Consider the following 115343-nt stretch of genomic DNA (forward strand, 5'->3'; position numbering starts at 1 on the left):
TATGAGTGATCGCCACACCCTTCGGCACACCCGTCGTCCCCGACGTATAAATCAAATACGCAACATCATCAGCGGCGGGCCCCGGTAGTTCGGTGCCGGGTTGCGTGGCGATACGAGGATCGCCGATGTCGACGACCGGCACACCGGAATCCGTCAGCCGTTCGGCGAGACCACCCGCTGTCACCGCCACGACCGGTGCCGCATCGCCGAGCATGAACTCGACCCGCGCATCGGGATGCGCCGAATCCATCGGCAGATACGCTGCACCGGACTTCAAGATCGCCAGTATCGCGACGATAGAATCCGCCGAGCGGGGCAACAGCACCGCCACGCTCCGGCCGGGTCCCGCACCCTGCTCAACCAGCCAGTGCGCCAATCGATTCGACGCCTCATCCAATTCCGCATACGACATCGAACGGCCGTCGAAAGTCACCGCAGTCGCCTCTGGCGCGCGAGCCACCTGCGCGGCGAACAGCCCCGGGATCGACGCCGATGAACTCACCGGCTCGTCCAGCACCGCCCGATTGCCCCACGCGAACAGTTGGGCATGCTCGTCCTCGTCGAGGAAATCCATCGACGAGAGCCGCCGGGTCAGGTCAGCGGTCATGAAGACGCCTCAGCCTCGGCCGTTATCGCCATCAGCACCCGGCGCAACCGATCGATCAACCGCACAACGCTCGCCTCGTCATAGACATCGGTGCGGAACTCGACGGTTCCACCGATTCCGGCGGGCTCGCCGGTCTCACTCCAACGTTCGCCCAGCGCAAATGTCAGGTCCGTACGCGCTGTGTGGGTCTGTGCGGGCAACGGGGTCACCCGCACATTGCCCAACGTCAGGCCGCCGGCAGTATCGGCACTGTGCTGCCAGGACAGGTTCTGCCAGGACAGCATGACCTGTACCAGCGGATGGTGGGTCAGGCTGCGGGTCGGGTTCAGTCGATCCACCACAACCTCGAACGGCACATCCTGATGCTCGATGGCCGCCAGACCGCGCTGACGAACCTGCTCCAGCAGCTCACCAATGGTCGGGTCGCCGGCGAAGTCGACGCGCAGCACCAGAGTATTGACGAAGAACCCCACCAGATCATCCAGCGCGGGATCTGTGCGACCGGCGATTGAGATGCCCAGTGCCACATCCGACGTCGCACATAGCTTGGACAGCAGCAGTGCCAACGCGGCCTGGACCACCATGGAACTCGTCGCGTTCTGCTCTCGTGCCACCCGGACGACCCGCTGCTGCAACTCAGCCGGCCAATCAACCGCCACACTGGCGCCTCGGTAATCAGCCAACGGCGGATACGGCCGATCCGTCGGCAACTCCAACCGCTCGGGCAACCCGGCCAGCGCCTGCTCCCAGTACGCCAGCTGCCCGGATATGCGGCTGTCACGGTCGGCCAGGTCACCCAGATACGAACGCTGCCACAGGGTGTAGTCCGCGTACTGCACCGGCAATGGTGACCACTCCGGTGCACGCCCGGCACACCGGCTGGCGTAGGCCGCACCCAGATCCGCCACCAACGGGGTGACCGACCAGCCGTCAGCGGCAATGTGATGCACCACTGCAATCAGAACATGCTCATCCTCGGCGACACGGAAAAGTGATGCCCTCAAGGGCAATTCAGCCGACAGGTCGAACGTGTGGCGCGCGACTGCGCCGGCTTCCTCGGCCAACCGGTCCCCCGACCAGCCGATCGCATCGATCACCTGCCAGCACGTGCGGGCACTCTGGGGTGGCACCACCAATTGCTGAGGCGTGTCGTCGGCCAGGGTGAACAGTGTGCGCAGGCTCTCGTGGCGGCCCACCACATCCACCAACGCCTGCCCGAGCGCGATGGGATCGAGGTCGCCGCTCAGGCGGAGTCCCACGGCCAGGTTGTAAACCGGTGACGGGCCGTTCAATTGGTCGAAGAACCACAGCCGCTGCTGGGCATAGGACAGGGGAATGGTCTGCGGACGCGGCATCACCCGCAACGGCGGGCGTGCGGCATCAGAGAGTTGACGGTCCAGGCACGCGGCCAGTCCCCCGACGGTCGGAGTGTCGAACAGGTAGCGGACCGGCACGTCCTTGCCGAGTGCCGATTGCAGGCGGGCGCTGACCCGGATTGCGATCAACGAATCACCGCCCAGGGCAAAGAAATCGTCATCGAGGCCCACCCGATCGAGGCCGAGCACTTCGGCAAACACCTCTGCGACGGTCTTCTCCGTCGGCGTCTGCGGTGACCGGAAGGTAACGGCCGCGAACACCGGCTCGGGCAGCGCCCTGCGATCGATCTTGCCCGAGGAGGTCAAGGGAAGCTCTTCGAGCACGACGATCTGGGTCGGCACCATGTATTCCGGCAACCGAGCGGTCAGCCACTGGCGCACTTCGCTGACCTTGCTGTTGGTGTCGGGATCATTGGCGTAGGTGCTGCGCTCATGCGACCCGCCGGGCGGCAGATAGAGATCGGTCAGTACCGGGACATCTGCTCCGTTGGTGGCGGCGGTGAAGACCGCGTCGACGGTCCCCGGCTGCGGGCCCCACGTGACTGCGACGTCGTATCCGGCCGCCTCACCGAGCCGATACAGCAGTTCTGGGGTGACGGCATCCGCGGGTGTGGCCGCAATGTCCGCCTGCGCCAGCGCATCTGCCAACGGGCGTCCGTCGGCAAGAGCCTGTTCGACGATCACATCCGCGATCACACCCGCCCGCGGAATCGCGCTGACCCGCACCGTCGGTGGGCGCTGCGCCGCCAACTCCGCGTGCAACCCGCTCAGGCCCGCACAACTAGCCCAATCCCAGACGGGTACATCTGCGAGCGAACGAACCGGGCCGGCCGACTTGTGAATGACGACGTCATAGCGGTACCGGGTCAACTCGTTGTCGGCCTCACCGCGCTTGACCTGGATGCCTATCCCGCCCACTGACGGGTGGTCAGCCGCCCAGGTCGTGAAAAACTCTGGGGCCAAGAGCAACTCTGGCTCGCCCAGGATCGCGCGTTGCACTCGCTGACGGATTTCGTCGCTGTCGGCACCCGCGCCGCTGCGTGCCAACGCTATACCGGTCTGGAACGCACCCTGCAGGCTGTGATTGCGCACATCCCCGATGAACAACGTCCCGCCCGGAGCCAACAGCTCGACGGCGTTGTCGATGACCTCGGTGAGATAGGCCGGGTTGGGGAAGTACTGGATGACAGAGTTGACGATGATCGTGTCGAAGTAACCATCGGGCAGCCCGTCGGCCACATCGGCCGGCTGCACCCGTAGCCGGACCCGATCCCCCCACGGTTGTCCGGCCACCGACGATTCCAGCTTCCGAATGGTCGGCGCGGAAAAGTCCGTTCCCCAATACTCCACGCACTCGGGGGCCACCTGTGACAGTACGAGACCCGAACCCACGCCGAGCTCAAGCACCCGCCGAGGGCGCAGTGCCAGGATCCGGTTCACGGCACCCGAGCGCCATTCCCGCATCTGATCCAGCGGAATCGGATCGCCGGTGTAGCTGCTGTTCCATCCACGGAAGTCGCTGCCGAACTCCACCGCTTCCAGGTCGGCGTCATAGAGCTCGTCGTATACGTGTTGCCACTGATCGACGACTTCTGCATCATGATCAGCGCTGCTGGCGCGCTCCAGCGCGACGTAGGCGACCAGGTGGTCAGCGGCATCATGGTGGTAGACCGCGGCCGCAGCACGATTGACCTGGGGGCAGGCCAGCAGGGTGTTCTCGATCTCGCCGAGCTCCAGGCGCTGCCCGCGCAACTTCACCTGGGCATCGGCGCGACCCAGATACTCCAGGCTGCCCGCTGTGGTCCAGCGCACCAGGTCACCTGTGCGGTACAGCCGCGACCCGGGAGCTCCAAAGGGGTTGGCCACGAATCGATCCGCAGTCAGGTCGGCCCGGCCCACATAGCCGCGTGCCAACACCGGACCGGCCAGATACAACTCGCCCACCACGCCGGCCGGGGCCGGGTTCAGCCGCGAATCCAGCACCAGCGCACACGTACCGGGGACCGGGGTGCCGATGCGCACCGGCTCGCCGGCGGACAGTGCACTCCAGGTGGCCCAGATGGTGACCTCGGTCGGGCCATAGGCATTGAACATCCGCCGCCCCGGCGCCCAGGCCGCCACCAACTCCGCCGGGCATGCCTCACCACCGGTGACCAACGTCTTCAACCCACCCAGCCGGCTACGGTCGAGCGTCGCCACCACCGTCGGGGTGATCAACGCCGCTTCGACCTGTTGCTCCTCGATCAACGCCGTCAGCGCTTCACCCGCATAGGAATCCGGTGGGGCCACCACCAACGCCGCACCTGAGGCGACTGCCCACAACCACTCGAACACCGAGGCATCGAACGTCGGCGCGGCCACCATCAACACCCGCGCGCCAGCACCCACCCCGAACAACTCACGATGCGCCGCAGCCACACCCAGCACACCGGCATGACTGATCGCCACACCCTTCGGCGTGCCCGTGGACCCCGACGTGAAGATCGCATACGCCGCATCATCAAGACTCAACGGCGCCAACCGATCCGCATCGGTGATCGGCTCCGCGGAGCTGCCCGCAAGATCCAGTGAATCGATATCCAGTACCGGGCTACTTCCAGCGCCCGCCACGGGGTCGCTACCGCGGGTGAGTACACACACCGCCTCGACGGTGTCCAGCACCGTGGCAATCCGCTCGGCCGGGTGCGTCCGATCCACCGGCACATACACCCCGCCGGCCTTGAGCACCGCCCACCACGCGATCACCAGCTCAGCAGACCGGCCCATCGCCACGCCGACCGCGCGCTCCGGACCCACCTCCGCTGCGATCAGCACTCGTGCCAGCCGGTTGGAAGCCGCATCCAGCTCCCGGTAGGTGAATTCCCGCGGCCCGTCCACCAACGCCAAGGCATCCGGATCCGCAGCCACCGCCGTCGCCAGCAACTCCGGTGCCAGCCCGACCTGTGAGTCGATGCCCGCACCAGACCACCTGTGCAACACCAGATTGCGCTCATCACCGTGGAGCAGGCCCACCTCGCCGACCACCACCGACGAGTCTGCCACCACGGCCTCGACCACCCGGCCGAACCAACCCACCAGGCGCTCGATCGTCGACCGATCGAACAAGTCCGTGGCGTATGTCAGTACACCAGCGGCCATCGGCGCGCCCGAATGCTCGTCGGGCACCTCCCTGATGTCCACATCGAGGTCGAACTTGGCGGTGCGGGTGACCATCGACATCGGCTCGATCCCCGCACCCTCCAATGCCACCTCAGGACGCACGTTGTTCTGGAAGACCAGGGCGGCCTGGAACAAGGGGTGATGCGATGTGGATCGCGCCGGGTTGAGTTGCTCCACAAGCAGTTCGAAAGGCACGTCCTGATTGGTGTAGGCATCAAGTGCCTTCTGCCGCACCTGTTCGACGACATCGCTGAACCGCTGCTGCGAGTTCAATCCGATTCGCAGCACCCAGGTGTTGACGAAGAACCCGACCAACTCCTGCAGGGCCTGATCGTTGCGTCCGGCGATCGGGGTTCCCAGGGCGATGTCCTCGCCGACGCCCGCCCGGTGCATCACGACCGACATCACGGCCTGCAACACCATCGACGTGGTCACGTTGTGTTCCGCGGCCACCGCCTTGACACCGGCCCAGGTTTGGGGATCGATTCGCAGTTCCACCCCGTCGCCGCGATAGCTGGGCGCGGGTGGCCGGGGACGGTCGGTGGGCAGCGACACCACCTCCGGCAGGCCGGCCAGCTCCTGTCGCCAGTAAGCCAGCTGTTCAGCGATTCGGCTGTCCGGATCTTCCAGGTCTCCCAGATGTTCACGCTGCCACAGTGTGTAATCGGCGTACTGCACCGGCAGCGGAGACCAGGCCGGGGCCTGCCCGCCGGCGCGGGCTGCGTAGGCGACCCCGACATCCTTGACCATGGGCGCCATCGACCAGCCGTCGAAGGCGATGTGGTGCAGAACAATTCCCACGACGTACCGGGACGAGCCCACCTCGTAGATCTGCGCCCGGATCGGGATCTCGGTTGCCAGATCAAACCGGTACCCCGACAGCGCGATCAATTCGCCGAGCACAGCGTCTTCTTGGTCCTCTGCAACCTGCACCACTGCCGGACCACCGCGGCGCCACATCCCCTCCTGCGCCGGCATCACCTTCTGCGATGGCACACCGTCTACATCGGGGAACACCGTGCGCAGCGATTCGTGGCGGGTGATCACGTCGTCAAGGGCCGATCCCAGAGCATCGACATCGATTGCACCGTTGATCTGGAACGCGATCGGCATGTTGTAGGTCGCGACCCCACCCTCGAACCTGTTGAGGAACCACAGTCGCTGTTGCGCATACGACAGCGGGATAACGGCGGGACGCTGCTGCGGGACCAGCGGGCGACGGCCGCTGGAACCGGCGCTGAGGCGTAGGGCGAGTTGGGCGATCGTGGGTGCGTCGAACAATGTACGCACCGCGAGGTCGACGTCGAGGTGGCTGTTGACCGCGGCGAGTAACCGCATGGCCGACAGTGAGTCGCCACCGAGGTCGAAGAAGGAGTCATCGACGCCGACCCGTTCCAGTCCGAGTACCTGGGCGTAGATACCGGCCAGGATTTCTTCCGTGGCGGTTGTCGGCGCCCGGTAGTGGTCCGTGCCAGCGTATTCGGGTGCGGGCAGGGCCCGCTTGTCGAGCTTGCCGTTGACAGTCAACGGTAGAGCGTCGATGACCACGACCGCCGCCGGAACCATATACGACGGCAGCCGCTGTGAAAGCTGTGCACGGATGACCGACGGATCCGCAGTGCCGGTGACGTAACCGACCAGGCGCTTGTCGCCCGGGCGATCCTCCCGGGCGATCACAACGGCCTGCCGCACACCATCCAGATCGGCCAAAGCTGTTTGGACTTCACCCAATTCGATGCGGTAGCCGCGGATCTTGACCTGCTCATCAGCGCGCCCCGCGTACCGCAACTGCCCATCGGCACCCCACGAGACCAGGTCCCCGGTGCGATACATGCGGGCCCCCGGCGCCCCGAACGGGCACGGCACAAAGCGTGACCCCGTCAAACCGGCGCGGCCCAGATACCCGGCACTCACCCCGCGGCCGGCCACATACAACTCACCCACCACACCAGGCGGCACCGGACGCAACAACCGATCCAGGACGAACAACGCCGCACCCGGCACCGGCACACCAATAGGCACCGTGCTCGCACCAGCAACCAACGGGGCGCTGATCGTGGCATACACCGTCGTCTCAGTCGGACCGTAACCATTGATCATCACCCGGCCCGGCGCCCACCGATCCACCACGTCCGAAGGGCATGCCTCGGCAGCCACCATCAACGCCGACACCGACGCCAGCTTCTCCGGCGACAACATCCCCACCGCGGACGGCGTCTGGCTCAACACCGTTACTCGCTCGGCAACGACCAACGCCTCCAAGTCCCGCGGTGAGCGCGTGGTCTGCTCAGGCACCACCACCAGACGCCCGCCGAACAGCAGCGCGCCCCAGATCTCCCACACCGAATAGTCGAACGCCAACGACGAACACGCAGCCCAGACCTGTCGGGGCCCCATCGCCACGCCGACATCCAGTCCGTCGAACAACCTGGTGACGTTCTGATGGGTAACCGCAACACCTTTCGGCACACCCGTCGTCCCCGACGTATAGATGATGTGCGCGATATCCTCCGGTGCGGGCACCGGCAGCGCGGTAGCCGACTGCACATCGATACGGGGATCGTCGACTTCGACCACCGGCACATCGCGGCCATCGAGCCGCTCGGCCAAACCACCCGTGGTGACCGCCGCCACCGGCCTGGCATCGGTGAGCATGAACTCGATACGGGCGTCAGGCACAACCGGGTCGATCGGCAGATACGCCGCCCCCGACTTCAGCACACCCAGGATCGCCACAATCGACTGCGCAGAGCGCTCCAGCAACAACGCCACACACTCGCCGGGACGTGCACCCCGGTCGATCAACATGTGCGCCAACCGGTTCGACGCTTCATCGAGTTCTCGGTAGCTGAGGGTACGACCCTCGAAGCTGACCGCTTCAGAGCCAGGAGCCCGCTCCACCTGCGCCGCGAACAACGCCGGAATCGACGACTCCACCACCGGCCGGCCCAGCACCCCCCGATGACCGACCTCATCCAGTCGCGCACGATCGGCGGCATCGAGCACATCCACCGACGACAACCGCTGCGCTGTGTCAGCCGTCATCGCCACCAGCACCCGCTGCAACCGTTCGACCAGTCGGTGAACGCTGGCCGCGTCGAATACGTCGGTACGGAACTCGACCACACCGCCGATCCCCGCCGGTGCGCCGGCGTCGCTGAACTGCTCGGCGAGGGAGAACACCAGATCCATACGAGCCGTGCGGGATTCGGCGTCCAATGGCGTGGCCTGGACATTCCCCAGCGTCAAACTGGAAGCCTGGTCCGCAGCGAAGTTCTGCCAGGACACCATCACCTGTACGAGCGGATGATGCGTCAGGCTGCGAGCCGGGTTGAGCCGCTCCACCAGCACCTCGAACGGCACATCCTGGTGGTCGAATGCGGCGAGGCCGCGCTGACGCACCTGGCCCAGCAGGTCAGAAACCGTGGGATCGCCGACCAGGTCCAGGCGCAGCACCAGGGTGTTGACGAAGAACCCCACAAGCTCATCGAGCGCCGGATCGCTGCGTCCTGCGGTCGCAATTCCCACCGCCACATCGGAACTCGCGCTCAGCTGAGCAAGCAACGTCGCCAGCGCAGCCTGCACCACCATGAAACTCGTCGCATTGTGCTCACGAGCGACCCGCGCCACCTGCTGCTGCAACTCAGCGGGCCAGTCGATCGCCACGCTGGAACCCTGGTAGTCGGCCACCGGCGGATACGGCCGATCTGTCGGCAGCTCAAGGCGCTCGGGCAGCCCCGCCAACGCCTGCTCCCAGTAAGCCAACTGCGTGGCGATCACGCTGTCCGGATCGGACTCCGAACCCAGCCAACCCTGTTGCCACAACGTGTAGTCGGCGTACTGCACCGGCAACGGCGTCCACTGCGGGGCCTGGCCGGCACAGCGGCTCGCATAGGCCGAACCCAGATCCGCCACAAGCGGGGTGATCGACCAACCGTCTGCAGCGATGTGATGTACCACCGCCACCAGCAGATGTTCGTCGTCCGCAATGCGGAACAGTGCGGCCCGCAGCGGGATTTCGTGAGTCAGATCAAACGGGTGCTGTGCAACCGCTCCGGCGGCCTCCTTCAATCGATCCGCCGACCAACCGGTGGCGTCCACTATCTGCCAGCCCAGTTCCGCCTGCCCGGCCGGTACCACCACTTGCTGTGGAATCCCGTCGACCGCCCCGAACATGGTGCGCAAGCTCTCGTGCCGATCCACCACATCGGCCAAGGACTGACCCAGCGCATCGGCATCCAGGTCTCCGACCAATCGCAACGCGACCGCCATGTTGTAAATCGCCGACGGGCCCTGCAACTGCTCCAGGAACCACAACCGCTGTTGTGCGTACGACAACGGAATGACGGCTGGGCGCTGTTGCGGAGTCAACCGCTGACGTCCACCCGAGCCTGCCTTGATATGCGGTGCGAGGTTCGCAATCGTGGGTGCATCGAACAGGGTCCGGACGCCCACGTCGGCGTCGAGGCCGGCGTTGACCGCAGCGATCAGGCGCATGGCGGACAGGGAATCGCCGCCGAGGTCGAAGAAGGAGTCGTCGATCCCGACCCGTTCCAGTCCGAGTACCTGGGCGTAGATGCCGGCCAGGATTTCTTCGGTGGGAGTCGTCGGCGCCCGGTAACGGTCGACGTCGATGTACTCCGGTACCGGCAGGGCCCGCTTGTCGAGCTTGCCGTTGACGGTCAGCGGCAACGCGTCGAGGACCACGACCGCGGCGGGCACCATGTAGGCCGGCAACCGCTCGGCGAGCGCAGCCCGTACTTCCGCAGGATCGGCGGTGCCGGTGATGTAACCGACCAGGCGCTTGTCGCCGGGATGGTCCTCCCTGGTGATCACCACGGCCTGCCGCACGCCATCCAGATCGGCCAAAGCCGTTTGGACTTCACCCAATTCGATACGATAGCCACGGATCTTGACCTGCTCATCAGCGCGCCCCGCGTACCGCAACTGCCCATCGGCACCCCACGAGACCAAGTCTCCGGTGCGATACATGCGGGCCCCCGGTGCCACGAACGGGCACGGCACAAAGCGTGACCCCGTCAGACCGGCGCGGCCCAGATACCCGGCACTCACCCCGCGGCCGGCCACATACAACTCACCCACCACACCAGGCGGTACCGGACGCAGCCACCGATCCAGGACGAACAACGCCGCACCCGGCACCGGCACACCGATCGGGACACTGTTCGAGCCGGGCACCAACGGTGCGCTGATCGTGGCGTACACCGTCGTCTCAGTCGGACCGTAGCCATTGATCATCACCCGACCGGGTGCCCAATGGTCCACCACCTCGGCAGGGCATGGCTCAGCGGCGACCATCAACGCTGCCGACTCCAGCCCCTCCGCAGCCAGCATCCCCACCGACGAAGGGGTCTGACTCAAGACGGTGACGTGCTCGCTGACCAGAAGCGCGTGTAGGTCTTCTGGTGAACGTGTGACCTGTTCGGGCACCACGACCAGGCGCCCACCGTGCAGCAGGGCGCCCCAGATCTCCCACACCGAATAGTCGAACGCCAACGACGAGCATTGAGCCCACACCTGTTGCGGACCCATCTCGATACCCACGTCCATACCATCGAAAAGACGGGTCACGTTCTGATGGGTAACCGCAACACCTTTCGGCACGCCCGTCGTCCCCGACGTGTAGATGATGTGCGCCAAGTCATCGGCTGCAGGACCCACCACCAATGGAGTTCCGGGCTGAGCATCGATGCGGGGATCGTCGTCAATCTCGACCACCGGCACGCCACGTCCGCGAAGCCGCTCCGCCAACTCGGCCGTGGCGATCACCGCCACGGGCTCCGCATCGGCGATCATGAACTCGACCCGCGCGTCAGGCACCGCCGGATCGATCGGCAGATACGCCGCCCCCGACTTCAGCACACCCAAGATCGCGACAATCGCATCAAGCGACCGGCCGGTCAACAAACCCACTGACCTACCCGGACCCGCACCCTCACTGACCAACAAGCGCGCCAACCGATTCGACGCCTCGTCCAACTCCCTGTAGGACATCGACCGGCGATCGAAACAGACAGCCACCGCATCCGGAGCCTGGGCCACCTGTGCCGCGAACAGCGCCGGAATCGAGGACTCCACCACCGACCCGCCCAGGACTCCCCGATGACCGACCTCATCCAGTCGCGCACGATCAGCGGCATCGAGCACATCCACCGACGACAACAACCCATCCGGATCAGCGACCATCGCCACCAACACCCGCACCAACCGGTCGATCAGTGTCTCGATGCCGGCCGCGTCGAAAACATCGGTGCGGAACTCCACCATTCCCGAGATGCCGGCCGGCGTACCGGTGTCGCTGAACCGTTCGGCCAGTGAGAACACCAAATCCATCCGAGCGGAATGGGTTCCCGCCTCCAACGGGGTCACCTGGACTTCGCCCAGCGCCAGTCCGGCGGCAGGGTCACTGTGCTGCCATGGCAGGTTCTGCCAGGTGAGCATCGCCTGTACGAGCGGGTGATGGGTCAGGCTGCGGGTCGGATTGAGCTGATCCACCAAGACCTCGAAGGGCACGTCCTGATGTTCGAAGGCCCCCAGGCTGCGCCGACGCACCTGCGCCAGCAACTCGGAAACTGTGGGGTCTCCGGACAGGTCCACCCGCAGCACCAGAGTGTTGACGAAGAATCCCACCAGATTGTCCAGCGCGGGCTCACCGCGGCCGGCGGACGCGATGCCCACGGCCACATCAGTGCTGGCGCTCAACTGGCCGAGAAGCGCCGCCAACGCGGTTTGCACCACCATGAAGCTGGTCGCATTGTGCTGACGGGCTACCCGGGCAATCTGCTGCTGCAGTTCGGCCGGCCATTCCACCGCGACGCTCGAACCCTGGTAGTCGGCCACCGGCGGGTAGGGACGGTCGGTCGGCAATTCCAACTGCTCCGGCAGCCCGGCGAGCGCATCCTTCCAATAGGTCAATTGGCCGGAGATCACACTGTCGGGATCTGCGACAGAGCCCATCCAATCCTGCTGCCACAGTGTGTAATCGGCGTACTGCACCGGCAACGGCTCCCATTCAGGGGCCTGCCCGGCGCTCCGGCTGGCGTACGCCGCTCCCAGATCCGCCACCAGAGGGGTGACCGACCAACCGTCCGCGGCGATGTGATGCACCACGGCCGCGAGCACATGCTCGTCTGTGTCGACCCGGAAGAGCGTTGCCTTGATCGGGATCTCGCGCGACAGGTCAAAGCTGTGGCGCGCCGTCTCATTGATGGACTCGTCAAGCCGGCTTACCGACCATCCTCCGGCATCGACCACCCGCCAACCCAAGTCAGCCTTGTCGACGTCCACGACCAGTTGGTGGGGTACCCCGTCGACCGATCCGAAGATTGTGCGCAGACTCTCCTGCCGGGCCACGACATCCGCCAGCGCAACCCCCAGCGCATCGGCGTCCAGGCGTCCCCGCAGCCGCAATGCGACGGCCATGTTGTAGATCGGCGACGGCCCCTGCAACTGCTCCAGGAACCACAACCGTTGCTGGGCATAGGACAACGGCACAGATTCGGGACGGTGGCGCGCCGTCAGCGGTGGGCGGGCTATGCCGTCCTGATGCCGGTCCAGATAGTCGGCAAGTCCTCCGACGGTGGGTGCGTCGAACAGATACCGCACCGGCACGTCCCTGCCGAGTGCCGACTGCAGCCTGGCGCTCACCCGGATGGCGATCAGCGAGTCACCGCCGAGGGCGAAGAAGTCGTCATCGAGGCCGGCTCTGCCGAGCCCCAGCACCTCGGTGAACACCTCGGCAACGATCTTTTCGGTATCGGTCTGCGGGGACCGGAAAGAGGTCGCGGCAAACGTCGGTTCCGGCAGCGCTTTTCGGTCGATCTTGCCCGAGGAGGTCAAGGGGAACTCTTCGAGCACCATGATCTGTGTCGGCACCATGTACTCAGGCAGTTGCTCGGCCAACCACTGGCGCACCTCGCTCACCTTGGCGTTGGTGTGTGGGTCGTTGGCGTACCCGCCGTGCAGGCGCGAGTCGGTGGTGGGTTGGTAGAGATCGGTGAGCGTCGGCATCGCCCCGCCATCGGCAGCCGAGATGAAGGCGGCATCCAGCGTGCCGGGTTGGCCGCCCCATGTGACCGCGACGTGGTACCCGGCGGCCTCGCCGAGTCCATACAAGAGTTCAGGTGTGACGGCATCCTCGGAAGCGGCAACAGAGTCGGCATGGTCGAGGGCCTCGGCGAGCGGGAGACCGGCAGCCAGGGCCTGTTCGGTGACGACATCGGCGATCACGCCCGCTCGCGGAATCGCACTGACCCGCACCGTCTGTGGGCGCTGCGCCGTCAACTCGGCGTGTAGCCCACTCAGGCCTGCGCAGTCGGTCCAGGCCCAGTTCGGTGCACCGGCCAGCGAGCACACCTGGGTCGGAGACTTGTGGACGATGACGTCGTAGCGGTACCGAGTCAGCTCATTGTCGGCCTCGCCGCGCTTGACCAAGACCCCGATGCCCCCCACCGCCGGGTGGTCAGCCGCCCAGCTGGTGAAGAATTCTGGGGATAGCAGCAACTCGTGCTCGCCCACGGTCGCACGTTGAATCCGTTGGCGGACCTCGTCGGTATCGGTCCCGGCACGACTGCGCGCCAGCGCGATCCCGGTCTGGAACGCACCCTGCAGGCTGTGGTTGCGCACATCGCCGACGAACAATGCCCCGCCCGGACCCAGCAGCTCCATTGCCTTGTCGATGACCTCGGCCAGATACCCCGCGCTGGGGAAATACTGGATCACCGAGTTGATCACCACCACGTCGAACTGGCCTTCCGGCAGTCCCTCGGTGACATGCGCCGGTCGGGTCAGCAGATGAACCCGTTCTCCCCACGGCTGCCCGGCGACTGCTGCCTGCAGCTTCCGGATGGTAGGCGCGGAAAAGTCTGTCCCCCAGTACTCCACGCATTCCGGCGCGACCTGTGAGAGAACGAGGCCCGAACCTACGCCGATCTCCAACACCCGCTGCGGCTTCAGAGCCAGGATGCGGTCGACTGCACCCGAGCGCCACTCCCGCATCTCATCCAGCGGAATCGGCTCGTCGGTGTAGCTGCTGTTCCAACCGCGGAAGTCGCTACCGAACTCCGCCACCTGCATATCGGCGTCGTACAGCTCGTCGTAGATGTCCTGCCACTGATCGACGACTTCGGCGTCGTGATCGGCGGTGCTGGTCTGTTCGAGAGCGATGTAGCCGACCAGATGATCGACACCGGTGCTGCCTCGATGAACAGCCGCGGCCGCACGCGTGACCTGGGGGCAGGCCAGCAAGGTGTTCTCGATCTCGCCGAGTTCCAGACGCTGCCCGCGCAGCTTGATCTGCGCATCGGCACGACCCAGATACTCCAGACTCCCCGCCGGGGTCCAGCGCACCAGGTCACCTGTGCGGTACAGCCGCGACCCCGGAGCGCCAAAAGGATTGGCCACAAACCGGTCCGCCGTCAGCTCCGGTCGGCCCACATAGCCGCGCGCCAACACCGGACCGGCCAGATACAACTCGCCCACGACCCCAACCGGGGCCGGGTTCAGCCGCGAATCCAGCACCAGCGCACACGTACCGGGGACCGGGGTGCCGATGCGCACCGGCTCGCCGGCGGACAGTGCACTCCAGGTGGCCCAGATGGTGACCTCGGTCGGGCCATAGGCATTGAACATCCGCCGCCCCGGCGCCCACGCCGCCACCAACTCCGCCGGGCACGCCTCACCACCGGTGACCAACGTGCCCAGTCCGTCGACCCGCGCCGGATCCAGTGTCGCCAGTACCGTCGGAGTGATCAACGCGGCAGTGACGTTCTGGCCGGACAGGATCTCGGTCAACGCCTCGCCGGCGTAGGCGTCCGGTGGGGCCACCACCAACGCCGCGCCTGAGGCGACTGCCCACAACCACTCGAACACCGAGGCATCGAACGTCGGCGCGGCCACCATCAACACCCGCGCACCAGCACCCACCCCGAACAACTCACGATGCGCCGCAGCCACGCCCAACACACCGGCATGACTGATCGCCACCCCCTTCGGAACACCGGTAGAACCCGACGTGAAGATCACATACGCCGCATCATCAAGACTCAACGGCGCCAACCGATCCGCGTCGGTGACAGGATCCGCACTGTGGTCGGACAGGTCCACCAGATCGAGCGGGATCACGAGTCGACCGCCGGTGCCGTCGACCAGATCGACACCGCACGTCAGTACGCATACCGCGTCGACGGTGTCCAGCACCGTGGCGATCCGCTCGGCCGGGTGGCCCGGATCGACGGGCACGTACACCCCGCCGGCCTTCAGCACGGCCCACCAGGCGATCACCAGCTCAGCAGACCGGCCCATCGCCACGCCGACCGCGCGCTCCGGACCGACGCCGGCTTCCACCAACGCGCGTGCCAGCCGATTGGATGCCTCGTCCAACTCGCGGTACGACAGCACTCTGGACCCATCCACGACCGCCGGAGCATCCGGATCCGCGGCGACCGCCGCCGCCAGCAGCTGCGGTGCCAACCCCATGGGCGCGCCGACCTCGGCTCCAGACCACTTGTGCAGCAGCAGTTCCTGCTCGTCATGATCGAGCAGGCCCACCTCGCCGACCACCGTCGACGGATCTGCCACCACGGCCTCGACCACCCGGCCGAACCAACTCACCAACCGCTCGATGCTGGAGCGGTCGTACAGGTCGGTGGCGTAGGCGACCGTGCCTGCGGCCATCAGCGCGCCACGGCCTTCGGCCGGTACCGCCTTCAGATCGAAGAGCGCACTGGCATCGCCGCTCGATATTTCTCGGAGATCGAATTCCAGGTCGAATCGGGCGGTGCGAATGTCTGCCGCCAGCGGCTCGACGTCGAGTTCGTCGAGCTCGATTTCGGGCCGCACATTGTTCTGGAATGCCAGCGCCACCTGGAACAGCGGATGATGAGAAGTGGAGCGGGTCGGGTTGAGCCTCTCGACGAGCAGTTCGAATGGCACGTCCTGGTTGGCGTAGGCATCGAGCGCCTTTTGTCGAACCCGCTCCAGCAACTCACTGAACGGCAGTGCGGGGTCGACTCCTACCCGCAGCACCCAGGAGTTGACGAAGAACCCGACCAGCTCGTCGAGGGCCTGGTCCACGCGACCCGCGATCGGGGTTCCCAGCGCGATGTCTTCGCCGACCCCGGCGCGGTGCAAAGCCACCGCCATCACGGCCTGCAAGACCATCGATGCCGTGGCGTTGTGTTCCGCGGCGACTGCCTTGATTCCCGCCCATGACTCTGGATCGATGCGCAGATCGACCGCATCGCCGCGATAACTCGGCACGGGCGGCCGGGGACGATCCCCCGGCAACGACGACACCTCGGGAAGGTCCGCCAGCTCTCGCCGCCAGTAAGCCAGCTGGCGGGCGATCACACTGTCAGCGTCGGACTCTGACCCCAACCAGTCCTGTTGCCACAGGGTGTAATCGGCGTACTGCACGGGCAACGGCACCCAGTCCGGGGCCTGCCCCTGCACCCGCGCCCGGTACGCGTCGCCCACGTCACGCGCCATCGGTGCCATCGACCACCCGTCGAAGGCGATGTGGTGCAGCACGAACCCGAGGACGTACCGGTCAAGCCCTACTTCATAGATCTCCGCCCGGAAGGGGATCTCAGCCGACAGGTCGAAACGGTACTCGGCCAACGAAATCAGCTCGTCGACCACGTCGGACTCCTGGAGTTGCACCACCGCAGGGCCTCCGCGCCGCCAGAGACCCGGCTGCGCGGGAATTACTTGCTGCAAGGGCACACCCTGGACATCGGGAAACACCGTGCGCAGCGATTCGTGGCGGGCGATCACATCATCGAGCGCGGATCCCAGAGCCTCGGCATCCAGCGCACCGTCGATGCGGAAAGCCATCGGCATGTTGTAGGTCGCGGCGCCATCTTCGAATCGGTTGAGGAACCACATACGATTCTGCGCATACGACAGCGGCACTACCGCGGGACGCTCGGCTGCGGTGAGTGGCGCACGTCTGTCAGATCCCTCACCAAGACGCGGAGCCAACTGCGCGACGGTAGGTGCATCGAACAGTGTGCGCACCGACAGCCCGGCGTCCAAGGTCGTGTTGACCGCGGAGACGACCCGCATCGCCATGATGCTGTCCCCACCGAGATCGAAGAAGGAGTCGTCGACGCCGACCCGTTCCAGTCCGAGCACCTGGGCGTAGATGCCGGTCAAGACTTCTTCGGCCGCGGTACTCGGTGCCCGGTACCGGTCACCGGTGTATTCCGGTGCGGGCAGCGCCCGCTTGTCGAGCTTGCCGTTGACGGTCAGCGGCAACGCATCGAGGACGACGACCGCCGCGGGCACCATGTAGGCCGGCAACCGCTCGGCCAGCGCATTCCGTACTTCCGCCGGGTCCGCGGCGCCGGTGATGTAGCCGACCAGGCGCTTGTCACCCGGGCGATCCTCACGGGCGATCACCACCGCCTGCCGCACACCATCCAGGTCGGCCAAAGCTGTTTGGACTTCACCCAATTCGATACGATAGCCACGGATCTTGACCTGCTCATCAGCCCGCCCGGCGTAGCGCAACTGCCCATCGGCACCCCAGGAGACCAAGTCCCCGGTCCGATACATGCGCGCCCCCGGTCCCCCGAACGGGCACGGCACAAACCTCGACGCAGTCAACCCAGCGCGGCGCAGATATCCCGCGCTCACCCCGCGGCCGGCCACATACAACTCACCCACCACACCAGGCGGCACCGGACGCAACCATCGATCCAGGACGAACAACGCCGCACCCGGCACCGGCACGCCGATCGGGACGGTACCCGAACCAGGCTGCAAGGGCCGGCTGATCGTGGCGTACACCGTCGTCTCAGTCGGACCGTAACCGTTGATCATCACCCGGCCCGGAGCCCACCGATCCACCACATCCGATGGGCATGCCTCAGCAGCCACCATCAACGCCGACACCGAGTCCAGAGCTACAGGGTCCAAAACCCCTACCGCAGAAGGTGTCTGACTCAACACCGTCACCTGCTCCTCGACGAGCAACGCCTGCAACTCCTGCGGCGACCGTGTCACAGACTCGGGCACCACGACCAGACGCCCACCGAACAACAGAGCGCCCCAGATCTCCCACACCGAATAGTCGAACGCCAACGACGAACACTGGGTCCACACCTGTTGCGGACCCATCTCGATACCCACATCCAAACCGTCGAAAAGACGGGTCACGTTCTGATGCGTAACCGCAACACCTTTCGGCACACCCGTCGTCCCCGACGTATAGATGATGTGCGCGATATCGTCCGGCTCAGGAAGTGGTAGCGCGGTACCGGGTTGAGCATCGATACGGGGATCGTCGATTTCGATCACCGGCACGCCGTACCCGTCGAGGCGACCTGCCAAAGCACCCGTGGTCAGCACAACCGCCGGCCCCGCATCGGCGATCATGAACTCGACGCGCGCATCAGGCACCGCCGGATCGATCGGCAGATACGCCGCCCCCGACTTCAACACACCCAAAATCGCGACAACCGCATCAAGCGACCGGCCCGTCAACAAGCCCACCGACCTGCCAGGCCCCGCACCCTCGCCGATCAACAAGCGCGCCAACCGATTCGACGCCTCGTCCAACTCCCGATAAGACATCGACCGGCCATCAAAACAAACAGCCACCGCATCCGGAGCCCGAACCACCTGCGCCGCAAACGCCTCCGGAACCGATACCTCAGACACGGGCTGCGCCAACAACGCCCGATGACCGCCCTCATCAAGGCGAACCTGCTCACCGACCTCCAGCACATCGACCGACGACAACAACCCGTCCGGGTCAGCCGCCATCGCCCCCAACACCCGCTCCAACCGCGCCGCGAGGTCGGGGACCTCAAAGCTGGAGAACGGCTGACCGGCTCCCATGGTGCTGAGAAGCAGGTCCTCTCCTGCACTGGAGAAGATCAGTCCGAACCCACCGACAACGCCCGCATTGGTCAGCGACGCCGATGCCGGCACACCACCGAAGTCCAGCGTGAAGGTCGACGGGAGAAAGTTCACGCTCACCCGGTTGGCCATCTGGCCCGCCGCGCGCGGGTTGACCTTGCGCTCAAGGGCATGCACCGGAAACCGTTGATGCTGCACGGCCTCCTGGATGCGGGCCTCGACATGGCTGATGAAATCGGAAATCGACGACGCCGGTGAGGCCTTCAACACCAGTGGCACGACTCCCGCAACCATCCCGGGAAGCGTCCGGGACTCGGGACGCACGCGACGACTGACCGGGAAGTCGAGCACGACATCTGGGCCGTCGGCACACCAGCCATGTACGAGAAGCGCACACGCCGCGGTGACGACCGATGAGCGGGGAACGTTCAGCGAGTGGGCCAACTTGTCAACACTGCGGAGCAGATCAGAGTCCAATTGCACTGCGGCCGACGGCCAATTGACGTCTTGGACGTCGGTAGCGTCGGTAGACCCGTACTGCGGATCGCTTGCCGGAGGCAGATGCCCATCCCAATAGGCCTGGTCATCGAGATAGTCGCCGGACGCTTCATAGTCAGACTCGCCGTCGACCAGATCGGACAGCGAGCCGAAGATCGCGCCTGGGATCGGCGCGCCGGTGAGAACTGCCGAGTAGACCGAGGCGAGCCGGGCTCCGACGAGTGCGATACCCGTTCCGTCCACAACGATGTGGTGGCAGCACGCCAGCAGGAAGTGCTCGTCGGCACGGGTCTTGAAGAGTGCGCATTTGAACAGCGGTCCTGTCAGAGGCAGGGGCGTGCGCTGGATCGCCGCCGCCATGTCCCGGGCTTCCTGCTCGGGATCGGCCGCGCCGGTCAGGTCGTGGAATGCCAGTTCAACCTGCGGGTAGTCGACCGGCCGCTGGAACACCTGCCCGTCTACCTCGAAGAACGTCGCCCTTATAGGTTCCGCCTCACGGACCACACGACAGATCGCCCACTCAAGGGCATCGCGATCTACCGCACCCGCGATCTTCACGAACAAACCGAGTTGCCACTCCGAACCGGAGCTGGCGACGTCTTGCGCAAGCCAAATGTCTAGCTGTGCACGTGTTACCGGCAGCGCCTGTTCAACATGCTGCATCGGACTCTCCCACCGCGAGATGTAATGCGAGCCCCCCCGGCCCCCTTATTTACCGATCGGACCCCTGGCTCTGCGCTAATCGATCACGCAGGCTCTTCGGCCGGATATCCGGCCAGTTCTGCTCGATATAGTCCAGACACGCAGCGCGATCGGCTTCGCCGAACACCACCTTCCAGCCGGCCGGCACGTCCGCGAAAGTCGGCCACAGACTGTGTTGCTCCTCGTCATTGATCAAGACGAGAAAACGGCCATTTTCGTCGTCAAACGGGTTGATGCTCACCTGGTCCTCCCCACCGTCGAGTCGACCAGTAAAAATCGCTCAGGAATCCGATGCACGACACCCAGTCCCGCACCTTGTCCGCACGATGCCTGTTTCTTTGGCCCACTCCAGCTATGACGTGTCTAGTTGCAGAGCGCCAGCATATCCACATCTTCTTGACGGGGGTGCAGAAATTAGCGATCCAAGAATTATCTGTTGCTGCATCGAGGGTATTCACCTTCCCGATCGAGGACCCCGCAGATGTCGAGCAAATTCACTCCGCAATCGCGGCTACGACCTGACTGGCGTGCGCGACTCGCGACCTTTCAGCGGTTTCGGAAGAACGACTCGTCGCCCCTCGACGCCGACAACTACGGGTGAATGTCGCCCTCAAACTTCATCGCGCGCGACGACCGACGAGATCCATCGCCGAATTCTCCGCATGCGGGTGACGAGTAATCCACCGTTACGACGGGGACGGGGTGCGGCGAGCGGATCGGGTACACAGCGAGGTCAGCGTCGCCTCGCGGGCGCCCCAGAACCCTGGTCACAACGGCCCTTCAAACCGTGTACACAGGCGATTCCCAGCAGAAACACACGCCGACCGCGTCGTTCGAGTTCCGTCCGAGCGGCGGCAGGACCGAGCTCGTTCCCGGCAGCTCGTTTGACCCAGAACAGAGAAGAAGCGGCATCCGCACATCGATTCCATCCGGGCAACTCCCGGGATTGACAGCGATACGATGACCGCCGCCGATATCAAGAACACGCGTGTAGTTCTATCTAGCGAAGCTGAGCCCAATAGTGCCGGCACGCCGACAACGCCCCAGCCCCGGCTATGGGTGGCTCAACCCCCGGCGTCACGGTTTCAGCAAAATCAGAGCGAAACGACCGGGAACCGCTACTCGCGATGAATCGCGATCGGAACCGTGGAGCGACAGTTAGCCAGGCAATCCTTACCGTTTTATCAAGATCGTTTGTTTTCAAACTTTTCGATCGCAAAAACTAGCGAACAATTGGCACGGAATCCGCAGCACCGGACCGATGCCCACTTGATCTTCATCGCCGCTTCCCGAGCGACCGACGGCCGGCGTCTAACCCAGGCCAATTGGCGCGATAAGTGCACACACTTGCAGAAGCAGTAAACAACACTCTTTGCCTTGTGAAACAAACTCAGGGCTTAATTGCTGGCAGCGTCACTTTGCACCGGGTTTTCCACCACGCCGACCGAACCTCAGAAGTTCGCTCGCAGTCAGCTGACGCTCGCCAACACCAATGGCAAGACCTCGGCCACTCCGGCATCGCGCAGCAGCCGGGTGGCCATCGTCAAGGTCCATCCGGTGTCGGTCATGTCGTCGACCAACAACACCGGACCCTTCGAATCGAGTGGTGGCAGTTCCCAAGCGCCGTCCAGCGCGGCCACCCGATAGGCCGAATTCGCGGCCGTGACAGGCCGGTGCTGCGGGGCGTAGGGCAGGACGCCCAGATTCGTCAGCCGCCCGATCTGCGCCAGCCGCGCCACCGTCGAGGAGATCAACACCGGATGTGTCCGAGAGTCCAGGCCCATCACCGCAGCCGGCCTCTGATCCCAATCCCATGCCTTGAGCACCTCGATGGCCGCGCCGATGACGTCGTCGGGCACCTGGCCGTCAGGTTCGGCCAACAGGCGCCGTAGCCGCGATCCCCAGCCGAGATCGGTCAACCTGCCGATCGCCCGGCCCGGCGCGGCGCCCTCGGTGATTCGGCCGGACAGCGGCACACCCAGCGCCGCCAGCCCGGACGGCCACTGCTTGCGCGGGGCCACAAGGACACCTGGCCTGGCCAACCGCTGCGCGGTATCGGTGAGGATGTCCTGCGCCACCGCAGCCTGGTAGCGCCGACCGGTGCAGTTGTCGCATCGTCCACATCGCGCGCCAGGCACCAGCTCGGGATCGTCGAGCTGGCCGCGCAGGAACACCATCCGGCAGCCGTCCGTGGCCTGATAGTCGAGCATTGCCTGCTGCTCCCGGCGCCGCGCCTCGTCAAGTGCCCGGTAGCGGGCCTCGTCGTAGCTCCAGGGCATTCCGGTGCCGATCCAGCCGCCCTTCACCCGGCGGACCGCACCATCCACGTCGAGCACCTTGAGCACCATCTCGAGTCGGGACCGGTTGAGATCGACCAGCGGTTCCAGCGCCTGTGTGGACTGTGCACGGTCGGTGTCCAGTGCCCCGATGACGTGGCGCACCATGGGTTCGGATGGGAAGGCCACCGACGCGAAATACCTCCAGACGTCCTGGTCCTCGGTGCCGGGGAGCAGGATCACCTCGGCGCTGTCGGTCGCACGCCCGGCGCGGCCCACCTGCTGGTAATAGGCGATCGGGGACGATGGCGCCCCCAGATGCACGACGAACCCCAGGTCGGGTTTGTCGAAGCCCATCCCCAGCGCAGACGTCGCCACCAGTGCCTTGACCCGGTTGTCGAGCAGGTCGGCTTCGAGTTGTTCGCGTTCGGCGGTGTCGGTGGACCCGGTATAGGCCGCCACCTTGTGGCCACGCTCGGCAAGGAGTGCCGCCACGTCATGCGCCTGGGCCACCGTCAGGGTGTAGATGATGCCGGAGCCGGGCAGGGAATCCAGTTGCGCCGCAATCCAGGCGGCACGTTGCGCGGGAGTGCCCGCCTGCACCACCGACAGCCGTAACGATTCACGGTCCAGACCACCGCGCAGCACCAGGGTGTCCGACCCGCCGACTCCCAGTTGGGCCGCGACGTCAACGACCACCCGGTCGTTGGCGGTCGCGGTGGTGGCGAGAACCGGTATCTGCGAACCCAATTCGCCGATCAAGGTACGGATGCGGCGGTAGTCCGGCCGGAAGTCGTGTCCCCAGTCCGAAACGCAGTGCGCCTCGTCGACCACCACCAGGCCCGCATCAGCGGCCAGCGCCGGTAGGACGTTGTCGCGGAAGTCAGGATTGTTGAGCCGCTCGGGGCTGACGAGCAGCACATCGAGTTCCCCATCGGCGACCTGCTGGTGGATCGCGTCCCACTCGGTGACATTGCCGGAGTTGATCGTGGCGGCCCGCACCCCGGCGCGCTCGGCAGCGGCCACCTGGTTGCGCATCAGCGCCAGCAGCGGGGAGACGATCACCGTCGGCCCGCGACCGGAGGCGCGCAGCAGCTTGGCCGCGATGAAGTAGACCGCGGACTTGCCCCACCCGGTGCGTTGTACGACCAGCGCCCGGCGCCGCTCGACCACCAGGGCCTCGATGGCGGCCCACTGATCATCTCGCAGAACCGCCTCGGACCCGGCCAGTTGTTCGAGGATCGACTGAGCCTGCTCGCGGGTTGCCATGGCCCAATCATGCCGGGCTCGACTGACATCATTCACCACGCCAACGGCTCAATCGCCGAAACCGAAGGGGCACTAAGCAATCCGCTTAAAAATAAAACTGTGTCAACTGCTGCCAAACACCGGTGATCGGGATGGGCCAGATCCACGACTGGACCCAAGGTCCCATCCCGATCAACTCACAGTCGGTGGCTAGGCCTTGGCGGCCGCGGCTTCCTGCTCGCGCTTGATCTCCAGCGCGATGTCGATGAGCTGGTCTTCCTGACCACCGATCAGCTTCCGCTGGCCGACGCGGAGCAACAGCTCGTGGGCGGGCACCCCGTAGCGTTCACCCTGGCGCACTGCGTGCTTGAGGAAGCTGGAGTACACCCCCGCGTAGCCCATCACGAGCGCGTTCCGGTCCAGCAGGCACTCGGCCGGCATCGCCGGGGCGACGACCTCTTCGGCGGCATCGGCGATGTCGAAGAAGTCGATGCCGGTCTTGACGCCGATCTTGTCGAACACCCCGACCAGCGCCTCGACCGGCGCGTTGCCCGCACCCGCGCCGAAGCGACGGCACGAGCCATCGATCTGCTTGGCACCCGCGCGCACGGCTTCGACCGAGTTGGCCACGCCGAGGCCGAGGTTCTCGTGGCCATGAAAGCCAACCTGGGCATCCGATCCCAATTCGGCGACCAGGGCCGCCACCCGGTCGGCGACACCTTCGAGTACCAGGGCACCCGCGGAGTCCACGACATAGACGCACTGGCAGCCGGCGTCGGCCATGATGCGGGCCTGCTTGGCCAGCTTCTCCGGGCTGATGGTGTGGCTCATCATCAGGAACCCGACGGTCTCGAGGCCCAGTTCACGGGCGAGCCCGAAGTGCTGGATCGACACGTCGGCCTCGGTGCAGTGGGTGGCGATACGGCAGATCGAGCCACCGTTGCCCTGGGCTTCCTTGATGTCTTCCTTGGTGCCCACACCGGGCAGCATCAGGAAGGCGATCTTGGCTTCCTTGGCCGTCTCGGCGGCCAGCTTGATCAGCTCCTGCTCCGGGGTCTTGGAGAACCCGTAGTTGAAGCTCGACCCGCCCAGGCCGTCACCGTGGGTCACCTCGATGACGGGGACACCGGCGGCATCCAGGGCGGCGACGATCGCGCCGACCTCGTCCTTGGTGAACTGGTGCCGCTTGTGGTGTGACCCGTCGCGCAGCGACGTGTCCGTCATCCGGACGTCCCATGCGGGGTTGAAGAAAATGTCACTCATGCTTGAGCACCTCCAGTCACCGCGAGCGACTCTTTCGCGATTTCCTCGCCGACCTTGGTCGCGGCCGCGGTCATGATGTCCAGATTTCCAGCGTAAGGCGGCAGGTAGTCACCGGCACCCTCCACTTCCACGAACACCGTGACCAGGTGGTTTCCACCGTTGACCACGGACGGTTCGTCGAACTGCGGTTCGTTGAGCAGGCGGTAGCCCGGGACGTAGGTCTGCACCTCGGCGACCACATCCTTGATCGACTGCGTGATCGCGGCGTGGTCGGCGTCCTCGGGGATCGCGCAGAAGATGGTGTCGCGCATGATCATCGGCGGCTCGGCCGGGTTGAGGATGATGATCGCCTTGCCGTTGCGGGCCCCACCGATGTCGCGCACGCCGGCACTGGTGGTCTTGGTGAACTCGTCGATGTTGGCGCGGGTGCCCGGACCGGCCGAGGCCGACGACACCGACGCGACGATCTCGGCGTAAGGCACGCCTCCCTGTGCCTCGACGGCACGGCTCACCGCGTACACCATCGGGATGGTGGCCTGGCCACCGCAGGTGACCATGTTGACGTTCGGCGCATCGAGGTGCGCGCGCAGGTTGGCCGGCGGGATCACGCCGGGGCCGACGGCCGCCGGGGTCAGGTCGATGGCGCGGATGCCGGCCTCGGCATAGCGCGGGGCCGCATCGCGGTGCACGTAGGCGCTGGTCGCCTCGAACACCAGGTCCGGCTTCTCGCTCTGGGCGAGCAGCCAATCGACGCCCTCGTGCGAGGTCTCCAGGCCCAGCTTCCGGGCACGTGCCAGACCTTCGGACTGCGGATCGATACCGATCATCCAGCGCGGCTCGAGCCACTCCGACCGCAGCAACTTGTACAGCAGGTCGGTGCTGATGTTGCCCGACCCGACAATGGCAACTGATGCCTTTTCAGCCATATCGGCTCCCTATCCTCGAAACATCATTCGAAAGAAAGATGCACTGAACCTAGCCCGGCGAAGTCAGCGACGAAATCGCTGCCCGGAGGTGCATCTATCGCACGCGTGCACGAGCCCGGCAACACGATGTCACCGGCCTTCAGGCGCACCCCGAAGCTCTCCACCTTGCGGGCCAACCAGGCCACCGCGGTGACCGGATTTCCCAGCACCGCATCGCTGCGTCCCTCGGCCACGACCTTGCCGTGGTTGGTCAACACCGCGTCGATACTGCAGATGTCGATGTCCTTGGGCGAGACCCGCGCTTCCCCGAGCACCCACCCGGCGCTGGAGGCGTTGTCGGCGATGGTGTCGCACAACTTGATCTGCCAGTTGGTGATGCGGGTGTCGATCAGCTCGATCGCGGGAGCGAACGCGGCCGTCGCGGCGAGCACGTCTTCCTCGGTGCATCCGGCCCCGGGCAGATCGTCGGCCAGGATGAAGCCAACCTCGACCTCGACCCGCGGGTACAGGAAGTTCGACGACTTCACCGGGACGTTCTCGAACACCTCCATCTCATCGAGGAGATGGCCGTAGTCCGGCTCGTCGACGCCCATCATGTCCTGCATGGCCTTGCTGGACAGCCCGACCTTGTGGCCGATGATCCGTGCACCCTCGGCGACCCGCTGCCGGATGTTGATCAGCTGGATCTCGTAGGCATCCACCACATCGATGTCGGGGTTACCGTCGGTCAACGGGGTCATCGGAACCCGGCTGCGCTCGGCCTGGGCCAGGTCGGCGGCCAGCTGGGCACGCACCTCGTCGCTAAGCATTCTGGTGAATTCCCCTCACTTCTTTGACCGGGGCGGTTGTTGGATTGCCGGTCAATTCTATAACGTGTTCTACATGACTGGACAGGAGTACGACGTTGTCGTGGTCGGCAGCGGCGCTGCCGGCATGGTCGCCGCCCTCACCGCAGCCCACCAGGGCCTCTCGACAGTAGTCGTAGAGAAGGCGCCGCACTATGGAGGTTCCACTGCGCGGTCAGGTGGTGGGGTGTGGATCCCGAACAACGAGATTCTCAAGCGTGACGGGGTCAAGGACACCCCCGAGGCCGCCCGCACCTACCTGCACAAGATCATCGGCGACGTGGTGCCAGCGGAGAAGATCGACACCTATCTCGACCGCTCGCCGGAGATGCTGTCCTTTGTCCTGAAGAACTCCCCGCTGAAGCTGTGCTGGGTGCCCGGGTACTCCGACTACTACCCCGAGACGCCGGGCGGCAAGCCCACCGGTCGCTCGGTGGAGCCCAAGCCGTTCAACGCCAAGAAGCTGGGTGTTGACGAGAAGGGCCTGGAGCCGCCGTACGGCAAGGTGCCGATGAACATGGTGGTGATGCAGCAGGACTACGTCCGGCTCAACCAGCTCAAGCGTCATCCCCGCGGCGTGCTGCGCAGCATCAAGGTGGGTGTCCGCTCCGTGTGGGCCAACGCCACCGGCAAGAACCTGGTCGGCATGGGACGCGCACTGATCGCCCCGCTGCGCATCGGCCTGCAGCAGGCCGGCGTCCCGGTCCAGCTGAACACCGCGCTGACCGATCTCTACGTCGAGGACGGCGTCGTCCGCGGCATCTACGTTGTCGATCCCCGCGACAGTTCCGCTGAGCCGCGGCTGATCCGGGCGCGCCGCGGCGTGATCCTGGGCTCCGGCGGATTCGAGCACAACGAACAGATGCGGGTGAAGTACCAGCGCGCACCCATCACCACCGAGTGGACCGTGGGCGCGGTGGCCAACACCGGCGACGGCATCCTTGCCGCCGAAAAGCAGGGCGCCGCACTCGAATTCATGGAGGACTCGTGGTGGGGCCCGACGGTCCCGCTGACCGACTCGCCGTGGTTCGCCCTGTCCGAGCGCAACTCCCCCGGCTCGATCATCGTCAACATGGCCGGCAAGCGGTTCATGAACGAGTCGATGCCCTACGTCGAGGCCTGCCACCACATGTACGGCGGCGAATACGGCCAGGGCTCGGGCCCGGGCGAGAACATCCCGGCCTGGCTGATCTTCGACCAGCAGTACCGTGACCGCTTCATCTTCGCGGGTCTGCAGCCGGGACAACGTATTCCGAAGAAGTGGTTGGAATCAGGCGTCATCGTCAAGGCCGACACCCTCGAGGAGCTGGCCGCCAAGACCGGCCTGCCCGCCGACGCGTTCGCCGCGACCATCGACCGGTTCAACGGGTTCGCCCGTACCGGGGTGGACGAGGACTTCAAGCGCGGCGACAGCGCCTACGACCGCTACTACGGTGATCCGACCAACAAGCCCAACCCGAACCTCGGCGAGATCAAGCACGGCCCGTACTACGCGGCCAAGATGGTGCCGGGCGATCTGGGAACCAAGGGCGGCATCCGCACCGATCTGCAGGGACGCGCGCTGCGCGACGACAACTCGGTCATCGAGGGTCTCTATGCCGCGGGTAACGTCAGCTCACCGGTGATGGGTCACACCTATCCCGGCCCGGGCGGGACCATCGGACCGGCCATGACCTGGGGTTACCTCGCAGCACTTGATATCGCCGGAGCCGCCCCGGCGGCGACCTCGAACCTGGGGAAGAAGTAGATGCCCATCGATCTCGACAAGGCGCTCGGCGCCGAGCTGGAACCCATCGAGTTCTCCTGGACCAGCAGCGACATCCAGCTCTACCACCTGGGTCTCGGCGCGGGCGCCGACCCGATGGACGCGCGTGAGCTGAGCTATCTGGTCGACGACACCCCGCAGGTGCTGCCGACGTTCGGCAACGTCGCGGTCAGCTTCCACATGACCGAGCCGCCCAAGGTGCAGTTCCCCGGCATCGACATCGAGCTGTCCAAGGTGCTGCACGCCAGCGAGGCCGTGAGCGTGCCCGGTCCGATCCCGACCAGCGGAACCGCGAAGTCTGTGCAGCGCTTCACCGAGATCTGGGACAAGGGCAAGGCCGCCGTCATCGTCAGCGAATCCACGGTGACCGATGAATCCGGCAAGGTGTTGTGGACCACCAAGCGGTCGATCTTCGCCCGCGGCGAGGGCGGATTCGGCGGCGAGCGCGGACCCGCGACCTCGGCCGAATTGCCTGACCGCGCACCCGATATCGAGATCTCGTTGCCGACGCTGCCGCAGCAGGCGCTGCTGTACCGGCTGTGTGGCGACCGTAACCCCCTGCACTCCGACCCGGCCTTCGCCGCAGCAGCTGGCTTCGATCGACCGATCCTGCACGGGCTGTGCACCTACGGCATCGGCTGCAAGGCCATCGTCGACAACCTGCTCGACGGCGACGTCTCGCAGGTGGCGTCCTACGGTGCGCGGTTCGCCGGCGTGGTGTTCCCCGGCGAGACCCTGCAGGCCAACATCTGGAAGGAAGACGGCAAGTTCATCGGCGTGCTCACCGCACCGTCGCGGGACAACGCCGTCGTACTGTCGGGCGTGGAGCTCGTCCCGGCCTAGCCTTCTTTCTCCACCCGCTTTGTCACGCTGGAGTGGCTGTCGACATCGACAGCCACTCCAGCGTCGTTTTGGGGGCAATGTCACCCACCAGATCGGATAGCTTTGGGCCCCAACTGTTCCCGCAACTTGCGCAGCCCCGCCGATTCTTGTGTCAGTCGGTACAGTCGCTCCACCACTCGGTACAGCCGGCAATAGATCCGCGGCGGGAAGTGGGGCAACATCGGTGATCGGCGCGCCCGGAGCGCTACCGAGAACTCCGCCGGCCGCAATCGAATGTAACGCGGAAGGTCTTCGTACCACCGTGCACTATTTCGTGCCCAGCCCTGGTGAGGCACTATCGCGCGCAAGCGCTCGGTTTGGTACGCATCGAGCGCGGACACCAAATCCTGCTCCCCGCAGAGCTTCTCAGCGAGAGCAATGGCGTCCTCAAGCGCCAGGATCGTCCCCGATCCGATGCTGTAATGCGTGGTGTGAGCCGCATCCCCCATCAAGACGATGTTGCCGTGGTGCCATCGCTCGTTGGTGACCGTCGCAAAGTTCCCCCACACTGCCCCGGTGTGATTGGGCGCGGCGCTCAACAGCGGATAACCGTCCAGCTGCCGCGCGAAGATCCTGCTCAACAGCGCCGTGGCACCCTTCTCGTCCAGCGCGTCGAAGCCGAGCCCGGCCCAGGTCTCCGGTGAGCACTCGACGATGACGGTGCTGGTCTGCCCGTCAAAACCGTAGCCATAGAACCAGATCCAGCCGGCGTCGGTCTCGGTGAATGCGAAGTTGAACGCATCGAAAACCTTGCCTGTCCCCAGCCAGATGTACTTGTTCCTGCCCGTGACGACGTTGGTCCCGAAAGTACCGGAGTGGAGCTTCCTCAGCCGACTGTTGACGCCATCACACGCGACTATCAAATCGGCTTCAGGTAGTTGAGACGGGTCCGCCACATCGTGCTCGAACTGAATGTCAATTCCGAGTTCTGTTGCACGCCTGGCCAATATGTCGACCAGCGCCTGACGACTGATACTCAATCCGCTGTGCCCGAGGCTCTCCGTCCGAGTGCCTTCCAGGTCAACCAGGCTGCCGGACCAACGGAAGGAACTCTCCTGGATCTCGTCCGCCAGGCGCGGATCGATATCGACGAGCTTGTCCAGAAGTGGCTGCCAGTAGGTGATTCCCCAGCCGTACGTCGATCCTGCGGGATTGCGTTCCAGAACCGTGATCTCATGCGCCTGGTCACGCATCTTCATCAAGGTCGCGAACGACAATCCGGCAGGTCCCCCACCGACACACACGATCTTCACTTCGACCCTCCCCGCGAGGAATCCGGCGTTCTTGATGATCGCAACCGGACTGCACCGGCGGGAGGCATTTGCCAAAACCGCGTCAGCGTTGCTCGATCAGTTCGCGGGCAATGCCTGCGTAGGCAAGAAGATGCGCCCTCGGGTCGCTGGGGAACTTCCGGGCCAAGCCACCCTGCAAGGGGTGCTACCGCAAACCTCCCACCAATCGGTACTGCAGGTCCTGGACGAATGGCGGGTCCTCCACCGGGACATCTGTCTGCGCCGACGCCACCACGACGCCGGCACGGGTCATAGTCACCGTGAAAGATCCCGGACGCAACGGTGCCACACAGACTCCGCGGTCGGGGGCGGCGAAACATGTTGTCACTTGGTCGCCGGCAACGATGTCGATTCGGCCGGGAGCGGTGGCAAAACTCACTACCTCGATGGCATCCCGCGGTTCGGTGGTTTCGGCCACCGGACGCATCAGCAGGGTTTCGGGGTATGTCGGAAGAGCTGCGACCGGCTGGATACGGTAGGAGACGAAAACCGCATCGCGGGTGATCTTGGGCGGCTCACCCCATTTGAATCTGGCGATGTCGTACGCGTTGAGATCGAGCATTCGCCATCCGTGGGCGACCGATGGAGCCATCGCCGTCGATTCCGCGTAATCGTTCCAGGTGATCAGCTGAACCCATTCGGCCTCCCGCGCGATCGCCAGCTGCCACGCCATTCGATTGGTCGTCCCGTTCAACGATTCTTCGAAGGTACCGCTGCGTGGCCTGCTGTCCTGAAACGGAACGGACTGCATCCAGATCTTTCCAAGAGAATGTGCTTGGTTGATCAGATCCGCCGGCGAGCCGTGAGAGTGATCTGACAGGGACATTCCGCGAGGATTTCTGCCGCCCCAGGCGGAGAATCCGTAGGAGATCGAATTGTAGGCGGCGATCTTGTTCGAGGCGTCGACGAAAATGGGAACGAAGGCAATCTTGGTATGCAATTTCGCGGTCAGGGCTTCCAGCACTACCGCCCACCACTGCGGCGTTCGGAGCTCCGCGGCGAACGCGCTGAGCACCGGAGTGCCGTCTGCCAGCCGATATGCAGCAGGCGCGGCGAGATACGTGCCAATGTCTGCGACGAACTCCTCAACAGAAAGATAGGACAGCGGACCAGATATATCGGCAGTGATGAGAATGCCGAAGTTGGCAATCTGGGCGGCCGCCAAGAGATTGTCCACCACGTTAGATTGCGATCGCGGTTTGATGACGTCTATTGCGAATCCATCTATGCCCACCGATCTGGCTTGACCGATCTCGGTCGTGAAATCCGCGATCTGCCAATCCGCCTGATCGATGCGCTTGCGGGGCAGCGGCCGATCTCGGAGCAATCCGCCGTAACTGGCGTGAATGCCCCCTTCGCCTTCCTGGGAACGGTATTGGAGCTCGTAATAATCATTACTGCCGTCCACATTGTCAATTGATATGGGGAAGTTCGGTACGTAATGCGCGAATACTTTACGAGGCGCCGGGCCGGCGGGCAGGTCGAAAGGTAGGTACGCGGTGATGGCGTGCTCGGTGCGTGTCTCCTCCTCTTGAGGATTGGAATGGGGGGAATAGAGGCTGGCGGCGACCAATGCCATCACGAGCGCGACGACCGAGATGACCGACCGACGCGCCAACGCGACCCCGCCCCTACAGATAGCGGCCGTCCACCGTCGTGGAGACACGAGCGAAGTTGACGACCACCCCGAGGACCGGGGTGCCGATTACCCCCGTGCCGTCCGTGATCTCGGTCAGAGAACGCGTCGTCGCGCCGGCGTCGACCACCTCGACGACGACGTCGGCAGCACCGACCAGAACGTGGGCCTCAACGGATTCCGTGAAAGCTGGGCAATCGATGATGACGATGTCGGCACCGTCCTTCGCGGCATCCAGGCGGTAATCGAAGGCTTCAGCGGAGAGCACGGGCACCAGGCTGACCGTCCTGATCGTCACGGAACCGGCATACGCGTGCTGCGGCTCCGACACTTCGCTTTCCGGTCCGAACTGCATCTGGACGACGGATCTTCCGCGTTCGGCGAATGCTCGGCCGAGCGTTCGCGACACCGTACTGGCGCCGTCACCATGGCGGGGTGCAACCACCGCCAACACGGGCGGCTTGCTCAGGTCGGAAAGACGGTCCAGAACCGAATCGACGTTGACACTCAGGCGCAAGGCAGCTTGCCTGAAACTCTCGTCGGTATCGAAAACCGCTTCCGCGTCAGCATTCCGGGCCAACGCCTTGTTGCGCGCGAACTGGCCGATCACTGGGCTGCCGGTGATCGCCTCCACACCACGGCGTGACCGCACCTTGGTGTCAAAGCGTTCGAGGAGCCAGATCAGCGTCAGCGCCATCACCAGGGCACCGACCAACGCAGCAGCGATGATCTGCCACAACGGATATCCGGTCGGAACCGCGCTGGCCGGATTAGCCCGGGTCACCACCTGAACCAGCGGCGGGATATCTGGGTTGTTGTCGATGTACTCGATCTTCGCCACGTAGGAATCGAGCACGTCACCGTAGGCGTTGGCAATGTTTGCCGCCCGTTCTGGATTCGGATCGGTCACCGAAACCACCATCAGGACAGTATCTTTGATAGTCGATGCGGACACCTGGCTGACCAACTGCTGGGGGGTCAGCTTGAGTCCCAGCCGGTCGATGACACGCTGAGCGAGATCGTCGCTCTTGAACATCTTCGAGTACGTCAGAACACGTTGCCGCGAGAAGAGGTCGCCCTGGTATGCGCCGGCCGATGTCTTGACATCGGGTGCCCGCAGAAACAATTGGGTCGTAGCCGTGTATTCCTTGTGGGCGGTGACGTTGTAGGCGCTGACCCCGACCAACGCCACCACCAGGCAGACGGCGACGACCAACCAGTGTCGTCGCAATACGATCCACCATCGCTTCAAAAGTTCCATGGTCCTCCGGATCATCGATTCGTAATGCCGACTACAACCTGTCGACCAAGCTGTTGTGTGCAAATGCAGGCGTCGCCACGACGATCCGCCCGACGTACCGCCCCTGCCCCATCCTCAAAAGCCGCTCGGCTTCTCGCACTTCGGACCTCGATGTTCCCGGGGCTTCGGTTACCAGTACCGTCACGCTTTCCGGACCCGCCAGATCGATCGCGTCGACCGATTCCAGCACCGCCGGCACAACGACGAGGACGTCGTTGCAGACCACCAATTGATCCAGCACAGCACTCAGTGCGTCGCAACGCGCACGCGCGGCAGAGTCGTTCGAACGCCCGAACGGCAGCCACTCGAATCCCCCGACCTCGTCGAGCACGAGCGCATCGTCGAGCGCGGCCCGGCCCGCGGTCACATCCAGAAGCCCCGGTTGTCCCGCCGCACCGGTGTCCACCGACGAATCGGCAACGACAACGACCGGCTGCCGACTCCCGGTGGCGGACATGACTGCCGCGAGTCGCCGAGCGGCCACCATCACCGCCGGTGTGCCCCGGGGGGCGACGAAAAGCAAAGGTGCCCAGACATCTCCGCGCAGCCGGTTGATCTGGAGCTCGGCGAAACCCGCGTCCGCATCTACGAGATCACTGTCCGGTTCATCCGCCGACAGAATCCCGAGTACGTCGTCGTCACCTTCGGAGCCCACGAGCTCCGCAAGTGCCCTGCCTTCCCGCATCGACACGTAGGTCAAGCCGGTCAGGAACCCGAGGAGTAATCCCGATCCGACATACAGCGTCGTCCGCGGTGACACCGGACGAGTGGGAACAGCGGCGGTTTCCACCAACAGCGGCTGGATCGGCGACACCCGCGTGAAAGGCGGTCGCTCGACCTCCTTGACGGTATCGATCAGCTGCCGCGCCGTCTCGTCGGCGATCAGGGCTGCTGTTGTCGGAGACGGGTCGACCGCCTGTATCTCCATGATGACCGTATCCGGGATCACATGGGTGGACACCTTCCGGCTCAGATCCTGTGCCGAGATCCCCAGGCCCAGACGTTGGCTCACCGGCCCCGTGACGAACGGGGTTTCCACCAGCCGGCCATAGCTCGCCACCCGCTGCTGGGTGAACTCGTCGCCATAAGCCAGGACCGCACCGCCGATATTCGGATCCGCAATGGCTGTCGAATCGTTCCAGTAGGGCGCCACGATCATCACGCGGGCACGTGCCTGGTACTCCACCGGCATGAAAACGGTAATGGCGCTGGCGATGGCGCCGCCGAGCAACGCGCAGCACAGCAGCGTCAGAAAGTGACGTCGGGCAATCGCGAGCAAGGTGCCGATACTTTTCATTTCGCCAACCCCATGGCTCTCAGGTCATCGATTATCCGACTGACGTAATATTCGTTGCCTGCGGCATTCAAATGAACACCGTCTTTCCAGAACAACGGAGCGAGATCCTTCCCGCGATACCAGCCCTCGGCTACCGGATCCATGACATAGGCGTTTACTTCTTCGGCACTTCGCCTCATTGCGGCAGAAACTGCGTAATAGTTCGCCGCTTCCTCGGCCGAGACGTACGACGGCAGAATCACGATGATCTTCGCCTTAGGCCAGGCGGCATGCGCCCTTTTCATGTACTCATCGGCAGCGGGAATGACTTCGACGGGAGGAAGGCCGAGATCGTTGCGGCCACCGTCGATCAGAACGTAATCCGCGTTGTACAGCTGTTCATCCCGAGCAAGGCGGTCGATGAAAGGGACACCGCGCGCGTTGCGATCACCCGCGGCGTTGACAAATCCCGTACCGCCCTGGGCATCCACATTGAGATTCCAGCCGAGCCGATCGCCGAGAAGATATGGGTACGGGCGGAACGTGGGATCGCCAGTGCCGCCGGCGAAGGAATCACCGACAATCAGCAGTGTCGGCTTGTAGTCGAACATCGACCCGATCGAGGGCACTGCGGAGTCGGGCGCTTGCCCACGCATAGCTGCATCGTTGCGGTGCCACTGCACGTATCCGCCACCCACAATCAGTGCCACGAGAACGCTGCTGACCAGCACCAAAGTGGTGCGCGTCAAGCCGGCCGACCTCCCGCTAGACCCGAACATGGTTCTCCCTGGGCCGATCGGGCAGTTCGAAGACAAGGGGATCGTCCGGCGCACGGGCGAGACCGTGCGCCGGTTGTGGACCCGCCGAGGATCTTCGTAGGAATGCCGCGAAAAGCAGAATGAAGAACAGATACGAAGCTGCTTGCAGGAGCGATCCGCGCAACAGGATCATCATGTAGAACGGCAGGACACAACTGAGCAAAGCGGGCATTCCAACCGCATTGAACTGTCGCTCGATTCCCGTATCGATCCGATGCAGCCACCAACCCAGGCCGAACATGCCCAGGACCAGCAGAATCCAGCCGCCGTTCAAATAGAACTCCACCCACAGCGGCGCCGAGAGGTTCGTGAACGAGTAACCGCGCACATTTGCGATGAGAATGCCGGAATCGACGGGTTTGTCCTCCCAGAACTTTCTCGGGACAGCGAACAACAACATGCCCAGTAGTTGCCTGCCGGGGACGATTCCGTTCCGCTCGGCCACCAGAAATCCATTGACCAACTGCCCGAACGAATCGTAATCGGGTGATAACAATGCCTCAATCGGATTGGCCGCTTTGAAATCGGCTTGACTCCCGTATCGAAATGCGTCAGCCAGTGGAAAGACAACGAGGAGGCCCAGCAGGAAAGATGCCGCCATTATTCGGAATCTGGTTCTCGTCGCCGCCAGCCCCAAGGCCGTCGCCGCGCCCAAGATCGCCGTACCGGAGAGGTACCGGGCGTTCGATATCGGATTCACGCTGTTGGCCAGTAACGCCCCGATCAACAGGATCAGAACGAGATTCAGTCTCAGCGACCCTGCCGAGGCAGGGAATCCCCACCCGGTGGCGCGCTTCAACTCTCGGCGAAACCGAACCAGCGCAACGAAAGCCATCAGCAGAGCCATGTAAGAGCAGCCACGAACCATGGCACCCGGCGTGCCGGGTTGCCATATCGCGTCGTATACCGCGAACGCTGCGTCGCGACTCTTGAGGAACTGGATCCAGCCGACCTTCGACAGGTAATAGACGTTCAAGATGACGGCGAACGCCACCAACAACAGCAGGCGCGTGTGATCGATGGTGAACACACGCGACAGGTGTCTCGCCTGCCTGGCGAGTCCAGCCTTGCCGCGCAACATCATTGCGTTGTCCGTCACCGCGCCGAGCAGAAAGGCACAACAGCCTACGACCGCGATCAGGGACCCTACCCCGATCAGGCTCTGGTCAATTCGGGCAATGGTGGTGGGAAACGCGTCCATCCGAAGCTGGGCCAACGGCGCGAGGCCCAGGAACGCATAAGCGAAGGCCCAATACATCATCTCGAAGAGCCGACGTTCGCCGGTGCCGATCAACCAGGCGAATCGCATTCCGGCCAGGACGATCACCGGCAACGACCACAGCCACAGTCCGTTGTCCGGCACGCCCGTGTACCTGATGATCGCCACCGGTCCGAAGATGACCAGGATGGCGCCCACCCACAGGGTCAGGAGGCCGTTGGAAGCGGGTACGCGCGACGCCAGGCGTGCGGCCATGGTGTTACCCAGCTCAGGCCGGGCGACTGAATCCGCGGTGAGGGGCCGCACCTTCCGTTTCGGGTCGGCCAGTATGCGCAGGTGCGGCATTCGGGGAAGTACGTCGTCACCGGCCCACGGCCGGAACCACAGCACAGCCATCGTCGCGACGAAGGCCGTCGCGGCGACCATGCCGAGTGCCACACCGGATGCCGTGCGAAACGCGACCGCGGCTCCGAATGAGGTCACGAGCATCACCGCCACGTAGCCGACCTTCAACCCGAGCGCATCACGACTTCGGTTGAAGGTACGGAGATAGATGGCCACCGCGATCGCCCAGCCGCCGAGCGCGTACTCACAGGCGATGATCGGGACGATCTGTTGCGTCGCGGCGAATGTCTCACCGAGGAGGAACTCGCCCCACTTCAGTGGCAGGAAGTACAGGACCATTCCCAACGTGACGGCGGCCAGCGACAACGCTGCCGTGACCCGGACCAGGATTCGCCACACCTGCGTCGGGCGCATCGTGAGGCGTGCACCCTCGGATATCACGATCAGTGGCACTGCACTGGCCAGGATCGCCAGGGGCGCCAAGACCGCCATTGCGCCCCGAATCGCGGCAGTCACGGCCGGACTGAGCACCAGCATCACGAATAGCAGCACGGCGAACACGGTGACCTGTTCCAGTCCCGCCTCAGTGCCGTAGCGGAGGCGGTGTCTCCAACCGTCGGCCAGCCAATCGCCACAGCCCGCGAGCCTCGGGCGCACCCGGACCGTGACCAGCATGCCGAGCAGAGCTACGAGGGCAAGCAGACCCCAGGCGCACACCAGGGAAGTGGCGGTGATGTACGGCAGCCTGAGCCAGGTCCCCACCAGCAGAAGTGCCGAGCCGACGAACCACACGCCATCCCAGATCGCCGCGATGTACGAGCAGCCCTCAGCAATAGCGATGTAACGCAACACATCCTGGACGAGCACCACCGGGGTGGCCAGCAGCAGCAACACCGCCTGAGTGCGCACCGCCGGACCGGCGACAGCGACCATCGCGATTCCGACGACCGGCGCGATGACGAACGCGGTCGTGATCGCATATCCGCCTTCCCGGCGGACATCGGTAACGGATTTCGCCGAACTGAGGAGAAGCGGTGTACCCAAGGCACCGCGCAACACACCGATGGCGGCTGCCAGCAGCGTCATCACCAGGCCGACCCGACCGAAGTCGGCAACCGTGGTCACGACCGCGATCGCGTAGATGATCAGACCATTGCTCAGGCTGGAGAACGCCTGATCGATTCCGCCGGCCAGCGCCCGCGCCTTGCTGAACGTCGACGGCCGCGCCACGGCGGCTACTCCCCCGCCGCCGACGCCCATACCTTCTCCAAGGCAGGCAATGAATCGGTCAATCCGTGGTTGACGAACAGTTCGAAGTTTGCGTAACTCCCTTGCCATTCCGAGATCCGCGGATCCGAGATCGTCCGGTGCACGCCCTGCGGGAGATCCAGGGTGAGGTCGGAACCGTTGATGGTGAGCCGCGCCTCGTACGCGCTTGTGCCGTCTTCGGCCAATGTCTCCGGAAACTCGCCGGCCGCGATGACATCCAATGGGTCTCCGGCAGAATGCGACACGCTGACGTTCCAGTTCACCGGCGTCAACACGAAGTGCACCGGCAGCGGCCGGATCATCGGCGGGAACTCGGAGTTGACGCCGCGGGACACCACCAACGCCAAGGCTCCCTTGGTGCCGCCACTCGGCCGGAATACGAATCGTGCGCCCATGGACCGCACCGGCGCTCCCAGATCCGGGGTGCTGAAGAACCCTGCCGCGTTCTCCTCCCCTGCGGGCTGATAGGTGAGCCGCCCGTCGAGGATCCGGGGCTGCGCGCCAGGGTCCCCCGGGGTACCGATGACGCGCGCCGGCTCACCACCGTCGAACCGCTCGGGCGCGGGCCCGTTGGGCCTGTCCGCGAAGGTGGCTTCCACGCTGATCCCTTGTGCGGCAACAGCAGTTCGCCCTCGAACAAATCCCCACCACAGCGCGCCGGTCACCACAGCGGCGAGCACCGCTGCCAATGCAACCTGTAGGCCCGGCCAAAGAGAGCCGTGGGTCCGTTTGCTCATCTCATCCTTCGCACCATGATCGATCCGTACACGTCTTCGAGTCTCTGGCGCACTGACGCCATGCCATACGTCTCGCGTACCGCCGCCTGCCCGGCCGCACCCTGTGTTCGCGCGGTCACGGGATCGTCCAGCAAGCGCGCGATCGCAATTGCGTAGTCGTGCGGGGTGCCCGCGACAACCGCACCGCAACCGCTCCGTTCCACGAAGCCGGCGAGCCCCCCGTCCGCGTTGGTCACCACCGGCACCGATTCGGCGAGAGCTTCGATGATGGACATTCCGAACGGTTCACGCACGGCAGGAAGCACATACACCGACGCCGCCCGCATCCGTTCGGCCGCATACCCTGGAGCCACAGCAGGTTCCCGACGCAGGCGTGATTCGCTGAAGCCATCCGCGCGTGCTTCAGCGATGATCCGGTCGACCTCCGCTTCAGCCCCTTCCGGCGGACCCACGAGAGCGAACTGCGCATCGATACCCTTGCGCAGCAGTTCGAGTGCCGCAGCGGCGAAAACCTCGGGACGCTTCCGACTGTGAAGGCGCGCGAGGAACAGCACCTCGGGGGGCTGAGTCCGCCGGTCCGAGAAAGCTTCTGCTGTCACCGGGACACCATTTGCGAGCGGTTCGAGCCGCAGCCCCGGACCGCCGATGATGCTCAGTTCAGTGCGTTCCTCCTCATTCAGGTAGAAGACGGCGCCGGCCGATCCGAGCAGTTTCTTCGTCCACAGTGCATCAATGGGTGCGGCGAGCGGGTGCGTACCGGTGACGATCATCCCGTGCGTCTGCACCGCGACTGGCAGCCCGAGTTGCAGTGCGGCCCGGGCGGCCGGGATGGTCACCAGATCGCGCGCCAGGTGCACGTGCACCACATCGAAGCCGGATCCGTGTCGCTTGAGCCAGCGGACCATCGCGGGTGCCCAGGTCGCGGCGTAGCCGACCCGCGGTAGCACTCGCCGAGCCGGAAACAGCCGGACCGGTGTGCCGTCGATCTGTTGAGGTGGAACAGAATAGCCGTGCGCTCCGGCCAACAAGGTCGGCTCATGGCCTGCTTCCAGCAGGGCGGCACACTGATTGAGCGCGACCCGGGCCGGACCGCCATATGCCCCGTCGGGCGACATCAGCGTGAGCACCTGCAAGACCTTCATAGGACGACCGTCTCCACCAGGTCCGTCCCGCCATCGCCGCGGTCACAATCGAGGATCATGGGAGGAAGGACAGAAGGCAGGGCACACCGATCGCGCATGTCGCGAAAGGCCCTGCGGGCCTGGAGGATCACGATCGTGATCCTCGACTGCGCGAAGTCAACCATCGCCCGCCCCATCGCTATTGCTGCATTGTTGAAGTACGACTTTGCCGGGACCCGCAGGCTAGGCCGTTCGAGTTTGCGCCGCGAGGAAGGTCGATCCTCAGCTCCGTCGTAGCGCTCGTCTTCCGCTCGAACCAACTCTCATCATCCGCCGGATTGGTCCTGATGAACTGAGCAGGAGAGCCTCCGTAAATGCCCGGGGCCGGATTGAGCTCCCTGCTCCTGATCAGCATCGAGTTCGCAATCAGCAGCGAATGAGGCGGAAGGACAGCGCCTTTCAACACCAAGCAGTTGGTCAGGACAGCGCAACGCTCGCCTATGACGACCTGCCCTGCCGACTGGATGTTGAGGACGATGTCGATTTCGTGGCTCAGAATGGTCGTCCGCTGACCCGCGACAGCGGACATGTCGCCGATCCGGACTGTCCCCGAGCAGTCGACATTGTGCCGACTGGTGATGGCTGCGCCGTCGCCCATGATCAGGCTTCCAACATCCGGGTGCAATTCCTGATACGCGGGGTGCGCAGAAATCATGTTGAACGAACCCATCGTGGCCCCATCACCCATCTTCAGCAATCGCAAGGAGCGGAAGACGTTCAGCGCGGCAATCGTTGTGCCTCTTCCGATGACGGCACGACCGACGTTCAATGCCAACACTGGACCGATGCTGGCGGACGGGGAAACATCGTGGCCGAACATGCGCAGCAGTTTGTTCTTCAGCGCACTGCTGGGCAGCAGCCAAACCAGCAATTCGAGCTTCTTCACGGTGATCTCCTCGCCCCACCGTCACCGGCTTGCGACTCGGAGAACCACACGTACATCTTCTTCAGCCCGGCTTCGATCGTGAGGGTGGGACGCCAACCCAGACTCCTCAGTTTGCCGTTGTCCATGATCTTGCGCGGAGTCCCGTCCGGCCGGGACGCATCGAAGGTCACCTCACCCTCGAAACCCACCACACATTTCATCAGCAGGGCAAGATCTCGAATGGAGATCTCCTGTCCGGAACCGACATTGATGATCCCCCCGTCGTCGTAGTCCCGCAGCAAGAAGACGCATGCGTCGGCGAGGTCATCGGCATCAATCAATTCCCGCAACGGTGCCCCGGTTCCCCACACGACGACTTCCGGCAGGTTCGCCAACTTGGCTTCGTGGAATCGACGCATCAGCCCGGCAACCACATGTGAATACTCCGGATGGAAGTTGTCGCCCACCCCGTACACGTTCGACGGCATCACTGCGAATGCGTTGAAACCGTGCTGTTTTGCATACGCATCGCACATCGCGATACCTGCGATCTTCGCAATCGCGTAGGGCATGTTGGTCTCTTCCAGCGGACCCGAGAGAAGCGCATCCTCTACGATCGGCTGCTCGGCGTACTTGGGATAGATGCAGCTCGACCCCAGGAACATGAACTTTCGTGTTCCGTACCGATACGCAGCGTCGATGACATTGGTCTGAATCTTGAGATTCTCACGGATGAAGTCAGCACCGTAGGTCGAGTTGGCAATGATTCCACCAACTTTCGCAGCTGCTAGCACCACATATTGGGGTCTCTGCAAGGCGAAGAACCCCTCCACCGCCGTCGCGTCGTCGAGGGGAAGCTCCTGATGCGTGCGAGTCAGGACATTTCGGTAGCCCGCGTCGCGCAGTCGGCGCGCAATCGCGGAGCCGACCATGCCGCGGTGGCCGGCGACGTAGATCAGGGAATCAGAATGCATGCGTATCTCCATGTGAGGATCGTGGGGATCACCGGACGTGTGGCTGAGCTGCCAGCACTGTGGCACCGGCGGGAACGTCACCGGCCACCACCGCCGTTGCCCCGACCGTCGCGCCGTCTCCGATGTGAACACCCCGCAGCACAGTCGCTCGCGCAGCGACCCATACCGAATCCCCGATGACAACCGGAGCGTTGTCGAATTCGAAAGTGGCACTGTGTCGGTCGTGGCTCCCGGTGCACAGGAGCGCCCCCTGCGATATGCAGGTGTTCGATCCGATCTGCAATCGTTCGAGGTTCAGGATCCAGACCTCCTCGCCGATCCAGGAATTGCGTCCGACCGCCAATTTCCACGGCCAATGGATCTTCACCTGGTGCCGAACAATCACTCCGGCAGCGATTCTCGCTCCGAACAACCGGAGCACTGTGATGCGAACTGCGTTCGGGCACCACCACTTCATCAACAATCCGCGCGACATCAGCCACAGGAGCTGAATCGCCACTCCGCGGCCGCGACTGTATCCACTTCCGGTGAAGCCGTCGAGGGAGAAGCGGTTACCGGCGTTCGCATGTGACTGGATGGGCCTTGTGGTCGTCATGTTCGGGCTCGCTCCGCTATTCCCAGCCGGCCAACACGGGTTTGTCCACCCATGGAGTGCCTGCACACCGGAGAGCCGCGATATCCGCGTCCACCATGATCGCGGCTAGTTCGGGCGTGTAGACCTCCGCCTTCCAATCGAGCAGTCGGGCAACCTTGGAGGAATCTCCGACAAGCGCGTCGACCTCAGCGGGACGCACGTAGTTCTCGTCGAATCTCACATAGTCCGGCCAGTTCAGCCCCGCTCGTTCGAATGCGATTCGGACGAACTCCCGCACGGTGTTCCCCTGGCCGGTGGCAAGTACATAGTCATCCGGCTCGTCGGCTTGGAGCATCCGCCACATTCCTTCCACGAACTCGGGCGCATATCCCCAGTCACGCACCGCGTCGAGATTGCCCAGAAACAGTTCGTGTTGCATGCCTGCCTTGATCCGGGCCACGGCGCGGGTGATCTTCCGGGTCACAAAGGTCTCACCGCGCCGAGGAGACTCGTGATTGAACAGGATCCCGTTGACCGCGAACATCCCGTAGGCTTCCCGGTAATTCTTTGTGACCCAATACGAGTACACCTTCGCGGCGCCGTAGGGAGACCTCGGATAGAACGGGGTGGCTTCACTTTGCGGCGGTGGGGAGGCGCCGAACATCTCAGAACTCGACGCTTGGTAGTACCGGCACGACAGTCCGGCTTGCCGCACCGCCTCAAGTAGGCGGACAGAACCAACACCCGTGACACTTCCGGTGTGTTCCGGCTCATCGAACGACACCCGCACGTGAGATTGCGCCGCAAGGTTGTAGACCTCGTCGGGATTGATCTTGCTCATCAGCATCGACAGTCTGGCACCGTCGGACATGTCACCGTAGTGCAGGAACAACCGGGCATCGGGGCTGTGTGGATCCTGGTAGATGTGCTCGACACGGACCGTGTTGAACGTCGATGCCCGCCTGATCAGGCCGTGAACTTCATAGCCCTTGGCCAACAGCAACTCGGCCAGATACGAGCCGTCCTGCCCGGTGATCCCGGTAATCAGTGCCACTCTGTCCATCAGCACAATCCCACTCCCTCAACTCTTCTGCGCCGCCAACACGCTCTTGATCCACTGGTCGAACTTGTCTATCGACGCCTTCTCGCTGAGTTCAGCCGCCGCGTACTCGACACCGTTGGCCCCCAACTTCATCCGTAGATCGGCGTCTCCGCCGAGTGATGCGGCAGCATCGACGAGCAGCGACGGATCCCCTCCTTGGACCACAATTCCGGCTTTTGAGTCCAAGATCTCCTGTGCTGCATTGCTTTCCGGGCCAATGGATGCCAGTACAGGTGTCCCGCTCTGGAAGTAAGAGGTGAGCTTGCTCGGTATCGACATCTCGGCCACCCCGGGTCTCTCGTTCACCAGCAGGATGTCGGCGGCCTTCAAAGCCGCCGCGAAATCTCCTTGCGGGAGCGGGTCCCGGATCTCCAAGCGGGTCATCTGACCTGCCATCGCTTCGAGCGTGCTTCGCTGATTTCCGTCGCCCATGAGAACGAAGCGCAGGTTCAGTTGATCTTTCTCTGCGATCTGAGCGGCGCGGACGACGTTCTCGAGACCCTGTTTGACACCCATGTTCCCGGCATGCAGCACCACCGTTTCGTGGTCTGCCCAACCCAGGCGCCCACGGCTCACAGTTCGGTCGCTTGTGTCAGACGACCGAACGTGGGTCCAGTTTCTGATCGTTGTGATCTTGACCGGATCTACCTGCGCTGCCTGCACGATCTGATCCCGGAACCGGTTGTGTGCCACCACGATGGCATCGGCCTCTTGCATCACCCAGCTCTCCAGCCGACCGACAAGCCCGGCCGCGGCGGATCCCCGATTCTGAGTTTCACTCAGACCGACGGCGTAGAGATCCTGAACCCAGACACCGAATGCGGGACGGTGCCGGACGGATGCACGACGTCTCAGACATTGGGCCGCAGTCGAGATCAGTGCCGGTGTTGTGCAGATGACCACGTCTGGCCGGTTCCACCGTGATGCCGCGGCGCGCGCGCCGAAGGTTGCCTCCATGAGAAGGCGGCGAACGTTCGACGCCCTTGCCGGAACCGAATGTCGTACCCGCTTCAGGGAGACGCCATCCACCATCTCGCTCGATGTCCACTTCCAGCGATATTCCTCCGGCAACCTCCACTCGGGATAGTGGGGCATTCCGGTTACGACATTGACCCGGTAACCCCTGCTCGCCAGGCCACGACACAGTCCTGTCGTATATGGCGCAATGCCAAAGGGTTCCGGAGAATAGTTGATCCCCAGGACCGTGACAGCTATCTGATCGCCCATGACAACCTCAGTAGGCCCCGGCGCGTCGGAACACTGCCCGCAGTGTCTTGACGATGATCAGAACGTCTTCGATCATCGACCAGTTGTCGACATACGAGAGGTCCAGTCGGACGGATCGCTCCCAGGAGAGATCGGATCGTCCGCTCACCTGCCACAAGCCTGTTACACCTGGTTTCACCAGCAGTCGGCGCAACACGTCGCAGTCGTATGCCTCCACCTCCCGCCGCAACGGTGGCCGGGGGCCGACGACACTCATCTCCCCCCGCAACACATTGAGGAACTGGGGCAGTTCGTCGATACTGAACCGCCGCAGGGTACGGCCGACACCGGTGATGCGCGGATCGTCATGGATCTTGAAAAGCGGGCCGTCACCTTCGTTGGCGCTCAACAGTTTGGCCAACTGCTTGTCGGCGTCCTTGACCATGGTGCGGAACTTCATCATCGAGAACGGCTTGCCATCGATGCCGATCCGTTCGGAGCAGTAGAAAACGGGGCCCCGGCCGCTCAGTTTGATCGCTATGGCGGTGGTGATCAGTATCGGCAGGGTCACGATGAGAGCCGCCGACGCGAAACAAATGTCAAAAGCCCGTTTCTGGAACCGCTTCGCGCCGAGATACTGGGGCTTCTCGATGTGCAGCAGTGGTAGTCCGGCTATTGGTCGCATCACAAGCCGGGCAAGGGCAACGTCCATGACTCCGGTGGACACCACGAGATCAACGCCCATCGGCTCGAGATCCCAGATCAGTCGGCGGATTCCCTTGACACCGAAGTGTTCCGTGCCTGCAATGGCGACGGTGTCGGCCTCGCAAGTGCGGATCGCCGCCAACACGTGGCTCTCTGCGCCGATGATTGGGACAGACCGACCGTTGACGATGATCTGTTCGCCCCGAGGGGGGCCATAGCCTGGTATCCCGACCCCCACCACGCGATAGCCATCGACCGGATTTCGGGTCAGCTCGTTGGCAAGCGTCTGCACCGCATCGAGTTCTCCGATGGCCAACACCGCAGTTTGACAGCCGCCGGAAGTGCGCTTGCTCGCCACGCGACCGCGCCAGAGCAATCTACTCAGTACCAGGCACAGAGTCCCCACGGGCAGCGCGACCGCCAGGTAGCCGCGCACGACGTCGACCTTGAGGAGAAGCGTGACAATCGCGATCGCTCCGAACGTCCAGAAGGACGCGGCGACCACGCGCCGATACTCCTCGATACCCGAACCGATGATCCGCGCGGACCGAGTGTGGAGTCCGGCCAGAGTAGCGAGCCACACCAAGATGAACACGACAGAAGAGCCCGGCACGAAGTACTTGAAGTATTCTGCGCTCGAAGCGGTGGTTCCGAATCGGATGTATTGCGCCAGAACCACTGCCATGCAGACGATCAAGGTGTCGGTCAGCCGCAGCTTGGCTGCGTAGCGCCGTTGCCAAATGGTGCGCTCGAATACCTGGCTCGGCATGAGACTGGGTATGGAAACCGAAGGGCTACCGTTGGCTGCCTCGGGTTTCGGCGGGATTGCGGCTGTGTCACCGACCGCGGGACGATGCCCGTTCCCATCGTCGGAACGATCATCGACGGGTCTCGCCTGGATTTCGGTCTGTTGCATCATTCACCCCAACTTCATGGCCGTCATCCGACCGGAACTGCTGTGTCACTTGGGCAGTCGCGAGCTTCTCGCCACCATGTCTGCCCAGAGGCCGGCAGACTGTCGATCGGGTCGTAGAACGGGTAGACGTGGTTCAAGGCGTCTGGGTCCGCTGCATCCAACACGGTGCGGTAGTTCTTGCTCCAGTACGAGATGCCCAGGTTTCGGTCGTATCGGACCGCCTGATGGACCCACCGCTTACCGACGAAAGGCACGTCACAAACGAGTCGCGGTGTCGCAAAGCCGGGCAGATAACCCATGATCGACGACTGCAACTGCTGCGCTTGCCACACTGGGGTCCGCCAATGTTCGGCATTGGGGATCATGTCGCACATGTAGAAGTAGTAGGGCAGGATGTTTGCTTCGCCCTGAAGCGCGAAGCACAGGTCGAGGAGGTCGTCGGCCGAGGCGTTCACCCCACGCATCAGCACTCCCTGGTTGCGCACGTCGCGCAACCCCGCGTCGAGCAGAGCCCGCCCCGCCTCTGCGACAAGCGGAGTCACCGACTGCACATGGTTGATGTGGGTGTGCAGCGCCAGGTTTACCCCCCGGGCAGCGGCAACGTGGGCCACCCGATTGACTCCGTCGACCACCTTCGATTGCAGCCAGTGCTGCGGCAGCCCGGCCAGCGCCTTGGTCGCCAAGCGGATGTCGCGGATGGTGTCGATGTCGAGCAATTGCATGACAAATGATTCGAGCCTCGGCCAGGGGACGTTGGCAACATCCCCGCCGGACACCACGACATCACGGACCGTCGGTGTGGCCCTCAGGTAGTCCAACATCAGGTCCTGCCGGTCAACCGGACGCAGGGCGAGCTTGGCCTTGGTGACCGTTGGCGTGGAATTCCCGATCAGATCCATTCGGGTGCAGTGGCCGCAATATTGCGGACAGGTCGACAGCAATTCGGCGAGAACCTTGGTCGGGTATCGATGGGTGAGCCCCTCCACGACCCACATGTCGCTCTCGTGCAACGAATCTCGCTCGGCGTAAGGGTGTGATCCCCATGCCGGTTCGCGATCGCTGAGCACCGGCAACATGTAACGCCGAATCGGATCGGCATAGAAGGCCTCGGTGAGGCTGCGGCGTTCCGGTGCGCAATGGGGAGCCATGGTGTTCAGCATCTGCGGCGGCAGCAGCATCGACATGGTCGCCTGCTGTTGTTGGTCGGCGGCAAGGTCGGAATAGAACCGCTCGTCGAGGAGGTCCCCCACCACAGCGCGCAGCTGGCCGATGTTCTTGACCGAGTGGGCGCGCTGCCATTGCGGATCTCGCCAATCGGATTCGGTGACCGCCGCCCAACCTGGGTAGCGTCGCCAGTCGGGCTCGAACAGCTCTTTGCGTACATAGATATACGGCTGGTCGGCAACGGCCGTGAAGCCAGCCTGTTCGGGCTCAATGAGTGTTGTCATCGCGACAGCGCCTCTCTCGAATGGTTCGCCGGTTCGGCGCCATGGATCAATTCGGTCGCGACACGTCGACCTGACCTGATCGCGCCCTCCATCAGCCCGAAGAACTCCAGGCTGGTTTCGGTGCCCGCCCAATGAACACGCCCATGGGGTTCGGTCAGTGTCGGTCCCAGCCGCAACCAGTCGCCGGGTCCGAACAGGGCGGCATAACATCCCCTGCTGTACTTCTCCGCCAACCAGTCGGTCACCGTGCATTGCGACGGCGGCGCCAACTGCGGAAAGAGCCGGTCGGTGTGAAGCAGGGCCACATCCCGCTTCTCGTCCGGCGCCAGCGCGCTGAAAGCCGATGCTGCTGCACCGGTGACGAATCCCGTTAGCAGACCAGCAGATTCATCCGGTGGAGAATCATCGACCGTGGACAGCAGTGGTCCGTGCGCGCTCACGGACCACCCGGACAGGCCCTGCTCACGCCAGATCGGAGCGGGATAGCTCAGATGGACTTTGACCGCGCAGCCGCGGCCCGTTGCCGCCGTCGCTCGCGGGGCGGGCAGCACCGGCCGGAACTCGATCCGCTGCGCCAGCAGCGGCGGAATGGCGACGACAACCTGGTCGGCCCGATACTCGGAACGTGTGCCATCGAGATCCGAAACACAGTGCACCACAACTTCGTCGGCGCCCTGATCGATCGCAGAGACCGGACGGCCCAATCGCACGCGCTCACCGAGCCGCTCAGCGAGCGCCTCACAAAGCCGATGTGCGCCACCATCAATCCGCCACTGCTGGGCGCCGCCCTCGAAGGCGTTGAGGTACCGGATCCCCCCGCCGGAGCGCAGATAGAAGGCCATGTGCAGAACGGAGATCGCCGCCGGATCGGCCGCCATCATCTCGCCGATGAACAGCGGGAAAAAGGTCCGCGCATCTGGATGCTTGACCGCGTCGGCAAGCCAACTAGCGGCAGGCAGCTGGTCGAGGTGTTCCGCGCGTGGGCTCTGCCACGGAGCATCTGGCCGGACCTGTGCAACGAGGTCCTCCAGCCGATCGAACAGATCGCCGAGTGCGACCGCATCCAGCGGAGGCACCCGACTCACAGTTGTCGTCCGTTGATCGGATACCAAGAAGGTGCTATCCCCGACCATGGCCGTGGAGACCACGCCAAGTCTGTATTCCCGTAACAGTGCGAGCAGCTCGGTGTGCCGCACACCCAGATAGGCGGCACCGCCATCGGCGACGACCCCCTCGGACAGCGCGATGCCGTGCATACGGCCACCTACCCGATCACGCGCCTCCAGCACCGTGACGTCCGCGCCGGCGGCCGCCAGGTCGAGAGCAGCAGTCAGCCCGGCCAGCCCGGCACCGACGACGACGACGCGCATGTCTTCCCCGGTCATGGCGCCGCGGCGCAGACTTTGGCGAACAGCCCCTCTGCCGAGGGATTCTCGATGAAGTCCTCCCACGACAGCTCCGGCCCGAAGTCCCGTGCTATCGCACTGAGGACCCGGGTGGCGAGCAGCGAATCACCGCCGAGGTCAAAGAAGTCGGACTGGGGATGCACCTCGATCGTGTCGAGGACCCTACGGAATATCTGGACGATATGGCCGGCGCTCATCGGCAGGATCCTCTTCCGTCGTACTCTGCTGCGGCACGCGACGTGGCCGTCCGATCAACTTTGCCGCTGGCCGTGTAGCTGAGTGCAGCGATGAATCTCACTGCGCTTGGCACGAATTGGCTGGGTAGCCGCTGACGCAGGTAACCCTGCAGCTCACTCGGAGCAACCTCTGCGAGCGGGACAACATAGGCCGTCAACGCTGTTCGACCGAGTCGCCGTTCGCCGACCACGACCGCACCCCCGACCGCGGGGTGGCTGGTCAATTGCGCCTCCACCTCGGCCGGATGCACCCTTACCCCAAGGACTTTCACCTGTTCGTCAGTGCGACCACGGGAGTACAGCAACCCGCGCTCGCCGCGGACGACCAGATCACCGGTGCGGAACCACCGGATCGGTCCGGATCCGTGATCGGCGACCGGGAAACCCGTCGCGGTCAGTTCCGGTGCGCCGAGGTATCCGTTGGCCAGGGCGGGGCCCGACACCAGTAGCTCTCCGTCATCGGAGACGTGATCGCGCACGTGGGGCAACGGGCGCCCGAGCGGCACGTCGTCGTCCACGTACGCGACACCAGGGTCGGTGCCAGGGCCGCTCAGTTGCACCGCATGGGTGATCATCGTCGTCTCGGTGCAACCGTAGGTGTTGAGCAACCTGATATGCCCGACGTCTAGATCGCGCCATCGCCTCAGTCGTGTTGGATCAACCCGCTCGCCGCCGATCACCATCAACCGGATGCTGCTCGGCAGCAGTGCACGCTCCTCATCCAGGAAGAGCACCAATTCGTGCCAGAACGCCGTTGGCAGGTCGAGCACGCTGATTTCCCGCTCCGCCAGCATACGAATGAAGCGCGGGAACGAGCCGGAGTAGGCCGCATCATCGAAAACCAATGTCGCACCGGAGGTTAGCGCAGGCACGATCTCCTCCAAGCAGGTGTCCCAGCCCAGCGACGCGAACTGGAGCACGCGGTCCTCTGGGGTGAGTGCAAAAAGGTGGCGCAGCGCGCGCACCGTCACGCTCAAGGCTTGCCGCGAGACCACGACTGGCTTCGGCGCCCCGGTGGAGCCCGAGGTGCACAGCACATACGCCGCATCGCTCCGGTCCCACAAAGGCTGCGGCAGATCGACATCCGCAACCACGGGGTCCTCGTCGAGCGACTCGACCCGCAGCTTCGTTCGTTCGCGCGGGTCCCAAGCCTCCGCAAACAGCCGGTCCACGCCGATCGCTGCCGCGAGCGCCTGCTTGCGGACGACCGGAAGCCCGGCGTCGATCGGGCAGTAGGTCGCACCGGCTTGGAGACTTCCCAGCAGGTGGTTCACCGCAGCCGGCGTGTGCGCAACTACCGCGCCGGTCAGGCCGGACGCTCCTTCGACGCCGAATCGCCCTGGCCGGTAATGCAACGCGGTAAGGCGGACCTGCTCTGCGAGGTCTCGATAGGTGATGACGGACCCGTTGTGCACGACGGCGGCGCAATGAGGCCACTCGCGAGCCGCGGCGGAAAAGTCCGCAACCACGTCGGCAACCTCATCGGTGTCGGCAATCGCCGTCTGAGTAAACTCGGTAGACACCACTTCACTATCGGATGCCGAAAGGCATTGGTATATAGGTCATCCGAGCGAATTCCGAGTGGGTCCCGGACTAGTTCCCCGCAAAATCCTCTTCGTACTCAATGGTTCGGGCGAGCGCCGCCGCTTGGGCGCGGGTGCTCACACCCAGCTTGGAGAGCAGGCTGTGCACGTGGTTCTTGACCGTGTGGACAGCAATACACAGCTGCTCCGCGATATCCCGGTTCGAAAGGCCCAATTTCAGCATCCCGAGGATCTGGGCTTCGCGGTCGGTGAGGGCTAGTTCCTTTGGTACCGGCTGCCGTTGCGAGGCGAGCGATGACAGCCTGCGGAGCAGTACCGCCGAAACGCGTGGCGAACAATGCGATTCGCCTGCAGCAACCTTGTGTATCAAAACAAGCAGGTCCTCAAGCGATTCGGTGCGTAGGTGATACCCAGCCACACCCGCCTCGGCACACGCCACGATCTCCGATTCGTCGTCCTCGAACACACCCAGAGCGACAACTCGCACGTGCGGGCCCAAATTCAGCGCGCTCCTCAGTAATCCCGCACTGTCACGAGTCGCCATGTTCACCAGAATGACTCGGGGCAGTGTCGCTTCAAACGAGGCGATCAACGAAGGAAGATCCCACGCAACACCGGGCGCAGTCACTCCATGCGAGGCAACAACAGCGGCCACATAATCGCGGTACAGCGTGCAGTCGTCGACGATCAGAACTCGCGCTTCGCGGAGCAGGCCCCCGCCGGAGTCAGCTTCCCAGGACGACTCGCCCCTGCCGACAGCGGTCATCGGCACGAGTCGGTCGAATACTCCACCAGATCCGGTCGCGGACCCACGAGGATGCGCCGGCCGGTGGCCGTTGCCCCCGGCCTGTCCGCACACCTCGTGCGCTAATCCTGCAGGTGCGGTCACCCGCAGTCCTGCCCCGGGTTCCACCGCTGTGAGGGCACAGATCGGGGCCGAGATCGGGCTGGCGGAAAACTCGTCCATGTGACCGCTTCGTCTAATCGCAAACCGGAGACGGTTCAGCCGTGTCCGGTTCACTTCGGAGCCGGCCCGCGAGTAGCGCTCCCGGCGTGAACTTGCGCTCAAGACCCGCTCCGGCCTCGAAACTCGTCAATGCGACCACGATCGCCATCTTGGCCCCTCGCTCTATGGCCAGGTTGTCCCACCTGCCGCAGGGACCGGGCGACAAGATCAATTTGAACTGGCTTCAGCAATTTTGCGGGAGATGCACCCGCTACCAGATGTGCGAATCTAGCACACGACCTATTTGTTTGCCATAGCTTCAGCGTCCGGTACTGAAACCCAGCCCGCCCATTCCAGAAGCGTCGTTGATGACGCGCCCCATGACGAACCACTTCCCACCACGCACTTGCCACGGTTGCGTCGGCCAAAAGAGCTTTTCATGGGAAACACTGCAGGCTGACGGGTTACCCGGTCGCAATTTCCGACGCATGGAGCTTGGTGGCGCACTGATCGCGGCGACCCATCGAGTCGCTGGCCACCCGTCGCCGCCTGGCTCACCGGAAGCACTTTCCATGGCATGGATTTATTATCTAGATCGTTATATAGCAAACATGTTTCGAATATTTGTAGGGACGTTCAACTGCATCAGCTATTTAGTTGGGCTGACCGTTGCGCCGCGCTGACACCCCGCGCCTTGACGCGACGTCCTCTCCGGTCGGTGGTCGGCCGTGAGCCGTGGTCAGCCGGTACGGTAAGGGTTCGGACTCGACCGATGGACAGAGCGGAGCGTTCCGTGAATGCGCCGGATCCGTTGGATGTGCGTGCGAGGTTTTTCGCTGCCTTCCACACGACCTCGCCTGACCACGATCCGGCTCAGCGACTGTGCGAGACATGCGTATCGGTTCTTCCGATCACATGGGCGGGGATCTCGGTGAAGGTGGAGGACGTTGGGCTTGAAGTCCTGCGGACCAGCGACGCCATCGCCGAACGTGCGGAATGGACTCAGGTCACGTTGGGCGAGGGACCCGGTGTGGACGCGATCGCATCCGGCGGCCCGGTGGTGGTGGCGGACCTGTCCGCACCGGACGCGCGGTGGCCGACGTTCGCGAATGAAGCCGCCGGCATCGGCGTCGCCGCAATGTACGCACTACCGCTGCAAATCGGTGCGATCCAAGTAGGTGTCCTCGATCTGTACCGCGATGCTCCGGCCGAACTGGCCGCCATCGATTTCGCCAATGCGTTGGCGGTAGCCGAGATGGTGACCGCGACATTGCTGAGCCCGGATCGAACAGATATCCCGATCGATTTGATCGGTTCTGTGTGGGACCAGCCCATAGGCAGTCGCGAGGTTCACCAAGCCACCGGGATGATCGTCGCGCAGCTCGGGGTCAGCGCCCGAGATGCCTACGTCCGCCTGCAGGCCCACGCCTACGCGCACGGGCGTTTGCTCAGTGAAGTCGCCCATGAGGTTGTACATCGCCGGCTGAGGTTCGCACCAGGCGCCGATGCCGACCCGGCACCGGATCCAGACCCGGACCCGGATCCGGATCCTTCGGTGACCTCGTGAGCAACGTTGACGACCACAGGCGCAGAAGGAAAAATTGATTCCGGTAAGGGGATATGATGGACCGGTACGAGCAACTAGCGAATACCTTCGTCGGACTGGCGGACACCCTCGTCGCAGACTACGACGTAGTCGAGTTCGCCCAGCGCCTCGTTGACAATCTCACTGCTTTGCTGCCGGTTTCCTCGGCGGGCATCATGCTCGGTGACGCGAACGGGCGCCTGCACGTGTTCGCCTCGAGCAGCGAACACACCCGGCTGCTCGAATTGCTGCAAGTCGAGGCGAACGCCGGGCCATGCCTCGAGTCCTACGTCACTCGGAACCCCGTGCTGGTACCCGATATCCCAACCGAAAGCCAACGTTGGCCCGCGTTCGCCGAGCGCGCCGCGGAGTACGGGTTCGCAGCGGTGTTCGCGTTGCCATTGCGGTTGCGAGACGAGCGCATCGGCGCTGTGAATCTGTTTCGCACCGAACCAGGGGCATTGTCAGAGGGCGATCTCGCAGTCGGACAAGGATTGGCAGACGTCGCTGCTGTCGGGATACTGCACCAACGCATCCTGACCCGCGCCGAGATCATCAATCAGCAGCTGCAAAGTGCTCTCAACAGCCGAACCATCATCGAACAGGCAAAGGGCGTTCTCGCCGAACGCGGGTCGATCGGCATGGACGAATCCTTCGTATTGCTGCGCTCGCACGCCAGACGAACCAATCAACGACTGGCCGACCTGGCCCGCACCGTGGTCGGCGGTGCGGACACCACAACAATTCTCAACCCCGGCGCCGCACCCCAACTCTGATACCGCTTACATGCGGCGCGACAAATCACCATCGTCGTAACGCGGCGGCGGCTGGTGCGGGGCCACCGGAGCCGCCGGCGCGTGCGGCGTAACCGGAGCTTGCGGCGGTGCCACCGGGGCGGGCCCGGCACTCGGACGATTTTCACTCGGTGCGGCAGCGCCTGCGCCCTGCGGAGCCCGCTCGGTGCGGTCGGTCATCTGAGTCTCACGAGCATCCAGGCCCGCTTCGCGCCGGTCCTGCGCAACGTCGCGGTCGTTCTGGGCCGTCTCCCGATCGTTCTGCTGCTTGTCCCTGTCGTTGAGCTTGGCCTCGCGCTCTTCCTGCTGCTGCTGCGGGTTCGGACCGCCGGGACCACCCGGGCCACCGGGCTGGCCGGCACCTGGCGCACCGTCTTTCCCCGCACCGTCGCCCTTGGCACCTTCCATGGCCTTCATCAGCGGCTCCATGAGCGAGCCGAACTGGCCACCCATCTGGCCCGCCATCTGAGCGGGCTGGCCGGCCATCTGGCCCATCTGTCCCAGCTGCCCCATCATCTGGCCGAGCTGGCCGACGCCCTGCCCACCGGATTCATCGGCTTTCTCATAGGCGCCCTGGGCGTCAGAAAGCTTGGCGTTGAACATGTTCTCTTTGGCCGACAGGGCCGTCACGTTCGTGGTCAGCGATGCCGCCAAGGTGGGCAAGATCCCGGCAATGGTCATGCTCATGGCGTCTTCGCCGGCCTGGATCGGCGGCATGTCCGGTAGCTCGATTCCAGCGGCACTCCAGTTGAGTGCGCCGGGCGTCTGCATCGGTGCGGTCATCGGTCCCCTCCTTGCGTCAGATCACCAGTCGTCATAGTCGTCATCGCCATCGCCCAACTCGTGTTCCAGCGGGGCCGGGACGGCCAGTCCGGACGTCGTCCCGCCGCCGCCACCGGCGCGCTGGCCGCCGCCCATCATGCCCATGCCACCGCCCATGCCGCCTGCCGCGTTGGCGGCAGCCACCGGCGCGACGCCGCCGATCACGGCGGCACTGGCCCCGGCGTCGACGGAAACCGGTGCGGTACCGCCACCGACCATCTTCGACAGCAGAGGGGTCTGCGGACTCCCGCCACCCGAGCCACCGGGCAATCCGGCCGCCTTGACCATCCCCGCGCCGCTGCTCGGCCCGGATCCCCCGGCGAGCGGATGGTTCGAGAACGCCGAGAACGGGCTGGGCCCGCCACCGGTGCCCTTGCCACCCGAGCCCAGCATCTGCGTGAGCTGCTGCAGGGGCTGCGACAGCTGCTGCAGCGGTTGGGAGAGCTGCTGGGGAATCTGCCCGAGCATCTGCGGGATCTGGCCCAGCATCTGCGGGAGCTGGCTGATCATCTGCATCATCTGCTCGCTGCCCTTTTGGGCCGCTTGCGTCGCCTGAGCCGTCGGCGGGGTGCCGACCTGCGGGAGGTTGGCTATCGTCCCGAGGCTGCTGGCCATCTCACTGCTGGCGGCCGAGACCGTCGCGATGTTCTGCGACAGCCCCATCTTGATCCGGCTCTCGATCAGCTCCTGCTTGTTGCTGAACGGCAACGCCTGCAGGGCGGTGACCTCCTGCTGGACCTCTTCGGCGGCCGCATTGAGTGTGGTCTTGGTCTGGACCACGGCGGCCGCCATCGTGGTCAACGCGGTGGCGATGGCCTGCGCCTGGGCTGCATTCGCCTCGTGACCGGCGATCATCGTGGTCGCCTCGCCCGAGGCCGCCACTGACGCGCCGCCCTGCCACTCACCGGTCAGCTTCGATAGCTGGTTGGTCTGCTGCGGGACGACGCTGCCGCTGATCTTGGTCGCGACCTTCGTGTACGACGCCGCAGCCGCGGTCAACTGGTCTTCATCGATGTTCGGCCAAGCCGGTCCCTGCAACGTCTGCGACCCGTACGGGCTACTGTCGCGCGGCATCCCCATGCCACGGCCCCCTTCTACGCGTGATGCACATCCGGAGCAAACATTACCGTGCCGATCGGGGGTGGCGATGCACCTTTTACCCGAGGATCAATCCCGAAGTCGGCACCCCGGTTCCAGCGGTGACCAGCGCATGCTCGACATTGTCGACCTGGTTGACCGAGGTACCCCGCAATTGGCGGACACCCTCGGCAATGCCGTTCATCCCGTGGATGTAGGCCTCGCCGAGCTGACCGCCGTGGGTGTTGATCGGCAACCGGCCGCCGAGCTCGATGGCGCCGCCGGCGATGAAGTCCTTGGCCTCGCCCTTACCGCAGAAACCGAGCTCCTCGAGCTGGATCAGCGTGTAGGGCGTGAAGTGGTCGTAGAGGATCGCGGTCTGAATGTCGTCGGGAGACAGGCCACTCTGCTCCCAGAGCTGACGGCCGACCAGACCCATCTCGGGAAGACCGAGCTCGTCGCGGTAGTACGAGTACATGGTGAACTGGTCGGTGCCTGCGCCCTGGGCGGCAGCCTCGATGACCGCCGGCCGGTGCTTGAGATCCTTGGCCCGCTCGGGCGTGGTGACGACGATGGCCACGCCGCCGTCGCTCTCCTGGCAGCAGTCGAGCAGCCGCAGCGGTTCGGCGATCCACCGCGAATTCTGGTGATCCTCGATGGTGATCGGCTTGCCGTAGAAGAACGCCTTCGGGTTGGTGGCGGCGTGCTTGCGGTCGGCCACCGACACCGCACCGAAATCGGCACTCGTGGCGCCGTATTCGTGCATGTACCGCTGGGCGATCATGGCCACCGACGCGGCAGGGGTGCTCAGCCCGTGCGGATAGGACCAGCTGTACTCGACACCGCGCGAGTCGGCGTTGACGGTCAGGCCGGTCATCACCTGACCGAACCGGAACTCCGAGCGCTCGTTGAAGGCCCGGTAAGCGACGACAACCTCCGCGACACCGGTGGCGACGGCCAGAGCCGCCTGCTGCACGGTCGCGGCTGCGGCGCCGCCGCCATAGCCGATCTGGCTGAAGAACTTCAGGTCCCCGATCCCGGTGGAGCGGGCCACGGCGGTCTCCAGGTTGGAGTCCATCGTGAACGTCACCAGGCCGTCGACATCCGACGGCTTGAGCCCGGCATCCTCGAGGGCGTCGAGCACGGCCTCGGCGGCCAGCCGCAGCTCACTGCGACCGGAATTCTTGGAGAAATCGGTGGCGCCGATACCGGCGATGGCTGCCTTGCCGGAGAGCATCAGTTGTCCCCCAAAGTAAGTGTGGACGTGGCGATGACGTGGTTGCCAAGGCTGTTGCTGCCCACCACCTTCAGTGTCACCAGGTCACCCTCGATCTCGGTGACCTCCCCGGTGAACGTGATGGTGTCGTAGGCATACCAGGGCACCCCGAGGCGCAGCTTGATCGACTTGACGAACGCGTTCGGACCCGCCCAGTCGGTCACGTACCGACCGACCAGTCCGGTGTCGGTCAGGATGTTGACGAAGATGTCCTTGGAACCCTTGGCCTGCGCCAGGTCCCGATCGTGGTGCACATCCTGGTAGTCGCGCGTCGCGATGGCGGTGGAGACGATGAACGTCGGGTCGCCGAAGATCTTGAGTTCGGGAAGTGTGGTGCCGACTCGAACGTCGGAGACGGTCGGGCTCATGCTTGTGGCTCCCATGCGTACAACGTCCAGGCCGGGCTGATCTCACTGTCCGGGAAGTCGAGATAGGTCGCGGTGACGGGCATGCCGATCTTCACCTGGTCGGCGGCGACCCCGCGCAGCTCGCCCAGCATCCGGACCCCCTCCTCGAGTTCGACGAGGGCGATCACGAACGGCAGGCTGCGTCCGGGCACCTTCGGCGCATGGTGCACGACGTAGCTGAACACCGTGCCCTTACCGGAGGCAACGAGATAATCGGCGGGAGCGTCCTTGTCGGCCCACACCGCAGGCACCGGCGGGTGCTGCAATGTGCCGTCGGGGCGGCGCTGGATCCGCAGCTCGTGGGCGTTGATGCCGTCCCAGAAGAACTTGGTATCCCGTGACGAGGACGGTCGCATCAGCTTGTCCGGATCGAGATCCTCTGGGATCGCCTCGGTTTCGGCTGCTTCCGCGGCTGCCTGCTTACCGGCGGGAAGGAACTTCATGATGCGCCAGTCCATGTCGGCGACTTCCTCGTCACCGACATGCCAGCGGATCTTCTGATTGATGAAGTAACCCTCACCCAGGGCGGTCTGCTTGGGACCGACGATGCCGACAATCTCGGCGCTCATCACCACCTGCTCGCCGGGCTGGAGGTAGCGGTGATAGGTCTGGTCGCAGTTGGTGGCGACGACACCGACATACCCGGCATCGTCGAACAGCTTCATCGCCCTGCCCAGCGGATCATCGTCGGACCGGCTGCGTCCCAACCCCATCATGGTCCAGACCTGGATCATCGCCGGCGGGGCCACGATGCCGGGATGGCCCGCGGCTCGAGCCGCCTCCGCGTCGACGTAGATCGGGTTCTTGTCACCGATCGCGTCGACCCAGTGGTGAATCATGGGCTGATTCACCGGGTCCCGAGCCACCGTCGGCTTGCTCGTCCCGGACGCGATGATCTGGTCGATCCCTGCCTGAAGATTCGCGCTCATCTCAGCCCTTCGCTCTACCGGGTCACCCGCGGCACCCGCAGGCCCGACGCCGCGATCATCTCGCGCATCACCTCGTTGACGCCACCACCGAAGGTGATCACCAGGTTGCGCTTGGTCATCTTGTCCAGCCAGACCAGCAGCTCGGCGGTCTCCGAGTCGGCCGGGTTGCCGTAACCGCCGACAATCTCTTCGGCCAACCGGCCGACCTCTTGCAACCGTTCGGTGGAGAACACCTTGGTGGCGGCGGCATCGGCCACGGCGATGGTCTCGCCGGAGGCCGCGACCTGCCAGTTGAGCAGCTCGTTGATCCGCCAGATCGATTTGATCTGCCCCAGAAGACGTTTCACGGCGTCCTGCTCGATCGGTGTGACACCGTCCGAACCGGGCTTCGATGCCCAGGAGTGCACCTGGTCGTAGATGCCGGCGATGCGGCCGGCCGGCCCGAGGCCGACGCGCTCGTGGTTGAGCTGGGTGGTGATGAGCTTCCAGCCGCCGTTCTCCTCACCCACGAGCATGTCGGCGGGCACGTGCACATCGTTGTAGTACGTCGCGTTGGTGTGGTGCGCGCCGTCGGACAGGATGATCGGGGTCCAGGAGTAGCCGGGATCCTTGGTGTCGACGATCAGGATCGAGATGCCCTTGTGTTTGGCCGCCGTCGGGTCGGTACGGCAGGCCAGCCAGATGTAGTCGGCGTCATGCGCGCCGGTGGTCCACATCTTCTGCCCGTTGACGATGTATTCGTCACCGTGACGTACCGCGGTGGTGCGTAGGGATGCCAGGTCGGTGCCGGCGTCGGGCTCGGAGTAGCCGATGGCGAAATGCACTTCACCGGCGAGAATTCCGGGCAGGAACTTCTTCTTCTGTTCCTCGGTGCCGAGAGCCTGCAGGGTGGGGCCCACCGTCTGCAACGTGACCATCGGCAACGGGATGTCGGCGCGGTTGGCCTCGTTGATGAAGATCTGCTGCTCCACCGGGCCGAAGCCCAGGCCGCCGTACTCCTTGGGCCAACCGACGCCGAGCTTGCCGTCGCTGCCCATGCGCTTGATCACCGCACGGTAGGCCTCGTTGTGCCGGTCGGACTCCATCGCGGCGGCCTCTTCGGGCGTGATGAGAGTCGAGAAGTATTCGCGCAGTTCGGCTTGCAGCGCGCGCTGCTCCGGGGTCAGATCGATGAACATTACGCTCCCACCAAATCGAGGCGATGCGCTTGCCCGCCCAACAGTCGGGTCAGATCCTTGATCGAGGAGTAGTAGCGGTCCATCGGGTAGGTGATGTCCATACCCATACCTCCGTGCAGGTGATGACACAGCCGCATGGCCGGCGCTGCCTGCGAGGTGAGCCAGTAGCCCAGGATGGCCAGGTCCTCGTCGGCGTCGAGACCCTCGGACAGCCGCCAGAGCGCCGAAGTGGACAGCAAAGAGATTGTCCGCGAGGCGATGTAGACCTCGGACAGTTGTGCGGCCACCGTCTGGAACGTCGAGAGGGGGCGGCCGAACTGCTCACGGGTGGCCACGTAGTCGGCGGTCAACCGCAGCGCGCCGGCCACCAGCCCGGCGGCGAACGCCCCGGTGGCGGCGAGCGCCAGCTGGTTGACCCGGTGCGCACTCGCGCCGTCGAGCACGTCGGCGGCGTCGACCACGACGTCGGCGAACGTGACCGCGTATTCGTCGGAACCGTTGGAGGTCGGAGTCTTGGTGACCGTCACACCGTCGGCCTCGGGTGAGACCACTACCACCGCGTTGTCGGCGGTGACCAGCAGCCACTTGGCCGTCTCGGCATAGGGCACACCGATTTTGGTGCCGTTGAGCTTGCCTTCCGCGAAGTTGGTCGCTGGACGCTCCGGCAGTGACTTCCCGGGTTCGTTGAGCGCGGCCGAGAGCACCGCACCCGTCGCCACACCGGCGAGGTAGCGGTCCTGCTGGGCGTCGGAAGCCAGGTCGAGCAGCGTCACCAGACCAAGGCCCACGGTGGCCAGCGCCGGACCTGTCGTGCCGTGCCGGCCGATCTCGGTCAACGCCGTCGACAGCTCGGACAGGCCCAGACCGTCACCACCGAGTCGTTCCGGCACTCCCAGCGCCGCGACACCACCGGAAACCAGTGCATCCCAGGTGTTGTCGCGCTCCAGAACAGAGGTCACCACGTCGGCGACAGCCTGCTGTTCTGGGTTCGGTGTGAAATCCACCCGAATCCTCCTTGATCCGTTAGGCGGTCAGTAGCTCAGGCCTGATGTGCCGGCCCGCCGGCCACGGGGCACGTGCCCGTGTAGTCGACCGGCCAATGCTTAATACCATTGAGCCATCCGGACTTCAGCCGCTCGGGATCCCCGACGGGCTTGAGGTCGGGCATGTGGTCGGCAACCGCGTTGAAGATCAGGTTGATCGTCAGGCGGGCCAGGTTGGCTCCGATGCAATAGTGCGCCCCGGTGCCGCCGAAGCCGACGTGCGGGTTGGGATCGCGAAGGATGTTGAAGGTGAACGGGTCCTCGAACACCGCGTCGTCGAAGTTCGCCGAACGGTAGGACATCACCACACGCTCGCCGGCCTTGATCTTGACGCCGGAGATCTCGGTGTCCTCGCTGGCGGTGCGCTGGAAGGCCGACACCGGCGTGGCCCAACGAATGATCTCGTCGACGGCGGTCTTCGGCCGCTCCCGCTTGAACAGCTCCCACTGGTCGGGGTTCTGCGAGAACGCGATCATGCCGTGGGTGATCGAGTTACGGCTGGTCTCGTTGCCCGCGACCGCCAGCATGATGACGAAGAAGCCGAACTCGTCGTCGCTGAGCTTCTCGCCGTCGATGTCGGCCTCGATCAGCTTGGTGACGATGTCGTCGGTCGGGTTCTTACCCCGCTCCTCGGCCATCTTCATGGCGTAGGAGATGAGCTCGAACGAGGACATCGCCGGATCGACATCGGCGTACTCGGGATCGTCGCCGGCGGTCATCTCGTTGGACCAGCGGAACAGCTTGTCGCGGTCGTCCTGGGGCACACCGAGCAATTCGGCGATGGCCTGCAGCGGCAGCTCGCAGGACACCTGCTCGACGAAATCACCGGTGTTCGACGCCGCGGCGGTCTTGGCGATCTGCTGAGCGCGATTGTTCAACTCATCCTCGAGCCGCGAGAGCGCACGCGGGGTGAAGCCACGGGAGATGATCTTGCGCAGGCGCGTGTGGTGCGGTGCGTCCATGTTGAGCAGGACGGCGCGCTGCAGATCGACCGCTTCGCGGGTCATCTCCTGCGGCCAGACCGGGATCGCACCGTTCATCGAGCTGGAGAACACGTCGCTGCGCAGCGAGACGTCCTTGACGTCCTCGTGCCGGGTGACCAACCAGTAGCCCTTGTCGCCGAAGCCTCCGGTGCCACCGGGCACGTCGACCCAGCGAACCGGCTCGGCCTTACGGAGCTCGGCGAGCTCTTCGACCGGCAGGCCCCTGAGGTTGAGCTCGGAATCGAGAAAGTCGAAATCCTTGGGGATGTTCGGGCAGCCCATGTGTCTAACTCCTTGTGTCTGTAGCAAGCCGTGCGCGTAGCCAGCAATGCTTGAAACAACGTGGTCTAGTGCCAATTGAGACCATTGAAACACGGCTTGACCGCAGATCAAAGGCAGTGATACATCCGCGCTTGTCAGAGTAATGAAACGTGTTCTAGCCTGACTTCATGGGTAACCCTGTCATCGTCGAAGCCACCCGCAGCCCCATCGGCAAGCGCAACGGCTGGTTGTCCGGCCTGCACGCCACCGAGCTTCTCGGAGCCGTCCAGAAGGCCCTCATCGAGAAGGCCGGAATCGACCCCGGCAGCGTCGAGCAGGTCATCGGCGGATGCGTCACCCAGTACGGCGAGCAAGCCAACAATGTCACCCGCCAGTCCTGGCTGATCGCCGGGCTGCCCGAGCACGTCGGCGCCACCAGCGTGGACTGCCAGTGCGGCAGCGCCCAGCAGGCCAACCACCTGGTCGCAGGCCTGATCGCCACCGGCGCCATCGACATCGGCATCGCCTGCGGCATCGAGGCGATGAGCCGGGTCGGCCTGGGCGCCAACGGTGGCGGTGCTCGTGCGGCGTCGTGGGACATCGACCTGCCCAACCAGTTCGAAGCCGCCGAGCGGATCGCCAAGCGCCGCGGCATCACTCGCGCCGATATCGACGCGCTGGGCTTCGCCTCGCAGGCCAAGGCCAAGCAGGCCTGGGCCGAGGGCCGCTTCGACCGGGAGGTCTCCCCGATCGAGGCGCCGGTCATCGACGAGAACAAGCAGCCGACCGCCGAATGGAACACGGTCAGCCGCGACCAGGGTCTGCGCGACACCACCCTTGAGGGCCTGGCCGCTTTGAAGCCGGTGATGGAGGGCGGTATCCACACCGCCGGTACGTCCTCGCAGATCTCCGATGGCGCCGCGGCGGTGCTGTGGATGGACGAAGACAAGGCGAAGGCTCTCGGCCTGAAGCCGCGCGCCCGCATCATCAGCCAGGCCAACGTCGGCGCCGAGACCTACTACCACCTCGACGGCCCGGTGCAGTCCACCGCGAAGGTCCTCGAGAAGGCCGGCATGAAGATCGGTGACATCGACCTCGTCGAGATCAATGAGGCGTTCGCCTCGGTGGTGCTGTCCTGGGCCCGGGTGCACGGCGCCGACATGGACAAGGTCAACGTCAACGGCGGCGCCATCGCCCTCGGCCATCCGGTCGGGTCTACCGGCGCCCGCCTGATCACCACGGCCCTCCACGAGTTGGAGCGCACCGACAAGAGCACGGCACTGATCACTATGTGTGCCGGCGGCGCGCTGTCCACCGGCACGATCATCGAAAGAATCTGATGACGTCTTCCGAGTCATTTGCCGGGCCGGTCTCGGAAGCTGACCGCATCGCGGCCGCACAGGCCTACATCGATGCGCTGGTGACCCATCAGGCCGACGCCGTCCCGTTCACGCCGGATTGCATCCGCATCGAGATGGGACTGAAGACCGGCCGATCCGGAGATCATCTGCGCCGCAGCCTGAACAACGGCCCGCAGTTCAAGTTGATCGAGGAGACGACGGCGCCGGAATTCACCGTCGACGGCGATCACGTCCGCGCCCGCTTCGACGTACTCACCAAACCGCGCCTGTTCGGGCGGCGGGTGTGCTCACACGTCGACGAGACGTTCCTGATCCCGGCGTCGGACGGCAAGATCCACCACATCCGCGCTTCCCTGACCCCGTTCATCAGCCGCTAAGGTCCACCGCATGGCCAACACCCCTCGCCCGCTCAACGCCAAACAGGTCGAGCGCCTCAACGCGAAATCGACCGGCACCGCCATCAAATGGATGTCGCGCGCTCAGACCTGGATCTTCAAGAAGACGGGCGGACGCTTCGGGGACAAGTTCCTGCGCGGCGCCGAAGTCGGCATCCTGACCACGATCGGTCGCAAGTCGGGCGAGGAGCGGGACAGCCCGTTGCTGTTCCTGCAGGAGGGCAAACGCATCGTGCTGGTCGCCTCGCAGGGCGGCCGAGCCACCAACCCGATGTGGTACCTGAACCTGGTGGCCAATCCCCGGGTGAAGTTCCAGACCAAGCACGAGACCTTGGAGCTCACCGCGCGCGACGCCACCGATGCCGAGCGTGACGTGTACTGGCCCAAGCTGGACGCGATGTACGCCGACTTCGTGAACTACCGGTCCTACACCGACCGCAAGATCCCGATCGTGATCTGCGACCCGGCATAGACGTTCGCCCAAAGCGCCCCTGACCTCGCGGTCGGGGGCGCTTTGCGTTGCCAGGTGTCCTGGAGCTGGCCAATTACGCAACTCTCGGTAGCAGAATTGACGAGTTGACAGAATTTTGATTATGTTCTGTGAGCGCGCCCACAGTGAACGACAGGTGAGCGGCAGCCCACATTTTCGTGAACCAATGGAGACCATATGCAACGACTCAACCGCCGCCGGGCTGCCGGTGCCGCCGCGACCACGCTGACGGCGTGTTCGCTGTTCGCCGCCGCGACCCTGCCCGCCTCCGCGCTGACCGTGACGTTCATCCGGCACGCCGAGTCGCAGGGCAACGCCTCCGGGTACATCGACACCAGCACCCCTGGGCCGCACCTGACAAATGACCAGGTGAACCAGAACGGCGGCGCGACCGGCGAGGAGCAGGCGCAGGCCTGGGCCGATGCTCAGTGCCCCACCGCGTCGTGCACCAAGTTCGACGCGCTCTACGCCTCGACCATGATCCGCACCCAGGAGACCGCAGCGCCGTTCGCCGCCAAGCGCGGATTGCCCGTCACGGTCCTGGGCGCGTTCGATCCCGACAACCCGCAGCGGAACTCCGGCGTGCAGGAGATCGGCGCCGGCATCTTCGAAGGTCTGCCCGAAAGCGAGGGGATCGGCCGCATCGGCTACATCCTCGCGCCGCTGGCCTGGACGCTGGGCCTGCAGTTCGTCGCGGTCCCCGGCGGCGAGAGCGGCCTCGAGTTCAACGAGCGGGTGACGAACGCACTTGCCGACGTCGAGGAAGGCACCTCGGACACCAATGGCGACGGCAAGACCGACGCCGCGGTGTTCTCGCACGGCGCCACCATCATGATGTGGACGATGATGAACGTCGACAACCCGAACCTGCTGTTGATCGTTCAGCATCCGTTGAACAACACCGACACGGTGGTCGTGGAGAAGAACGCCGACGGTAGCTGGACCCTCAAGGAATGGGCCGGCGAAGAGGTCGGCGCAGCCAACTACCCGACTCAGATGTTCGTCAACTTCCGAGACCTGATCGTCGCGCCGCAGAAGGCCGTCTACAACATGCGCATCCCCGTCCTGACACTGGACGTCCAGGGCATCGTCACCACCGGGGCGCAGGGTGTGCAGGACGTCGCCAACGCCGGCGTGAAGTTCGTCAAGGACTCGATCACCGACACCGTGAACGCGATCACCGGCATCCCGGGCTCGCTGGGGCAGTCGACATCGCAGGTGTCGAAGGTCAACACCCTCAACGTCGTCGCCGACAGCGGCAGCCCGGCAGCGGGCGATGTCGCCGAGAAGGCCAAGGCTGCCGTCGAAAACGTCACCGAGGACGCCACGTCGGCCGTCGAGAAGGTGACCGAGCCGGTGCAGGCCAAGATCACCGCCGTCCGTACGGCCAACGGCGCCACCAAGCTGACCAATGGCAACAAGGCGGAGCCGGGTAAGGCCGTCTCGGCGGTTCGCGACCGGGTCAACCAGGCCGCGGACGACGTGCGCAGCGGGGTCGAGTCCTCAGTCAAGCAGGCACGCGAAACCGTCAAGAAGCTCGCGGGTGCCGAGAAGGCCAACAAGGCAGCCAAGGACAACAGCGCCGGCAAGCCGAAAGCCGCATCAAAGGACGCCGCGTGAAATAGGCGTCACAGCAAGGCAATACCAACCGGGTCGATCCCCCTCCTCGGGCGAGGAGGGGGATCGACCTGTCTCCGACCCGATGTAGAGCAGCGCATGAAGTTTGTCAAATACCTTCCCGCTCAACGGGATAACTGCTCGAACTCGCAGCAAGTCGCCAGACAATATCTCTGGCCGGCCAACGCAGTGTCACCGGCAGGTCACGTGAAATCCCTACAGCCACAATGGAGGAAACACATGAACCGCCGCAGAGGTGACGCGCCGGCGTCACGGTATCGAAGTCTACTAGGGGGTGTCGCCCTGGCATTCCTCGCCTTCTTCCTGGCGATGCCAGTGGCCCATGCCGCCGAGGTCATGCGCGTGACATTCGTGCGTCACGCGGAGTCGCAGGCCAATGCGAACCACATCATCGACACCACCGTTCCCGGTCCCGGCCTCACCCAGACGGGACAGCAGCAGGCACAAGCGTTGGTGGACAAGCTCGGCGACAACAACTACGACGCGATCTACGCATCGACCATGCTGCGCACCCAGCAGACCGCGACCCCGATGTCCCAGTACCTCGGTCTGCCGATCCAGGTGGTCGACGGCATCTCGGAGATTCCCGCAGGTGCACTGGAGGGCAAATCCCAGGACCAGTACGGAACGGCCTATATCCTCGCGCCGCTGAAGTGGGCCGGCCTCCTGCCCAACATGCCGGGCCCCGACCTCACCGCAACCCAGCCGGGCACCGACTTCGACGGCAATGATTTCAACGCCGGCGTGAACAATGCCCTGAAGTCCATGTACGACAAGGGCGATCGGAACGCCATCGTGTTCTCGCACGGCGGCACGATCATGTTCTGGACGATCATGAACGCGAAGAATCTCAGCATGGCCCAGAAGGGCATGCTGCTGAGCCAGTACACGTTGGGCAACACCGACTACGTGGTCGTCGAAGGCAATCCGGAAGACGGCTGGACCCTGGTGGACTGGAATGGTCAGAAGTTCACGCCCGAGCCGTCATTCGAGCACGAGGTGGGGCTGCAGTTCCGCACCCTGAGCCGGCAGCTGCAGCAGGCCGCAGACAGTGTCGTGCAGTCCTTCGCCTCGGGTAATCCCGCCACCATCGCCACCGCGATCAATCGTGGGATCGCTGCCGCGGGATTCTCGGTGCTCAAGTTCAATCGCGCGGTCAACGCCGAGATCATCAAGCGGACCACCGCTGCGTTCCAGACCGGCACCGAGGATCTGCGGCAGAAGGTGTCCACCGAGGTGGAGAACGTGAAGGCCGCGGTGAACACCAGCGCCGTCACGCGCAATCTCGCATCGGCACCGGACGCCCCGGACGCTGCAGGCGAAACTGCGACGGCCGCAAGCAAGGTCGCCGACGATTCGTCGGCCGACACCCCGGCGAAGTCGAAGGTCAAGGACACCCTCGACGGCATGGTCAAGCCCCGCGGCGCGACCGATCTGTCGGACGGCAACAAGGCTCTGCCGGGCGTCACGAAGTCACTCAGCCGTACCGGCGAGCAGGTCCGGACCGCCGTCAAGGATGCCCAGGACCAGGTGTCGTCATCGATCAAGAAGCTCGGCGACGCCGTCAAGAAGGCCACCGGCCAGACCGCTGGCGCCAACGACGGTGCCGGCAGCGACACCGCCGGCAACAAGGACGCCGCCTAACGAGTCTGCTTCTAGGACAACGAGTCTGCGCTCAGATCGCGAATCCGGCGGATTTCACGATCTGAGCGCAGTCTCGACGAAACAAGAAGAAACTAGGCGCCGTACACCGGGACCGCGGGGCGAGCCTTGGCCAGCAGGTCGTTGACGACCGGGCCCAGCTCGGCGGGATCCCACTTCGCGCCCTTGTCGATCTGGGGTCCGTGGGCCCAGCCCTCGGCGATGCGGATCTTGCCGCCCTCGATCTCGAACATCTTGCCGGTGACGTCCTTTGACTCGACGCTGCCCAGCCACACCACCAGCGGGGAGATGTTCTCCGCGGCCATGGCATCGAAGGCCTGGTCCTGGGTGGCCATCATGTCGGCGAACACGGTCTCGGTCATCCGGGTCCGGGCCGAGGGCGCAATGCCGTTGACGGTGACGCCGTAACGACCCATCTCGGCGGCGGCCACCAGGGTCAGCGCTGCGATGCCGGCCTTGGAGGCGCTGTAGGTGGCCTGGCCGACGCTGCCCTGCAGACCGGCGCCGGAGCTCGTGTTGATGATGCGAGCGTCGACGGTTTCGCCGGCCTTGGACTTGGCCCGCCAGTACGCGGCGGCGTGCTTCATGGTGGCGAAGTGCCCCTTGAGGTGCACGGCGGTGACGGCGTCGAACTCTTCTTCGGTGGCGTTGGCGAACATCCGGTCGCGCACGATGCCGGCATTGTTGACCAGCACGTCCAGGGTGCCGAAGGCGTCCACCGCGGTCTGGATCAGACCCTCGGCCTGCGCCCAGTCGGCGACGTTGGCCCCGCTGGTGACGGCTTCGCCTCCGGCAGCGACGATTTCGTCGACCACATTCTGCGCCGCGCTGCCACCACCGGCCGGCGAACCGTCCAGGCCGACCCCGATGTCGTTGACCACGACGCGGGCACCTTCGGCGGCGAACGCGAGCGCGTGCTCACGCCCGATACCGCCACCGGCACCCGTCACGATGACCACGCGGCCGTCGAGCAATCCCATAGCTGTTTCTCCTTAGTTCCTGGCCGACTTAGTTCCTGGCCGACTTACTTGTTGGCGCTTGAGGCGTCGAGGTAGGTCGGCGGCTCACCACCGCCGTGCACCTGCAGCGCCGCCCCACTGATGTAGGACGCCGCGTCAGAGGTCAAAAACGCTGCGGCCCAGCCGATGTCGGCGGGCTTGGCCAGCCGGCCCAGCGGCACGGTCGAGGCCACGGCGGCGACCGACTCGGCGTCGCCGTAGAACAGTTCGGACTGCTCGGTCTCGACCATGCCCACGATCACCGAGTTCACCCGGACCTTCGGCGCCCATTCGACGGCCAGGGTCGAGGTCAGATTGTCGATGCCGGCCTTGGCCGCGCCGTAGGCCGCGGTGCCGGGAGTCGGCCGGTGCCCACTGACACTGGAGATGTTGACGATCGTCCCGCCGGTCTCCTGTTTCTGCATCACCGCGTTGGCGTGCTGGGAGACCGACAGCGGTCCGAGCAGGTTGAGCTCGATGATCTTGGTGCTGAATTTGGCCGATGCATCGGCGGCGGCCACGTACGGCGATCCGCCGGCGTTGTTCACCACGGCGTCCAGCCGGCCGTGCCTGTCCACGATGGCCTCGATGAGTCCGGCCACCGATTCGTCATCACGAACATCGCAGCTGTGGAATTCGTAGGGCAATCCCTCGACCGGACGGCGTGCGCAGGTCACCACGGTGGCGCCCTGACCGGCAAAAACCGCGCTGATCCCAGCGCCAACCCCTCGCACTCCGCCGGTCACCAGGACCACCTTGCCGGTCAAACCCAAATTGATGGCACCGGCTTCTGGCGTATCGGTCACTGTGCTAGCGTACCAAGCAAGTGCTTGCTTAGGTAGCGACCCCTTCAGGAAGTGGATTGATGACGATCACCACCAAGACAGTCGAGCCGGGCATCGTCTCGGTCACCGTCAACTACCCGCCCGTCAACGCCATCCCGTCGGCCGGCTGGTTCGAACTCGGCGATGCGATCACCGCGGCAGGCCGCGACCGCAGCACCCACGTCGTGATCCTCCGAGCCGAAGGCCGTGGCTTCAACGCCGGTGTGGACATCAAGGAAATGCAGAACACCGAGGGCTTCACCGCGCTGATCGACGCCAACCGCGGCTGCTACCACGCGTTCAAGTCCGTCTACGAGTGCGAGGTTCCCGTCGTCGCAGCGGTCAACGGATTCTGCGTGGGCGGCGGCATCGGCCTCGTCGGCAACGCCGACGTGATCGTCGCCTCCGATGACGCCAAGTTCGGCCTGCCCGAGGTGGAGCGCGGCGCGCTCGGAGCCGCCACCCATCTCTCCCGGCTGGTTCCCCAGCACCTGATGCGCCGGCTGTTCTTCACCGCCGCCACCGTTCCCGCCGAGACGCTGCACCACTTCGGTTCGGTGCACGAGGTGGTCCCGCGTGAGGATCTCGACGAGGCCGCGCTGCGCGTTGCCCGCGACATCGCCAGCAAGGACACCCGGGTGATCCGGGCCGCCAAGGAGGCGCTGAACTTCATCGACGTTCAGCCCGTCAACGCGCGGTACCGCATGGAACAGGGCTTCACCTTCGAACTCAACCTGTCCGGTGTGTCCGACGAGCACCGGGACGCCTTCGCCGGAACCTCAAAGGGAGACACGAAGTAATGGCAGACAAGCGAACAACTCTCGACGAGGCGGTCGCCTCGATCGAAAGCGGAATGACCATCGGCATCGGCGGCTGGGGCTCACGGCGCAAGCCGATGGCCTTCGTCCGCGCCCTGCTGCGCACCGACGTCAAAGACTTGACCGTGGTCACCTACGGCGGCCCGGACCTGGGCCTGCTGTGCTCGGCCGGCAAGGTCAAGCGCGTCTACTACGGCTTCGTCTCGCTGGACTCGCCGCCGTTCTACGACCCGTGGTTCGCCAAGGCCCGCACCACCGGTGCGATCGAGGCCCGCGAGATGGACGAAGGCATGCTGCGCTGCGGCCTGCAGGCCGCCGCCCAGCGGCTGCCGTTCCTGCCGATCCGCGCCGGCCTGGGCAGCGACGTCCGCGCGTTCTGGGGCGACGAGCTCAAGACCGTGAAGTCGCCGTACCCCACCGACGGTGGCTACGAGGAACTGATCGCGATGCCCGCGCTGAACCTCGACGCCGCCTTCGTGCACATGAATCTCGGTGACGCCCAGGGCAATGCGGCCTACACCGGTATCGACCCGTACTTCGACGACCTGTTCCTGATGTCGGCGCAGCGCCGCTTCCTGTCGGTCGAGCGCGTGGTCTCCACCGAGGAGCTGGTCAAGGCCGTTCCGACACAAGCCCTTCTGATCAACCGGATGATGGTCGATTCTGTGGTGGAGGCCCCGAACGGCGCCCACTTCACCACCAACGAGCCCGATTACCGGCGCGACGAGAAGTTCCAGCGCCACTACGCAGAGGCCGCAGGCTCCGACGAGACCTGGGCCGAGTTCGTCAAGACGTACCTGTCCGGTAGCGAGGCCGATTACCAGGCCGCCGTTCGGAAGTTCAAGGAAGATCAGGAGGCCAGCAAGTGATTGCCGTGACCCGCGCTGAGGTGTGCGCCGTCGCCTGCGCCGAACTGTTCCGCGACGCCGGCGAGATCATGGCCAGCCCGATGACCACCGTCGTACAGATCGGTGCCCGGCTGGCCCGGCTGACCTTCTCCCCCGACATCGTGCTGACCGACGGTGAGGCCCGGATCCTGGCCGACACCCCGGCCATCGGCGCTCCGTTCACCGTCGAGGGCTGGATGCCGTTCAACCGGGTCTTCGAGACCCTGGCCTGGGGCAAGCGCCATGTGGTGATGGGCGCCAACCAGATCGACCGCTACGGCAACCAGAACCTGTCGGCCTTCGGCCCGATCCAGCACCCGACCCGGCAGATGTTCGGGGTCCGCGGCGCGCCCGGCAACAGCATCAATCACGCCACGAGCTACTTCGTCGGCAATCACTCCAAGCGCGTGTTCTGCGACTCGGTGGACATCGTCTCCGGAATCGGCTGGGACAAGGTCGATCCGGAGAACCCGGCGTACCGGTTCGCCAACATCTACCGCGTGGTGTCCAACCTGGGCGTGTTCGACTTCAACGGCCCCGACCACCAGATGCGCGCGGTGTCCCTGCACCCCGGGGTCGAGGCCGATCAGGTCGCCGACAACACCTCCTTCGAGGTACACGGCCTCCAGGAGGCCGAGACCACCCGGCTGGCCACCGACGAGGAGCTCAGGCTCCTGCGCGAGGTCATCGATCCGAAGTCGTTGCGCGACAAAGAGGTCAAGGTCTAAAGAATGGGCAAGCTCAAGACTCCGCTGACCGAACTGGTCGGCATCGAGCATCCCGTCGTGCAGACGGGAATGGGCTGGGTGGCCGGTGCACGACTGGTCGCCGCAACCTCCAATGCCGGCGGGCTCGGCATCCTGGCGTCGGCGACGATGACGCTCGAGGAACTGCAGACCGCCGTCACCAAGGTCAAGGCCGCCACCGACAAACCCTTCGGCATCAACATGCGTGCCGATGCGGGCGATGCCGGTGCGCGCGTCGACCTCCTGATCCGCGAAGGAGTCAAAGTCGCCTCCTTCGCTCTAGCTCCCAAACCCGAACTGATCGCCAAGCTGAAAGACGCCGGCGTCGTGGTGATCCCGTCGGTCGGTGCGGCCAAGCACGCCAAGAAGGTGGCCGGCTGGGGTGCTGACGCGGTGATCGTGCAGGGCGGCGAAGGCGGTGGCCACACCGGCCCCGTCGCCACCACGCTGCTGCTGCCCTCGGTGCTGGATGCCGTCAAGGACACCGGGATGCCGGTGATCGCCGCCGGTGGTTTCTTCGACGGGCGCGGCCTGGCTGCCGCATTGTCCTACGGCGCGGCCGGGGTTGCGATGGGAACCCGGTTCCTGCTGACCTCGGACTCCACCGTGCCCGAAGCGGTCAAGGAGCGGTACCTGCAGGCGGCGCTGGACGGCACCGTGGTGTCCACCCGCGTCGACGGCATGCCGCACCGGGTGCTGCGCACGGGTCTGGTCGAGAAGCTGGAGAGCGGTTCGCGGGCACGTGGTTTCGCCGCAGCCGTCGGCAACGCCCAGAAATTCAAGAAGCTCTCGGGTATGACGTGGCTGTCGATGGTCAAGGACGGCCTCGCGATGCGGCACGGCAAAGAGCTCACCTGGTCGCAGGTCGTGATGGCGGCCAACACCCCGATGCTGCTCAAAGCCGGTCTGGTGGAGGGCAATACCGATGCCGGCGTGCTGGCATCGGGGCAGGTGGCGGGCATCATCAACGACCTGCCGTCGTGCGCCGAGCTGGTCGAGAAGATCGTGGACGACGCGGTCGCACACCTTCGGTCCGCGTCGGGCTACATCCAGTAGCTTTCTCCGCGAACAGACGTAAAACTGCCCCTTTTCACGTGAAAAGGGGCAGTTTTGTGTCTGCTCACGGGAGAACGCCGGGCACAGTGGATGCATGGACATCCGTCGCGTCGAGCACCCGGTGGTCCGGCGGGCCGCCGAGGGACTGCACAACTTCAACAGCAGGCACCCGTGGAGTCACAACGACCACTTCCACGGCTGGATCCTGGCGAACCTGCCCGCACACCGCGGCACCGCGATCGACATCGGCTGCGGTCAGGGCGAATTGGTGGCTCAACTGGCCACTCGGTTCGCCCAGGTCCGCGGCACGGATCTTGATGCGGGCATGCGCGCCGAAGCGGTCCAGCGGTGTGCCGGCTTGGCCAATGTCACCATCGCCGACACCCAGCTCACCGAGCTCGACGGGCCCGTCGACCTCATCACCATGATCGCCGTACTGCACCACCTCGACGCAGAACAGGCGCTGATCGATATCAAACGACTGTTGAACCCGGGCGGACGGTTCCTGGCCGTCGGACTGGCAGCCCCGGCCTCGATCCGCGACACCGCATGGGATCTGGCCTCCGCGGTGACCAACCCGCTCATCGGCCTGATCAAGCATCCACGGCCGGCGCGCGGGGGTCCGGTGCCCCCGCCCTTCCCGGTGCGCGATCCCCGACTCAGTTTCGACGAGCTTCACGCCGTCGTCCGAGACATCATGCCGGGCGCCGAGATGCGCCGCCGGTTGGCGTTCCGGCACACCATCGCCTGGACGAAACCCAACATGGAGGCATAACGGCCGGGGATGTTTGCCATCGGAACGATCCCGGCCCAGTGGCGATGCTGTCCATCCCGAAGCTCGTGCCGGCGGAACGCTGTGGCGCAGCCGGCGCACCATCGCACGACCGCGGTTCGGGCAACGGCCGGGTGCATTGTTACCGGGGTGATAAATCATCAAGGATTTCCAGGGCTCGGACCACAGATTCCGCTGCCCGCCGATGCCCGCCGCCAACCGAGATTTCCCCCGTCACCGCAGGTGACAGCTCCAATCATCACATCGCCGCCGGATCAGCGTATGACTGCCGCGTTCCCATGAAATGACTTGTGCGTTAACGCAATTTCACAGTGCTCGGCACCCCCTGGTGCGTTCTTTTGATGCCCTCCGCGACGCCCCTACGCTCGGTTGTCAACAGGCTGGAGGGACGGATCGTGGTCGATTCACATGCAGGCGGCGCAACACCCGCCGATGCTTTGCTGCGACTGGGCAAGTATTTCCACCGCGGCGAGATCTCCGACGATCAGCGGACCCTGCACAAGATCGGCGGACGCTCGGCCGACGACTTCTATCGGGACCGCTGGGCTCACGACAAAGTGGTGCGATCGACCCACGGCGTCAACTGCACCGGATCCTGCTCATGGAAGATCTATGTCAAGGACGGCGTGATCACGTGGGAGTCGCAGCAGACCGACTACCCGTCGGTCGGTGCCGACAAGCCCGAGTACGAACCGCGGGGATGCCCGCGCGGAGCGTCGTTCTCGTGGTACACGTATTCGCCTGCGCGCGTCCGCTATCCGTACGTCCGGGGCGTGCTGCTGGAGTACTACCGTGAGGCCAAGGAGCGGCTCAAGGACCCCGTGCTGGCCTGGGCCGACATCGTCGAGGATCCGGAGAAGTCGAAGCGGTACAAGACCGCCCGCGGCAAGGGCGGGTTCGTTCGTGCCGAATGGTGGGAGGCCGCCGAGATCGCCGCCGCCGCTCACGTCCACACCATCAAGAAATACGGACCGGACCGTGTGGCAGGCTTCTCGCCGATCCCGGCGATGTCGATGGTCAGCCACGCCGTCGGCGCCCGGTTCATCTCGCTACTCGGCGGGTCGATGCTGTCGTTCTACGACTGGTACGCCGACCTGCCGGTGGCCTCGCCGCAGGTGTTCGGAGACCAGACCGACGTGCCCGAATCAGCCGACTGGTTCGACGCGGGCTACCTGATCATGTGGGGATCCAACGTCCCCGTCACCCGAACTCCCGACGCTCACTACATGACCGAGGCCCGATACCGCGGGCAGAAGGTGGTCGTGGTGTCGCCGGACTATGCCGACAACACCAAGTTCGCCGACGAATGGCTACCGGCCCGTCCCGGAACCGACGCCGCCCTCGCCATGGCGATGGGTCACGTCATCCTCAAGGAGTTCTTCGTCGAGAAGCAGACGCCCTACTTCACCGACTACGTCAAGAAGTACACCGATCTGCCGTTCCTGGTCACCCTCACCGAACGCGACGGGCGACTACTGCCCGGGAAGTTCCTCACCGCAGCCGATCTGGGCGGTGAACATGCCGATGTCGAAGCTGCGTCCTCCAAGACCGTCCTGCTGGACCAGGCCGGGCGACCCGTGGTGCCCAACGGCTCGCTCGGACACCGGTTCACCGCGTCCGGCGAGGGCCATTGGAACCTCGACCTGCAGGGTGTCCACCCGATGCTGACCCTGCTCGGCAGCCATGACGACACCGCAACCGTCGCCCTCCCCCGGTTCGACAGTGACAAGCCCGGCGTCCTGGAACGCGCCGTTCCGACCAGAGTCGTTGCCGGACATCGTGTGACGACGGTCTTCGACCTGATGCTGGCGCAGTACGGAGTGGCCCGCGACGGGCTCGCCGGGCAGTGGCCGTCGGGATACGACGACGCCTCCGAGCCCTACACCCCCGCGTGGCAGGAGGAGATCACCGGCGTACCCGCTCAGGCCGCCGAGCGCATCGCCCGGGAGTTCGCCGACAACGCCGAGCGTTCCAAGGGCCGGTCGATGATCCTGATGGGCGCGGGCACCAACCACTGGTTCCATTCCGATCAGATCTACCGGTCGTTTCTCACGCTGGTCATGCTCACCGGCTGCCAGGGCGTCAACGGCGGCGGCTGGGCGCACTACGTCGGTCAGGAGAAATGCCGGCCCGTCACCGGTTGGGCCACACTGGCCTTCGGCCTGGACTGGCAGCGGCCGCCGCGGCAGATGCAGGGCACGGTGTTCTGGTACCTGGCGACCGATCAGTGGCGCTACGACCCGTTCACCTCGGAGGTGATGGCCTCGCCCCTGGCCGAGGGCAAGTTCGCGGGCCGCACCGCCGCCGACAACATCGCCCTGGCCAGCCGGCTCGGCTGGATGCCGAGTTACCCCACGTTCAACCGCAATCCGCTGGATCTGGCCGACGAGGCCGCCCGGATGGACAAGGACGCCGCGGAATACGTTGTGGACGGGCTCAAGTCGGGCCATCTGCAGTTCGCCTGTGAAGATCCTGACGCCCCGGAGAACTTCCCGCGCTGCCTGACGGTGTGGCGGTCGAACCTGCTCGGCTCCTCGGCCAAGGGCAACGAGTACTTCCTCAAGCACCTGCTCGGCACCGACTCCGCGGTGGCCGCGCGCGACGAGGACGGCATCCGCCCGCAGGAGGTCCGCTGGCGCGACGAGGCCCCGGTGGGAAAGCTGGATCTGCTGCTGTCCCTGGATTTCCGCAACACCAGCACGACGCTGTTCTCCGACATCGTGCTGCCCGCGGCCACCTGGTACGAGAAGCACGACCTGTCCAGCACCGACATGCACCCGTTCGTCCACGCTTTCTCGCCGGCCATCTCGCCGCCGTGGGAGACCAAGACCGATTTCGAGGCGTTCCACCGTATCGCCCGCGGCTTCTCCTGGCTGGCCGAGAAACACCTCGGCCAACGCAAGGACATCGTGGCCATGCCGCTGCAGCACGACAGTGCCGACGCCACCGCCCAGCCCGGCGGTCACGTGCTGGACTGGAAAGCCGGTGAATGCGAACCGATTCCCGGCAAGACCATGCCACGGCTGGTCATGGTGGACCGCGACTACCCCGCGATCGCCGAGAAGATGGCCGCACTCGGACCGATGGTGGAAACCGTCGGCCTCACCACCAAGGGGGTGACCACGCACCCCGACGCCGAGGTCGAGTACCTGCGCGGCGTCAACGGCGCGGTGGTCAGCGGCGTGGCGATCGGACGGCCGTCGTTGGCCAAGGACACCCACGCCGCCGAGGCCATCCTGGCGTTGTCTGGCACCACGAACGGGCGCCTGGCCGTCGAGGGTTTCGAGGCCCTGGAACGGCGCACCGGAACGGAGCTGGTCGACCTGGCCAAGGAGAACGAGGGCAAACGAATCACCTTCGCCGACACCCAGGCCCGGCCGGTACCCGTCAACACCTCACCGGAATGGTCCGGTTCGGAGACCGGCGGCCGGCGGTACTCGCCGTTCACGATCAACACCGAACGCCTCAAGCCATGGCATACGTTGACCGGCCGCCAGCACTTCTACCTGGACCACGACTGGATGAGTGAGCTCGGCGAGCAGCTGCCGACGTTCCGGCCGCCGCTGGACATGACTGCGTTGTTCAACGAGCCGGCCGTGGGCGATACGAGCGGAGGCATCACGGTGCGTTACCTGACGCCACACTCCAAATGGTCGATTCACTCGGCGTACCAGGACAACCTGTACATGCTCACGCTGTCCCGGGGCGGTCAGTGCATCTGGATGTCCGACGTGGACGCCGCCAAGATCGGGGTCAAGGACAACGACTGGATCGAGTGCACGAACCGCAACGGCGTGGTGAATGCCCGGGCCATCGTCAGCCACCGCATGCCCGAGGGCCTGGTGTTCATGTACCACGCGCAGGACAAGGCCGTCGACGTGCCGCGCACCGAGAAGAACGGCAAACGCGGCGGCATCCACAACGCGCTGACCCGGATCATGATCAAACCCACCCACCTCATCGGCGGGTATGCACAGCAGTCGTTCGCCCTGAACTACCACGGGCCCACCGGAAACCAGCGCGACGAGGTCACCACGATTCGTCGCCGTTCGCAGGATGTGGAGTACTGACGATGAGAGTCATGGCGCAGCTCGCGATGGTGATGAACCTCGACAAGTGCATCGGCTGCCACACCTGCAGCGTCACGTGCAAGCAGGCGTGGACCAACCGCAGCGGTGTGGAGTACGTGTGGTTCAACAATGTGGAAACCCGCCCCGGACAGGGCTATCCACGGCAATACCAGGACCAGGAGCGGTGGAAGGGCGGCTGGACGCTGAACAAGCGCGGCAAGCTCACCCTGAAGTCCGGCTCCCGCCTCAAGCGGTTGCTGAACATCTTCGCCAACCCCGACCTGCCAACGGTGTCGGACTACTACGACCCGTGGACCTACGACTACGAGAACCTGCTCTCGGCGCCGGCGATGGACACCACGCCGGTGGCACGGCCCAAATCGCTGATCACCGGCCGGGACACCAAGGTCACCTGGGGCGCCAACTGGGACGACGACCTGGGCGGCGGACCAGAGCAGGTGGGTCGGGATCCGTTGCTGGCCAAAGTGTCCGAACAGGTCAAGCTCGAGTTCGAGCAGACGTTCATGTTCTACCTGCCGCGGATCTGCGAGCACTGCCTCAATCCGGCCTGCGCCGCGGCCTGCCCGTCCGGCGCCATCTACAAACGTTCCGAAGACGGCATCGTGCTGGTGGATCAGGACAAGTGCCGGGGCTGGCGGCAATGCGTCACCGGGTGTCCCTACAAGAAGATCTACTTCAACCACAAGACCGGCAAGGCCGAGAAGTGCACGTTCTGCTATCCGCGCGTCGAGGTCGGTATTCCCACGGTGTGTTCGGAGACCTGCGTCGGGCGGCTCCGCTACATCGGCGTGATGCTCTATGACGCGGATGCGGTGCTGGAAGCCGCCTCGGTCACCGACGACAAGGACCTCTACCCGTCACAGCTCGGGGTGTTCCTCAACCCGCACGACCCACGCGTGGTCGCCGAAGCCGAACGGGCCGGCATCTCACCCGAATGGATTGAAGCGGCCCAGAATTCACCGGTGTACCGGCTCATCGTCGACTATCAGGTGGCCCTGCCCCTGCATCCGGAGTACCGGACCATGCCGATGGTCTGGTACGTGCCCCCGCTGTCACCGGTGGTGGACATCCTGAAGGAGACCGGCCACGACGGTGAGAACCAGAACAACCTGTTCGGCGCCATCGACACGCTGCGGATCCCGGTCGAGTACCTCGCCGAGTTGTTCACCGCGGGTGAGGTCGGCCCGGTCCGGGCGGCTCTGCAACGTCTGGCGGCCATGCGGTCCTACATGCGCGCGGCCAACCTCGGTGAGGAGTTCGACGAGACCATCCCGGAATCGGTGCGGCTGAGCGGCGATGAGATCGAGGCGATGTACCGGCTGTTGGCGATCGCCAAGTACCAGGACCGCTACGTCATCCCCACCGGAGCCGGGTCGGATGCCCACCGCCTCGACGCACTGGCCACCGGCTGCAGCCTGGACGGCGACGGAGGGCCCGGAATGACCGCCTTCGACACCATGGTGGACAAGTTCCACCTGACCCACACCAATGATGCTGTTCCGCAGGGCGATCCGACCCGGGTCAACCTGCTCAACTGGGACGGCCGGAGCACAGACGGGTTGTTGCCTACCACATGAAGCTACTCACCCGCGGCCGCAGAACAGGTACGGGTTCTGCCCTGTCCGAACGCCAGCAGCGGCTGGTGTGGCGCATCACCGCGCTGCTGCTCGACTACCCGACGGCCGAAACAGCCGAGCTCGTCGGCCAACTGGCCGCTGCCACTGCGGAACTGCCGGATGCGGCGAGGGTGCCGTTGACGGAATTCCTGCAGCGGTTCGGCGAAACGGATCCGATGCGGCGTGCGTCGATCTACGTCGAGACGTTCGATATGCAACGGCGCAGCAGCCTGCATCTGACCTACTACGCCTACGGCGACACCCGCAAACGCGGTGTGGCCCTGCTGCGGTTCAAGCACGCCTACCGCCAGGCGGGCCTGGAGGTAGGCGACCTGGAGAATTCAGAGCTGCCCGACTACCTGCCCATGGTGCTGGAGTTCGCCGCGACGGTCGATCATGCCCAGGGTGAGCGCCTGCTGGCCGAGCATGTCCCGGTGCTCGAACTGCTGCGGCTCTCCCTGCAGGACAACGATTCCTATTACGCCGGGCTGCTGGCCGCGGTCCTTTCGACACTGCCCCCGGTGAACAGCGCCGACCGCCGCCGTATCGCACAACTCGCCGCCGAGGGTCCGCCTGACGAGGATGTCGGCCTCGACCCGTTCGCGATGGACCCGGTAGGCCCGGGGACCCGCCGATGAGCGCTTGCGCGAAGAGAGAAAGACTGCAATGAGCAACGTGCTGTGGATGACCCTGCCGTACATCGCCTTCACCTCGTTCGCCCTCGGGCACGTCTGGCGCTACAAGGCCGACCAGTTCGGCTGGACCACAAGGTCTTCGCAGATCTACGAGAGCAAGCTGTTGCGGCTGGGCAGCCCGCTGTTCCATTTCGGCATCCTCGGCGTGCTCGCCGGGCATGTCGGGGGGCTGCTGATCCCCCAGTCGTGGACCTCGGCGGTCGGCATCTCCGAGCACTTCTATCACCTGATGTCGGTGAGCCTGGGGTCGATCGCCGGGTTGGCTGTGGTCGCAGGGGTGGGCATCCTGCTGTACCGCCGCGTCACCGTCCCAGAGGTGCGCACCGCGACCACGCTCAACGACAAGGTGATGTACCTGCTGCTGGTCGGGGCGCTGGCGACCGGGATGCTGAACACCCTGACCAACGTGTTCTCGACGTACAACTACCGCGAAACCGTGTCGCCCTGGTTCCGCAGCCTGTTCACCTTGCATCCGGCACCGGAGCTGATGGCTGGATCCCCGTGGACGTTCCAGGCGCATGTGCTGATAGTGCTCGCCCTGCTCGGCTTCTGGCCCTACACGCGGCTGGTGCACATGTTCAGTGCACCGATCGGTTATCTGGTCCGCCCCTATGTGATCTACCGCAGCCGCGATCCGCATCGGGCCGGAAAGAACCGCTACGCCAAGGCCTGGGTGACGCCGCAGGCACCGCCCCAGCGCAGCCGTTGGGTGTGAGCCACCTGAAGACGCCGGGCCTGCACCGATAGGCAGCTCCGATCGGCTCGTCGGAAACTCCGCTTTGACGATCGCATCGCGGTGACGGAACCTCGATTGCATGCGCACCGTCCGAGTGTCCGCGCGGGTGCGCATCGCGATGACGCCGCCACCGGGCGACCATCGTCCCGCGCTGCGCGTCGCCCTCGGCCTGGCCGTGCCCGGGGTGGCCCTGCTTCTCGCGGGACGCCCGGACCTGATGATCTACGCGGTGTTCGGTGCGGTCACCGGGATGTACGGCCGGGCCGAGCCCCGGCAACGCCGTGTCGTCCATCAGACGCAGGCGGCGGCCATCCTGATCGCAGGCGTCGCCATCGGCGTGGCCCTGTCGAGCATGCGGGCGCACCCCTGGGCGCTGGTGGTCACCGCAGTCGTCTTCGTGACGGTGGGATCGGTGGTGACCGACCGCCTCGCGCTCAAACCGGAGGGGCCGTTCTACGGGGTGTTCGCCCTCGGCGCAGTCGCCACGGTGCCGGCCGGGCGGGTCTCGCCGGTGGCTGCGGTGTCCATATGCGCCGCAACGGCTTTACTGTGCATCGCGCTCGGCGCCCTCGATGCACCTCGGGCACCCCGCTTCGCACCACGTAGCTTCACCACACCCGTGCAGAGCGTGCCGATCCATGCCGCCCGCTACGCGGCGGCCGTCACCGCGGCAGGCACCGCAGGTCTGTTTCTCGGGGTGGACCACGCCAACTGGGCGATCGCCGCGGCCACCGGTCCGCTGGCGGCAGCCGATACCAGTGGCCGGGTCCGCCGCGGCGCGCACCGCTTGATGGGCACACTCATCGGTCTCGTGGTGGCCGCCCTGCTTCTGGTTCCGCATCCCGACGAGTACATCCTGGCCATCTGTGTGATGGTGCTGTTGTTCCCGACCGAACTGTTCATGGCACACCACCACGCGATCGCCCTGGGCTTCTTCACCCCGCTGATCATGCTGATGACCGATCTGGCCGAACCGGCGGAGCCGCTCGCGCTGCTCGCCTACCGCGGGATCGACACCGTCATCGGCGTCGCAGCGGCCATCGGGGTCGCGCTGTTGCTACCCGGACCGGGTTTCAGCTGGACACGATGCCGACGACCAGGTTGATCGTGGTTGCGAGGATCACGGTTCCGAACAGATACGACAGCAGGCAGTGCCGCAGCGTGACCGCGCGGATGGTCGTGTCGGTGACGCTGGTGTCCGACACCTGATAGGTCATGCCGAGGTTGTAGCTGAAGTAGAAGAAATCCCGGAACGCCGGCAGCTCGTCGGAATTGAAGTCGATGCCACCGGCTTTCGGGGTGTAGTACAGATATGCGTAGCGGGCGGCGTACATCAGGTGCATACCCGCCCACGCCATGAAGACCCCGGCCAGCGCCGCGGTGGCCGCGCTCGGATCGCTGTGTGAACCACCGCGAACCAGCATGACCACGATGCTGACCAGCGCACCGAGCGCGGCCGCCACGATCACGAGTTCCTCGACCACCGGGTTGAAGGCTTCCTGGCGGGCATGGTCTCGGGTGGCGCCGGCATCCATGGGCCACAGCAGAATCCATCCACCGGCGACGAAAACCGCTCCGGTGGAGGCGATCCCGACCAGCACCCCGAGAGAGGCATCGGTCAGCGCTCCGGTTATCTGGCCCGCGAGTACGCCGACGATCACCGAGCCCCCGAGCCGGGTAACCGGGGAGAGCAGCCATGGTGCTGCCATCAGGCGGGCGCCGACAGGGACACACGCACCTTGACGTTCTTCATGATGGGTTGATCGCTCTGGGTGCTGTAGTCGCCGATCGCGCACAGCACGTTCATCTCGGGCATGTAGCCCGCGGCACAGCCGCGCGGAATGCCGTACGGGATGGCCTTGTAGCGCCGTAGCGATCGAGTGCTGCCGTCGCGCGCGGTGGCGACGATGTCGACGTCGTCGAGCTCCTTGATCCCACGCTCGGCCATGTCCTGCGCATTCATGAAAACCAGTGTGCGCAGGTTCTTCACGCCGCGATAGCGGTCGTTGTCGGAGTAGATGGTGGTGTTCCACTGATCGTGTGAGCGCAGCGTGGCCAGGATCAGCGTGCCGGGCGCGGTGCTGTCGTCGGGTAGGTCGACCGCCGAGAACTCGGCCCGGCCGGACGGGGTCAGGAAGATCAGTTCCCGCGCCGGCTGCTTGATGCGGAAGCCCAGCGGGAGCCTGACCCGGCGGTTGAAATCCTCGAAACCGTTGAGCACCTTGGCCATCGTGTCCCGGATCCGGTCGTAGTCCTCGACGTACCAGCTCCACGGCGTGCCGCTGGAGGGCAGTGCGGCCCGCGCGATCCCGGCGATGATCGCCGGTTCCGACATCAGGTGCGGCGAGGCGGGCTTCTTCATCCCGACCGAGAGGTGCACCATGCTCATCGAATCCTCGACCGAGGTGGACTGGACCCCGGCCTTCTGGTGATCCTTCTCGGTACGGCCCAGACACGGCAGGATCAGTGCCCGGTGACCGTGGATCACGTGACTGCGGTTGAGTTTCGTGCTCACCTGCACGGTGAGACCGCATTTCTGCAGACCCGCGAATGTGTACGCGGTGTCCGGGGCGGCACTGGCGAAGTTCCCGCCCATCCCGACGAACACCTTGATCTCGTCGCGGTGCATGGCCTCGATGGTGTGCACGGTGTCCATTCCGTGCTCGCGCGGCGGGTCGATACCGCACACCTCGGCGAGCCGGTCGAGGAAGGCGCCTGCCGGCCGGTGGTCGATACCGCAGGTGCGGTTGCCCTGCACATTGCTGTGCCCTCGCACCGGTGACGGCCCGGCTCCTTCGCGGCCCAGATTGCCGCGCAGCAGAAGCAGATTGACGATCTCCCGCACGCTGTCCACGCCGTGCTCGTGCTGGGTGACACCGAGGCACCAGCTGATGATGCTGCGGTCGGCGTCGCAGTAGATCTTTGCCGCCTTGCGGATATCGGCCTGGCGCACACCGGATTTGTATTCGATCTCGTCCCATGAGGTGGCCACACAGACCGCGCGGTAGTTCTCGAATCCAGCGGTGTAGCGGGCGATGAACTCGGCATCCAGCGCCTTGGGGTCGATTTCCGCGTGTTCCAGAACGGCTTTGGCGATGCCGCGGATGAGCGCCATGTCCCCACCGATCCGGGGCTGCAGGTTCAGCGTGCTGGTCTTGGTGGACTTGAAGGTGGCCATCCGCAGGAAGTCGTGCGGGATGATGGTCTTGGTGGCGCCGGCTTCGACCAGCGGGTTGATGTGCACGACCTGCGCACCGCGCCGGTAGGCCTCGGACAGCGCGGTGAGCATGCGCGGCGCGTTGGAGGCGGCGTTGACGCCGATGATGAACAGCGCGTCGGCGGTCTCCCAGTCCTCGAGGTCGACGGTGCCCTTGCCCGTTCCCAGCGCTGCCTGCAGCGCCCGCCCGCTCGCCTCGTGGCACATGTTGGAGCAGTCCGGCAGATTGTTGGTGCCGAGCTCGCGGGCCATCAGCTGGTACAGGAACGTGGCCTCGTTGCCCAGCCGGCCCGACGTGTAGAACGCCGCCTGGTTCGGGTCGTCCAGATCCGCCAGTGCCCGGCCGACCACATCGAACGCGTCGCGCCAGCTGATCGGTTCGTAGTGATCGGTCCCGGAGTTGTAGATCATCGGTTCGGTCAGCCGGCCCTGGTCTTCGAGGGCGAAATCGCTCCAGGTCGCCAGTTCGGAGACGGTGTGCCGGGCGAAGAATTCCGGACCGCAGCGCTTGTGCGTCATCTCCCACGTGACGTGTTTGATGCCGTTCTCGCAGATGTCGAGTTTGAGGCCCTTCATGTCGTCGGGCCAGGCGCAGCCCGGACAGTCGAAGCCGCCGTCCTCGTGGTTCATCTTCATGATCGCGCGGGGGCCGTCGATGGGCTCGCGCTCGCGGATCAGGAACCCGGTGACGCTCTTCGCCGCGCCCCATCCGGCCGCGGGGTGATGGTAGGGGTGGAATTCCGGTTGGTCGTGCCCCTCGGCGTCGGTGCGCTGCTCGGTGCCCCGGTCTGTCATGAGTCAAGTCTGCGCGCCTGCGAACGGCCGCGTCCAAGGAATGTTTCCGACGATGCGATAAGCCGCGCCTATCGTCCGTGGTCGAATGGCTCATGCTGTTCCGCCAGCTCGAATACTTCGTCGCGCTCGCCCGCGAGAAGCATTTCGCCCGCGCCGCGAGCGCGTGCTACGTATCGCAGCCGGCATTGTCGGAAGCCATCCGCAAACTGGAGAACGAGCTCAAGGTTCCCCTGGTACGTCGTGGGCAGAGCTTCGAAGGCCTGACACCCGAGGGTGAGCGGCTGGTGTTGTGGGCACGCCGGATCCTGGCCGATCACGATGCCCTCATCCATGAAGTCACCGCATTGCAGACGGGCCTCACCGGAGAGCTGCGGCTCGGCGTCATCCCCGCGGCCTCGAGCACCGTGGCACTGCTCACCGATCCGTTCTGCGCCGAACATCCGCTGGTGCGGGTGCAACTGGAGAGCAGCCAGCGCTCGGCAGGGATCGTGGAGCGTCTCCGCCGGTTCGAGCTCGACGCGGGCATCATCTACCCGGACGGGCAGAACACCACCGGCCTGCTGGTCACACCGCTCTACCAGGAGCGCCAGGTGCTGATCGCCAGCAGCGAGTTGCTGACGAGCCAAGCGGATCCGACCACCTGGGCCGACGCGCTGCAACTACCGCTGTGCCTGCTGAACAAGGGGATGCGCGGCCGTCAACTCCTCGACGACGTGCTGGCCGGCCAGGGCCTCACTCCGATGCCGCGGTTGGAGGCCGATTCGGTGGTCTCACTGATGGCGCACGTCAGCACCGGTCGATGGGCCAGCATCGTCGGCCAGACCTGGCTGCGCACGTTGCGCACGCCGGACGGGGTGAGGGTGGTGCCGTTGGACGACCCGCCGGTGACTGCGACGGTCGCGCTGGTCACCAGCGCCGCCGAGCCGGGATCGGTGTTGGCCCGCGCCTTGGTCAAGACGGCGCTAGAGGTACCAGTCGGGCAGCTGCTCGGGCCGTAGTTCGGTGCGATCGCCGGGACGGGTGAGAGTCAGTACCGCGCGCACGATCTCGGGCCGGGTCTGCAGTACGTCGGCGATCGCATTGAGCCGTGCCGCGACGTTGGATTCGGCGGCGTCACCGGTCAGGTCGACCGCAGCCACCAGGTAGATACGGTCCGCCCCAACCCATTCCATGTGCAGATAGCTGACCCGTTCGATGTCGGGGTGATCGAGCAGCGCCCGCAGCACATTGTTGCGGGCGAGCGGGGTGGCCGCCTCCCCGGTCAGGAAGTCCATGTTGCGCCCGATGAGGAACAGCGCGACGCCGCCCAGCAGCACTCCGACCAGGATCGACCCGACGGCATCCCACACCGCGTTCCCGGTGAGCTGATGCACCGCGATGCCTGCAGCGGCGATCATCAGGCCGATCAGCGCCGAGAGGTCTTCGGCGAACACCGCGCGCAGCATCGGATTCGACGTCACCCTGATGTAGCGCAGCGGGTGGATACGCCGCCGCACCGCGCCCGATCGGGTCTGGCGCAGGGCTTGCGCGAACGACGTTCCCTCCAGCACGAAGGCGATGCCCAGCACCGCGTACGCCCATCCGTACGACGTCGCCTCGCCCTCCCCGGTCAGCGAGGAGATGCCGTGCCAGATCGACACCACCGCACCGACGGTGAACAACCCGAACGCGGCGAACATCGACCAGATGTAGCCCGCCCGGCCATACCCCAACCGATGTTCGGCATCAGCCGGCTTCATCGACTTGCGCGTACCTATCAGCAGGAACACCTCGTTGCCGGTGTCCGCCCAGGAGTGAGCGGACTCGGCCAGCATGGAGGCCGAGCCGGTGATGCCCGCGACCGCGGTCTTGGCGACCGCGATGAGTACGTTGGCGCCGAGCGCGACGGCGACGGTCAAGACACTCTCGTCACCCGAATCGCTCATGTCCTGGACACTAACGGGCCTGCCCCCAACGCAACGGTCCCCCGCAAGCCGGAGCTTGCGGGGGACCGTCGGCGGAAGAAATCCGTCAGATCAGAGGCGCTCGATGATCGTGACGTTGGCGGTGCCGCCGCCCTCGCACATGGTCTGCAGGCCGTAACGGCCTCCGGTGCGCTCGAGGGTGTTGAGCATGGTCGCGAACAGCTTGGCGCCGGTGGCGCCCAGCGGGTGGCCCAGGGCGATGGCGCCGCCACTCGGGTTGACCTTGGCCGGATCGGCCTTGGTCTCCTTGAGCCACGCCAGCACGACCGGCGCGAAGGCCTCGTTGATCTCGACGGTGTCGATGTCGTCGATCGACAGGCCGGTCTTCTCCAGTGCGTACTGGGTGGCCGGGATCGGGCCGGTCAGCATCATCACCGGATCGTCGCCGCGCGCGCTGATGTGGTGGATCCGGGCGCGGGGCTTCAGGTTGTACTTGTTGACCGCTTCCTCAGAGGCCAGCAGCACCGCCGCCGCACCATCGGAGATCTGGCTGGCCAGCGCAGCCGTCAGCCGGCCGCCTTCGACGAGGGGCTTCAGCGAGGCCAGCTTCTCCAGCGTCGATTCGCGCGGTCCCTCGTCGACACCGAAGTCGCCGACCGGGACGATCTCGTTGTCGAAGTGGCCGGCCCGGATCGCGGCGAACGCGCGCTGATGGCTGTTGTAGGCGAACTCCTCCATCTCCTCGCGGGAGATGTCCCACTTCTCGGCGATCATTTCCGAACCACGGAACTGCGAGATCTCCTGATCTCCGTAGCGGTGCAGCCAGTTCTTGGATTCGTTTGTGGGCGAGGTGAACCCGAACTCCTTGCCGACCACCATGGCCGAGGAGATCGGCACCCAGCTCATGTTCTGCATGCCGCCGGCCAGGATGAGGTCGGCCGTGCCCGACATGATGGCCTGGGCGCCGAAGGAGATGGCCTGCTGGCTGGAACCGCACTGCCGGTCGACGGTGACGCCGGGGACGGACTCGGGGTAACCGGCGGCCAGCCAGGTCAGGCGGCCGATGTTGCCGGCCTGCCCGCCGATGGCGTCGACGCAGCCGACGATGACGTCGTCAACGGCGCCCGGGTCGACGTCGACGCGGTCGAAGATGGCGCGGAACGCGTGCACGCCGAGGTCGATCGGGTGCACCTCGGCCAGCGAGCCGTTCTTCTTACCTACCGGCGTACGCACCGCATCGACGACATATGCCTGGGTTGTTGAAGCCATTACTAGTCTCCTTTGACCTAACGGGCGGCGGTGATTCCGCCGAGGACGATGGCGAGGTATTGCCGGCCGACCTCTTCGGCCGAAAGCGGTCCGCCCGGCTGGTACCAGCGGACCGAAACCCAGGTGGTGTCGCGGATGAACCGGTACACCAGGTCGACGTCGATGTCCTGACGGAACGAGCCGTCGGAGATACCCTGCTGCAGGATGTCCACCCACATCTTGCGCTGTTCGCGGTTGCGCTCGTCGACGAAGTCGAACTGCGGGATCGATGAGAGCCGCTTGGCCTCATCCTGGTAGATCACCACCTGCGCATGCCGGTGCTCGATCGCCTCGAAGGACGTCATGAACAGTCCGGTGAGCCGGCCCAGCGGGGTGGTCTCGCGGTCGAGGATCTCCTGGTATCGCGCGAACAGCCAGTCGAGGAAGTCCTTGAGCACTTCCTCGACCATCTGCTCTTTGGACTTGAAGTGGTGGTAGAGGCTGCCCGACAGGATTCCTGCGGAGTCAGCGATATCGCGGACTGTCGTCGCCTTCAGGCCGCGTTCGGCAAACATCGTCGCGGCAAGGTCCAGAAGCTCGTCGCGTCTGCTTGCCGGTTGGCTGGGCGTATCCGGCGCCATCGTCACAGCATAGCAACCAAGCGCTTGCTAGGTCATATTCGGGGCGGTTTGTCGCATTGCTACGTGGAAGTCACCAGGTTTGGTACTGCCCGCGTCGCCTGGCAGGTCCGGCACCCCGGCGCTCAAGTGAGGCCCGCGTCCCTTAACCAGACTTGAGCCCGGCACAGCAGAGGCTGTGCCGGGCTCAATTCGTTCTCGATCAGCAGGGCACGAACGGCGGGCAGGGACCCCGCCCCGGAGGCGGCGGCAGTCCGGGGCCACCCGGCCCCGGACCGAACCCCGGCCCACCTGGACCACCCGGTCCCGGTCCGAATCCCGGTCCACCGGGCCCACCCGGGCCGCAGGGCGCTCCGGGCGGACAAGGCGGAGGCGGCGCTGCCGCTGCAACCGCAGAGCCGATGGTCGCTGCACCGAACAGCGACAGGGCTAACAGGGCCGAACCGGCGGCGGCCCGACGCTTCGTCGTTCGCACAATTCACTTCCTCTCATCGTCGATACGCATACACATCGCCGCCGGGGCAATTCGTTGGGCGGCAGGCTAATCGTCTCGAGACGCAATATGCGGCCGCTTTGCTCTCCCTATCCCCCAGCTATGAATCGCCACGCGAGATCTGCCTCACTTTCTCCTGCAGCTACTTCATAGGTGTGCCACAGAATCACCACAGTCGACGCATAACGCGACTGAAGAGAATCTGCCGGTGCCCAGTTCCGAGGACGCCCCCGTTGAACAATCGATGCCCGCCAATGCGCGGGCCGTGATGACGCGCGCCGACGGCAGCCCGATCCAGGTGCTCGTCGTCGATGACGAACCCGGGCTGGCCGAGTTGGTGTCCATGGCGTTGCGCTACGAGGGTTGGCAGGTCTCGATCGCGGCCGATGGATCGTCGGCGATTCGCCGCGCCCACGAGAACCCGCCCGACGTCGTCGTCCTGGACATCATGCTGCCGGACATCGATGGACTCGAAGTACTCCGGAAGCTCCGCGACACGCGCCCCGGACTGCCGCTGCTCCTACTGACCGCCAAGGAGTCACTGGAAGACCGCATCGCCGGGCTCGCCGCCGGCGGCGACGACTACGTCACCAAGCCTTTCAGCGTCGAGGAACTCGTGCTGCGGTTGCGCGCGCTCATGCGCCGTACCGGTGTCTCCGAGGACACCGGGGCATCGAAAATCGTCGTCGGCGATCTGGTGCTGGACGAGGACAGTCACGAGGTCTTCCGAGGCGGAGACGAAATCACTTTGACAGCAACCGAATTCGAGCTGCTCCGGTACCTGATGCACAACTCCAGACGGGTGCTGACCAAGGCACAGATCCTCAGCCATGTCTGGAACTACGATTTCGACGGGCGCTCCAATGTCATCGAGCTGTACATCTCCTACCTGCGCCGGAAGATCGACGCCGGCCGCACACCGATGATCCACACGCTCCGCGGGTCCGGATATGTCCTCAAACCGCCTCGCTGAATCACGCTCGCCGGTCCGGCTGCGACGCCCCCGGACGTGGTCACTGCAAGCCCGCTTGCTGCTGGTCCTGGCCGGGCTGCTCACGTTCGTGTGCGTCGGCATCGGCGCCGGCACGCTGCTGGCGATGAACCACTTCCTGACCGAACAGCTGGAGCACCAGGTGTTCGACGCCGGATCACGGTCGGTGGTGTTCTACAACTTCGGACCGCCACCGTTCGTGCGGTTCGAAGGCCCCGGGCCGATGTTCCTCGACGGCCCGGGTCAGTCGGTCGGCACCGTCGGGGCTGTGGTTTCCGACGGCCACACCTCCGAGGCGGCCATCATCGCCCCCGACGGAGATCGACGGGAGCTCTCGCCCAAGGCGTTCGAGCAACTGTCCGGGATCGGGAAACAAACTCTGGTCCGCATCGATCTGGACGGACTCGGCGACTACAAACTCGTCAGTGTCGCCGCCGAGGACGGGCAGACAGTCGTCGCGGGTCTGCCGATGGCCGGTGTCACCAACACCCTGTTGTCGACGCTGGGCTTCTTCAGTGCCGTCGCGGCAACCGCGTTGATCCTGGCCACTGCTGCCGGGATCGTGATCATCCGACGCCAGTTCGCACCGCTGTCACGGGTCGCTGCCGCCGCCCACAGAGTCACTCAGCTCGAACTCGACCGCGGTGAGGTCGACCTGCCCACGCCCCTTGTTCCCGTCGATCCGGACAGTGCCCGCACCGAAGTGGGCCAACTGGGTTCGGCTTTCAACCAGATGCTCGACCGCATCGCCGACGCGCTTGCGGTGCGGCATGCCAGCGAGACTCGGGTACGACAGTTCGTCGCCGACGCCAGCCACGAACTGCGCACCCCACTGGCCTCCATCCGGGGCTACACGGAACTGGCCCGCCGCAGACTTGCCGGCTGTCCGGACGACCTGGCCCATGCGATCGAACGCGTCGACGCCGAATCCAAACGGATGACGCAACTGGTCGAAGACATGCTGTTGTTGGCGCGGATGGATTCCGGACGCCCGCTCGACTACGAACCCGTCGATCTGTCCGAGCTCGCCGTAGACGCCGTCAGCGACGCACACATCGCGGGGCCCGTCCATCGGTGGTCGGTCAACGTGCCCGACGAACCGGTCCTGGTCGCCGGAGACCGGCTCCGGCTGCACCAGATGCTGGCGAACCTGCTGACGAATGCCCGGGTGCACACGCCCCCGGGGACCCGGGTGAACACCGCCCTGCGCCGGAACGGAAACGATCAGGTGGTCTTGAAGGTGACCGACACCGGGCCGGGTATCCCGAAGGATCAACAGCCGGAGATATTCGAACGTTTCGCCCGCGGCGACTCGTCCCGGTCCCGGCGCGCAGGCAGCACGGGCCTGGGCCTGGCCATCGTGCGGGCACTCGTCAATGCCCACGACGGTACGATCGAGGTTCGGAGCGTTCCGGGCGAAACATCCTTCGCCATAACGCTTCCCGCGATCATCCCGGACTAGACGGCCCCGAGGGTGCGGCGCGCAGTCGTACGCGCCGCACCCGCAGTTTTGCTAGCGGGGGCCGGGACCGCCCGGATGACCCGGAGCGGGCGCGGGAGCGCCGGGGCCCGGAGGCGGGCACGGCTGCAGCGGTGCACACGGGGCCGGGGCCGGGCCCGGTCCGGGCGGCGGGGGCGGAGCGGCATTGGCCACCCCACTGAATCCCAATGCGGCCAGCGACATTCCACCGAGGATTGCGACTCCGCCGATCAGGCGGCGCGGATGCGACTTCATTCTCATTCCTTTCCGTGCGCGGATGTTGTTTGACATCTCCTGCACCGCAGTAACTTTGGCGCACGACGATCTCGTCACCGCAACGGAACCATCACAGTCAGCACACTATGGAAAGCCTGTGCGCGAACTATGCCTGGCATTGGAAGATATTGCCCTGCACCATATTTGATCCACTACCAGCGGATGACAGCCATGCCATAGGCCAGTGACAGCTAATTCCCATCTTCAGCAACTGCCCGCCCGCGGAACGCCGTAACCGCACGCCGTCAGCGCGGCCTCGATGGTGGCGTTCACGATCGCGTCGTCGATCGACCCGATGGCCGGTAGCACTGCGCGAAGCACCAGCGGCCCGGTCAAGAGGTCGGAGATGACCTCCGGGTGCGATGGCGGCGGAATCTCGCCGCGGTCGGCGGCGCGGGTGAGCATTGCGGCCACCGAGCGGCGACGCGGCTCCATGAAGCGTTCATAGAACGCCTCGCCGAGTGCGGCGTCGTCTCGCATATCCCCCAGCGCGCCCGCCAGTGCGGCCTGAACCATCGGGTCGACGAAGAAGTCACGCTGGAGTTCCTGCACCAGCCGCAGGTCTTCGCGGAGATTGCCGCTGTCCGGGGCGGGGTCGATCCCGAAACGGCTGATCAGCAGCGCTATGACGAGCTCTCCCGGGGTCTTGGCCCGACGGTAGATCGCCGCGCGGGTCGTGCCGGCCAGCTTGGCTATCCGATCAATGTTCACCGCCGAGTAGCCATGCGAAAGCAACACCGCCTCAGTCGCATCCGCGATGGCGGTGTCCAAGGCAGTGTCGCGCGGGCGACCTCGAATCCCTGACATGTGCTCATTGGGAACATAGCGTTGACCGATTTACGACACACACTGTACCGTAAAAATTATGGAGACAATCTGGGTACTCGGCGCGACCGGCAAGGGTGGTCGGGCAATCGCCGCTGAACTGATCGGCACCAGGGCCGATGTGGTGCTCGTCGGCCGTGACCGCGACCGGCTGGCCACCGCGGCCGCGTCATTGGGAGACCAGAACCGCACGGTCCTGGCGCCTGGGCCGTCCGAGTTGGCCACCCTGATCGCAGCCGAAAAGCCGACGGTGGTCGTGAACACCATCGGCCCGTTCGGCGAGACGACCGCGCCGCTGGCGCGAGCATGCGTGACAGCTGGGAGCCACTACGTGGACCTGGCCAACGAGCTACCGCCCGTGCAGGCGGTGCTGAACATGGATGCCGACGCGCGTAGCGCGGGGGTCACGCTGGTCACCGGGGCGGGCTTCGGAGTGCTCGCCACCGAGGCTCTCGTGATCGAGTTGGCCGGCGGTCGACCCTCGGCATCACGCGCAACCGTCGCCGCAATGCCCGTCGTCGACGGGTTGGGTTCAGCCGTGCTCTCGAGCGTGATCGATGCGGTCGCATTCGGCGGCCGCCGCTACCGCGACGGGCAGCTGCTGCGGACGCGCCTGGGTGCCGACCACGCGTGGATTCCGTTGCCGGACCTGCCCGCAATCCAGGCCCTCGCGGTCCCTACCGGTGAACTGGAAGCGGCTCACCGCGCTTCGGGCGCCGGTGACGTGGTGGCCCTGTCCAGCGAAGTGCCCAGCGGGCGACTGGCACGCGCGGCCCTACCGATGATGTCGGCGCTGCTGGCCGTACGGCCGATCCGGGCCGGGGTGCAGCGCCTGGTCGAGCGGGCCCGTCTGACTCCACCGGCGAAATCCGGCGACACCTCCTGGGCGTATGCCCGGCTGGAGTGGCCCGACGGGACACATCGCGAGGCCTGGCTGCGGACCGGTGAGGGCTACGGCTTCACCGCCAAGGTCGCCGCTCATACCGTCGCCCGGTTGAGCGACGGTCAGGGTCGTCCCGGAGCCTTCACTCCGGGGGCACTGTTCGGTGCCGACTTGGCTCGCGACGCGGGAGCACAGATCATCGCGCCGGGCACGGTGACATCGTGATGACGGGCGACGCGCTCGTCCGCCGTGAGATTCGCATCCCGGCCGGCACAGACGACCAGCTTGATGCCTGGGTGTACCTGCCCGACCGGCCAGGGCCGGTTCCGGTTGTGGTGATGGCGCACGGCATCGGAGGTATCAAGGCCGGCGGATTGGCACCGTTCGCGCAAAGATTCGCGAGCAATGGATTCGCAGCCGTCGTGTTCGACTACCGCCACTGGGGCGAATCCACCGGCCGGCCAAGGCAATTCCTCTCCATCCGTCGCCAGCTCGAGGACTACCGCAGCGCGCTGACATGGGCACGGACCCGGGACGAATTCGACGCTTCGCGAATGTTCGTGTGGGGAACCTCGTTTGCCGGCATGCACATCGTCGAGTTGGCCGCCAGCGAGCCCGGTCTGGCCGGCGCCATTGCCCAATGCCCGCTGGTGGACGGCCTCGCCGGGCTGACCAACATCCCCGTGGCCCGAGGGCTGCGCCTGACCGCACACGCGCTGGCGGATCTGGCCGGATCTGTATTCGGCCGGCCCCCGCGCTATCTGCCGATCAGCGTCCCGCCGGGACAGCTCGGGGTGATCGCAACCGACGATGCGATGGTCGGCATGGCCCGACTCGATCCCGGCAACGGCTCCTGGTCCAACGAGATCACCGCCCGGTCACTACTGGACGTGACACTGCACCGACCGGTGAAACACGCCCGGAACGCCCGATGCCCTCTGCTCATGGTCGTGGCCGAGCACGACACCATGGCTCCCACCGGACCGGCGCTGGCCGCCGCGACGAACGCACCCCTGGGCGAGCTGTACCGCAGCCGCGGCGGACACTACGACGTCTACGCCGGCGGGCTCGATCACGAAAACGTACTGCGCGTCGAGACATCCTTCCTGCAACGGCACTCCGAGACACCCACTCGCTGACCTGTCACCCAGGGTTAAGCGGGCTGGGGCACGCTCCCGACGACCGAGACCTCAGGAAGCCCTGCGGCGGCACGTCTGGACAACGCCACGGACAGGGCGGTGGCGGCCAACAGCACCACCAAGGCCACCGAACCAGCCGCCACCGACGTCGGCCACACCCCGTTCAGCAACAGGATGGCCGGCACGGTGCAGGTCGGGACTCCCAGCAGTACCAAGAACCATCCGGTGAAGTGGCCCAGGTCAATCCGGCCGGCTTTCGTCACCCCGAGCCCCAGCAGCACGAAGAAAAGCGACCACATGATGGCCCATGACGCCCAGATGACGGCGAAAACCGGATCGGTCCCGACACTCTTGATCGCGTAGTAAGCCGCGACCGCTGCCACGAACGAGCTGTACCAACCGAATCCCCGCGTATCGATGTCGAAGATCTGGATGAAGCCGAACCACAGGTAGGTGAATCCGAACAGGTAACTCGGCCAGGTCGCGTTGACGATGCCCAGATCGCCTCCAGCCTGGACCAGCACCAGGGTGGGCAGGACAACCTGGGCGGTTCCGACGAAGAGGTTCAGCGGCGCGGCTCCCCGGGGTTCGACGATCCCTATCGAGACCAGCCCGTTGACGAACAGCACCACGCCGACGAGAAGCAGTCCGATGTTTCCCATCAGCGGCCGACCCAATCCACGAACTGGTCCGAGGTGATGACCGGCGCGAAGAAGTTGTTGATCCGTTCGAACGCCGCACGCTCCTGGTCCGGATGGGCCGCACCTGTCGCGTCACCGATCACGATGGGCAACAGGCCGTGGTCGCGCGCCGCGCGGGCATTGCCTTCCACACACCAGTCGAGATGGATCCCGGTGAGCACCAACACCTCCACTCGTTGCCGGCTCAACGCACCGGGCAGGTCCGTGCCGACGAAGGCCGTCTGCAGCGCCTTCTCGTACAGCTCGTTGTCGCCGGGTTCCACCAACTCACGTAGTTCGTCCACCAGCTCGTTGTCCCAAGCGATCTGCTCGGGCGTGGCATCGATGTGTCCGGTCCACCCGTCGTACTGCGCCTTGTCGAAGTCCGTCTTGGGGTAGTCGTCGCGGAACACCGAGAACCCGATCCAGTTGAACGAGACGAAGTTCGGCGCCGAGCGTGCGGCTTTGGCCGCCTTGACGGTCGCTTCCAGGCTGCCGCGGAACGCGTGCCCCTCCGCGTACTGAACCCCACCCGGCTTGTACAGCGAGTTGGATTGGCTGATCGACAGAAAAGCGGCCGGCCGGGAGAGGATCTCGCGGAAATCAAGCCCCTCCCACTGCTTGGCCAGCGGCGGGATGGCCGCCCGGTTGTCGGCCGGATAACCCAGTGCTTCGGGGTCGAGCGCGACCGGATCGAGTGGGGTGGTTCGAGATGATCCGTTGACGGCGATTGCGGTCACTGTCTTCCCTTTCGCGAGTCTGCTTGTGGCGCAGCGATCAGCGGCCACATCGGGTTTTACGTACCCGTAACAAGCCGCACGGGAATACCTTCGACCGGCGACGGCGAGGTTGACAGTCTTTGAATCTGCGCGATTCTGGCGCACTTACCGGTAGTCGTACGACCAGTACACCGAGCAGTACTCCGGCAGATCGGTCACCACCGGACGGTCGGCTCGCGACCGCGAGAGATTGAACAGGTACCAGGGGTCACTGTCCGAGCCATCGGATCGCACGCAGGCACGGAGGTGCTCGGGCAACCGGTGCAGCGCCGGGTCGATGTCCGACGACAGCCGGGACAGGTATTCGGCGTCGAGCTGACCGTTCTGTTGGAACCGGTCGATGTTTCGATCGGCCACGAGCCGCTCGGGATTCAGCGCCGCCAACCCCAGCAGCGCCACCACACCGGCGACCAGCACCGCATGCGGCAGCCACCGGCCCGACATCCGCACCCCCGTCGCGGCGACGAGCAGGAACACCACACCCAGCCACAGCTCGATCGTCACCACCATCAGCCGATCAGTGCTGAAGCCGTATGCCTGCTGGTACAGCCACATCCGGTGAATGGCCGAGATCACCACGACAACCGATGTGGCGCAGAGTATTCCGACCAGCACCCGCAGCAGGCGACGGTCGGCCGCGTCGGCCCGGCCCGCCACCCTGATCACCACGCCGAGAACCAGCAGGGTCAGCGCCGAGACCCACAGCAGCTGCCAGAAGCCCTGCCGGGCATATTCGGCGTAGGTCAGCCCTTCGGTTTCCAGCACATGGGTGTGACCGCCGAACAGCACCGCGGCCTGCACCACCACGAACGCCAGGAACAGCGCGTCGAGCACGCCCAGCGGCAGCGCCCACTCCCAGCGAGGCACCGCCTTCATCGGCGCGGGCGCCAGGACATCGAGCCGCGGCGGGAATCGGGTCAGGTAGGCACCGCCGAGGACGAAGGACGCCACGATCCCGAAAACCACAACCCGCGCGACGGCGTCGACGCCATCGAAGGTCGGTACCAGGTTGCCGACCAGATGCGCGAAAGCCGCGTCCGCCGAAGCGAACAACGCGCCGAACACGAAAGCCAGCAGCACGGTGAGACCGATGACGACGGCGACGCGGCCCGGGTTGGCGACACCCACCCGGCTCGGCAATCCACGTCGCACCCACCCGCTCACCCGGGCCGGCAGGGCCCACGCCAGAAACGGCGCGCTGAACACCGCGGTCCAGGTCCGCCCGCCGAAAAGCGTGCACCAGCCGACGATCCAGGCCGCCATGATGCACAGCACACCCAGCCAATCTGCCGCCAGCAGCGCGGGTACCGCCAACAACGCCATGGTCAACGCCATCCCGGCCCACTCCGTGCGGGTCGGTCGACGCTCGGCAGTGCCGAACACCACGCCGAAAACCATGATCCCGACCACGAGGTAGCCGATGCTGAGCACGGATGGCCGCCACACCGCCGTCCCCACCAAACCGGCGGCGACGGCGAGGATCAGCGGTCGGCGTGGCGCCGACGACAGCGGCTCGATCGGCCATACCCGCCGTGGCCACACCGTCCACCCGGGCTCGCCCGAGCTCGGCAGCGCCGGACCGATCAGCGGTGGTATCGCCGGTTGTCCCGGATATCGTGGAGCTTCAGGAACTCCTGGAACCACAGTCGTCATGGCAACCCCTCCCCCGTCGTCGATTCGGGAATACCGACCTTGATCCGGCATCCCGCCCCGGTGTCCATCACTTCGATTACCCCGCCGTGCAATTCGACTGCCCACCGCGCGATCGCCAGCCCCAGGCCCGTGCCACCGTCAGAGGTCGCACCGCGGGTGAACCGCTCGAAGACGCGCTCACGCTCGACGGCCGCGATACCCGGGCCCTGATCCACCACTTCGAGCCGCAGGCCCGACAGCTGACGAGTAGCCAGGACCATCACCCGGCCGCCGGTCGGACTGTGCCGAATTGCGTTGTCCACCAGATTGACCACCACCTGCCGTAGCCGTGCCGGGTCGGCGACGGCCTTCAAGTCGGGCGGGGTCACCCTGATGACGACCGGTATGTCGCTCGCCGACACAGCGACGTGTTCGACGGCGTCGCGCAAAAACTCGCCGACGTCGAACCGACTGATCTGCAACGGAATCGCCCCGCCTTCGATACGGGACAGATCGAGTAGGTTGCTCACCAGCTCACCGAGGCGCTCAGTCTGAGACAGCGCGATCCGCATGGTCTGGGCGTCGGGCTCGACCACACCGTCCACCACGTTCTCCAACACCGCCTGTAGTGCCGTGATGGGCGTGCGCAATTCGTGGGACACATTGCCGATCAGGCCGCGCCGGTACTCGTCGGCAGCCTCGAGATCCGCCGCCATTTGATTGAATGCGGCTGCCAATTGACCGATTTCGTCTCGGGAGGTGGCGCGCACCCGGATGCTGTAGTCGCCGCGGGCCATCGCGCGTGCTGCCGCCGTCATCTGCCGCAGCGGCGAGGTCATCCCGTGCGCCAGGAACTGCGTCAAGATCAACGAAGTGGCAAGTGCGGCAAGCAACGCGTACCGGAACTGCCAGCTGGCGCCGACCCAGAAGGTGAACGAGGCCAGCAGGATCGCCCCGCCCACCAGCAGGCCGGTCTTGACCTTGAACGATGCGAATGGGTCCAGCGGTCGAGGCAGCCGGTCCCACAGCGCGGTCACCCGGCCGGCCAGGCTCATCGCGGGACCTCCAGGGCGTAGCCCACTCCGTGCACCGTCCGGATCAGCTCGGATCCGAGCTTGCGGCGCAGCGCCTTGACGTGGCTGTCCACGGTGCGGGTCTCCACCCCGGCGGCCCAACCCCACACGTGCTCCAGCAGGGTCTCGCGGGGCACCGCGGCCCTGGGCCGGCCGGCCAGGAACACGAGCAGATCGAATTCGGTTCGGGTGAGGTGGATCTCCCGGTCGCCCTCATGGACCCGACGCTCGCTCAGGTCGATGCGATAGTCGCCCACCGACAGCGGCTGGTCGCCGTTCGCCCGGTCCACCCGGCGCAACAGCACCCGCACCCGGGCCACCAGTTCGCGCATGCTGAACGGCTTGGTCAGGTAGTCGTCGGCACCGATACCGAGGCCGATGAGCATGTCTGTCTCGTCGGTGCGGGCAGTCAGCATCAGCACCGGCACGGGAAGCTGTGCCTGAATACGCCGGCACACTTCCAGACCGTCGAAGCCGGGCAGCATCACGTCGAGGACCACAAGATCAGGCGACGTTGCCAACGCGGTTTCCACCGCCGACGGTCCGTCGACCGCCGTCGCCACCTCGAAAGCCTCGGCACGCAGCCGGGTCGCCACCGCGGCCAGGATGGTCGGCTCGTCGTCGACCACCAGGATTCGCTTCACGAACCCGACTCTAGGTGCAGGTTGTGGCGGTCACGGGCAGTGTTTGTGAAGATCCTGTGGAGACCGTCACGAATTTGCTGTGGCCGGGTGTCGGGCGTTCTGGTTAGGCTGGCCGGGGTCACTACGCATCTGGAGGGGCGGCGGTTGGATCAGCAAACGGTGTGGTCCACCGACGAGGTACGTCAGTTTGCCGGGAAGGCGTACGCAGCGGGCCAGAAACTCGCAGGCGCCGCCGGTTGGTCCGGCACCGGTGCCACCCAAACCTTGGTTTGGGGCGACTTCCAGGGCAGCGGGCGTACCCCGTATCGCGTACAGGTCAACCTGGTGGGCCCGACGTACAAGTGCTCGTGCCCGTCGCGGCAATTTCCCTGTAAACACGTGGTCGGTCTGGTGCTGCGCTGGTGTGGCGGCAGCGTCGACGCCTCGTCGGAGGCTCCAGCGGGCGTCGTCGCGGCGCCTGCAGCTCCCGCAGCTCCGAAAGCGCCGCGTGAGGTCAGCGAGAAGGCCATCGCGGCACGCGAGCACAGCGTCAGCGAGGGTCTGGAGCAGCTCCAGCGGTGGATCGACGATCAGGTCCGCAACGGCATCGCCGGCATCAGCGCCGATCCGTACGCCGGCTGGAGTGAGCCGATCGCCAAACGTATGGTCGACGCCAAGGCCCCTGGCCTGGCGCGCTGGTTGCGCAGCCTGCCCGGCCATCTCACCCACGACGAGTGGCCACGGCTGATCATCGAGGACCTCGGGCTGATCCGGCTGCTGATCGACGCCTACCGCACCGTCGACGCGCTGTCCGAGGAGACCGCCGCTGCGGTTCGCCGCCACATCGGATTCACGGTGGGGCGGGCAGAGGTGCTGGCCGCCGACCCGGTCAACGACACCTGGCAGGTACTCGGTTACGCCGAGACCTTGGAGGATCGATACACCACCCGGCGAATGTGGTTGAGCGGCACCGCCACCGGCCTCCTGGTCAATGTGCAGTCCACCGCGCCGAGCGGGGCCAGCTTCGACAACCGGCTCACCCCCGGGCGCGAGTTCACCGGCGGCGTCTACCCGTATCCCGGCGGCCCGTCGAGCTTCCGAGTCGCAATCCCCGACGGCGACGTGCCGACCGAGCCCATCGGGCAACTCGCGGTCGCCGGCACCGGGATCGATTCGGCGCTGGCCGCACGGGCCCGCGCTCTGACGGTCGACCCGTGGTTGCTCCGGTACCCCGCGATCGTCGCCGCCCGGCCCGTAGAACTCAGCAGGCCCAAACGCCGCTACCTGGTCGATGCCGCGGGCAGCGCTCTGCCTGCGACTTGCGACGACGCCCGCTGGGCCCGACTACAGGCCGGAAGCGGCGGACGACTATTTCCGCTGCTGACCGAGATCACCACGGACGGGATCGATCCGCTGTCGATGTTGAGCGACGCGCCGCCATCGCGTCTGGCCGGCCCGGCGGTGACCGCCCTGTGAGCGATTACCAACGGATGATCTCCGCCGCCACCGTGGGATTCGGCGCGAAACCCTTACCCGACAGCACATTCGATGTTCCGGTCGACGGCAGCGTCGCGGCGGTGCGCGACGCCGGCGACCCGGTGGGGTCGGCGCTGCGGGTGGCCGGCCTCTACGCAGTCGCCCGGCGAGCCGGGCAGTTGCCGACGTCCGTCGAGACGGGCTCCGATCCGGCACCACCGGAAACCCGGCCGCTGATCACCGCTGCGCACGCCTTTCTCATCGAGCGGGCGCTCACGACCCGTCCCATCCTCGACGGTGTGCTGGCCGACATTGCGGCGGCGGGCCTCCGGCTTCCGCCGCGGCTCATCCCCGAGCTGTTGCGGATCCAGCAGAGCGGCGTTGTGACACAGGAACTCTGGGAGGCGATCGGCAACGGTGGCCAGTGGTACGCCGTCGAACACTACGGCCGCGGACATCGCGCGCTGCGCGACGTTCTGCGGGCCCGGCCCACCGAGTGGCCCAAGGAAACCGACTACACCCACGGCAACACCGCCAAACGCCTCGAATGGCTCGCCACCGCGCGCGGCCTCGACCCGGACCGGGCCCGCGACCTCGTGGCGCAGCACTGGGCGGCCGAGGACGCCGAGTCCCGGGCGGCGCTGTTGGCGGCGTTCGCGTCACCCGAACACGACGCCGACGAGCCTTTCCTGGAAGCCGCGCTCGACGACCGGGCCGCCACCGTGCGCAGTGCCGCCATCGCCGTGCTGGGTGGCCGTTCGCGTAGCAGATACCTGGACCGCATGAAAGAGCGTGCTGCTCAGATTTTCTCGGTGAAGAAGTCGTTGCTCGGGGTGAAGGTCACCGTCCATCCGCTACCCGGGCCTGACGCCGCCGCGGTTCGTGACGGGCTGAGCACCACCAAACCCGAAGCCGTCGTCGCGCGCACGCCGATCACGTTCTGGAGCGAGGTCTTCAGCGCGGTGTTACCGGAGAAGGTCGCCCGTGCGCTGTCCGACAGCGATCAGGCGGTGCTGGCCGCGCTGACCCTCAGCGCGCTGCGCGGCAACGACCCCGCCTGGGCCGTGCCGCTGTTGCAGCGTTGCCTGCCCGCCGATTACGGCACCTGCTACGACCCGTCCACCGCACATCCGGCGATCACCGCCGAGATGATCCGCGCGCTAACCAACGTCGCGGACGCCGCACCCCTGGTGCGCGTGGCCGCGGGCCTGCCCCGACCGTTCGCCCCCGACGTTGCCGCGGCACTGTTCGGATCCCTGGCAGGCACCGGCTGGGGCACGGCACGCCAACGCCGCGAGGCCGCCGCACATCTGGCGGCCGGGTATCCGCTGGACTGGCTGCGGCGCATCGCGACACTCGTCGACCACACCACAGACGAGGAACTACACAAGTTCTACGCGACCATCTTCGAGCTGCTCACCCTGCGATCCGACATTGCAAAGGAACTCCAATGACCGAAGCGCCCACGCTCCTGCGTCCGCACGCCGAGCAGTTGTTCGCCGCGGAACTCGCGGCCCTGCGCGCCGCAGATGACAAGCCCGTGCCGCCGAACTGGCTGATGTCGCCGCACGCCGTCGTTCGTTATCTGCTCGGTGGGGAAACCGTCGAGGGAGTGGAGATCACCCCGAAGTACATCGGTCCCCGGCGGATCATCGAGGTGGCCGTCGCGACACTGGCCACCGACCGGGCACTGCTGCTGCTCGGGGTGCCCGGAACCGCCAAGACCTGGGTGTCGGAGCATCTCGCCGCAGCGGTAGCCGGGGATTCGACGCTGCTGGTGCAGGGCACCGCGGGCACCGTCGAGGAAGCGGTGCGATACGGCTGGAACTACGCGCGGCTGATCGCCGAAGGCCCGTCACAGCAGGCCCTGGTTCCGTCACCGATCATGACCGCGATGCGCGACGGCAAGATCGCCCGCCTCGAAGAGCTCACCCGTATCCCGTCGGAGGTACAGGATGCGCTCATCACCGTGCTGTCCGAAAAGACCTTGCCGATACCCGAACTCGGTAGCGAGGTGCAGGCGACGCAGGGGTTCAACGTGATCGCGACGGCGAACGACCGCGACCGCGGCGTCAACGACCTGTCGTCGGCGCTGCGCCGCCGGTTCAACACCGTGGTCCTTCCGCTGCCTGCGAGCCTCGACGACGAGGTGGAGATCGTGACGCGCCGGGTGGCCGACGTCAGCGGGTCGCTGCAGCTGCCCGAGGTACCGACCTCGGCCGACGAAATCCGCCGGGTCGTCACGGTCTTCCGGGAACTGCGCTCGGGGCTGACCGCCGACGGCCGCAACAAGCTCAAGCAGCCGTCGGGCACCCTGTCCACCGCCGAGGCGATCTCGGTGGTCACCCAGGGCATCGCGATGTCGGCGCACTTCGGCGACGGAGTGCTCCGGCCGGCAGACACCGCAGCCGGCATCGTCGGCGCGGTCGTGAAGGATCCGGTCAACGACGCGGTGGTGTGGCTGGAATACCTCGAAGCAGTGGTGCGTGAACGCGACGGCTGGGCCGACTTCTACCGGGCATCGCGGGACGTCCTGCACTCGTGACCACCCACGTCCTGGGTATCCGGCACCACGGTCCCGGATCCGCGCGTGCCGTGGTGTCGGAGCTGGACCGCATCCAGCCGGACATCGTGGTGATCGAAGGGCCGGCCGATGCGGACCGGCTCGCCACCGACGTGGATGACACCGACATGGTGCCACCGGTGGCGATCATGGCCTATGCGGTCGATGACCCCGCGGTGTCGGCGTTCTGGCCGTTCGGCGGCTTCTCGCCTGAGTGGCAGGCGCTGCTGTGGGCCGCCCGCCACCGGGTGCCGGTGCGATTCTGCGATCTGCCCGCGGCCACTGTGCTGGCTCAGCGCGACCAGCGGCACGCGGACGTATCGCGGGTTCGGGTCGATCCGATCGCGGCGCTCGCCGATGCAGCGGGTTACGACGATCCCGAACGCTGGTGGGACGATGTGGTCGAATCCCGCACGGATGGAAGCGGATTCGAGGCGATCACCGAGGCCATGGGGACGGTGCGGGAGCTCGAACCCGACGAGGACGACGTAGTGGAGCAGCAGCGCGAAGCACACATGCGTCAGGTGATCCGCAAAGCCGTCAAGGAATTCTCGACGGTGGCCGTGATCTGCGGGGCCTGGCACGCTCCCGCATTGGCAGGGAAACTGCCCCCGGCAAGCGCGGATTCGGCAATGCTGCGCGGCCTGCCCAAGGTCAAGTCAGCGACGGTGTGGGTGCCGTGGACGCATTCGCGGCTGGCCGCGGCGTCGGGCTATGGCGCGGGTATCCGCTCGCCCGGCTGGTATCAGCACGCGTTCGTGGAGCGGGAACGTCCGGTGGAAACCTGGCTCACGCTGGCGGCCAGGGCATTACGCGACCACGACATCTTCGTCTCCTCGGCCCACGTCATAGAAGGAGTCCGGCTGGCCAACGCGCTGGCCGCGATGCGGGGCCGGGCCCATCCCGGGTTGAGTGAGGTCAACGAGGCCACCGAATCCGTGCTGTGCGAAGGATCCGACACCCGATTCGGGCTGATCGTGCGCGAACTGGTGATCGGGGAACGGCTGGGCGGCATTCCCGAACATCTGCCGATGGTGCCGCTGCTCGCCGACATCACCAAGCAACAGAAGGCATTGCGCCTCAAACCCGACGCAGGTGCCAAGCAGGTCACCCTCGACCTGCGCAAGCCGAACGACCTCGCGAAGTCCCATCTGCTGCATCGGCTCGCCGTGCTCGACATTCCGTGGGGCGAACCCGAGCTGACCACCGGGCAGGGCACGTTCAAGGAAGCCTGGACCCTGCAGTGGCAACCCGAGTTCGCCGTGAAGGTCGTGGTGTCGTCGGTATGGGGCAACACGGTGTACCGCGCCTGCAAGGCCAAACTGGCCGATAGCGCTGAGAACGCTACGCATCTGGGACAGGTCACCGCGGCGATCGAGGCCGCTCTGCTCGGTGGGATCGACGAAGCAGTCCCGCAACTGCTCGCGATCCTGGAGAACAAGGCCGCCGTCGACCGGGACCTCACGGAGCTCATGGCGGCCCTGCCCGCGCTGGCCCGGTCATTGCGCTACGGCGATGTGCGCCGCACCGACGCGGGTGCGCTCGGTGTGGTCACCACGTCGCTGCTGCGCCGCGTCAACGTCGGCCTGCCCGCGACGCTGACCGGGCTCGGCCCGGACGCGGCCGCCGAGATGCTCGCGCACGTCAACGCGGTCACCGACACCGTCGACCTGCTCGATGCCGACATCCGCGGGGAGTGGCTGGCCACGATCGCGCGTCTGGCCGATCGCGACGATCTGCACGGCAGCCTGGTCGGCCGTTTCGTCCGCATCGGCGTCGACGGAGCGGTGTTCACCACCAGCGAAGCAGCGCGACGCATGCGCCGCGCCTTGAGCATCGGGGCACCGGCCGACGAGAAGTCGGCCTGGATCGAGGGTTTTCTGTCCGGCAGCGGGCTGCTGCTGGTGCATGACACCGAACTGCTTTCTGTTATCGACGAATGGCTGACCGGTTTGACGGCAACGGAGTTCACCGACGTATTGCCGCTGGTGCGTCGGACCTTCAGCACCTTCGACGCGGGCATCAAACGCAACATCGGGCATGCGGTGGCCACGGCAGGCTCCGCTGTCCGCACCGAATTCGCCATCGACGCCGAACGCGCCCGCCCCGCGGTGATCGCGGCGGCGGCCATCTTCGCACGAGGTATCGCCCATGACTGACGAGACCATCGCCGACGAACGGGACCGCCGGTGGCGGCTGGTGCTGGGGTCGGACGCGGAGTCACTGCCGAGCCTGCAAGGCGGTGATGTCGAGATGGACAAAGCGCTGTCGGCGCTCTATGACCGCAGAGGGGGACTCGGCGGTTCGGCTCCATCGGTGGCGCGTTGGCTGGGCGATATACGAAAGTACTTTCCCAGCACGGTGGTTCAGGTGATGCAGCAGGATGCCATCGAACGGCTCAACCTGCGCATGCTGCTGCTCGAACCGGAGATGATGGACAGCGTCGTACCGGACCTGTCATTGGCCACCACGCTCATCACGCTGGGGCAGGCCATTCCCGACGAATCCAAGGCATCGGCCCGGGCCCTGGTGCGTAAGGTCGTCGAGGACATCGAGCGGCGCATCGCCGACGGCACCCGGGCCACGCTGCGCGGGGCGCTGTCCCGCAATGCCCGCACCAGCCGTCCGCTGGCGTCCGACATCGACTGGAACCGCACCATCGCGCGCAACCTGAAGACGTTTCAGCCCGAACTGAACACGATCATCCCCGAACGGCTGGTCGGGTTCCGCCGCGCCGGCCGCTCGGTGACCAAGGACATCGTGCTGGCCATCGACCAGTCCGGTTCGATGGCCGAATCGATCGTGTACTCCGCGGTTTTCGGCGCGGTGATCGCCTCGATGCGGTCGCTGCGCACGTCGCTGGTGGTATTCGATACCGAAGTCGTCGACCTCACCGGCCTGCTCGACGACCCCGTTGACGTGCTGTTCGGCACTCAACTCGGCGGCGGCACCGACATCAACCGAGCCATCGCGTACTGCCAGACCCTGATCACGCGCCCGGCCGACAGCATCTTCGTGCTGATCTCCGACCTCTACGAGGGCGGTGTCCGCGACGAGATGCTCGCCCGCGTCAGGCAACTCGTGGACGCGGGCGTCCAGGTGGTCGTGCTGCTGGCGTTGTCCGATTCGGGCGCACCGTCGTTCGACCGCGAGATCGCCGCCGATCTGGCCGCCATGGAGATCCCGGCGTTCGCCTGCACGCCCGACGCGTTTCCCGAGCTGCTGGCACTGGCCATCAACAAGGGCGACATCCGCGGCTGGGCGGACCGCACCGGCCTCGCCCAGCGCGGGATGGACGCGCCCTAGGCCCGCTGGCTGGAAACCGAGATGACCTCGCCGGTCAGGTAGCTCGAGTAGTCGCTGGCCAGGTAGGCGATGGTGGTGGCGATCTCCCACGGCTCGGCCGCGCGACCGAACGCCTCGTCCGAGGACAGCCGGTCCAGCAGGGCCGCATCGGCCGAGCGCTCCAGGAACTTGTGCCGCGCGATGCTCGGCGAGACCGCGTTGATCCGCACCCCGAACTCGACGGCTTCGATTGCGCTGCAACGGGTCAGTGCCATCACGCCGGCCTTGGCGGCCGCGTAGTGCGACTGCGAGTGCTGCGCGCGCCAGCCGAGAACACTGGCGTTGTTCACGATCACACCGCCGTGCTCGACGTCCCGGAAGTAGCGCAGGGCCGCGCGGGTGGCCCTCATCACCGAGTTCAGTGTGACGTTCAGGACCCGGTCCCACTCGTCGTCGGTCATGTCGACCAGCGGGGTCTCCCCGCCCAGACCGGCGTTGTTGACCAAAACGTCCAGGCGACCCATCTTTTCGACCGACCGGGCGATGAGTGCGTCCACCGCCTCGGTGGAGGTGACATCGCAGACCACGGCCTCGACCCGGCCCAGGCCGAGCTCTGCCAACTGATCGCGGGTCTCGTTCAGGCGTCGCTCGTGGTAGTCGGACACCACGACGTCGGCGCCCTCCAGCAGAGCGCGGCGCGCGGTGGACGAGCCGATACCGGTACCCGCGGCGGCGGTGACCAGGACGACCTTGCCCGCCAAAAGGCCGTGGCCCTCGACCTCATTCGGAGCGATGGACAGATTAGTCATACTTCTCTCCTCTGGGCTTCGCGCGAGCGCTCAGCCCTTGGCCTCTCGGGGTAGGCCGAGCACCCGCTCGGCGATGATGTTGCGCTGGATTTCGTTCGACCCGCCGTAGATGGTGTCCGAACGCGAGAACAGGTACAGCCGCTGCCACTCGTCGAACTCGCCCTCGGGCAGCGCCAGTCCGGCCATGCCCTGCACGTCCATGGCGATCTCGCCGAGCTCGCGATGCCAGTTGGCCCACAACAGCTTCGACACGTTGTCCTGGCCGGGCTGTTCGACATCCATCGTTGCCAGGGCGTAGGACCGCATGGCCTGCAGGCCGGTCCACGACTCGGTCAGCTTTTGGCGGATCAGCGGATCGTCGGCCGCGCCGGTGCGCTTGGCCAGCTCGACGAGGTTGGCGTGCTCACGGGCGTAGCGGATCTGCTGGCCCAGCGTGGACACCCCGCGCTCGAAGGTCAGCGTGCCCATGGCCACGCGCCAGCCGTCTCCGGGCTGACCGACCACGAGCGACGCCTCGGTGCGGGCGTCGTCGAAGAACACCTCGTTGAATTCGGAGTCACCGGTCAGCTGGATGATCGGGCGGATCTCGACGCCGGGCTGATCCAGCGGCACCAGCAGATAGGACAGACCGGCGTGCCGCTTGGAGCCCTTCTCGGTGCGCGCCACCACGAAGCACCACTGCGCCCAGTGGGCCAGCGACGTCCACACCTTCTGGCCATTGATGCGCCACTGTTCACCCTCGGCATCGAGCTCGGCCGTCGTCGCCACATTGGCCAGGTCGCTGCCGGCATTGGGCTCGGAATAGCCCTGGCTCCACAGCTCGGTGACGTCGAGGATCTTCGGCAGGAACCGCTGCTGCTGTTCGGGGGTGCCGTACTCGATGAGCGTCGGCCCGAGCAGTTCCTCGCCCAGGTGGTTGACCTTGTCGGGAGCGTTCGCGCGGGCGTACTCCTCGTAGAAGGCGACGCGATGCGCGACCGACAGCCCGCGGCCGCCGTGCTCCACCGGCCAGCCGAGGCAGGTCAGTCCCGCCGCGGCCAGATGCTGATTCCACGCCCGGCGCTCTTCGAAGGCTTCGTGTTCACGCCCCGGTCCACCCAGGCCCTTGAGCGCTGCGAATTCGCCAACAAGATTGTCTGCGAGCCACTGCCGGACCTCGGCCCGGAACTCCTGGACCTCTATCACCCCTGTAGGCTAACCTACCAAGCACTTGCTTTGTTAAGGGAGCATCGATGACGAGCGATCGCCGCACCGTTCCAGCGGTGCTGGACCGGGTTGCCGTGCAGTTTTCCGACCATGAAGCGCTGGTCACTGCCGGCGGGGCCGGCGATTCAGCAGGTGACGATAAGTGCCTCACCTACTCGGAACTGCGCGCGCACGTACGCCAAGCCGCCGCGGCGATGATCGACCTCGGTGTCGAACCCGGCGACCGGGTGGCGATCTGGTCCCCCAACACCTGGCACTGGGTGGTGGCCTGCCTGGCCACCCATTACGCCGGCGCGGAGATGGTGCCGCTCAACACCCGCTATACCGCCAGCGAGGCCACCGACATCCTGGCCCGCACCGAGGCCCCACTGCTGATCGCCTCGGGCGAGTTCCTGGGCTCCGACCACGCGGCCGAACTGGATCGCGACGCGCTGCCGGCGCTGCGGCACATCGTGCGGGTGCCCATCGAAAAACAGGACGGAACCTGGGACGAGTTCGTCGCCCGCGGGACCGACCTCGAAGCTGTCGACGCCCGCGCCGCGGCGGTACAGCCCGACGACGTCTCCGACATCCTGTTCACCTCCGGCACCACCGGACGCAGCAAGGGCGTGCGGTGCGCACACCGCCAGTCGCTCGACGGATCGGCGGCCTGGGCCGAGTGCGGTCAGGTCAGCAGCACCGACCGCTACCTGTGCATCAACCCGTTCTTCCACAACTTCGGCTACAAGGCCGGCATCCTGGCCTGCCTGCAGACCGGCGCGACGCTGTACCCGGTGCTGACGTTCAAGCCAGAGCAGGCCCTCAAAATCATCGCCGAACAGCGCATCACCGTCCTCCCCGGCCCGCCGACCATCTTCCAGACCCTGCTGGACCACCCGAAGCGCGCCGACTACGACCTGTCCTCGCTGCGCTTCTCTGTCACCGGCGCGGCCGTCGTCCCGGTGGTCCTGATCGAGCGGATGCAGTCCGAACTCGACATCGACATCGTGCTGACCGCCTACGGCCTCACGGAGGCGGCCGGCTTCGGCACCATGTGTCGCCCCGACGACGACGCCCTGACGGTGGCCACCACCTGCGGTCGGCCCATCGCCGATTTCGAACTACGCCTGGATGATTCGGGCGAGGTGTTGCTGCGCGGCCCCAACGTCATGCTCGGCTACCTCGACGACCCCGAGGCCACCGCGGCGGCCATCGACGCCGACGGCTGGCTGCACACGGGCGACATCGGCACGCTGGACACCCGCGGCAACCTGACCATCACCGACCGCCTCAAGGACATGTTCATCTGCGGCGGGTTCAACGTGTACCCGGCCGAGATCGAGCAGGTGCTGGCCCGGTTGGACGGGGTGGCCGAGGCCGCGGTGATCGGCGTGCCCGACGAGCGGCTCGGCGAGGTCGGCAAGGCCTACGTGGTGCTCAAGCCCGGGGTGGCGCTCGACGAGGCCGCCGTAATAGCCCACACCCGCGAGCATCTGGCGAACTTCAAGGTGCCGCGATCAGTTGAGTTTCTGGATGTGCTGCCGCGAAATCCGGGCGGCAAGGTGATCAAACCGGTGCTGCGCAGCAGAGGGACCCGAGAAGGGGTGCAATGGACCTGACATTCGACGACGAGACCGAGGCCTTCCGGGCCGAGGTCCGCGACTTCCTGAAAGCCAACCGGGAGTCGTTCCCGACGAAGTCGTACGACACCCTTGAGGGTTTCGAACAGCACCGCCGCTGGGACAAGGTGCTTTTCGACGCCGGGCTGTCGGTGATCGCGTGGCCCAAGGAGTACGGCGGCCGTGACGCCACCCTGCTGCAGTGGGTGGTGTTCGAGGAGGAGTACTTCCACGCCGGCGCTCCGGGCCGGGCCAGCGCCAACGGCACTGCGATGCTGGCGCCGACACTGTTCGCGCACGGCACCGAAGAGCAACTCCAGCGTGTGCTGCCGAAAATGGCCAGCGGCGAGGAGATCTGGGCCCAGGCCTGGTCCGAGCCGGAGTCCGGCAGCGACCTGGCCTCCCTGCGTTCGACGGCCACCAAGGTCGACGGCGGCTGGAAGCTCAACGGGCAGAAGATCTGGAGCTCACGCGCACCGTTCGGTGAGCGCGGCTTCGGCCTGTTCCGCTCCGACCCGGAGGCCCAGCGCCACAAGGGTCTGACCTACTTCATGTTCGACCTCAAGGCGCCCGGCATCACCGTGCGCCCGATCGCCCAGCTCGGCGGGGACACCGGTTTCGGCGAGATCTTCCTCGACGACGTGTTCGTGCCGGACAACGACGTGATCGGCGGCGTGCACGAGGGCTGGCGCGCGGCCATGAGCACGTCGAGCAACGAGCGCGGCATGTCGCTGCGCAGCCCGGCGCGCTTCATGGCTCCAGCTGAACGCCTTGTCGCGCAGTGGAAGTCCAATCCTGATCCGGTGTTCACCGACCGAGTCGCCGATGCCTGGATCAAGGCCCAGGCCTACCGGCTGCACACCTTCGGCACCGTGACCCGGCTGGCCAACGGTGGTGAGCTGGGCGCCGAGTCCTCGGTGACCAAGGTGTTCTGGTCCGACCTGGACGTCGCCCTGCATCAGACCGCATTGGACATGCAGGGTCCTGACGCCGAGTTGGTCGACCACTGGACCGAAGGTCTGCTGTTCGCTCTTGGCGGCCCGATCTACGCCGGCACCAACGAGATCCAGCGCAACATCATTGCCGAGCGCCTTCTTGGCCTGCCCCGGGAGCCGAAGTGAATTTCGAAATCGACGAACAGCAGCGGGACTTCGCGGCCAGCATCGACGCGGCGCTGAGCGCCGCCGATGTCCCGGCTGCGGTACGCGCCTGGGGCGAGGGTGACACCGGGCCGGGCCGAAAGGTGTGGGCACAGCTGACCGACCTCGGGGTCACCGCGCTGCTGGTGCCCGAGAAGTACGACGGCATCGAGGCACATCCTGTCGACCTCGTGGTCGCCCTGGAGCGGTTGGGCTACTGGGCGGTGCCCGGTCCGGTAACCGAATCCATCGCCGTCGCACCGATTCTGCTCACGAACGACGAGCGTTCGGGTGCGCTGGCCTCCGGCGAGCTGATCGCCACCGTCGCCATGCCTCCACAGGTGCCGCGCGCGGTCAACGCCGACTTCGCGGGACTGACGCTGCTGGCCGCCGACGGTCAGGTCGGTGACGCGACTGCCGGCGATGCGCACGATTCCGTCGACCCCGCCCGAAAGCTGTTCGACGTCACGGCCTCCGGTGACACCCAGGCCGCCGACACCGCGCGGGCCTATGAGTTCGGTGTCCTGGCCACCGCCGCCCAGTTGGTAGGCGCCGGCCAGGCCATGCTCGACCAGTCCGTCGAATACGCCAAGCAGCGAGCACAGTTCGGCCGGATCATCGGCTCGTACCAGGCCATCAAGCACAAGCTGGCCGACGTGCTCATCGCCGTCGAGCTGGCCCGCCCGCTGGTCTACGGCGCGGCGCTGTCGCTGGCCAGCCAGAAAGATGGGGCCACGTCGCCCGACACCGCACGTGACATCAGCGCGGCCAAGGTCGCCGCCGCCGACGCCGCCCTGCTGGCCGCCCGCTCTGCGCTGCAGACCCACGGCGCCATCGGGTTCACCCAGGAACACGACTTGTCCCTGTCACTGCTGCGCGTGCAGGCGTTGCGCAGCGCTTGGGGCGATCCCACCCTGCACCGCCGTCGACTGCTGGAGGTCCTCTCGTGAGTGAAGAACGCCAACTGCTGCGCGAAACCGTCGCCGCGCTGGTGGACAAGCACGCCTCCCCCGAGGCAGTGCGCACCGCGATGGAATCCGAACGCGGCTACGACGAGAAGCTGTGGAGCCTGCTATGCGAGCAGGTCGGCGCCGCCGCTCTGGTGGTGCCGGAGGAGCTGGGCGGCGCCGGAGGCGAACTCGCCGATGCCGCGGTGGTTCTCGAAGAGCTCGGTAAGGCCCTGGTGCCGACGCCGCTGCTCGGCACCACGCTGGCCGAGCTCGCCCTGCTGGCCGTCGGAGATCACGAGCCGCTCGAAGGTCTCGCCGAGGGCGCCTCCATCGGCACCGTGGCATTCGACGCCGACTACGTGCTCAACGGCGACGTGGCCGATGTCGTCATCGCCGCCGACGGGGAGAACCTGACCCGCTGGACCACGTTCACCGCCACTCCCAAATCCACCATGGATCTGACCCGCCGGCTGTCCGCGGTGATCCCCGGCGACACCGTCGTCCTCGGCGCCGACCCGGGACTGGCCGACACCGCGGCCCTGTTGATGGCCGCCGAACAGATCGGCGCCGCGTCGCGCTGCCTGGACCTCACCGTCGCCTACACCAAGGACCGGGTGCAGTTCGGCCGCGCGATCGGCAGCTTCCAGGCGCTCAAGCACCGGATGGCCGACCTGTACGTCAAGGTGTCCTCGGCGCGCGCCGTCGTCAACGACGCCATCGCCGCCCCGTCAGCCACCACGGCCTCTCTGGCCCGCTACTTCGCCAGCGAGGCGCTGTCCGCGGTGACGGCCGAGGCCATCCAACTGCACGGCGGTATCGCCATCACCTGGGAGAGCGACATCCAGCTGTACTTCAAGCGCGCCCACGGCAGCGCCCAGTTGCTGGGTCCGCCGCGTGAGCATCTGCGCCGGCTCGAAGCCGAGGTCTTCTAGGCGGCTCGGCCGCCGCCGTCTTCTAGCCTGCAATACATGGACAACCACGTCGCACTGCGAGCCGGAATCCCGCCGTTTCACGTCATGGACGTGTGGCTGGCCGCCGACGAGCGCCAGCGCATGCACGGCGACCTGGTCAACCTGTCCGCCGGGCAGCCCAGCGCCGGGGCGCCGACGGCGGTGCGTGATGCCGCCGTCGCCGCGCTGAACCAGGGCCAGCTCGGCTACACCGTCGCGCTCGGTCTCCCCGAGCTGCGCGCCGAGATCGCCGCGTCGTACCGCAAGTACGGTGTCGAGGTCGGCGTCGACGAGGTGGTGCTCACCACCGGATCCTCGGGCGGGTTCCTGCTGACCTTCCTGGCCTGCTTCGACGTCGGTGACCGGGTGGCGATCGCCAGCCCGGGCTACCCCTGTTACCGCAACATCCTCACCGCGCTAGGCTGCGAGGTGGTCGAGATCCCGTGCGGCCCCGAGACCCGGTTCCAGCCGACGGTCGCGATGCTCGACGCGCTCGATCCCCCGGTGGCCGGTGTGATCGTCGCCAGCCCGGCCAACCCGACCGGCACCGTCATCCCGCCCGCCGAGTTGGCCGCCATCGCGACATGGTGTGACGACTCCGGTGTGCGGTTGATCAGCGACGAGGTCTACCACGGCCTGGTCTACCCCGGTGCGCCCGAAACCAGCTGCGCGTGGCAGACCTCGCGCAATGCCGTTGTGGTCAACAGCTTCTCGAAGTACTTCGCGATGACCGGGTGGCGGCTGGGCTGGCTGCTGGTGCCCACCGGGCTGCAACGCGCGGTCGACCGGCTCACCGGCAACTTCACCATCTGCCCACCCGCACTGGCCCAGCATGCCGCGGTGGCCGCGTTCACGCCGGAGTCACTGGCCGAGGCCGACGGCCTGCTCTCGCACTACGCCGACAACCGCACACTGCTGCTCGACGGGCTGCGTGGCATCGGTATCGACCGGTTGGCCCCGACCGACGGCGCCTTCTATGTGTACGCCGACGTCAGTCACTACACCGACGACTCACTGGCCTGGTGCTCGAAGCTGTTGACCGAGACCGGTGTTGCCATCGCTCCCGGCATCGACTTCGACACCGTGCGCGGCGGCTCCTAT

84 protein-coding genes and 1 pseudogene (1 of these 85 cut by a window edge) are annotated in these 115343 nt (G+C 65.6%); 34 read left to right on the forward strand and 51 right to left on the reverse strand.

Annotated features, from left to right (window positions below; genetic code table 11):
- The 7 genes from EH231_RS34825 to EH231_RS19075 all read right to left on the reverse strand — a co-directional run.
- Positions 1-607, reverse strand: a 607-nt coding sequence (locus EH231_RS34825; RefSeq protein ID WP_164480948.1) for an AMP-binding protein, incomplete at its 3' end; no start/stop codon positions are given.
- Complete coding sequence (locus EH231_RS34830) at positions 604-20190, reverse strand: non-ribosomal peptide synthetase (protein ID WP_420891933.1); 19587 nt, start codon at positions 20188-20190, stop codon at positions 604-606. The genes EH231_RS34830 and EH231_RS34825, both read right to left, overlap by 4 nt.
- 49 nt (positions 20191-20239) lie before the next feature.
- A complete protein-coding gene (locus tag EH231_RS19055) occupies positions 20240-20470 on the reverse strand; it encodes an MbtH family protein (RefSeq protein ID WP_090430653.1) in 231 nt (76 codons plus the stop codon).
- 1228 nt (positions 20471-21698) lie between these two features.
- Entirely contained in the window at positions 21699-23774 is a 2076-nt protein-coding gene (locus tag EH231_RS19060; RefSeq protein ID WP_090430651.1) for a RecQ family ATP-dependent DNA helicase, read from the reverse strand.
- 189 nt (positions 23775-23963) lie between these two features.
- The gene (gene dmpG, locus EH231_RS19065) at positions 23964-25016 is read right to left on the reverse strand and encodes a 4-hydroxy-2-oxovalerate aldolase (RefSeq protein ID WP_090430649.1); all 1053 of its coding nucleotides are present in this window, start codon (positions 25014-25016) and stop codon (positions 23964-23966) included.
- Positions 25013-25942, reverse strand: a complete 930-nt coding sequence (locus EH231_RS19070; RefSeq protein WP_090430648.1) for an acetaldehyde dehydrogenase (acetylating) — start codon at positions 25940-25942, stop codon at positions 25013-25015. Before EH231_RS19070 ends, dmpG begins: the two co-directional genes overlap by 4 nt.
- A 23-nt stretch (positions 25943-25965) precedes the next feature.
- The gene (locus EH231_RS19075; protein ID WP_090430645.1) at positions 25966-26751 is read right to left on the reverse strand and encodes a 2-keto-4-pentenoate hydratase; all 786 of its coding nucleotides are present in this window, start codon (positions 26749-26751) and stop codon (positions 25966-25968) included.
- A gap of 73 nt (positions 26752-26824) precedes the next feature.
- Between EH231_RS19075 and kstD the strand changes: the two genes are divergently transcribed.
- Together kstD and EH231_RS19085 are read left to right on the forward strand one after the other, a co-directional pair.
- Positions 26825-28534, forward strand: a complete 1710-nt coding sequence (gene kstD / locus EH231_RS19080; protein WP_090430886.1) for a 3-oxosteroid 1-dehydrogenase — start codon at positions 26825-26827, stop codon at positions 28532-28534.
- Entirely contained in the window at positions 28535-29395 is an 861-nt protein-coding gene (locus EH231_RS19085) for an enoyl-CoA hydratase ChsH3 (protein WP_090430643.1), read from the forward strand.
- A gap of 80 nt (positions 29396-29475) precedes the next feature.
- Here the strand turns inward: EH231_RS19085 and EH231_RS19090 are convergent, their stop codons facing one another.
- From EH231_RS19090 to EH231_RS19180, 20 genes and pseudogenes are all read right to left on the reverse strand, one after another.
- Entirely contained in the window at positions 29476-30627 is a 1152-nt protein-coding gene (locus EH231_RS19090; protein ID WP_241177766.1) for an FAD-dependent monooxygenase, read from the reverse strand.
- Positions 30628-30871: 244 nt separating this feature from the next.
- A complete protein-coding gene (locus EH231_RS19095) occupies positions 30872-32344 on the reverse strand; it encodes a glycoside hydrolase family 71 protein (RefSeq protein ID WP_124713073.1) in 1473 nt (490 codons plus the stop codon).
- A gap of 13 nt (positions 32345-32357) precedes the next feature.
- Positions 32358-33329, reverse strand: coding sequence for a hypothetical protein (locus tag EH231_RS19100; RefSeq protein WP_241177767.1), 972 nt, complete (start codon positions 33327-33329; stop codon positions 32358-32360).
- Between the two features lie 39 nt (positions 33330-33368).
- Positions 33369-33638 (reverse strand): annotated as a pseudogene (locus EH231_RS34835) (Wzz/FepE/Etk N-terminal domain-containing protein); the annotation flags it as partial.
- 16 nt (positions 33639-33654) lie between these two features.
- Entirely contained in the window at positions 33655-34959 is a 1305-nt protein-coding gene (locus tag EH231_RS19105) for a YveK family protein (RefSeq protein ID WP_124713075.1), read from the reverse strand.
- Positions 34956-35687: an SGNH/GDSL hydrolase family protein gene (locus EH231_RS19110; protein ID WP_164480951.1), complete on the reverse strand. Its 732-nt coding sequence runs from the start codon at positions 35685-35687 to the stop codon at positions 34956-34958. The genes EH231_RS19105 and EH231_RS19110 overlap by 4 nt, the downstream gene beginning before the upstream one ends.
- A 16-nt stretch (positions 35688-35703) precedes the next feature.
- Entirely contained in the window at positions 35704-38580 is a 2877-nt protein-coding gene (locus EH231_RS19115; RefSeq protein WP_124713077.1) for an MATE family efflux transporter, read from the reverse strand.
- On the reverse strand, positions 38556-39326 hold the full coding sequence (locus tag EH231_RS19120) for a hypothetical protein (protein ID WP_124713078.1): 771 nt from the start codon (positions 39324-39326) through the stop codon (positions 38556-38558). The genes EH231_RS19115 and EH231_RS19120 overlap by 25 nt, the downstream gene beginning before the upstream one ends.
- Positions 39323-40468 carry a glycosyltransferase gene (locus tag EH231_RS19125; RefSeq protein WP_124713079.1) on the reverse strand — a complete coding sequence of 382 codons (1146 nt, stop codon included), beginning with the start codon at positions 40466-40468 and terminating at the stop codon, positions 39323-39325. Before EH231_RS19125 ends, EH231_RS19120 begins: the two co-directional genes overlap by 4 nt.
- A gap of 178 nt (positions 40469-40646) precedes the next feature.
- Positions 40647-41393, reverse strand: a complete 747-nt coding sequence (locus EH231_RS19130) for an LbetaH domain-containing protein (RefSeq protein WP_124713080.1) — start codon at positions 41391-41393, stop codon at positions 40647-40649.
- Complete coding sequence (locus EH231_RS19135) at positions 41390-42358, reverse strand: GDP-L-fucose synthase family protein (RefSeq protein ID WP_277425639.1); 969 nt, start codon at positions 42356-42358, stop codon at positions 41390-41392. Before EH231_RS19135 ends, EH231_RS19130 begins: the two co-directional genes overlap by 4 nt.
- Before the next feature lie 16 nt (positions 42359-42374).
- Positions 42375-42941: an LbetaH domain-containing protein gene (locus EH231_RS19140; RefSeq protein ID WP_124713081.1), complete on the reverse strand. Its 567-nt coding sequence runs from the start codon at positions 42939-42941 to the stop codon at positions 42375-42377.
- Positions 42942-42957: 16 nt separating this feature from the next.
- Positions 42958-43983, reverse strand: coding sequence for a GDP-mannose 4,6-dehydratase (gene gmd / locus EH231_RS19145; protein WP_124713082.1), 1026 nt, complete (start codon positions 43981-43983; stop codon positions 42958-42960).
- Between the two features lie 18 nt (positions 43984-44001).
- Positions 44002-45249, reverse strand: coding sequence for a glycosyltransferase family 4 protein (locus tag EH231_RS19150; RefSeq protein ID WP_124713083.1), 1248 nt, complete (start codon positions 45247-45249; stop codon positions 44002-44004).
- A gap of 7 nt (positions 45250-45256) precedes the next feature.
- Positions 45257-46849 carry a sugar transferase gene (locus tag EH231_RS19155; RefSeq protein ID WP_124714323.1) on the reverse strand — a complete coding sequence of 531 codons (1593 nt, stop codon included), beginning with the start codon at positions 46847-46849 and terminating at the stop codon, positions 45257-45259.
- A gap of 23 nt (positions 46850-46872) precedes the next feature.
- A complete protein-coding gene (locus EH231_RS19160; protein WP_124713084.1) occupies positions 46873-48297 on the reverse strand; it encodes a KamA family radical SAM protein in 1425 nt (474 codons plus the stop codon).
- The gene (locus EH231_RS19165) at positions 48294-49682 is read right to left on the reverse strand and encodes a flavin monoamine oxidase family protein (protein WP_241177768.1); all 1389 of its coding nucleotides are present in this window, start codon (positions 49680-49682) and stop codon (positions 48294-48296) included. The genes EH231_RS19160 and EH231_RS19165 overlap by 4 nt, the downstream gene beginning before the upstream one ends.
- Positions 49679-49900: an acyl carrier protein gene (locus EH231_RS19170; protein WP_124713085.1), complete on the reverse strand. Its 222-nt coding sequence runs from the start codon at positions 49898-49900 to the stop codon at positions 49679-49681. Before EH231_RS19170 ends, EH231_RS19165 begins: the two co-directional genes overlap by 4 nt.
- Complete coding sequence (locus EH231_RS19175; protein WP_241177769.1) at positions 49897-51465, reverse strand: AMP-binding protein; 1569 nt, start codon at positions 51463-51465, stop codon at positions 49897-49899. Before EH231_RS19175 ends, EH231_RS19170 begins: the two co-directional genes overlap by 4 nt.
- Before the next feature lie 67 nt (positions 51466-51532).
- Entirely contained in the window at positions 51533-52249 is a 717-nt protein-coding gene (locus EH231_RS19180) for a LuxR C-terminal-related transcriptional regulator (RefSeq protein WP_164480952.1), read from the reverse strand.
- Between the two features lie 1117 nt (positions 52250-53366).
- On the opposite strand from EH231_RS19180, the gene EH231_RS33935 reads away from it, so the two are divergent.
- Together EH231_RS33935 and EH231_RS19190 are read left to right on the forward strand one after the other, a co-directional pair.
- Entirely contained in the window at positions 53367-53996 is a 630-nt protein-coding gene (locus EH231_RS33935) for an ANTAR domain-containing protein (RefSeq protein ID WP_164480953.1), read from the forward strand.
- A 56-nt stretch (positions 53997-54052) separates the two neighbouring features.
- Positions 54053-54790 (forward strand): GAF and ANTAR domain-containing protein, encoded by a 738-nt coding sequence (locus tag EH231_RS19190; protein ID WP_124713088.1) that lies wholly within the window; start codon positions 54053-54055, stop codon positions 54788-54790.
- A gap of 6 nt (positions 54791-54796) precedes the next feature.
- On the opposite strand, the gene EH231_RS19195 is transcribed toward EH231_RS19190, so the two are convergent.
- The 8 genes from EH231_RS19195 to EH231_RS19230 all read right to left on the reverse strand — a co-directional run bounded on the left by EH231_RS19195 (position 54797) and on the right by EH231_RS19230 (position 62805).
- Positions 54797-55591: a hypothetical protein gene (locus EH231_RS19195; RefSeq protein ID WP_124713089.1), complete on the reverse strand. Its 795-nt coding sequence runs from the start codon at positions 55589-55591 to the stop codon at positions 54797-54799.
- Between the two features lie 21 nt (positions 55592-55612).
- The gene (locus EH231_RS19200; protein WP_090430635.1) at positions 55613-56710 is read right to left on the reverse strand and encodes a hypothetical protein; all 1098 of its coding nucleotides are present in this window, start codon (positions 56708-56710) and stop codon (positions 55613-55615) included.
- 76 nt (positions 56711-56786) lie between these two features.
- Complete coding sequence (locus EH231_RS19205) at positions 56787-57944, reverse strand: 17-hydroxy-3-oxo-4-pregnene-20-carboxyl-CoA lyase (protein ID WP_124713090.1); 1158 nt, start codon at positions 57942-57944, stop codon at positions 56787-56789.
- A complete protein-coding gene (locus EH231_RS19210) occupies positions 57944-58351 on the reverse strand; it encodes a MaoC family dehydratase (RefSeq protein WP_164480954.1) in 408 nt (135 codons plus the stop codon). Before EH231_RS19210 ends, EH231_RS19205 begins: the two co-directional genes overlap by 1 nt.
- Positions 58348-59319 (reverse strand): bifunctional MaoC family dehydratase N-terminal/OB-fold nucleic acid binding domain-containing protein, encoded by a 972-nt coding sequence (locus tag EH231_RS19215; protein ID WP_124713091.1) that lies wholly within the window; start codon positions 59317-59319, stop codon positions 58348-58350. Before EH231_RS19215 ends, EH231_RS19210 begins: the two co-directional genes overlap by 4 nt.
- Positions 59320-59333: 14 nt before the next feature.
- Positions 59334-60497, reverse strand: coding sequence for an acyl-CoA dehydrogenase FadE29 (gene fadE29, locus EH231_RS19220; protein ID WP_090430627.1), 1164 nt, complete (start codon positions 60495-60497; stop codon positions 59334-59336).
- Complete coding sequence (locus EH231_RS19225; protein ID WP_124713092.1) at positions 60497-61501, reverse strand: acyl-CoA dehydrogenase family protein; 1005 nt, start codon at positions 61499-61501, stop codon at positions 60497-60499. The genes fadE29 and EH231_RS19225 overlap by 1 nt, the downstream gene beginning before the upstream one ends.
- Positions 61502-61536: 35 nt before the next feature.
- Complete coding sequence (locus EH231_RS19230) at positions 61537-62805, reverse strand: cytochrome P450 (RefSeq protein WP_090430623.1); 1269 nt, start codon at positions 62803-62805, stop codon at positions 61537-61539.
- A gap of 167 nt (positions 62806-62972) precedes the next feature.
- Here EH231_RS19230 and EH231_RS19235 point away from each other — a divergent pair, with 167 nt between their 5' ends.
- The 5 genes from EH231_RS19235 (at position 62973) to EH231_RS19255 (ending at position 68312) form a co-directional block, all read left to right on the forward strand.
- Complete coding sequence (locus EH231_RS19235) at positions 62973-64124, forward strand: steroid 3-ketoacyl-CoA thiolase (RefSeq protein WP_124713093.1); 1152 nt, start codon at positions 62973-62975, stop codon at positions 64122-64124.
- Positions 64124-64522, forward strand: coding sequence for a DUF8021 domain-containing protein (locus EH231_RS19240; protein ID WP_090430618.1), 399 nt, complete (start codon positions 64124-64126; stop codon positions 64520-64522). Before EH231_RS19235 ends, EH231_RS19240 begins: the two co-directional genes overlap by 1 nt.
- A 10-nt stretch (positions 64523-64532) precedes the next feature.
- The gene (locus tag EH231_RS19245; protein WP_090430616.1) at positions 64533-65012 is read left to right on the forward strand and encodes a nitroreductase family deazaflavin-dependent oxidoreductase; all 480 of its coding nucleotides are present in this window, start codon (positions 64533-64535) and stop codon (positions 65010-65012) included.
- A 195-nt stretch (positions 65013-65207) separates the two neighbouring features.
- The gene (locus EH231_RS19250; RefSeq protein WP_124713094.1) at positions 65208-66650 is read left to right on the forward strand and encodes a histidine phosphatase family protein; all 1443 of its coding nucleotides are present in this window, start codon (positions 65208-65210) and stop codon (positions 66648-66650) included.
- Between the two features lie 237 nt (positions 66651-66887).
- Positions 66888-68312, forward strand: a complete 1425-nt coding sequence (locus EH231_RS19255; RefSeq protein ID WP_124713095.1) for a histidine phosphatase family protein — start codon at positions 66888-66890, stop codon at positions 68310-68312.
- A gap of 92 nt (positions 68313-68404) precedes the next feature.
- Here EH231_RS19255 and EH231_RS19260 read toward each other — a convergent pair whose 3' ends face one another.
- Complete coding sequence (locus EH231_RS19260) at positions 68405-69310, reverse strand: SDR family oxidoreductase (RefSeq protein WP_039325525.1); 906 nt, start codon at positions 69308-69310, stop codon at positions 68405-68407.
- Positions 69311-69354: 44 nt separating this feature from the next.
- Positions 69355-70134: an SDR family oxidoreductase gene (locus tag EH231_RS19265; protein WP_044520691.1), complete on the reverse strand. Its 780-nt coding sequence runs from the start codon at positions 70132-70134 to the stop codon at positions 69355-69357.
- A gap of 59 nt (positions 70135-70193) precedes the next feature.
- Here EH231_RS19265 and echA20 point away from each other — a divergent pair, with 59 nt between their 5' ends.
- The 10 genes from echA20 to EH231_RS19315 all read left to right on the forward strand — a co-directional run bounded on the left by echA20 (position 70194) and on the right by EH231_RS19315 (position 82695).
- The gene (echA20, locus tag EH231_RS19270) at positions 70194-70952 is read left to right on the forward strand and encodes a (7aS)-7a-methyl-1,5-dioxo-2,3,5,6,7,7a-hexahydro-1H-indene-carboxyl-CoA hydrolase (RefSeq protein ID WP_090430608.1); all 759 of its coding nucleotides are present in this window, start codon (positions 70194-70196) and stop codon (positions 70950-70952) included.
- Positions 70952-71839, forward strand: coding sequence for a cholesterol ring-cleaving hydrolase subunit IpdA (ipdA, locus tag EH231_RS19275; RefSeq protein WP_124713096.1), 888 nt, complete (start codon positions 70952-70954; stop codon positions 71837-71839). Before echA20 ends, ipdA begins: the two co-directional genes overlap by 1 nt.
- A complete protein-coding gene (gene ipdB, locus EH231_RS19280; RefSeq protein ID WP_124713097.1) occupies positions 71836-72585 on the forward strand; it encodes a cholesterol ring-cleaving hydrolase subunit IpdB in 750 nt (249 codons plus the stop codon). Before ipdA ends, ipdB begins: the two co-directional genes overlap by 4 nt.
- A gap of 3 nt (positions 72586-72588) precedes the next feature.
- A complete protein-coding gene (ipdC, locus tag EH231_RS19285) occupies positions 72589-73659 on the forward strand; it encodes a (3aS,4S,5R,7aS)-5-hydroxy-7a-methyl-1-oxo-octahydro-1H-indene-4-carboxyl-CoA dehydrogenase (RefSeq protein ID WP_090430602.1) in 1071 nt (356 codons plus the stop codon).
- A 94-nt stretch (positions 73660-73753) separates the two neighbouring features.
- A complete protein-coding gene (locus EH231_RS19290) occupies positions 73754-74434 on the forward strand; it encodes a class I SAM-dependent methyltransferase (RefSeq protein ID WP_124713098.1) in 681 nt (226 codons plus the stop codon).
- 359 nt (positions 74435-74793) lie between these two features.
- Positions 74794-78522 carry a nitrate reductase subunit alpha gene (locus EH231_RS19295; RefSeq protein ID WP_241177770.1) on the forward strand — a complete coding sequence of 1243 codons (3729 nt, stop codon included), beginning with the start codon at positions 74794-74796 and terminating at the stop codon, positions 78520-78522.
- A gap of 11 nt (positions 78523-78533) precedes the next feature.
- Entirely contained in the window at positions 78534-80120 is a 1587-nt protein-coding gene (gene narH / locus EH231_RS19300) for a nitrate reductase subunit beta (protein ID WP_124713099.1), read from the forward strand.
- The gene (gene narJ / locus EH231_RS19305; RefSeq protein WP_124713100.1) at positions 80117-80797 is read left to right on the forward strand and encodes a nitrate reductase molybdenum cofactor assembly chaperone; all 681 of its coding nucleotides are present in this window, start codon (positions 80117-80119) and stop codon (positions 80795-80797) included. The genes narH and narJ overlap by 4 nt, the downstream gene beginning before the upstream one ends.
- A gap of 28 nt (positions 80798-80825) precedes the next feature.
- A complete protein-coding gene (narI, locus tag EH231_RS19310) occupies positions 80826-81569 on the forward strand; it encodes a respiratory nitrate reductase subunit gamma (RefSeq protein ID WP_124713101.1) in 744 nt (247 codons plus the stop codon).
- Between the two features lie 100 nt (positions 81570-81669).
- Positions 81670-82695 (forward strand): FUSC family protein, encoded by a 1026-nt coding sequence (locus EH231_RS19315; protein WP_124713102.1) that lies wholly within the window; start codon positions 81670-81672, stop codon positions 82693-82695.
- Here the strand turns inward: EH231_RS19315 and EH231_RS19320 are convergent.
- Together EH231_RS19320 and EH231_RS19325 are read right to left on the reverse strand one after the other, a co-directional pair.
- Positions 82664-83299 (reverse strand): DUF1345 domain-containing protein, encoded by a 636-nt coding sequence (locus EH231_RS19320; RefSeq protein ID WP_090430596.1) that lies wholly within the window; start codon positions 83297-83299, stop codon positions 82664-82666. The genes EH231_RS19315 and EH231_RS19320 overlap by 32 nt on opposite strands.
- Positions 83299-85602, reverse strand: coding sequence for an FdhF/YdeP family oxidoreductase (locus tag EH231_RS19325; RefSeq protein WP_124713103.1), 2304 nt, complete (start codon positions 85600-85602; stop codon positions 83299-83301). The genes EH231_RS19320 and EH231_RS19325 overlap by 1 nt, the downstream gene beginning before the upstream one ends.
- Before the next feature lie 92 nt (positions 85603-85694).
- Here EH231_RS19325 and EH231_RS19330 point away from each other — a divergent pair, with 92 nt between their 5' ends.
- On the forward strand, positions 85695-86600 hold the full coding sequence (locus tag EH231_RS19330) for a LysR family transcriptional regulator (RefSeq protein WP_090430879.1): 906 nt from the start codon (positions 85695-85697) through the stop codon (positions 86598-86600).
- On the opposite strand, the gene EH231_RS19335 is transcribed toward EH231_RS19330, so the two are convergent.
- The 3 genes from EH231_RS19335 to kstR2 all read right to left on the reverse strand — a co-directional run bounded on the left by EH231_RS19335 (position 86565) and on the right by kstR2 (position 89395).
- Positions 86565-87527: a cation diffusion facilitator family transporter gene (locus EH231_RS19335; protein ID WP_090430592.1), complete on the reverse strand. Its 963-nt coding sequence runs from the start codon at positions 87525-87527 to the stop codon at positions 86565-86567. The two genes, EH231_RS19330 and EH231_RS19335, sit on opposite strands and share 36 nt — an antisense overlap.
- A gap of 90 nt (positions 87528-87617) precedes the next feature.
- The gene (gene fadA6 / locus EH231_RS19340; RefSeq protein WP_090430590.1) at positions 87618-88775 is read right to left on the reverse strand and encodes a steroid 3-ketoacyl-CoA thiolase FadA6; all 1158 of its coding nucleotides are present in this window, start codon (positions 88773-88775) and stop codon (positions 87618-87620) included.
- A gap of 17 nt (positions 88776-88792) precedes the next feature.
- A complete protein-coding gene (gene kstR2, locus EH231_RS19345) occupies positions 88793-89395 on the reverse strand; it encodes a TetR family transcriptional regulator KstR2 (protein WP_090430876.1) in 603 nt (200 codons plus the stop codon).
- 758 nt (positions 89396-90153) lie between these two features.
- Between kstR2 and EH231_RS19355 the strand changes: the two genes are divergently transcribed.
- Together EH231_RS19355 and EH231_RS19360 are read left to right on the forward strand one after the other, a co-directional pair.
- Positions 90154-90858, forward strand: a complete 705-nt coding sequence (locus tag EH231_RS19355; protein ID WP_124714327.1) for a response regulator transcription factor — start codon at positions 90154-90156, stop codon at positions 90856-90858.
- Complete coding sequence (locus tag EH231_RS19360) at positions 90836-92338, forward strand: sensor histidine kinase (RefSeq protein WP_124713104.1); 1503 nt, start codon at positions 90836-90838, stop codon at positions 92336-92338. Before EH231_RS19355 ends, EH231_RS19360 begins: the two co-directional genes overlap by 23 nt.
- 51 nt (positions 92339-92389) lie before the next feature.
- Here the strand turns inward: EH231_RS19360 and EH231_RS19365 are convergent, their stop codons facing one another.
- Together EH231_RS19365 and EH231_RS19370 are read right to left on the reverse strand one after the other, a co-directional pair.
- Positions 92390-92611: a hypothetical protein gene (locus EH231_RS19365; protein ID WP_175538015.1), complete on the reverse strand. Its 222-nt coding sequence runs from the start codon at positions 92609-92611 to the stop codon at positions 92390-92392.
- Between the two features lie 225 nt (positions 92612-92836).
- Entirely contained in the window at positions 92837-93403 is a 567-nt protein-coding gene (locus EH231_RS19370) for a TetR/AcrR family transcriptional regulator C-terminal ligand-binding domain-containing protein (protein ID WP_124714328.1), read from the reverse strand.
- 94 nt (positions 93404-93497) lie between these two features.
- On the opposite strand from EH231_RS19370, the gene EH231_RS19375 reads away from it, so the two are divergent.
- On the forward strand, positions 93498-94565 hold the full coding sequence (locus tag EH231_RS19375; protein WP_124713105.1) for a saccharopine dehydrogenase NADP-binding domain-containing protein: 1068 nt from the start codon (positions 93498-93500) through the stop codon (positions 94563-94565).
- Positions 94565-95479, forward strand: coding sequence for an alpha/beta hydrolase (locus EH231_RS19380; protein ID WP_124714329.1), 915 nt, complete (start codon positions 94565-94567; stop codon positions 95477-95479). Before EH231_RS19375 ends, EH231_RS19380 begins: the two co-directional genes overlap by 1 nt.
- Before the next feature lie 14 nt (positions 95480-95493).
- Here the strand turns inward: EH231_RS19380 and EH231_RS19385 are convergent, their stop codons facing one another.
- From EH231_RS19385 to EH231_RS19405, 5 genes are all read right to left on the reverse strand, one after another.
- Positions 95494-96141: an AmiS/UreI family transporter gene (locus EH231_RS19385; protein ID WP_124713106.1), complete on the reverse strand. Its 648-nt coding sequence runs from the start codon at positions 96139-96141 to the stop codon at positions 95494-95496.
- Positions 96141-96899 carry a cysteine hydrolase family protein gene (locus EH231_RS19390; protein WP_164480955.1) on the reverse strand — a complete coding sequence of 253 codons (759 nt, stop codon included), beginning with the start codon at positions 96897-96899 and terminating at the stop codon, positions 96141-96143. The genes EH231_RS19385 and EH231_RS19390 overlap by 1 nt, the downstream gene beginning before the upstream one ends.
- 144 nt (positions 96900-97043) lie before the next feature.
- Entirely contained in the window at positions 97044-98591 is a 1548-nt protein-coding gene (locus tag EH231_RS19395) for a DUF4153 domain-containing protein (RefSeq protein ID WP_124713107.1), read from the reverse strand.
- Positions 98588-99607, reverse strand: a complete 1020-nt coding sequence (locus EH231_RS19400) for a HAMP domain-containing sensor histidine kinase (protein ID WP_164481218.1) — start codon at positions 99605-99607, stop codon at positions 98588-98590. The genes EH231_RS19395 and EH231_RS19400 overlap by 4 nt, the downstream gene beginning before the upstream one ends.
- A 14-nt stretch (positions 99608-99621) precedes the next feature.
- Positions 99622-100287: a response regulator transcription factor gene (locus EH231_RS19405; RefSeq protein ID WP_124713109.1), complete on the reverse strand. Its 666-nt coding sequence runs from the start codon at positions 100285-100287 to the stop codon at positions 99622-99624.
- A 144-nt stretch (positions 100288-100431) separates the two neighbouring features.
- On the opposite strand from EH231_RS19405, the gene EH231_RS19410 reads away from it, so the two are divergent.
- The 5 genes from EH231_RS19410 to EH231_RS19430 are packed head-to-tail and all read left to right on the forward strand — an operon-like array spanning position 100432 to position 107611.
- Complete coding sequence (locus EH231_RS19410; RefSeq protein ID WP_164480956.1) at positions 100432-101742, forward strand: SWIM zinc finger family protein; 1311 nt, start codon at positions 100432-100434, stop codon at positions 101740-101742.
- Entirely contained in the window at positions 101739-103196 is a 1458-nt protein-coding gene (locus tag EH231_RS19415; protein WP_124713111.1) for a DUF5691 domain-containing protein, read from the forward strand. Before EH231_RS19410 ends, EH231_RS19415 begins: the two co-directional genes overlap by 4 nt.
- On the forward strand, positions 103193-104287 hold the full coding sequence (locus tag EH231_RS19420) for an ATP-binding protein (RefSeq protein ID WP_090430567.1): 1095 nt from the start codon (positions 103193-103195) through the stop codon (positions 104285-104287). Before EH231_RS19415 ends, EH231_RS19420 begins: the two co-directional genes overlap by 4 nt.
- A complete protein-coding gene (locus EH231_RS19425; protein WP_241177772.1) occupies positions 104284-106464 on the forward strand; it encodes a DUF5682 family protein in 2181 nt (726 codons plus the stop codon). The genes EH231_RS19420 and EH231_RS19425 overlap by 4 nt, the downstream gene beginning before the upstream one ends.
- On the forward strand, positions 106457-107611 hold the full coding sequence (locus tag EH231_RS19430) for a VWA domain-containing protein (RefSeq protein WP_124713113.1): 1155 nt from the start codon (positions 106457-106459) through the stop codon (positions 107609-107611). Before EH231_RS19425 ends, EH231_RS19430 begins: the two co-directional genes overlap by 8 nt.
- On the opposite strand, the gene ipdF is transcribed toward EH231_RS19430, so the two are convergent.
- A complete protein-coding gene (gene ipdF, locus EH231_RS19435) occupies positions 107608-108399 on the reverse strand; it encodes a (5R,7aS)-5-hydroxy-7a-methyl-1-oxo-2,3,5,6,7,7a-hexahydro-1H-indene-carboxyl-CoA reductase (protein ID WP_124713114.1) in 792 nt (263 codons plus the stop codon). The genes EH231_RS19430 and ipdF overlap by 4 nt on opposite strands.
- A gap of 30 nt (positions 108400-108429) precedes the next feature.
- Positions 108430-109584, reverse strand: a complete 1155-nt coding sequence (gene ipdE1 / locus EH231_RS19440) for an acyl-CoA dehydrogenase IpdE1 (protein ID WP_090430559.1) — start codon at positions 109582-109584, stop codon at positions 108430-108432.
- Between the two features lie 47 nt (positions 109585-109631).
- On the opposite strand from ipdE1, the gene fadD3 reads away from it, so the two are divergent.
- The 5 genes in view from fadD3 to EH231_RS19465 are tightly spaced (at most 36 nt apart) and all read left to right on the forward strand, a layout consistent with a single transcriptional unit that may run on beyond the window.
- The gene (gene fadD3 / locus EH231_RS19445; RefSeq protein WP_090430557.1) at positions 109632-111203 is read left to right on the forward strand and encodes a 3-((3aS,4S,7aS)-7a-methyl-1,5-dioxo-octahydro-1H-inden-4-yl)propanoate--CoA ligase FadD3; all 1572 of its coding nucleotides are present in this window, start codon (positions 109632-109634) and stop codon (positions 111201-111203) included.
- Positions 111194-112324, forward strand: coding sequence for an acyl-CoA dehydrogenase family protein (locus EH231_RS19450; protein WP_090430555.1), 1131 nt, complete (start codon positions 111194-111196; stop codon positions 112322-112324). The genes fadD3 and EH231_RS19450 overlap by 10 nt, the downstream gene beginning before the upstream one ends.
- Positions 112321-113292: an acyl-CoA dehydrogenase family protein gene (locus EH231_RS19455; protein ID WP_124713115.1), complete on the forward strand. Its 972-nt coding sequence runs from the start codon at positions 112321-112323 to the stop codon at positions 113290-113292. Before EH231_RS19450 ends, EH231_RS19455 begins: the two co-directional genes overlap by 4 nt.
- Positions 113289-114224, forward strand: coding sequence for an acyl-CoA dehydrogenase IpdE2 (ipdE2, locus tag EH231_RS19460; RefSeq protein ID WP_090430551.1), 936 nt, complete (start codon positions 113289-113291; stop codon positions 114222-114224). Before EH231_RS19455 ends, ipdE2 begins: the two co-directional genes overlap by 4 nt.
- Positions 114225-114260: 36 nt before the next feature.
- Positions 114261-115343: the 5' portion of a pyridoxal phosphate-dependent aminotransferase gene (locus EH231_RS19465; protein ID WP_164480957.1), read on the forward strand. Its footprint extends 75 nt past the window's final position; the window shows 1083 of its 1158 coding nt (coding positions 1-1083); it begins with the start codon at positions 114261-114263; the stop codon falls past the right edge of the window.

Source organism: Mycolicibacterium nivoides (assembly GCF_003855255.1).
Classification (GTDB): domain Bacteria; phylum Actinomycetota; class Actinomycetes; order Mycobacteriales; family Mycobacteriaceae; genus Mycobacterium; species Mycobacterium nivoides.

Coding starts and splice junctions, on each gene's coding strand:
- EH231_RS34830 (WP_420891933.1), bottom strand. CDS start 20,190: ATGCAGCATGTTGAACAGGCGCTGCCGGTAACACGTGCACAGCTAGAC.
- EH231_RS19060 (WP_090430651.1), bottom strand. CDS start 23,774: ATGGCAACCCGCGAGCAGGCTCAGTCGATCCTCGAACAACTGGCCGGG.
- dmpG (WP_090430649.1), bottom strand. CDS start 25,016: ATGAGTGACATTTTCTTCAACCCCGCATGGGACGTCCGGATGACGGAC.
- EH231_RS19070 (WP_090430648.1), bottom strand. CDS start 25,942: ATGGCTGAAAAGGCATCAGTTGCCATTGTCGGGTCGGGCAACATCAGC.
- EH231_RS19075 (WP_090430645.1), bottom strand. CDS start 26,751: ATGCTTAGCGACGAGGTGCGTGCCCAGCTGGCCGCCGACCTGGCCCAG.
- kstD (WP_090430886.1), top strand. CDS start 26,825: ATGACTGGACAGGAGTACGACGTTGTCGTGGTCGGCAGCGGCGCTGCC.
- EH231_RS19085 (WP_090430643.1), top strand. CDS start 28,535: ATGCCCATCGATCTCGACAAGGCGCTCGGCGCCGAGCTGGAACCCATC.
- EH231_RS19090 (WP_241177766.1), bottom strand. CDS start 30,627: ATGCGTGACCAGGCGCATGAGATCACGGTTCTGGAACGCAATCCCGCA.
- EH231_RS19105 (WP_124713075.1), bottom strand. CDS start 34,959: ATGAAAAGTATCGGCACCTTGCTCGCGATTGCCCGACGTCACTTTCTG.
- EH231_RS19115 (WP_124713077.1), bottom strand. CDS start 38,580: ATGGGCGTCGGCGGCGGGGGAGTAGCCGCCGTGGCGCGGCCGTCGACG.
- EH231_RS19120 (WP_124713078.1), bottom strand. CDS start 39,326: ATGAGCAAACGGACCCACGGCTCTCTTTGGCCGGGCCTACAGGTTGCA.
- EH231_RS19125 (WP_124713079.1), bottom strand. CDS start 40,468: ATGAAGGTCTTGCAGGTGCTCACGCTGATGTCGCCCGACGGGGCATAT.
- EH231_RS19135 (WP_277425639.1), bottom strand. CDS start 42,358: ATGGAGATACGCATGCATTCTGATTCCCTGATCTACGTCGCCGGCCAC.
- EH231_RS19140 (WP_124713081.1), bottom strand. CDS start 42,941: ATGACGACCACAAGGCCCATCCAGTCACATGCGAACGCCGGTAACCGC.
- gmd (WP_124713082.1), bottom strand. CDS start 43,983: ATGGACAGAGTGGCACTGATTACCGGGATCACCGGGCAGGACGGCTCG.
- EH231_RS19150 (WP_124713083.1), bottom strand. CDS start 45,249: ATGGGCGATCAGATAGCTGTCACGGTCCTGGGGATCAACTATTCTCCG.
- EH231_RS19155 (WP_124714323.1), bottom strand. CDS start 46,849: ATGCAACAGACCGAAATCCAGGCGAGACCCGTCGATGATCGTTCCGAC.
- EH231_RS19160 (WP_124713084.1), bottom strand. CDS start 48,297: ATGACAACACTCATTGAGCCCGAACAGGCTGGCTTCACGGCCGTTGCC.
- EH231_RS19165 (WP_241177768.1), bottom strand. CDS start 49,682: ATGACCGGGGAAGACATGCGCGTCGTCGTCGTCGGTGCCGGGCTGGCC.
- EH231_RS19170 (WP_124713085.1), bottom strand. CDS start 49,900: ATGAGCGCCGGCCATATCGTCCAGATATTCCGTAGGGTCCTCGACACG.
- EH231_RS19180 (WP_164480952.1), bottom strand. CDS start 52,249: ATGACCGCTGTCGGCAGGGGCGAGTCGTCCTGGGAAGCTGACTCCGGC.
- EH231_RS19190 (WP_124713088.1), top strand. CDS start 54,053: ATGGACCGGTACGAGCAACTAGCGAATACCTTCGTCGGACTGGCGGAC.
- EH231_RS19195 (WP_124713089.1), bottom strand. CDS start 55,591: ATGACCGCACCGATGCAGACGCCCGGCGCACTCAACTGGAGTGCCGCT.
- EH231_RS19200 (WP_090430635.1), bottom strand. CDS start 56,710: ATGGGGATGCCGCGCGACAGTAGCCCGTACGGGTCGCAGACGTTGCAG.
- EH231_RS19205 (WP_124713090.1), bottom strand. CDS start 57,944: ATGCTCTCCGGCAAGGCAGCCATCGCCGGTATCGGCGCCACCGATTTC.
- EH231_RS19210 (WP_164480954.1), bottom strand. CDS start 58,351: ATGAGCCCGACCGTCTCCGACGTTCGAGTCGGCACCACACTTCCCGAA.
- EH231_RS19215 (WP_124713091.1), bottom strand. CDS start 59,319: ATGAGCGCGAATCTTCAGGCAGGGATCGACCAGATCATCGCGTCCGGG.
- fadE29 (WP_090430627.1), bottom strand. CDS start 60,497: ATGTTCATCGATCTGACCCCGGAGCAGCGCGCGCTGCAAGCCGAACTG.
- EH231_RS19230 (WP_090430623.1), bottom strand. CDS start 62,805: ATGGGCTGCCCGAACATCCCCAAGGATTTCGACTTTCTCGATTCCGAG.
- EH231_RS19235 (WP_124713093.1), top strand. CDS start 62,973: ATGGGTAACCCTGTCATCGTCGAAGCCACCCGCAGCCCCATCGGCAAG.
- EH231_RS19240 (WP_090430618.1), top strand. CDS start 64,124: ATGACGTCTTCCGAGTCATTTGCCGGGCCGGTCTCGGAAGCTGACCGC.
- EH231_RS19245 (WP_090430616.1), top strand. CDS start 64,533: ATGGCCAACACCCCTCGCCCGCTCAACGCCAAACAGGTCGAGCGCCTC.
- EH231_RS19250 (WP_124713094.1), top strand. CDS start 65,208: ATGCAACGACTCAACCGCCGCCGGGCTGCCGGTGCCGCCGCGACCACG.
- EH231_RS19255 (WP_124713095.1), top strand. CDS start 66,888: ATGAACCGCCGCAGAGGTGACGCGCCGGCGTCACGGTATCGAAGTCTA.
- EH231_RS19260 (WP_039325525.1), bottom strand. CDS start 69,310: ATGGGATTGCTCGACGGCCGCGTGGTCATCGTGACGGGTGCCGGTGGC.
- echA20 (WP_090430608.1), top strand. CDS start 70,194: ATGACGATCACCACCAAGACAGTCGAGCCGGGCATCGTCTCGGTCACC.
- ipdA (WP_124713096.1), top strand. CDS start 70,952: ATGGCAGACAAGCGAACAACTCTCGACGAGGCGGTCGCCTCGATCGAA.
- ipdC (WP_090430602.1), top strand. CDS start 72,589: ATGGGCAAGCTCAAGACTCCGCTGACCGAACTGGTCGGCATCGAGCAT.
- EH231_RS19290 (WP_124713098.1), top strand. CDS start 73,754: ATGGACATCCGTCGCGTCGAGCACCCGGTGGTCCGGCGGGCCGCCGAG.
- EH231_RS19295 (WP_241177770.1), top strand. CDS start 74,794: ATGCCCTCCGCGACGCCCCTACGCTCGGTTGTCAACAGGCTGGAGGGA.
- narH (WP_124713099.1), top strand. CDS start 78,534: ATGGCGCAGCTCGCGATGGTGATGAACCTCGACAAGTGCATCGGCTGC.
- narJ (WP_124713100.1), top strand. CDS start 80,117: ATGAAGCTACTCACCCGCGGCCGCAGAACAGGTACGGGTTCTGCCCTG.
- narI (WP_124713101.1), top strand. CDS start 80,826: ATGAGCAACGTGCTGTGGATGACCCTGCCGTACATCGCCTTCACCTCG.
- EH231_RS19315 (WP_124713102.1), top strand. CDS start 81,670: ATGCGCACCGTCCGAGTGTCCGCGCGGGTGCGCATCGCGATGACGCCG.
- EH231_RS19320 (WP_090430596.1), bottom strand. CDS start 83,299: ATGGCAGCACCATGGCTGCTCTCCCCGGTTACCCGGCTCGGGGGCTCG.
- EH231_RS19325 (WP_124713103.1), bottom strand. CDS start 85,602: ATGACAGACCGGGGCACCGAGCAGCGCACCGACGCCGAGGGGCACGAC.
- EH231_RS19330 (WP_090430879.1), top strand. CDS start 85,695: ATGCTGTTCCGCCAGCTCGAATACTTCGTCGCGCTCGCCCGCGAGAAG.
- EH231_RS19335 (WP_090430592.1), bottom strand. CDS start 87,527: ATGAGCGATTCGGGTGACGAGAGTGTCTTGACCGTCGCCGTCGCGCTC.
- fadA6 (WP_090430590.1), bottom strand. CDS start 88,775: ATGGCTTCAACAACCCAGGCATATGTCGTCGATGCGGTGCGTACGCCG.
- kstR2 (WP_090430876.1), bottom strand. CDS start 89,395: ATGGCGCCGGATACGCCCAGCCAACCGGCAAGCAGACGCGACGAGCTT.
- EH231_RS19355 (WP_124714327.1), top strand. CDS start 90,154: ATGACGCGCGCCGACGGCAGCCCGATCCAGGTGCTCGTCGTCGATGAC.
- EH231_RS19360 (WP_124713104.1), top strand. CDS start 90,836: ATGTCCTCAAACCGCCTCGCTGAATCACGCTCGCCGGTCCGGCTGCGA.
- EH231_RS19365 (WP_175538015.1), bottom strand. CDS start 92,611: ATGAAGTCGCATCCGCGCCGCCTGATCGGCGGAGTCGCAATCCTCGGT.
- EH231_RS19375 (WP_124713105.1), top strand. CDS start 93,498: ATGGAGACAATCTGGGTACTCGGCGCGACCGGCAAGGGTGGTCGGGCA.
- EH231_RS19380 (WP_124714329.1), top strand. CDS start 94,565: ATGACGGGCGACGCGCTCGTCCGCCGTGAGATTCGCATCCCGGCCGGC.
- EH231_RS19385 (WP_124713106.1), bottom strand. CDS start 96,141: ATGGGAAACATCGGACTGCTTCTCGTCGGCGTGGTGCTGTTCGTCAAC.
- EH231_RS19395 (WP_124713107.1), bottom strand. CDS start 98,591: ATGACGACTGTGGTTCCAGGAGTTCCTGAAGCTCCACGATATCCGGGA.
- EH231_RS19420 (WP_090430567.1), top strand. CDS start 103,193: ATGACCGAAGCGCCCACGCTCCTGCGTCCGCACGCCGAGCAGTTGTTC.
- EH231_RS19430 (WP_124713113.1), top strand. CDS start 106,457: ATGACTGACGAGACCATCGCCGACGAACGGGACCGCCGGTGGCGGCTG.
- ipdF (WP_124713114.1), bottom strand. CDS start 108,399: ATGACTAATCTGTCCATCGCTCCGAATGAGGTCGAGGGCCACGGCCTT.
- fadD3 (WP_090430557.1), top strand. CDS start 109,632: ATGACGAGCGATCGCCGCACCGTTCCAGCGGTGCTGGACCGGGTTGCC.
- EH231_RS19450 (WP_090430555.1), top strand. CDS start 111,194: ATGGACCTGACATTCGACGACGAGACCGAGGCCTTCCGGGCCGAGGTC.